We start from the raw sequence: 109135 nt of genomic DNA, 5'->3' as shown, positions 1-109135 counted from the left end.
TGTCGTTCATGTCATCGCCTCCGGATCGCAATCACCATTTCCGCTCGAACCGCTGCCGCAGGAAGATCGCGATGGCGTTCATCGTGACAAGGAAGCCGAGCAGAACGAGGATGGCCGCCGAGGTGCGCGAGACGAAGCCGCGTTCCGGGCTGTCGGCCCAGATGAAGATCTGGGTCGGGAGCGCGGTTGCGCTGTCGAAGGGGCTCGAAGCGGCGGAGGTGATGAAGGCGTTCATGCCGATCAGCAGCAGCGGCGCGGTTTCTCCCAGCGCCTGCGCCAGCCCGATGATCGTCCCGGTGAGAATGCCGGGCATCGCCAGCGGCAGCACATGCTGGAAGACGACCTGCTGGCGGGAGGCGCCGAGGCCGAGGGCGGCTTCGCGGATCGAGGGCGGAACGGACTTGAGCGCCGCACGGGTGGCGATGATGATCGTCGGCATCGTCATCAGCGCCAGCGTCAGCCCGCCCACGAAGGGCGCCGAGCGCGGCAGCCCGAACCAGCCGATGAACACCGAAAGCGCCAGCAGGCCGAAGACGACCGACGGCACCGCGGCCAGGTTGTTGATGTTGACCTCGATGAAATCGCTCACCCGGTTCTTGGGGGCGAATTCCTCTAGGTAGATCGCCGCGCCGATGCCAAGCGGGAAGGAGATCACGAAACAGGTCAGCAGCGCCCAGAAGGAGCCCACGAGCGCGCCCTTCAGCCCCGCCAGTTCCGGGAAACGGCTGTCGGCGTTGGTGAAGAGCCCGAAGTTGAACGGCTTGGAAATCGCGCCGCTTTCCTTCAGCGCGTCGAAGTAGGCGATTTCCTCATCCTTCAGCCGGCGGTTCTCTTCCGGCGTTTCGCGATCGATCAGCCCCTTGTTCAGCTGGTCGTAGGGGTCCGAAACCGGGACCGTGATCTCGATCGTCTGCCCGATCAGGGAGGGATCGGCCACGACCATGTCGCGCAGGGCGAACTGGGCCCCGTTGGAGAGGATGCGCTCCACCTGGCGCAGGGTGGCGCGGTCGGACGTATCGACATCCGGCAGCATCCGCGCCAGCGAGGCGGCGAGCACGTCGTCGAAGCCGCCGCGCGGCAGGCGCTCCTCGCGCACCTCTTCCGGATCCACGAAGACATCCAGCGTGACATGGGTCTGCGTGAAGGCCTGGTAGCCGGAGGACACCAGCGAAGCGACCAGGATGAAGAGCATCAGGAACGCGATGGAGATCGCGCCGATCCCGCAGGCCTGCAGGGCGATCTGCTTGCGCCGCCGGCGGGCGAGCGAGGCCTGGACGGCGGCGCCGGTTCCGTGGCGCGGGGGCGTGTTCGGTGCCGAGGAGGTATCCGTCATTGTCTGGACCTTAGTCATAGGCTTCGCGGTATTTCCGGACGATCCGGAGCGCGAAGATGTTGATCACGAGTGTCACGAGGAAGAGCATCATGCCGAGCGCGAAGGCCGCCAGCGTCTTCGGGTTGTCAAAGGAGGTATCGCCGATCAGCAGCGTGACGATCTGGACCGTGACGGTCGTCACGCTGTCCAGCGGGTTGACCGTCAGCTTGGCGATCAGACCGGCCGCCATCACCACGATCATGGTCTCGCCGATCGCGCGGCTCACCGCGAGCAGGATGCCGCCCACGATGCCCGGCAGGGCCGCCGGGAACAGCACGTTCAGCATGGTCTCCGCCCGCGTCGCGCCGAGCGCGAGCGCGCCGTCGCGCAGGGCGCGGGGAACGGCCGACAGGGCGTCGTCGGCGAAGGAGGAGATGAACGGGATGAGCATCACGCCCATGACGCTGCCCGCCGCCAGCGCGGTGTTGGGCGAAACGTCGATCCCGAGGGAGGTGCCGAGGCTTCGGATCGCCGGGGCCACCACGAGGATGGCGAAGAAGCCGTAGACGACCGTGGGCACGCCGGCGAGGATTTCGAGGATCGGCTTGGCCACAGAGCGCAGGCGCTGCGGCGCGAATTCGTTGAGGTAGATCGCGGACAGAAGGCCCACCGGAACGGCGAAGGTGAGCGCCACGACCGTGATCACCAGCGTGCCGAGCATGACGGGCACCCAGCCGAAGGCACCGGAGGCGGCGATCTGGTCTTCCCGGATCGGGATCTGCGGCTCCCAGTTCAGGCCGAAGAGGAATTCCCGCAGCGGCACGAGGGACAGGAACTTGCCGGTCTCGAAGACGAGCGCCGCCACGATGCCCACGGTGGTGAAGATCGCGACGGTGGAACAGAAGATCATCAGGCCGGACACGATGCGTTCGACCCCCTGCCGGGCGCGAAACTCCGCGCCCACGCGCGACCGCGCGAAGAGCATGATCGCCGCGGCCAGCGCGATGACGGCGCCGAGCATCAGGGCGGAGGAGCGCGCCTTGAGGGCGACGTGATGTTCGGCGGCGGCGATCTTCCAATCCTCGGGCGTGCCGAAGATCTGGCCGCGCGAGATGGATTTGATCTCCGCCAGAACGAGCTGGAGCCCACCGCTGTCGAGGCCGTCAAGGGCGCCCTCGGGCAGCGCGGCCATCGTCAGCCGGTCGATGACGGGCCCCTGCAGCACGAGCCAGAGCAGGATGAGCGTCAGCACCGGAACCAGGATCATGAGCGCGGAAAACAGGCCATGGTAGCTGGCCAGCGAGTGCAGCCTCTGCCCGTCGGCACGGATCGCCTGGGCGCCGCGACGATTGATCCAGTAGCCAACGACACAGGCCAGCAGCAGGACGAAGAATGCCAGGGAAGTCATGGTGGGTGTCCAGTCAAGAAAAGCCCGGGCCACTTCGGCCCGGGCGATGGTTTCGGTTTTGCCGGGGGCTTACTTTTCGGGCGAAGCCATCGGCTTGCCGTCCAGAACGGCATCTTGCAGTTCGCGCAGGCGATCCTCGGAGAGCGCGACCAGGCCACGCTCCGACAGGTAGCCGCCGGCCTCGAGCGCATCGTCGGACATGTATTCCTCGATGAACTCTTCGAGGTTCGGGATCACGCCGCGGTGCGCGTTCTTCACGTAGAAGTAGAGCGGGCGCGACACCGGGTAGGATTTGTCGGCGATGGTGTCGGTGCTGGGCTCCACGCCTTCGATCTTCACGCCTTTCAGCTTGTCGAGGTTCTCGTAGAGGAAGGAGTAGCCGAAGATGCCCACGGCGTTCGGATCGGCCTCCAGGCGCTGAACGATCAGGTTGTCGTTCTCACCGGCTTCCACGAAGGGGCCGTCGGTGCGCATGCGCGAGCAGTTCTCTTCAACCCAGTCGCCGTCGAAGCCGCCCTCTTTCACGAAGTCCAGCTCTTCGCAGCCGGCGTGCATCGCCAGTTCAACCCAGGCGTCGCGGGTGCCGGAGGTCGGCGGGGGGCCGTAGGCGAGGATGTCGGTGTCGGGAAGATCGGGGTTGATCTCGGACCACTTGGTGTAGGGGTTGTCCACCCACTCACCGTTGACCGGCACCTGGGCGCCGAGGGCCAGGTAGATCTCGCCGAGGGTCAGATCCCAGTCGAAATCGTTGGAGCGGGCAACCGCCATGGACAGGCCGTCGAAGCCGATCAGGGCCTCGGTGACCTCGGTCACGCCGTTGGACACGCAGAGATCGAATTCGGATTTCTTCATCGCGCGGGAGGCACCGGTGATGTCGGGGTGCTGCTCGCCGATGCCGCCGCAGAAGATCTGCATGCCGCCGCCCGTGCCCGTCGATTCGACGATCGGCGAAGGCGCACCGGTGTTGTTGGCGAACTGCTCTGCAACGGCCTGGGTGTAGGGGAACACGGTGGACGAACCGACGATGCGGATTTCGTCGCGCGCGGCAGCGGCGGTCGCCGAAACGGCGAGGATGGCCAGAACCGAGGCGGAAAACTTAGAGTACGACATGGTCTCTCCTGGATGTTTGTCTCAGGCCGAAGTGCCCGGCCTTGGGGAGCCGTCTAGAACCGTTGCGTGAAGCATATGCTACAGCCGTGTTACAGTTTTATGACAACCGTTTTCCCGCCCGGCTTCCGCTCCCTCAGGGCCGATTCCGGCTGGCGCGGCCTGTCTGCCGTCCGGCAAGCGGTGCGGAACGAAGAGCGGCGCGCGCGCCCGGCATGAGCCGACTTCAGCTTTCGGAACGGTCCTTTGTCGCCCCGGCGGCCTCCAGCGCGGCGCCCACGAGCGGGTTCGGGAATCGGCGCCGCAGGGTCACGGCGTAGAACGTCTCCGAAAGACCGTCGAGCTTGGCCAGCTCTGCCAGCCGGCCCGAGGCCAGTTCATCCTGCACGACGATGGGGGGAATCACCGCCAGCCCCGCACCAGAGCGCGCCAGCAGCCGCAGCATGGCCATGTCGTCGGCCTCGGCGACGACGTGGGGCGCGATGGCGAGGCCATCCAGCAGCGCATCGATGGCGGCGCGCGGCGCGCTTTCCCTGCCGGGCAGGATCAGGGGCCGGGTCTGCAGCAACCCGCGCAGCGGCTGCCCCGCCAGTTCGGGCGGGCCGATGAGGCTGAACGGCTGCTGCGCGATCGCATGGATCAGGTGGCGGCTGCCGGCGCCCTGCTCCGGCGGGTGGTTGGTGAGAACCACGTCGAGCGCGAGGGCTTCGAGACCATCCAGAAGCTGCGCCTGGGTGCCCGAACGCAGAACCACCTCCACGTCCTTGCGCTCCAGGAAAGGCGCGATGAACCCGATCTGGAAGTTGCGCGACAAGGTGGACAGGGCGCCGACGTGCAGGCTCTTGCGGACGGTGCGGCGTTCGCGCAGCGTCGCTGCCAGATCGTCGGCGGTGCGGAAGATCGCCTCGGCGTGATCGAGCGCGATCCGGCCCGCCTCCGTCAGCACCAATCCGCGCCCGCGGCGCTCGAAAAGCGCATGCCCCAAGGTGGACTCGAGCGTCTTGATCTGGGTGGACAGGGCCGATTGCGAGAGGTTCAGCCGCCGGGCGGCGCCGGTGAGCGTCCCGTCGCGCGCGACGGCCCGGAACAGGCGGAGGTGGTGCAGATTCAACGTGTGCATTGTTCTATTATTTAGAATGATATGAGCGAAAATATGTAATTTTCTGGATATAGCCAAGGGGATAAGTCGGGCCGCAGGAATGACTGGAACGCGGAACCCACCAATGACACCCTTTCTCACCTCACCGGGCCTGCTGGCTCTTCTCGTCCTGCTGATCGGCGCAGCGGCAATGGCCGCGCAACCGGGCCGCCGCCCTGCCCTCGCACGCTGGCTGCCGGAAGCGGCCGGTGTGCTCGTGCTGCTGCTGGCCATCACCGCGGCCCTGCAACTGGCGACGGGGCGCCCGCCGGCAGCCGGCGGCTCCGGGTTCGGGGCACTGCTCCGGCTCGACGTGATCGGCACGACGATGTTCCTGCTCGTCGCCTTCATCGGCTGGATCGTCACGCGCTATTCGCGGCGCTACATGGACGGCGAGGCGCGGGAGGGGCGGTTCCACACCCTGATGCTGGCGACGCTGGCCTTCGTCCTCCTGCTGGTTCAGGCGGCCCACGTCGCCGTGCTGGCCGGTGCCTTCATCGCCACGGGTCTGATCCTGCGCCGGCTGCTTCTGTTCTACCCGGAGCGCCCCGCCGCCCGGCGCGCGGCGTCCAAGTTCTCGCTGGTCTGGCACGCGGGCGATCTGGCCCTCATCATGGCGGCCGGCCTGCTCTGGATGCGGTTCGGCACGGGCGACCTGGGCGCGCTGCGCGCCGCGGCCCCCGAACTTGGGCTGGGCGCGGCCGGGCAGTGCGCCGCGGCGCTGGTCGTGCTGGCGGCGCTGCTCAAGACGGCTGCCTTCCCGCTGCATGGCTGGCTGACCGAAGTAATGGAGGCCCCCACCCCGGTTTCGGCGCTGCTGCACGCAGGGATCATCAACGCCGGCGGGCTGCTGCTGATCCGGCTGGCGGACCTGGTGCAGGCCAGTTCCGCGGCGATGGCCGCTCTGGTCTTCATGGGCGGGCTGACGGCCCTCTTCGGCGCGGTGGTGATGCTCACCCAGAGCGCCGTCAAGACGGCCCTCGCCTGGTCCACGGTCGGGCAGATGGGCTTCATGCTGATGCAATGCGGGCTGGGGCTCTGGCCGCTGGCGCTGCTGCATGTCGTGGCCCACGGGCTCTACAAGAGCCACGCCTTCCTGACGGCGGGCATGGCCCTGGCCGAGGTCAACGCCGCGCGCCGGCCGGGTCCGGTGGCGATCCCAGGCTGGGGGAACGTGCTTCAGGCCTTCGCCCTGGCGCTGGCGCTCTACGCGGCCATGGCCGGGGCCTTCATGGCCATCGACGGGCCGAAATCGCCGCAGGCGCTCGCGCTCGGGGCCATGCTCGTCTTCGGCGTGGCCTACCTCGTGGCGCAGGGGCTGGCGGATGCGGCACCTCGGGCCCTGACGCGCCGCACCGCGATCGCCGCCCTCGCCGCCACCATCGCCTATTTCGGCTTCCAGCTCGGCGCACAGGCGCTCTGGGGCGCGCATCTGCCCGCGCCGCCCGCCCCCGGCCCGCTGGAATGGGCCCTGATCGTGCTGGCGGTGGCCTCCTTCGGGATGGTGGCGCTGGCACAGGCGCTGTTTCCGCTCTGGGCGCATCACCCTGCCGCCGCCGGCCTGCGGGTGCATGTCGCCAACGGGCTCTACCTCAACGCGCTGTTTGACCGCTTCATCGGCGGCTTCCGCACCGTGACCGCCAAGTAAGGATCCGAGACCATGTTCATGCAAGAAATCGATATCGCACCCGCCCGGCTTTCGGCGATCCTCACGGCGGCCGAGGCCGCCGCGCGGGCCATTCCCCCGGCGTTCCCGCTCGACGCCACGGTGGCGGTGAACCCCTTCCTCGGGCAGGCCGGCGAGGAGGCCACCACGGCGGCGGCGCGGCTGGCCCGCGTGGCGGGCGTCTCCGTCTTTCGCTCCCGCGCGGAGCTTGCCGCACAGGTGGCGGAAGGCCGGATCACCGACGACGATCTCGCCGCGGCGCTCATCGAATGCCCCTCACCGCTGAAACCGGTGGATCTTGCGCTGCTGAAGGCGCGGATGCACGCCCCGGCGCCGGCGCCCCGCGCCCTGCCCACCGTGGCCGACCTTGCCGCCGAGGCGGGCCGGACGGACTGGCCCGCCGTGATCGAGCGCTGCATCGGCCTCTGGGCGGGCGGCCACTTCGACCGCGGCCAGGCGCTGTGGATGCCTGCGCCGGGCGCCGATCCCTGGGCCGCGTGGCGGGCCTGGGCATCGCGTGACCTGACCCCCGAAATCGCCGGCCTGAAGGGCTTCTGCGCGCATGTCGCCGCCCTGCCCGACACGCCGGAGCGGGCCATCGCCCGCGCGGCCCGGGCACTCGGGATCACGGCGGAGGCCGCAGAGACGGCCTTTCACCGCCTGCTGATGGATCTCGGCGGCTGGGCCCAGCACGCGCGCTGGCTGCTGTGGCAGGCCGAACAGTCCGGCCGGACCGACCCAACCCTCGCGGCGCTGCTGGCCATCCGCCTCTCCTGGGAGGCCGCGCTCCTGGACCAGCACCCCGAACTCTCCGCCCGGTGGGCCGAGATCGTCGCGGCCCATGCCGCCCCCCTCGCCCCCACGCAGGATACGGTGATCGACGCCATTCTGCAGGACGCGGCCGAACGGGCCTGGCAGCGCCGGCTCGCCGCCCGGCTCGACGGCCCCGCCTCCCGCCCTGCGGCCCGCCCGGCCCTGCAGGCGGCCTTCTGCATCGACGTGCGCTCCGAGCCCTTCCGCCGCGCGCTCGAAGCGCAGGCTCCGGGCATCGAGACGATCGGCTTCGCCGGGTTCTTCGGCCTGGCGGTGGCCCATGCCCCGCACGGCTCCGACGTCGTGGAGGACCATCTGCCGGCGCTGCTGGCGCCCAGCCTGCGCAGCACCAGCCAGCAACCCGATGACGCCGAACAGGCCGCGCGGATCGGCGCACGGGCGATCCGGGCTTGGGGGCGGTTCCGGCAGGCGGCGGTCTCCTCCTTCGCATTCGTCGAGGCCGCCGGGCTCGCCTATGGCGGCAAGCTGCTGAAAGGCGCCTTCGGCAAGGCCGGCAAACCCGCCGCGCCGGCCCCCGCCCCGCGGTTTTCCGAAGAACTGCCCCCGGCGCGCCGGGCCGAGATCGCGGCCGGCGTGCTGCGGGCGATGGGGCTGCGCGAGCGATTCGCCCCTCTGGTGCTGCTCGTCGGGCACGGCGCCCACGTCACCAACAACCCCCACGAAAGTGCCTACCACTGCGGCGCCTGCGGCGGGCACACGGGCGCGGTTTCGGCCCGCCTGCTGGCCAGCCTGCTGAACGATCCGGCGACCCGCGCACATCTGCCCGAGGCCGGCATCTCGCTGCCCGAGGACACCCGTTTCGTGGCCGCGCTGCATGACACCACCACCGACGAGGTGACGCTGTTCGACACCGATGCCGCCCCCGCGCAGGCCACCGACCTGGCGCAGGTGCAAGGCTGGCTGCGCGCGGCGGGGCAGCAGGTGCGCGCCGAGCGCGCCCTGCGGCTGCCCGGCGCCACGCCGGCCTCCGTGGCCGCGCGCGCGCGGGACTGGGCCGAGATCCGCCCCGAATGGGGGCTCGCCGGCTGCGCCGCCTTCATCGCGGCGCCGCGCGAGGTGACCACGGGCAAGGATCTGGGCGGGCGGGCCTTCCTGCACAGCTACGACTGGACGGCCGACGAGGGCTTCGCCACGCTCGAACTGATCCTGACCGCCCCCGTCGTGGTGGCCAGCTGGATCAGCCTGCAATACTACGGCTCCTCCCTCGCCCCCACCGCCTTCGGCGCCGGCAACAAGCTCATTCACAACGTGCTCGGCGGCATCGGGGTGATCGAAGGCAATGGCGGACGCTTGCGCGCGGGCCTGCCCTGGCAGGCGGTGCACGACGGCGAGCGCCCGGCCCATGCGCCGCAGCGGCTGACCGTGCTCATCGAGGCCCCGTGCGAGGCGATCTCGCAGATCCTCGCCCGCCATCCGCAGGTTGCGGCGCTGTTCGACAACGGCTGGCTCCACCTGATGAAGCTGGAAGGCGGACGCATCGCCGCGCGCTACCGCCCCGGCGGCGGCTGGCGGGACGAAACCCCGCCCGCGATGGCCGCCTGATCCCGGCCGGCTGAACGCGCCGTGCGACCCTCGCACCTCTCGGGAGGCGGCTTCCGCGCCGCCGCCCGCAACGCAGCCACTCGGCCCGCGCGGAACGCGCTTCGTGGAAGCCCGTGATCCAAATCCTCCAGCCACCCCGTATCCCTCTTTGCAACCAAGGTATTTCAAGGAGGGAAAGATGTTTGAACCGGACCGTTTCAGATTGGACGGGCAGATCGCGCTCGTGACCGGGGCCGGCGCTGGGATCGGCCGCAGCGTGGCCCGGCTCTTTGCCGGGGCCGGCGCATCGGTCGTCGTCAGCGATCTCAAGGCCGAAACCGCGAAGGCGGTCGCAGAGGAGATCATCGCCAATGGCGGCAAGGCGGCGGCGCTGGCCTGCAACGTAACCGTGGAAGCAGACCTCGAGGCGGCGGTGGATCTCGCCATCACGCGCTTCGGCGGCCTCTCCATTCTCGTCAACAACGCGGGCGGGGGCGGCCCGAAGCCCTTCGACATGCCGATGGATGATTTCCGCTGGGCATACGAGTTGAACGTCTTTTCGCTGTTCCGCCTGACGCAGCTCGCCGCGCATCACATGCGGAAGGCCGGCGGCGGTGCGGTGCTCAACATCTCCTCGATGGCGGCGGAAAACAGGAACCAGAGGATGGCGTCCTACGGATCCTCCAAGGCCGCCGTGAACCACCTGACCCGCAACGCGGCTTTCGATCTCGGGCCGATGGGCGTGCGCGTGAACGCCATAGCTCCCGGAGCGATCAAGACCGAAGCTCTGGCCTCGGTTCTGAACGACGACGTCGAGACGGCCATGCTCAGGCACACGCCCTTGGGACGGCTCGGTGAACCGGAAGACATCGCCTACGCGGCGCTCTTCCTTTGCGCGCCGGCCTCAGCCTGGATCAGCGGCCAGGTGCTGACCGTCTCCGGCGGGGGCGTTCAGGAACTCGATTGAGCATGGAAATCAACGGCAAGGGGCGCGCTTGATTGGTTGGGATATTTCCAACGCCTGCTCGTCGCGCCCACATCCCAATGCGCGCCAACACCCCCGGCGAGTTGCGCTTTTCTTGATATTGAAGGCGAATGAAAGAGGCCATCGCCCGCTGCCGACGCCCTGCCCGCAATACCTGCTCGCGTACCGGATATGCTTCCATCCACGGCGTTTATTGCTGTTGCCAAAGCTGCATGAGTGTATGGCGGAGAGACTGGGATTCGAACCCAGGGAACGCTCACACGCTCAACGGTTTTCAAGACCGCCGCATTCGACCACTCTGCCACCTCTCCGGTGCCGGAAACTCCTAGCGGGCGGCTTGTGATTCTGGAACCGCAATCTTTCCGCACGGCTTATCGGCCAGTTGCCGCCGATCCACTTCCCTTGCCCCCGCTCAGGCGCTACACTTCGCCGCAAAGACGGGAAATCCAGCACCGAGGCACGCCCCCGCGAAACGAGGGGCCCACCCGGAGCGAGGCGAGAGGAAAAGGGCAACAACATGACAGCAGGAAAGCGGAGCACGGCCATTGCCGCCGTTCTGTGCGCATTGGCCGTCGCCGGCTGCAATGAAACCACCAGCGGAAACCTGTTCGGTGGCGGTGACGGCCCCGAGGCATCCACCACCTCCACGGCGACCTCCGTCAAGATCGTCGAGCGCGACGTCGAGGCGCCGCAGGTCTTCCAGGAGACCGAGAAAGGCCTGTGGGACGGGCGCCCCTCGCTGGGTGGCGTCTGGGTCGCGCACCCGGATTCCAAGGATCCCGAGCGGGTGATCATCCGCAACGAGGACAACGGCAAATTCGTCATCGGCGCCCTGTTCCGCCGCGAACGCGAAACCCCCGGCCCGGTGTTCCAGGTCTCCTCCGACGCCGCCGAAGCGCTGGGAATGCTCGCCGGGCAACCGGCCACGCTCAACGTCACCGCGCTGCGCAAGGAAGAAGTGCCCGTGGAGCCCGAAGCCACGGCCACGGCCGAGCTAGACGCGCCCGAGCAGATCGCCGCGGAAACGCTGGACGATCCGATCGCAGCCGCCGGGGCGGCCATCGCCGAGGTCGAGGAGGCCCAAACCACCGGCAGCGCTGCGGCAGCCACCGCCGCCGCGCCGCAGGCGGCGCCCGCGCCCGCGCCCAAACCCAAGACCACCCCCAAGCTCGACAAGCCCTACGTGCAGATCGGCATCTTCTCGGTGGAAGAGAACGCCAACCGCACCGCGGAAGCCATGCGCCAGCACGGGGTGATCCCGACCATCAAGAAACAGACGACGAAGGGCAAAACCTTCTGGCGGGTCATCGTCGGCCCGGCCAGCTCGAAATCCGATCGCAACGCACTGCTGAAGAAGGTGCAGGGGCTCGGATTCGAGGATGCCTATTTCGTTTCCAGCTAACGCGAACCGGAGATCTCCATGCGCCAGATGCTGAAAGCCGCCGCACTCGCCCTCGCCGCCCTGCTGCCGCTGCCCGCCCTCTCCTTCGAAACCCTGGCGACCTCGGCCTACGTCGTGGACCAGACGACGGGCACCGTGCTGCTGGAGAAACAGGCGGACGTGCCGCTGCCGCCGGCGTCGATGTCCAAGCTGATGACGCTCAACATGCTCTTCGAGGCCCTGAAGGACGGCCGGGTGACGATGGAAACGCGCTTTCCCGTATCCTCGCGCGCCAAGAACATGGGCGGCTCGACCATGTTCCTCAACGAGCGCGACCGCCCGACGGTGGAAGAACTGATCCAGGGCATCATCGTGCAGTCGGGCAATGATGCCTGCGTGGTGGTCGCCGAGGGGCTCGCCGGCTCGGAGGCTACCTTCGCCGCGCAGATGAACACGCGCGCCAAGGCGCTCGGCATGACCAACTCCACCTTCGCCAACGCATCGGGCTGGCCGCATCCGGCGCAGCGCATGTCGATGCGCGATCTCGGTATCCTCGCCGAGCGGCTGATCACCGAATTCCCCGAGTATTACCACTACTTCGCGCAGACGGAATTTCCCTTCGACGGCCGCTCGCCGGACAACCGCTTCAACCGCAACCCGCTTCTGAAGCTGGGCATCGGCGCGGACGGCCTGAAGACGGGCCACACGCAGGAAGCCGGCTACGGGCTCGTCGGCTCGGCCAAACAGGGCAACCGCCGGGTGACCTTCGTGATCTCCGGCCTTCCGTCCGAACGCGCCCGCGCCGAAGAGGCCGAGCGCGTGGTGAGCTGGGCCTTCCGCCAGTTCGTGGAGAAGACCGTCGCCAAGGCCGGCACGCAGGTGGCCACGGCCAAGGTCTGGATGGGCGATTCCGAAACCGTCGGCCTCGTGCCCGCCGAGGACGCCCGCCTGCTGGTCCCCGCGCTCTCGCAGGGCGATCTGAACGCCACCGTCGAACACAAGACCCCGATCGAGGCCCCCATCGCGAAGGGGCAGGAGATCGGCACGCTGGTGGTGCCGCTCGAAGGCATGCCCGACGCCCGCATCCCGCTGGTGGCCGATCGAGACGTGGCCCGCGGCGGCTTCCTGCCGCGGCTGAAGGCGGCGGCGCAGGTTCTCTTCCGGCAGGTCATGGGCGAGGCCCAGGCCGCCGGCCTCTGATCGGATCACTATGTTCATTTCCTTCGAGGGGATCGACGGATCCGGCAAATCCACGCAGGCCCGGCGCCTGGCCGATCGCCTGCGCGGCATGGGGCACGGTGTGGTCCTCACGCGGGAACCCGGCGGCTCGCCCGGCGCCGAGGAGATCCGCAAGCTGGTGCTGGAAGGCGATCCCGACCGCTGGTCCGCGGAGACGGAGATCCTGCTGTTCACCGCCGCCCGCCGCGATCACCTGGAACGCACGATCCAGCCTGCGCTCGAGGCGGGGCAGATCGTCATCTGCGACCGCTTTGCCGATTCCACCCGCATGTATCAGGGCATCTCGCGCGGAGATCTGCGCGGCACCGTCGATGCGCTGCACGAGCTGATGATCGGGCGCGACCCGGACCTGACGGTGCTGATCGACATGGACCCGGAAAAAGGGCTGTCCCGTGCCAAGGCGCGGCAAACCGCTGAAGAACGGTTCGAGGATTTCGGGCTTGAGCTGCAGCGCCGGATGCGGGCGGGCTTCCTCGCCCTCGCCGAGGAGTTCGCCCCCCGCTTCGCGGTGATTGACGGCGATGCCGCGCCCGAAGTGGTGGCCGAAGCGGTGTTTGCCGCTGTGGAGGCGCGCCTGCCATGAACGAGACGCCACCGCCCGAGCCAGACCGCATCGACGGCGCGCCGCATCCGCGCGAAACCGAGTGCCTGATCGGGCAGGAAGAGGCCGAGGCCGCCTTCCTCGACGCCTACACCACCGGCCGCCTGCACCACGCCTGGCTCATCACCGGCCCGCGCGGGGTGGGCAAGGCCACGCTGGCGTGGAAGATCGCGCGTTTTCTGCTGGCCAACCCGCCGCAGGACGGCGGCGGCCTGTTCGGCGATGCGCCCCCCGCCCCCGATCGCCTCGACGTGGATCCCGAGCACCCCGTGGCCCGCAGGCTGCTGGCGGGGGCCGAGCCAGGGCTGTTCTCCCTCAAGCGCCCGGTCAACGAGAAGACGGGCACGCTGCGCCAGGAGATCACCGTGGACGAGGTGCGCCGGATGCGCTCCTTCTTCGCGCTTTCGTCCACCGATGGCGGCCATCGCGTGGTGATCGTGGATTCCGCCGACGAGATGAACGGCAACGCCGCCAACGCCCTGCTCAAGCAGCTCGAAGAGCCGCCCGAAGGCGCGGTGCTGCTGCTCATCAGCCACCAGCCTTCGCGGCTGCTGCCCACGATCCGCTCCCGCTGCCGGGAATTGCGCTGCCGCAGCCTTGCACCCGACGCGATGCGCGCGGCGCTGGCGCAGGCCGGCGAAACCGAAATCGCCTCGCCCGAGGCGCTGGCCGAGCTTTCGGCCGGGTCCGTCGGCGAGGCGCTTCGGCTGATCCACAACGACGGGCTCGCCCTCTACCGCGCGATCATCAAGCTGTTCTCCGGCCTGCCCCGCGTCGACCGCCCGCTCGCCATCGCTCTGGCCGAGAGCGCGGCCGGAAAGGGCAAGGAGGCCCGGCAGGATCTGCTCTTCTCGATGATGGATCTTTTCCTGGCGCGCGCCGCGCGGGCGGCCGTCATGGGCCCGCCCGCCGTGGAAGCGGCCCCCGGCGAAGCCGCGCTGCTGGCCCGGATAGCGCCGGACGTGCGCGCCGGCCACCGCTGGGCGGAGCTTCAGCAGAGCCTCGGGGCGCGCATGCGCCACGGGCGGGCCGTCAACCTTGACCCTGCCGCGCTTCTGCTTGATATGGTTTTCAAGATCAACGAAACGGCGGCCCGCACGGCCGCCTGACGAAGGCCGCCATGACAGCAGTTCCCCAGATCGTCGACAGTCACTGCCACCTCGATTTCCCCGATTTCGCCGAGGAGCTTCCGCAGGTGGTCGAGCGGGCCGTGGAAGCCGGCGTGAGCCGGATGGTCACGATCTGCACCCGGCTGCGGAACGAGCCGCAGGTGCGCGCCATCGCCGAACGCTTCGCCCCTGTCTTCTACGCCGCCGGCACCCACCCCATGAGCGCCGCCGAGGAGCCGATGGCCACGGTGGACGAACTGGTGGCCCTGGCGCGGCACCCGAAGTTCGTCGGCATCGGCGAGACCGGGCTCGACTACCACTACACCGCCGAAAGCAAGGCCGTGCAGCAGGAGAGCCTGCGCATCCATATCGAGGCCGCGCGGCAGACGGGCCTGCCCCTGATCATCCACGCCCGCGCGGCCGACGCGGACATGGCGCGCATCCTCGCCGAGGAACACGCCGCCGGGGCCTATGCCTGCGTGATGCACTGCTTCTCCTCCTCGCCCGCGCTCGCCGAAGCGGCGCTGGATCTGGGCTTCTACCTGTCGATGTCGGGCATCGCCACCTTCAAGAAGAGCCAGGAAATCCGCGACATCTTCGCCGCCGCGCCGGTGGAGCGCATTCTCGTTGAGACCGACGCGCCCTACCTCGCCCCGCCGCCGTTCCGCGGCAAGCGCAACGAACCCGGCTATACGGTGCATACCGCCAAGGTCGGCGCCGAGGTGTTCGGCATGAGCTACGAGGCCTTCGCGGCGCAGACCACGGCCAACTTCGACCGCCTCTTCACCAAGGCCGCCCGTGCGAAAGATGCCGCCTGATGGCTGAAATCCGTTTTCGCATCCTGGGCTGCGGCTCCTCCGGCGGCGTGCCGCGCATCGGCGGCAACTGGGGCGATTGCGACCCGGAAAACCCGAAGAACCGCCGCAGCCGCTGCTCACTGCTGATCGAACGCGAGGAGGCCGGCGGCCTGACGCGGGTGCTGATCGACACCTCGCCCGACATGCGCCAGCAGCTCATCGACGCCGGGGCCGGCACGCTGGACGCCGTGGTCTTCACCCACTCCCATGCCGATCACGTCCACGGGCTCGATGACCTGCGCCAGATCGTCTACAACACGCGCAAGCGCCTGCCCGTCTGGGCCGACGGCGATACCCAGAACGATCTGATCTCACGCTTCGGCTACGCCTTCGTGCAGCCCGCGGGCTCCCCCTACCCGCCCATTCTGGATCTGCACGCCATCGACGGCGACGTGGTGATCGAAGGCGACGGCGGGGCGATCACCCTCACCCCCTTCCGCGTGCGCCACGGCAGCATCGATGCGCTCGGCTTTCGCATCGGCGACGTGGCTTACCTGCCCGACGTGAGCGAGATGTACGAGGAAAGCTGGGCCGTGCTCGACGGGCTGGAGTGCTTCATCCTCGACGCCCTGCGCCGCACGCCGCACCCCACCCACATCCACCTCGACACGGCGCTCGACTGGATCGCGCGCACGGGGGCGAAACAGGGGGTGCTGACGAACATGCACATCGACATGGACTACGACACCGTTCAGGCGGAGACGGCCGATCACATCCAGCCCGCCTACGACGGGCTCACGCTGCGGTTTCAGGCCTGATCGATGCAGGCGTTGATCGAGGTCATCCTGCCGGTCTTCTTCGTGATCGGCTTCGGATACCTCGCCGTGTGGCGCCGCAAGCTCTCGGACGAGGCCATCGACGGCATCGTGAGGTTCACCCAGAATTTCGCCATCCCCTGCCTGCTGTTCCGCGCCATCTCGACGCTCGATCTGGCGCAGGGGTTCGATCTCGCCCTGCTGGGCAGCTTCTACACCGCCGCCGCGCTCTGTTTCGCCGTGGGCATCGCCGGGGCGCGCCTGCTGTTCAACCGCCCGTGGGAAGACAGCGTCGCCATCGGCTTCTGCTGCCTCTTCTCCAACTCCGTGCTGCTGGGCCTGCCCCTGACGGAACGTGCCTTCGGGCCGGACGCGCTGGCGGCAAACTACGCGATCATCGCGCTGCATTCGCCCTTCTGCTACGGGCTGGGCATCACCGTGATGGAACTGGCCCGCAACCGCGGCGGCTCGCTGGCGAAACTGCCCTTTCGGGTGGCGAAGGCGATGTTCTCCAATGCGCTGGTGATCGCCATCCTGCTCGGCTTCGCCGTGAACCTCGCCCATGTGCCGCTGCCCGGCGTCTTTACGGATGCGCTGGACCTGATGGTGCGCGCGGCCCTGCCGGCGGCGCTGTTTTCACTGGGCGGCGTGCTCTACCGCTACCGGCCCGAGGGCGATCTGCGCACCATCTTCTTCGTCGTCGCCGTCTCGCTGGTTCTGCATCCTTCGCTGGTCTGGATCTTCGGCACCGCTAGCGGGCTGAACGAGGCAGCCTTCCGCTCCGCCATCCTGACTTCGGCGATGGCGCCGGGGGTGAATGCCTATGTTTTCGCCAATCTCTACGGGGTGGGCAAGCGCGTGGCCGCAAGCGCGGTTCTGCTGGGCACGGCGGGCACGATCGTCACGGCCTGGGTCTGGCTGGCGCTGCTGGGGACGTAGGGCGCGCGCCGCGAAAATTCACGCCACGGCGTTGACCACCCCCGTGTGGTCAGAACCGCCGGCATTCCCGGCTGCAGCTGGGGCTACAGCCCCTGCACCTCTGGCGCGAGCGGGCGGCCGGGGGAGGCCCGGCGCAGTGCCGGGCGAGACCTTGGATCACGCCACGCGTTGAATCCGCCGCAACGCCACTTCGCCCCTACTGCGGCGACACCCCGCGCAACCGCTCGGAGCGGCGGCGCAGCAGTTCGACGGTGGTCAGCAGGGCGATGGAGATCAGCACGAGGATCGTGGCCACCGAGAGGATGGCCGGGCTGATCTGCTCGCGGATGCCGTTCCACATCTGGCGCGGGATGGTCTGCTGATCGTGGGCGGCCACGAAGAGCACGACGACCACCTCGTCAAAGGAAGTGACGAAGGCGAAGAGCGCGCCGGAAATCACGCCGGGCAGGATCAGCGGCATGGTGATCTTGAAGAAGGTCGTCGTCGGGTTGGCCCCGAGGCTCGCGGCGGCGCGCGTCAGAGAATGGTCGAAGCCCACGAGCGTCGCCGTCACCGTGATGATGACGAAGGGAATCCCGAGCGTGGCGTGCGCCATGATGATCCCGACGTAGGAGTTCGCCAGCCCCGTCATCGAGTAGAAGAAGAACAGGCCCGTGGCGGTGATGATGATCGGCACGATCATCGGCGAGATCAGGATGGCCATGATGGCACGGCGGAAGGGCATCTCCGGCCGGCTGAGGCCGAGCGCGGCCAGCGTGCCGAGGAAGGTGGCCAGGATGGTGGAGAAGAACCCGATGATCACCGAGTTCTTGGCGGCGTTGATCCAGGCCGCGTTCGCCCAGGCATCCGCCCACCAACTGCCGTCGCGCGGGGCGTCGGGGTTGTCCATGCCGAAGGTCAGGAGCAGATCGTACCAGCGGGTGGAGTAGCCGGTGGGATCCAGTGCCAGCATCTTCTCGGTGAAGGTGAAATAGGGCTCCGCGTTGAAGGAGAGCGGGATCACCACGAGGATCGGCGCGATCAGGAACAGGAAGATCAGGCCGCAGATCACGAGATAGGTGTAGTGCCAGATCCGTTCGAGCGTGGAGGCGTGGTTGGGAAGGGCCATCAGCTGCGCTTTCTGTTCTGTGCGGGGCGCGGGCTCTGCCCCCGCACCCCAGTTTCGACGCGGGGGCTCTGCCCCCGCACCCCCGAGGTATTTCCGGCGAGAGGAAGATGCATCGTCATCCGCCTTACCCGAGCTTCAGGTTGTCGATGCCCACGAGCCGGTCATAGAGCCAGTAGAGCACCAGGATGCCGCCCAGAAGGATCGCCGCCAGCGCCGCGGCGAGCGACCAGTTGAGCGATTTTGTCATGTGGAAGGCGATCAGGTTGGAGATCAGCTGCCCGTTGGCGCCGCCGACGAGGGCTGGGGTGATGTAGTAGCCGACCGCGAGGATGAAGACGAGCAGCGCGCCGGCGCCGATGCCGGGCACCGTTTGCGGGAAGTAGATCCGGCGGAAGGCCGTCCAGCTGGTGGCGCCGAGGCTGCGCGCGGCGCGCACGTAGGAGGGGTTGATCGGCCGCATCACCGAGTAGAGCGGCAGCACCATGAAGGGCAGCAAGATATGCGTCATGGCGATGATCGTGCCCGTCTGGTTGTAGATCATCTGGATGCGGCTGTCGTCGTCGAGGATGCCGGTGGCCACGAGCGTATCGTTGACCACGCCCTGGCTTTGCAGAAGCACGATCCAGCTCGTGGTGCGCACCAGGAGGGATGTCCAGAAGGGCAGCAGCACGAAGATCATCAGCAGGTTGGAATGGCGCAGCGGCAGCGTCGCCAGAAGATGGGCGATCGGATAGGCCAGCAGGAAGCAGAGGAAGGTGATCAGCAGCGACAGCAGCAGCGTGCGCGTGAAGAGCTTCACGTAGACCTGCCGGTTCTCGTCCACCGAGACGATGCTGCCGTCGGCGTCGCGTGCCAGATCGAGCGCGGCGAGGTAGAAGTTGAAGGTGTAGGCGGAAGAGGCGCCGCGCATCACCTGCCAGAGCTCGGGATCGGCCCAGTCCTCGTCGAGGTCGAGCATCGCCTCCTTGTAGGGCGGTTCCAGCTTCTCGGCGCGGCGCGCGGCCTTGGTGAACATGGAACGCGAGCCGGCGCGTTCGTAGTTGATCCGTGTGCCCACCGACCCCGGCGCCTTAAGCTCGCGCAGCACGACGAGATCCTTCACCAGCGCCTCGTAGGCGGCCTCGTCGGGTTCGGTGCCCGGCGGGTTCTCCTTGAACCAGGCGCGCAGGTTGACCATGATCGGCGTCTTTTCTCCCGATCCGATGTCGGTGTGGGTGGTGAACCCGGGGTTGTGGACCGACCGGTGCAGCATCTGCGCGATCGGGGCCACGAAGGTCAGCAGGACGAATGCCAGAAGTGGCAGAACGAGGAAAAACGCGCGGCGGCGGGCGCGGGCCTGCGCCGAGGCGAGCGCGGCTTTCAACGGTTTGCCGTCAGCCGTGGTGAGGGGGGCGGAGATATCGGCCATGACCTGTCTTCCCGTGGCGGTGGGCGGCCCGGCGAGGGGCCGCCCTGTCTTGATCAGTTGGCGAGCCAGGCGTTGAAACGCTCGTTCAGTTCGGCGTCACGATCGACCCAGAACTCGAAGTTGTTCACGAGCGCGTTGGTGAGGTTTTCGGCCGCCGTCGGCATGTGCGGCGCCATTTCCGTCTTGCCGTCGGAGTAGAGGCCGACGAGCGCACCGGAGGATTTGCGGGCCGGGCCGTAGGAGATCCAGGAAGCCTGATCGGCGAGGCGCTGGGTATCGGTCGCGAAGGCGATGAACTTCAGCGCTTCTTCCTTGTGCGGCGCCCCTTTGGGGATCACGAAGAGATCGAAGTCGAGGATCTGGCCGTCCCAGACGATCTCGAAGGGCTGGCCCTCGCCCACGGCGGCGTTGAAGATCCGGCCGTTGTAGGCGGTGGACATGGCCACCTCGCCGTCCGCCAGAAGCTGCGGCGGCTGGGCGCCGGCTTCCCACCAGACGATATCGTCCTTGATGGTGTCGAGCTTGGCGAAGGCACGGTCCACGCCCTCGTCGGTTTCCAGCAGGTCATAGACTTCGCTGGCGGGCACGCCGTCGCCCATCAGGGCCATTTCGAGCGTCGCCTTCGCGGATTTGCGCAGGCCGCGCTTGCCCGGGAACTTCTCGGTGTCGAAGAAATCCGCCATCGTCATCGGGGTGCCTTCGACACTGTTGGTGTTGTAGGCGTAGACGGTGGACCAGACGATGTTGGCCACGGCGCAATCCTGCAGCGCGCCCTCGATGAAATCCTCGGTGGCCGGGGTGCCATCGGGCGCCGGCGGCAGGATGGAGTGGTCGATCTCTTCCAGCAGGCCCTCGTCACAGAGACGCACGGCATCGGAGAATTCCACGTCGGCCACGTCGACGGTGACGTTGCCGGCTTCCACCTGCGCCTTGATCGGCGTGGCGGGGTTGTCGGCGTCAACCGAGTTCACGCTGATGCCGAATTCGGCGGTGAAGGGCTTGTGGTAGGCTTCGACCTGGGACTTCGTGTAGGCGCCCCCCCAGGACATCACGGTCACTTCCTGCGCGCTCGCGGCGAAGGCGAGGCCGGTCAGGGCCGTGGTCAGAACCAGTGTTTTCTTCATGTCGTTTCTCCCATGTTGCTGTTTGGTCTTGTTGGTTTTGCCCGCGGCCACCGCTTGCGCTGAGCGGCCGCCGGCCAAAGGCTGCAATGCGTCAGCCTGCGTCGAGCGCGCGGGCGTCCTGCGCAAGCCAGCTGACCTGCGTGGTTTCGCCAACGCTCAGGTGGCTGTGCCCGGCGGAGTTGGGCACCTTGACCACGAATTCGTCGTTGCCGTGAACGGTAAGGCGGCAGCGGATGTGATCGCCCAGGTAGATCAGCTCCTGCACCGTGGCGCTGGTGCTGTTGGGCCCGCCCTGCGCCGCCACGCTCACCCGCTCGGGGCGCACGGAGATCAGCGTGTCGCTGCCGACGCCGCCGCAGTTCACCGCCAGCGCGGTGCAGGTCTCGCCATCGTCGAGCTGGACGGTGGCGATATCGCCGTCGAGCGCGATCACTTTGCCGGAGAGCTTGTTGTTCTCGCCGATGAACTGCGCCACGAAGCTGTTCTGCGGCTGCTCGTAGAGCTCGGCCGGCGGGGCGAGCTGCTGGATGATGCCGTCGTCGAACACCGCCACGCGGTCCGACATGGTGAGCGCCTCGGATTGATCGTGCGTCACGTAGACGACGGTGATCCCGAGGTTTTCGTGCAGGTGCTTGATCTCGTACTGCATGTGCTCGCGCAGCTGCTTGTCGAGCGCGCCGAGGGGTTCGTCCATCAGCACCAGCGCGGGATCGAAGACCAGCGCGCGCGCCAGAGCGATCCGCTGCTGCTGGCCACCGGAAAGCTGCGCCGGGCGGCGATTGCCGAATTCGCCCATCTGGACCATCTCCAGCGCCCGCTTGACCTTGGCCTCGCGTTCGTCCTTGCCCATGCCGCGCACTTCCAGCGGGAAGGCGAGATTCTCGTTCACCGTCATGTGCGGGAACAGGGCATAGTTCTGGAACACCATGCCGATGCCGCGCTTGTGCGGGGGGATGTTGTTGATCGGGCGGCCGTCGAGAAGAATCTCGCCGTGGGTCGCGGTTTCGAAGCCGGCCAGCATCATCAGGCAGGTCGTCTTGCCGGAGCCGGAGGGGCCGAGCATCGTCAGGAATTCGCCCTTGCCGATGGAGAGATTGAGATCTTTGACGACGAGGGTCTCCCCGTCATAACTTTTCTGAACGCGGTCGAAGACGACGAACGCGCTATCCGTATCGGATGTTGCCACGTTGGGCTCCCTGTCTTGCATGGCGCTTGGGCGGCGCTCTCTTTTCAGCCCTGACTAAAACAACTGCCCAAAGACTTTGCAACTCATTCGATGACGCGCGTCAAAATCTCTGCGCCCCGGCGGAAGAAGCGGCAGGGCCGGCACCGGATCTGGCCGGGCCGCCGAAGCCGTGAAATTCGCGAAAATCACAGGAATTTGCCGAGTTCTGGCAGGTTTCACCATCCCCGGGCGCCGCACGCCGCCGCCGATTGGCGGTTCACACCTTGCGCACGGCGGTTGCCCCTTGGGCAGGCGCAGCTCTGCCGCGGCCCTGCGGAACCCCGAGTCGCCTTTCCAAAAAAGCGAGAGACTCAGGGGCGGAGATCAATCCAAAGGCGAAGTGCGATTGCGGAGCTTACGGCACCGAGGGACGCCGATCCGCAAGACCGCGCCCATCAGCCGATGCGCATAGGAACCAGAAGGCGCCTGCACTTGCGATTACAATCATCAGATGGGGGGGGTGGTACCACCTCCCCGGCTCGAACGGGGGACCTCCTGATCCACAATCAGGCGCTCTAACCAACTGAGCTAAGGCGGCACGGGGGCTCATTTATCGCCGTGGTTCGGCGAATGCAAGGGCGAGTCTACGGGTTTTTGAAGGCCGGTTCAAGAAAAGGGCGCAGGGCGGCTCTGCCGCGGCCCAAGCACGGGGGCGCCGCCCGCCGGCCACTTGCGCCAACGCCCTGAAACCATTACCTCGAACGCACGCCACAACCAAGGAGCCTGCCCGATGGGCATCAACACGGAAAGCGACATCTCTGCGAACCTCCAGATCGGCCCCACCTCGCTGGGCATGGTCCGGATCTACATCGAGGCGGACGGCATCGAGATCCCGATGGATTTCGAACCGGAGGAGGCCATCGAGATTGCCGAGGAGATCCGCGCCGCAGCCGAGGCCGTCAAGGCCCGAAAAGGGCGCTGACGCCCGGATCCCTGTAGGCTTGCAGCCGGCGGGCGGCGTGGCGGGCGAACTTCTGCGTCAGCAGCTTGCGCCGGGCCGCCGCCAGCTTGCTCTCCGGGCCGAGGCGGAGGATTTCCGCATCATAGGCATCCGCGATGATCAGGCCGGTTTCCTGCGGCAGCAGCTCCGTCGGGAAATCGGCATCCACCGCCCAGAAGTAGCGATCGCACCACTCCAGGTAGCCCTGCCACTTGGAATCGCTCTGGAAATCGGCGCGGCTGGATTTGCACTCCACCACCCAGATCTCCCCTTTCGGCCCGAGTGCCATCACGTCCACCCGCAGGCCCCGATCGGGCACGAACTCCTCCACCGCCACGAAATCATGGTGGCGCAGGTGGCGGCAGACACCGCGGGCCAGCAATTGGCCGGGCTGTAGCTCGGGCATGTCCATCATGGGGCATGAGCATGAACATTAGGTGAACAAAACGCAAGAGATTCGCGCGAAAGCGGGTGCGAATTGACAGGGCCCTGCCCGCGTGGTCCGATCAGGCGGCCATGTCGCCGCCCGGATTTCCCCTCACAGCCCCGCCCCCGAAACTGCCAGGCGATCTGCCGCCCGCGTGGCGCATCGGCGACCCGCGACATGTGGCACGGACCGACATCGCCGATGTCTACCGCGTGACCAGCCGCTGGGGGCCGGCCGCGCTGAAGCTGTTCCGGGAGGGCAACGCGAGAAACGAGGCCCGCGCGCCGGCGTGGCTGGCGGAGATGGCGGGCCCCGGCGTGGTGCGGTGCTTCGCGCATGAACCGGGGCGGGTGTTGCTGCAATGGCTGGACGGCCCCGCGCTCGGCGACATCACCCGGCAGGGGGCGGACCGGCTGGCGGATATGGAACTGGCCGACCTGGCCGGCCGCCTGCTCTCCCGCAAGACGACGGCCCAGACCGATTTCCCGGATCTCGCCGCCTGGACGGAAGGCCTGTGGGCGTTCAAGCCGGCGGACTGGTGGCAGCCGGAGGATGTGGCCGCCCTGCATGCGGCACGGAAGATCGCGCGTCGCCTGCTGGACACGGCCCCCACCCCCTGCCTGCTGCACGGCGATCTCCACCACGACAACGTGATCCGGACGGGTTGGGGGTGCGTCGCGATCGATCCCAAGGGGATCCGGGGCGATCCGGCTTTCGAACTGGCCAATGCCTTCCGCAACCCGAAGGGATTCGTGGGCCGGCTCGATCCGGCCTGCCAGACCGGGCGGCTGGCGCTGTTCGCGCAGGCCACCGGGCTGGAGCGCGGGCGGATCGCGGGCTGGGCGATGGTGAAATGCCTGCTGTCCTCGGCCTGGGCGGGTGAGGACACCACCCTCGTGCGCTTCAACCTCGACGTCTACCGGACCCTGCGCGGCGCTTTCGCGGATGTTGCGCCGCTTTCGTGATGTGCGGGCGCTTGGCAAAGCCGCGCGCGCACCCTATGTAGAGCCCCGGCGGGTGCTGCCCTTCTCGTATACTACGGTTCAATTCCGGTGGCCTTAAGCAAATCCGAGGGAGCTGGCTCTGTCACGGTCCTGGCCGCGTTACCTGGCGCCCACCTGTTCACACAGGTCCTCGGGAATTCGTCAACCTCTACGGCTGCGTTTGCGGGCCCGCCACTTCAGCCCTTCCGGTGGCTCTCCACCGGGACGGGCACTGCCAGAGGTGCACGCAGAGGCACGGCATCGCGCTTGCCGCCCGCGTCATCGTCCTCCTCGGCCATGCGCATGATGGCGATCCCGAACTGGACGCCGGAAAAGACGATCCCGTTGAACAGCACCAAGAGCGCCACGGCCATCCAGCCGATGTTGGAATGGGTCACGAGGTGCCAGAGGTTGGCGACGTTGAACCATAGAAGGATGGCCACGAAGACGGCGGAGATGCCAAAACCGATCAGGCTGTGGGTGATATAGAGGCGAACGAGCGCAGGCATGGGACCCTCCGGCAATGATCAACACGCAGAAGGATAGGCCGCCGGGCCCGTCTGCCAAGGGTGCACGGCGCCGCAGGCGGCGCCGGTTTCCTGCCTCCGGCGGGGATATTTTCAGGAACAAAGTTGGGCCCCGCGCGGGGCACCTTTCAGAAGGCTTCGGGCCTGGCTTCGCGGGCCATGTGATCGAGCACGGCGTTGACGAACTTCGGCTCGCGGCCTTCCGGGTAGAAGGCCTTGGCCACGTCCACGAACTCGGTGATCGTCACGCGCGGGGGGGTGTCGCCCTGGATCAGTTCGGCGCCGGCGGCGCGGAACAGGGCGCGCAGGGTGGGATCGATCCGGTCGATCGGCCATTTCGCGACGAGGGCGCGGTCCGTCATCTGGTCGATGCGGGCCTGGTAGTTGACGGCGGTGTCCGTCAGGAAGCGGAAGTGGGAGACATCGCCCTCGATCATCTCGCCTTCTTCGTATTGCGCGCCGAAGCGGTGATCCTCGAACTCGCGCATCACCTTCTCGGCGGTCTGACCCGAGCTTTCCATCTGGAACAGCGCCTGCACGGCATAGAGCCGCGCGGCGGATTTCATCTGGCGTTTCTGATCGGCTTTGGCGCTCATGCTGTCGTGGATCCGCTGCTTTTCTCGGCGATGCGGATCTCTTCGCCCTGCGGGCGGAATCCGATGCCTTTGGTCTGGGCGCCCCATTTGCGCGAAAGCGCGATCAAATGCAAGGCCGCAGCCGCCGCGCCGCCGCCCTTGTTCTGCTGATCGGGGGCGGCCCGCACGATGGCCTGGGCCTCGTTCTCCACCGTCAGGATGCCGTTGCCGATGCAGAGGCCCTGCAGGCCGAGCAGCTGGATCGCGCGGGAGGAGTCGTTGCAGACCGTCTCGTAATGGGTGGTTTCGCCGCGGATCACGCAGCCCAGCGCCACGTAGCCGTCGAAGTTGGCCTGCCGGTCGGCGATGCCGATGGCGGTGGGGATCTCCAGCGCGCCGGGCACTTCGACGAGCTCCCAGTTGCCGCCGGCGGCCTCGATCTCGGCCGTTGCGCCGGCCACGAGATCATCGGCGATCTCCTTGTAGTAGGGCGACACCACGATCAGCAGTTTCACCGGCTTGTCGAAGCTCGGGCGGGCGAGCACGTAGTGGGAAATTCCGGCCATCAGTCACGCTCCATCGGGATCTTGCGGGTGCCGGTGATCGACAGCCCGTAGGCTTCGAGCCCGACCACCTTGGGTTTGGGCGAATTGGTGAGCAGGACGATCTCGGAGAGCCCGAGGTTGGAGAGGATCTGCGCCCCCAGCCCGTATTGCTTGAGCGTGTTGGAGGAGACCACGTCGTCCTTTTCGAGTTTCATGTGCAGATCGCGCAGCAGCACGACCACGCCGCGCCCCTCGCGGGCCACTTCGCGCATGGCGTCGCCGAACTCGCCGGCACGCCCCTTGGGCCCGGTGCCGACGATGTCGAGCAGCGGGTCGAGCGTGTGCATGCGGGTCAGGACGGGGCCGGGGGCGGTGATGTCGCCCTTGATCAGCGCGATGTGCTCGGCGCCCATCGTCTTGTCGGTGAAGATCTTCATCTGCCATTCGCCGCCGAACTCGGAGGTGATCGGGTGATCGGCGGAGATCTCCACGAGGTTGTCGTGGCGGCGGCGGTAGGCGATCAGGTCCTCGATGGTGCCGATCTTCAGCCCGTGGCGCTGTGCGAAGGCCACGAGATCGGGCAGGCGCGCCATGGTTCCGTCCTCGTTCATGATCTCGCAGATCACGCCCGAGGGGTTGAGCCCGGCGAGCCGGCTGATGTCCACCGCGGCCTCGGTGTGGCCGGCACGCACCAGAACGCCGCCGTCGCGCGCGCGCAGCGGGAAGACATGGCCGGGCGTGGCGATGTCGGCCGCCGTCTTGCTGGCGTCGATGGCCACGGCCACGGTGCGGGCACGGTCGTGCGCGGAGATGCCGGTGGTGACGCCTTCGCGGGCCTCGATCGAGATCGTGAAGGCGGTTTCGTGGCGCGAGGAGTTGTAGTTGGCCATCAGGGGCAGGCCCAGCGCGTCGATCCGCTCCTCGGTGAGCGTCAGGCAGATCAGGCCGCGGCCGTGGGTGGCCATGAAGTTGATCGCTTCCGGCGTCGCCATCTGCGCGGGGATCACCAGGTCGCCCTCGTTTTCGCGGTCCTCGGCATCGACGAGAACGAACATGCGCCCGTTGCGGGCGTCCTCGATGATCTCCTCGATCGGGGAGATCGCATCATGGTATTCGGCGCTCATTTGCTGCCCCATTCGCGAAGGCGCGCCACGTAGCGGGCCATGGTGTCGATTTCGAGGTTCACCACGTCGCCGGCCTTGGCCGTGCCCCAGGTGGTGACCTGCTTGGTGTGCGGGATGATGTTGACGCCGAAGGTGCTGCCCTCGACCTCGTTCACGGTGAGCGAGGTGCCGTTCAGCGCCACGGAGCCCTTCGGCGCGATGAACCTCGCCAGCTCGTCCGGGGCGCGGAAGGTGAAGCGGGTGCTGTCACCCTCGTCGCGGGTTTCGATGATCTCGGCCACGCCGTCCACGTGGCCCGACACGATATGGCCGCCCAGTTCGTCGCCCACCTTGAGGGCGCGTTCGAGATTGAGCCGCCCGCCGAGGGCCCAGCCGGAGCCCGGCGTGCCGATGTTGGTTTTCGCCACGCTTTCGGCGCTGATCTCCACGTCGAACCAGTTCTGCGGGCTGTCGCCCTTGGCGATCACCGTGAGGCAGACGCCGTTGCAGGCGATGGAGGCGCCGAGATCGATGCCGCTGGCGGCATAGGCCGTGCCGATGCGCGCGCGCAGGTCGCCGCGTTGCTCAAGCTCCAGAATGGTGCCGACATCGGTGATGATACCCGTGAACATGGGCGCTCCTTTTCCCGGGGGCAGAAATCTGGGCCTGACGTAGCGGCTCCCCCCAGTTGACGCAAGGGGGCGCCGGACCGCCAACGCGACGGAATTTCGGAACAATACACCTGATTGATGCAGGATTGATGCACGATCACCGCCTTATTTCCGCCCGCTTGATCGTTCATTCTGGTCGGGATGATCCCGGTTGGGTAAGTGTTTTTGTGAGGGCGCAATGCGGGTGCAGCCGCGCGCCGTGTGAGGGACCATGGGACGCAACCTCGTTTCCGATCGCAGGTTTCTATTCCTGCAGGGGCCGCACGGGCCGTTCTTCCACCAGTTGGGCCGGATGCTGCGGCTTGCTGGGGCCGAGGTCTGGCGCGTGGGGTTCAACCAGGGCGACCGCGCCTTCTGGTTCGACGCGGACAGCTACATTCCCTTCCGCGACTCCCAGGACCAGTGGCCGGCGCGCTTCACCGCGCTTCTGGCCCAGAAGCAGATCACCGACATCGCGCTCTACGGCGACACCCGCCCCATCCACGCGCAGGCCATCAAGATCGCAAAGGCCCGCGGCGTCACCGTCCATGTCTTCGAGGAAGGCTACCTGCGGCCTTACTGGATCACCTACGAACGCGGTGGCAGCAACGGCAATTCGCGCCTGATGGAGATGACGGTGGCCTCCATGCAGGAGGCGCTCGCGCACTCCGACGTGGACGTGCCAGAGGCGCCTGCCCATTGGGGGGACATGCGCCAGCACGTGTTCTACGGGGCGCTCTACCATTACTTCGTGATGCTGCGGAACGGCGAGTATCGCAATTTCCGCCCCCACCGCGCCCTGCCGGTCACGCGGGAATTCCAGCTCTATTTCCGCCGGCTGCTGCTGATGCCGGCGCTCTGGGCGGATCGGGTGATCTCCACCACGCGGATCAAGACGGGGGGCTTCCCCTACCACCTTGCATTGCTACAGCTCGAACACGATTCCAGCTTCCAGATGCACAGCCCGTTTTCCTCGATGAGCGAGTTCCTCGAACTGGTGATCGAGGGGTTCGCGGAGGGCGCGCCCGGGCACCACCACCTGGTGTTCAAGGCCCACCCGCTGGAAAACGGGCAGGTTCCGATTCGGCGCCAGATCAAGGAGCTCGCCCGCGCCCATGACGTCACCGGGCGGGTGCACTACGTGCGTGGCGGCAAGCTGGCGCAGCTGCTCGATCACGCCCGCAGCGCGGTGACGGTCAATTCCACCGCGGCCCAGCAGGTGCTGTGGCGGGGCCTACCGCTGAAGGTCTTCGGCGATGCCGTCTATGCCAAGCCCGAGTTCGTCTCGACCCAGCCGCTGGCGGAATTCTTCGCCGCACCGGCCCGGCCCGACACGCGCGCCTACCGCGACTACCGCGACTACCTGCTGGAAACCTCGCAGGTTGCGGGCGGGTTCTACTCCAGCCGGGGGCGGCGCCAGCTGCTGCGCCAGATCGTCGATCTGATGCTCGCCCCGCAGGATCCCTATGATGCGCTGAAATCCGGCAAAGCGGCTCCCCGGCAACAGTTGCGGATCGTCACCTGAGCGCCGCAATCTCGGCGCTGGATTTTTGAACGGGATTCTCGTAGTTTACAAAAAAAACTTGAGGCAGTGTTCATAATCGAGGAGCCCAACCGTGAAAAGTGTGGCGTCCAGCGTCGCTCGCGCAGCGGCATTCTGCTTGCTATTTGCAAGCCTCGTGGGGTGTTCGCTCCCACGTTCCGGCCCCAGCAAGGAAGAGATCTACGAAGGCTCCGTCCAGCGGCAGGGGGACGCCTTCATCGTGACGGTCAACGATCGCGTCACGCGGGCCACCTCGCTCGTGCCGGCGCTCGGCTTCTCCGAGGCCTTCCAGAACGCAGGCGTTCTGGGCTCCGATACGATCAGCCCCGGCGATACGCTGGCCCTGACCATCTGGGAAAACAGCGACGTTCCGCTGCTCGGCCAGGAAGGCGTGAACTCCACGTTCCTGTCGGAAGTGCAGGTGGATGGCTCCGGCCACATCTTCGTGCCCTACGCGGGCCGCGTGCGCGCCGCCGGCAACACGCCTGAAGCGCTGCGCAAGATCATCACCGAGAAGCTCGACACGCAGACCCCCGATCCGCAGGTGCTGATCGTGCGCGCCGCCGGGGATGGCTCCACCGTCTCCGTGGTCGGGGACGTGGCGGCGCAGGGCGTATACCCGATCGAGCGCCCCTCGCGCACGCTGTCGGGGATGCTGGCGCAGGCCGGCGGGATCACCTCGGAGCTGGAGATCACGCAGATCAACGTGATCCGCGGCGGCAAGACCGAGCGCATCTGGCTCACCGATCTCTACAAGAACCCCCATATGGACATCGCCCTGCGCAACGGCGACAGGATCGTAGTGCAGGAAGACCAGCGTGATTTCACCGTGCTCGGAGCCACCGGCGCGCAGAGCCGCGTGCCTTTCGAATCCCAGACGATCTCGGCCATCGAGGCGCTGGCGCTCGTGGGCGGGCTGAACTCCAACCTCGCCGATCCCACCGGCGTGTTCATCATGCGCAACGAGCCGGCCGAAATCGCCAACACGGTGCTGGGCCGCAATGATCTGCAAGGGGCGCAACGCATGGTCTACGTGCTCAACCTGACCGAGCCCAACGGCATGTTCATGGCGCGGGATTTCGTGATCCGCGAGGACGATACCCTCTACGTGACCGAAGCCCCCTACGTGCGCTGGCAGAAATCGCTCAACGCCATCGTCGGGCCGATCAACACGACGGCCTCGCTCTCGACGCTGGCCAACTGAGGCCTTGACGCCCATCCGTGATCCAGACGCCGCCGGGGACGCGACTCCCCGGCGGCTTTTCGTTTACAACGGCGGCTTTCTCACCAATGCCCGCGTGAAACGCATCCTGGCGCTCTCGGGCTACCGGGTCCGCCTCGGCAAGCCGGGGCCGCAGGATTGGGTCGGCGTCTGGGGCCAGAGCCCCACCGCCCCGCGGGGCGAGGGCGTCGCGACCCGCACCGGCAACCCGATCCTGCGCGTGGAAGATGCCTTCCTGCGCTCGGTGCTGCCGGGGCGCTCCGGGGAGCCGCCACTGGGGCTGGTGCTCGATGAAACCGGCGTCCACTTCGACGGCCGCACCCCGAGCGATCTGGAAACCCTACTCGCCACCCATCCGCTGGACGACACCGCCCTGCTCGATCGCGCACGCGCCTGCATCGCGCTGCAGATGCAGGCGCATCTGTCCAAGTACAATGCCTTCGATCCGGCGGCAGGCGTGCCGGACTCTCCCTACGTGCTGGTGCTGGACCAGACCCGCGGCGATGCCTCCCTCACCGCCTGCGGCGCCGATGTCGCCACCTTCCGCGACATGCTCGTCACCGCGCAGCTCGAGCACCCGGGCCTGCCGGTCTACGTCAAGACCCACCCGGAAACGGCCGCCGGCCACCGCGCCGGGCATTTCGATGAACGCGACGCCTCCCACCGCGTCCGCCTGCTGACGGAACCGGTATCGCCCTGGGCGCTGATGCAGGGCGCCGTCGCCGTCTACACGGTCTCCTCCCTGCTGGGCTTCGAAGCGATCTACGCCGGCCATCGCCCGGTCGTCTTCGGGCAGCCCTTCTACGCGGGCTGGGGCCTGACCGACGACAGGATGCCCGTGCCCCGCCGCAGCCGCCAGCTGACCCGCGCCCAGCTCTACGCGGGCGCGATGCTGCTCTATCCGCGCTGGTATGATCCCTACGGCGACAGGCTCTGCGCGCTGGAGGAGGTGCTTGCCACCCTGCCCGCCCTCGCGCGGCAGTGGCGCGAGGATCGTGCCGGCTGGATCGGCACCGGCATCCGCCTCTGGAAGCGCCGCCCCTTCCAGCAGATCTTCGGCACCTACGCGCCCGTCCGATTCCGCGATGCTCCGCAGGAGGCGCTGGCCCAGGCCCGTCGCCGGGGCGGGCGGCTGATGTACTGGGCCGGCAAGGCGACGGCGGAGCTTGAAACGCAGGCCAACATCGAAGGCGTGCCTCTGTGGCGCGTAGAGGATGGCTTCCTGCGCTCGCGCGGGCTGGGCGCGGAACTCGTGCCCCCGCTTTCGCTGGTGCTGGACGACTTGGGCATCTACTACGACCCGCGCCGCGAAAGCCGGCTTGAGCGGCTGATCGCGGATGCCGATGCCCTGCCCCCGGCCGCGCTGGCGCGGGCCGAGGCGCTACGGGGCGCGATCCTCGCCGCGGGCCTGAGCAAATACAATCTCGAAGGCGCCTCCCTGCCGCCGCTGCCCGAGGGGCACCGGATCCTCGTCCCCGGACAGGTGGAAGACGACGCCTCGATCCGCACCGGCACGCAGGCCGTCGGAACGAACCTCGCCTTGCTGCAGGCCGTGCGCGCCGAAAATCCCGGCGCGGTGATCCTCTACAAGCCCCACCCCGACGTGGAGGCCGGGCTGCGCCCCGGCGCCGTGCCCGAAGCGGACCTGGCCGGGCTGGCCGATGCCGTGCTGCGGGGGGCCGATCCGGTTGCCCTGCTGGGAGAGGTGCAGGAAGTCTGGACGATGACATCGCTTCTGGGTTTCGAGGCGCTGCTCCGCGACGTGCCCGTCACCTGCCTCGGCACGCCCTTCTACGCCGGCTGGGGCCTGACCCGCGACCTGGGCGAAGTGCCCGCCCGCCGCAGTGCCCGCCCCTCCCTTGCCGGGCTCGTCCATGCCACTCTGATCGACTATCCGCGCTACCGCGATCCGGTCACCGGCCTGCCCTGCCCGCCCGAAGTGATCGTGGAGCGACTGAAAAGCGGCGCGGTGCCCCGGCCGGGGCCCTTCAACCGAAGCCTTTCGAAACTGCAGGGGCTCCTTGCCGGCAAGGCCCACCTCTGGCGCTAGGCAGGGCGCGCCCCGCCCCTCCGGCCCGGCAGGCTCAGGTGGCCGGCGCCGCGCGCTCCCAGACGTGCATCACGTCGCCACCGACCGCGCGCACCTCCTTCAGGGCGAACCGCGGCGCCTCGGCGAGGCGCTCGACGCCCATCGCCCCGAGCGAGGGCCGGCCCTCCGCCCCGAGGGCGACACCCGCGGTGAACCCAACGAGCCTGTCCACGAGATCGGCATTGAGCAGGGAGGCGGCGAAAGCGCCTCCGCCCTCGCAGAACACGCGGGTCAGGCCGCGGCCCGCCAGCGCCGCCAGCGCCTCCGCAACCGAAAGCTCGCGGTTGGCCGCCACCGGCACCTCGATCGTTTCCGCACCAAGGGCCTGCCACGCCGATACATCCTCGGGGCTTGCATCCCGGCCGTGCAGCAGCCACACCGGCACGTCGCGCGCCGTGCGCGCCAACTGACCGGTTCTCGGCAGATCCAGCCGCCGCGAGGCCACCACGCGCACCGGCTGATGCGCGATGCCCAGCCCGCGCACCGTGAGCGAAGGGTCATCCGCCCGCGCCGTGCCGCCGCCCACCAGAACCGCGTCATGGCAGGCGCGTTCGGCGTGGACGAGGCGCCGCGCCGCCGGGCCGGTGATCCACTGGCTCTCCCCGGTGGCGGTGGCGATGCGGCCGTCAAAGGAATTGGCCAGCTTGAGCGTCACCATCGGGCGCTGCCGCTCGACCTTGAGGAAGAAGCCGAGGTTCGCGGCGCGCGCCTCTTCCGCCATCACGCCCGTCTCCACGGTGATCCCGGCGGCCCGCAGCATCGCATGGCCCTTGCCGGCCACGCGGGGATCGCTGTCTTGCAGCGCGCTCACCACGCGGGCCACACCGGCCTCGATCAGCCCTTCGGCGCAGGGCGGCGTCTTGCCGTGGTGGGCGCAAGGCTCCAGCGTCACGTAGGCGGTGGCGCCGCGCGCCGCCGCGCCGGCCTGCGCCAGCGCCACGCGTTCGGCATGGGGCCGCCCGCCCGGCTGGGTGAAGCCGCGCCCGACGACGCGGCCGTCCTTCACGATCACGCAGCCGACGGCGGGGTTGGGCCAACACCGCCCCAGGCCCCGCGCCGCCAGAGTAAGCGCGAGCCGCATGAACCGGTTGTCCATCGGGTTATTCTTCCGTCTGTGTCGGCGGGCGCAGCTCGTGGACGAAATCCTCGAAATCGTCCGCGGCCTGGAAATTCTTGTAGACGCTGGCAAACCGCACGTAGGCCACGGTATCGATCCGGGCCAGGGCCTCCATCACGATCTCGCCGATCGTGTTGGACGGAATATCGGTTTCGCCCATGCTCTCCAGACGCCGCACGATGCCGGAAATCATCTGGTCCATCCGCTCCGGTTCGACCGGGCGTTTCTGCAGCGCGATGCGGATCGAGCGCTCCAGCTTGTCGCGGTCGAAATCCTCGCGCCGCCCGTTCGACTTGATCACCACGAGATCCCGCAGCTGCACCCGTTCGTAGGTGGTGAAGCGCCCGCCACAGGCCGGGCAGAAGCGCCGCCGCCGGATCGCCACATGATCCTCCGCCGGGCGGGAATCCTTCACCTGGGTGTCAATATTACCGCAAAACGGGCAGCGCATGGCCTCTCCCTTGAAGTGATTTCTAAGTTATCCACAGGCACTATAGGCGCTACCCAACAGTTTGGGTAGAGGGCAAATGCCACCCCCAGATGCAGCGGCGCTCAGGGGCAGATATGGCCGAACACCCGGCGGCGGTGCGGGGCCGTGCGATGTTCGAAGAGGTAGATGCCCTGCCATGTGCCCAGCACCATCTGCCCGCCCGCGATCGGGATCGACAGGCTGACCGGCATCATCGCCGCCTTGATGTGGGCGGGCATGTCGTCGGGGCCCTCGTAGGTGTGGCGCAGGTAGGCCATGGACGGATCGCTCGTGGGCGGCACGAGGCGGTGGAAGAAGGCCTGCAGATCGCCCTGCACCTCCGGGTCCGCGTTCTCCTGGATCAGCAGCGAGCAGGAGGTGTGGCGCGCGAACAGGGTGAGCAGCCCGGCGTCACACCCCGCCTCCGACACGAAGTGCCGGACGTCATCGGTGAATTCGTAGAGCCCCGCACCGGAGGTGCGCAGCTCGAAGCCCCGCTGCCACACGCGTCAGAACTGCAGCATGGAATTGCGGGTCTGGCAGGTGAAGCGCGCGTGTTCCGCGCCCCAGTTCTCGCCAACCCGCGTCATCGACATCGCGAGGCGCCCCGGCAGCAGATCGGCGCGCTGGCGCAGCTCGGGGCTGGGATCCACGGTGAAGCCGACGCTTTGACGGCCGGAGCGGAACTCGGCCGGGCCGGAGGGTTTGCGCAGGTAGACGCGGGCGGTGGGAGACACGCCAAGCCGGCGCATGACGTAATCCCCGGCGGCGCACCAGTAGTCCGATGCCCCGTTGGGCGCCTGTTTCAGCACTTCGAAATCCACCGGGCGTGCCGGGTTGGGCAGCACCTGCAGAGAGTTCTGCGACAGGAAGACGTTCCCATTCGAACCCGAGGTGTTGCAGCCCGCAAGGGCGAGGACGGACACGGCGGCGGCGGTGAGAAGGGCTTTCATCGGGGCGCTCCCTTGGGCTGGAAATGGCGTTGCGACAACTCTACGGCGCGGCCGGGCGGGCGTCCACGGCAAAGGCGGCAAAGTTTCGCGACCCTGCGCCGCAAGCGCCGCGCCGCCCGGCAGGGGTCAAAATCATCGTTAACCAAAAATTAACCATTCCCTTTCGCCCGGCCCGGACCCCGCGTATCGTTAAGGTTAACGAAAATTAACCAAGGCTGGAGCGGCCGGGAGGGACATGATGGTGGGGCGCCTGGCCTGCGCAGCGGGCACATTGGTGGCCGGGTTGGCTGCGCCGCTCGCGGCAGGGCCGGCAGCCCTGGAAGCCGCCGGCCGTCAGGGCATCGCGGCGGCCGCGGGATTCACCGAACGCTTCCAGCGCGCTTCCGCCCCGGGCTGGCACATCGCGGAATATGATTTCAGCCACCCCGCGTTCGATACCGACTGGCGCCGGGCCAACGTCCGGATCGCCGGCGGGCTCACGCTGGATCTCCTGCCCCGCGGAGGGCCGGGCAATCGCTTCTCCGGCGGTTCGATCCGGCGCGATGCGCCCACCGGGCACGGCCGCTACGAGGCCGTGCTGCGCGCGGCCGGCGGGACGGGGCTCGTCACCGGTTTCTTCACCTACACCGGCCCCGCCTACGGCAGCCGCCACGACGAGATCGACATCGAGATCCTCGGGCAATCGCCCGATCACCTGCACGCGGCCTGGTTCGTGGACGGCGACCTGCAAAGCCGGCGCATCCCCCTCGGCTTCGACGCCTCCGCGGGGTTTCACCATTTCGCCTTCACCTGGGAGCCCGGCCGGATCACCTGGGAGGCCGAGGGCCGCGTCTTGCTGGTGATCGAGGAAGGCCCGGGAAGGCCCCTGCCGCGCGTTCCGGGCCGCCTCTTCGCCAATCTCTGGGCCGCCGATCCGAGCATCGCGTCCTGGGCCGGGCATACCGCGCCGGCCACGCGCGCGCAGGCGCAGTTCGCCTGCGTCGCCTATACGCCCCTGAAGGCTGCCCTGCGCGGCCGGCCGCCGGCCTGCGCGGCGCCGGGCGGGACGAGCTGAGCCGAAGCGTCAGTCGAAGAAGGGGTTGATCGGGCGGCAGGCCGTCTGGCTCGCCGCCGCGTGACGGTTCTCGCCCACCCGCTTGACGGAGAAGTTGTAGCTTTCGGGCAGGGCTTCGCCGGTGGCCACCAGCTCCGCACTGGGCGCGTAGGTGAAGGTCGCGGCCTTGCGCCCGGCCACGAAGCGGCTGGCACCCTCGGGGCGGGAGAGATAGATCCGCGTGTTTCCGCCGCGCCCCAGCCCCATGGCGATGTAGTCGCCGGCCGCGCACCAGTAGTCCGCCGCCCCGGAGCGCCCGGCGGCCAGGATCTCGAACTGGCCCGGCACCTGCGGATCGGGGATGGCCGTGAAGCCGTTGCGGGTGACATAGGTGCCGCCGCGCGCGCCGACATTCGTGCTCACCGCAACGCCGGTGCCGTTGCTGCCCGTCGTGCCCACGGCCACGTTGCACCCGGCAAGCATGGCCAGCGCCAGACCGGCCGCGATCGTTCTGCGAACTCCCATTGCACCCTCCCAAGGATGAAATCCCGTGATTTCACCAGCCTAGCGGCAGAGAGCCCCCGTGGCAACGAAAGCGGCGCAACGGGCATGCGCCCATCCCGGGCAGCGCCCCGCCCAGTCTAGCCGCCGCCTCCGGCGCCGGGATTGGCCTTGAGGTAGTCGCGCACGAAGGCATCGGCCACGCGCAGGATGGCATCGTATTCGCCGATGTCGGGGTTGCTGGCGGACCGCCCGGAGGACATCGCCCAGGTGCCGGCAACGAGTTTGGTGCGGATGTCCCGCGTCAGCAGGACGGTCTGGCTGAGGCTGGCGAAGACGGAGAACCAGCAGCCCGTGTCGGGGTTGGTACGGCTGAAGTAGACGTTGAGCTTGGGCTGGCCCGGCGTGCGCTCCACCTCCTCCTTGCTCAGAAGCCGGATGCCGGCATTGCGGAAGCGGCTCTCGAAGGCGGCCTGCAGCTTGCCGCCGAAATCGCCCTCATATCCCTCGGGCGCCTTCAGCCCACGCAGGTTGACGTAGACGCCAGGCAGGCCGGCGAGCGCATCGATCTTTTCCGAAAGGCGCAGCCGCTCCGGGTCGAAGCCGAGCATCACCTCGGGATCGTTGTGCTGGCAGATCCGCGGCGCCTCCGGGTGCTCGGCGGCCTGCCCGCGCTTGGCGGCGTGCAGATCCAGCAACCCGAAAAGGCGGTAGACCCCTTCCCTGTCGGCGGGCTCGAACAGCCGGCTCGTGTAGCTGCGCCTTGTTTCGCAGTTCTTCCCGCCCGGACAGTCCGTGCCCACCTGCTCGATATGTTCCCAGAGGATCCAGAACCGCTCCTGCGGCGTGGTGCCCTGCGCCAGCGCCCCGCCGGGCGGCGCCAGGCCGGACAGGGCCAGACCTGAGAGGGCCAAGGCGCAGGCGATCAAACCGGCCTTGGCGGCAAGACGGACAGGTTTCACGGCAATCAGCCTCCGTTAGAATCGGGGGCCAGTCTGCGGCAGGGCCTTTAAGAAAGGCTTACGCCGGCACGAGCCGCCCGCCCTCGAGCCGCAGCACGCGGTCCATGCGCGCTGCCAGATCGAGGTTGTGGGTGGCGATCAGCGCCCCGAGGCCGGTGCCCGCGGCCAGATCCATGAGCGCGGCAAACACCTGGTCCGAAGTGCCCGGATCGAGGTTGCCGGTGGGCTCGTCGGCGAGCAGCACGCGCGGGCTGTTGGCCAGCGCGCGGCAGAAGGCCACCCGCTGCTGCTCGCCCCCCGACAGGGCCGCCGGCCGATGCTCCATGCGCTGGGAAAGCCCGACGCGGGCCAGCAGGCTCTCGGCGCGGGCCTCGGCCTCGGTCCGGGAAACGCCGTTGGCGAGCTGCGGCAGGATGATGTTTTCGGCGGCGGTGAACTCCGGCAGAAGGTGATGGAACTGGTAGACGAAGCCCAGATCGGCGCGCCGCACGGCCGTGCGGCGGCGATCGCTGCGGCCCTGCATCGCCTGCCCGCCCACGCGGACCTCGCCGGCGTCGGGCGTGTCGAGCAGCCCGGCGATGTGCAGCAGCGTGGATTTTCCGGCCCCCGAGGGCGCCACCAGCGCCACCACTTCGCCCGGCTTCAGCACCAGATCGACCCCGCGCAGCACCTGCACCTCACCGGCCTCGCCGCGCTTGTAGGCTTTCGTCACGCCCGACAGTTCCAGAATGGCCTCACTCATAGCGCAGCGCCTCCACCGGGTTCATCCGCGCCGCGCGGCGGGCGGGAAAGAGCGTCACGAAGAAGGAGAGGAAGAGCGACAGGCCGATGGCCGAGAGCACGTCGCCGAGGCGCAATTCGGCCGGCAGCTGGTAGATGCCGCGGATCGAGGGATCCCAGACGCCGCCGCCGGCGACGTAGTTCACCGCCGAGAAGATCGGATCGATGTAGATCGCGAAGAGGCAGCCGAGGATCACCCCCGCAAGCGTGCCGATCAAGCCGGTGGAGGCGCCGCAGATGAAGAAGACGCGCATGATGGAGCCTTCCGTCAGCCCCATGGTGCGCAGGATGCCGATGTCGCGGCCCTTGTTCTTCACCAGCATGATGAGGCCCGAGATGATATTCATCGAGGCGATGAGCACGAGGATCGACAGGATGATGAACATCACGTTGTCTTCCACGTCGAGCGCGCGCAGGAAGGAGCCCGAGGCATCCTTCCACGTCCAGACGAGGGCGCGCTCCCCGGCGGCCTCCACGATCGCGGGCAGCAGCTTCTCGATGGCTTCCGGATCCTCGACCATGACCTCCAGCTCATCGGCCACGCCCTCGCGGTTGAAATAGCTCTGCGCCTCGGCGAACGGCATGTAGACGCGTGTGGAATCAATGTCGTAGCGGCCGGCGGTGAAGACGTAGACAACCTCGTAGACGTTCACGCGCGGGCTGGTGCCGAAGGCCGTCCGCACCCCGTTGGGCGAGATCAAGGTGATGGAATCCCCGAGCATCAGCCCCAGTTCGCGCGCCACGCCGGAGCCGATGGCCACGCCCTCGTTGAAGCGGGCGATGTCGCCTTCGCCGTTCTCCGGGTCGGCCACGCGCGGGATGCCGAGGAGATCCTCTTCCGCGATGCCGAACACGATCACGCCGGTGTTGCTGTTGCGGTGGTTGGCCATGACCTGGCCCTTCACCAGCGGCGCGACGCGGGTGACGCCGGGCACGGCGCGCACGGCTTCGGCCTTCTCGGCGTAGTCCGCCATCGTCCGACTGGTTGCGCCGCTCTCGGTGACCTCGATCGCGTTGTAGACGGTCACATGGGCGTTGGCGCCGAGGATGGTGTCCACGAACTCGGTGCGGAAGCCCGAGCGCACCGCCAGCGTGGCGATCAGCGCGAAGACGGCAAGCGTGATGCCCACGAGCGAGATCCACGTCATGACGCTGACGCCGCCCTCGGCGCGCTTGGCCCGCAGGTAGCGCCAGGCGATCATCCATTCGAAACGGGCGAAGGGGGGCGGTGTGCCGGCCAAGGCTGTGCTCCTGCTCAGGGCGCGCAGGTCGGGGTGCGCGTTCGGCGGCACCCTGCGCGAAAGCCGGAGGAAAGGTCAAGCGGTGGGCCGGGGTTGGGCCGGGGTTTCGGGCGGCGCTGCGCGCGCCGCGCCACAGGTGGCGGCTTCCTGCCGAAGCCTCGCCCCTTCAGGTGTGGTTTCCGGGCGCCTGGAACCGGGCGACATCCGCGCCGGCCGCGGCCTGTTTGCCGTCGGCCGCCCAGAGCAGCCCGCGGCGGATCATCTCCTGCGCGGGGCCGTGATCGATCACGTTGGCCTGATGCCCCAGCGCGTTGTAGTAGACGCGCCCCAGCCCCCACCGCTTCGTCCAGGCGACGGGCATGTCCACCGGGCCGTTCGGGCTGTGATACCATGTCACCACGGGGAAGCGCGTGGTCGCCAGCACCTCGACCGCCGGATCGACATGCAGGTAATACTGTTCGCTCTCCACCTCGAAATCGGCGATCCCCGCCACCAGCGGCGAGGTGGAGTTGGCGATGTTCACCCGGTAGCGCACGCCGTCGCCGCCCGGATGGGCCACCCAGTTGCCCCCCGTCATGAACTGCCAGAGCGTATTGCCACGGAAGGCATCGCACATGCCGCCATGCACCCCGGCCAGCCCGGTGCCGCGCGCCACCGCCTCCGAGACGTTCTGAACCGACTCCTTCGCGATCTCGCTCATCGTCCAGACCGGCACGATCAGATCCAGCCCGCGCAGGGCCTCTGCGTCCTCAAGGCAGGCCAGCGTATCGTGGACGGCGACCTCGAAGCCTTCCGCCTCCAGCATCCCGCGAAACAGCTGCGCGACCTTTTCCGGCTCGTGGCCTTCCCAGCCCCCCCAGGTGATCAGTGCCTTGCGTGCCATGCCTTCCTCCCGCAGTCGTGGTTTTCCCGTCAATGTAATCGTTTTCATCAACGCCGTCACCCGCCCATTTCCCTCCGCCCGCCCGGGCGCCGGAACAGCCGGCTTGAGCCCGGCGCCGCGCCCCCATAGGGTGGCAGCCTGCAGACACGCACGCCGAGGGAAAGGGCGCACCGATGCTGAACCAACTGGTCTGGGGCTCCGCCATTCTGGCCGCCTGCGCCGTCATCCACGTGACGTTCATCGTCTGGGCGGTGCCGGTGACGATCCACATCAGCCACCGCGTGCAGCGGTTGCGACCGATGCTGCGCCTCTCGCTTCTGGTGGGCGGTTCCTTCCTGTTCCTCGTGCTCGCCCACACGGTGCAGGTCTGGCTCTGGGCCTTCGCGCTGCGCCACATGGGGGCGATCGAAACGATGACCGACGCCGTCTACTTCTCGCTCGTCACCTACACGACGCTGGGCTACGGCGACATCGTGCTCGACCCCGGCCACCGCATCTTCGGCGCCTTCGCTTCGGTCACCGGGCTGCTGACCTTCGGCGTCTCCACCGCCTTCCTCGTGAGCCTGATGAGCCGGGTGCTGCCCGATGCCTTCGGCGAGGAGGCCCGCCCCATCCACCCGCGGGCGAAGGCCCCCGACGCGGGGCTCTGAAACCGCGCCCAGAACCGCGCCCAGAACCGCGCCCTGCCACCTCGGACATGGCCACGGCACGGCCCGGGAATTTGTCCGAAAGGTCAGTTTTCGCGGGAAAAACGCGACGAAACGTGCCCATCCGGCAGTTTGATGTAGCCTCGCCGCCCCGAAGCGGATAAGCGAAAGCCCCGAACGCGCATAGGAGGGCCCCCGCGTGCTGGATCTGAGCCAAGCCGGTGCCGAACTGGCCAAGCATTACGACCTCGCCCCGTCCATCGAGAAGGCAGAGGCGACACAGGACATCTACGAGAAGATGAAGCGGGTGGTCTCGCCCGCGGACTGGGCGATCTACGCCCCCTACGTGATCGAGATCAACCGGCTCAAGAAAGAGCGCAACGCGGTGATCCTCGCGCACAACTACATGACGCCCGAGATCTACCACGGCATCGCCGATTTCGTGGGGGACTCGCTCCAGCTCGCCATCAAGGCGACCGAGGTCGAGGAAGAGGTCATCGTGCAATGCGGCGTGCATTTCATGGCCGAGACCTCCAAGATCCTGAATCCCTCCAAGACGGTGCTGATGCCCGACATGGCCGCCGGCTGTTCGCTGGCCGAAAGCATCACGGCCGAAGGTGTGGCGGAGATGCGCGCGAAATATCCGGGCGCGCCGGTGGTGAGCTACGTCAACACCACCGCCGAGGTGAAGGCCGCCTCCGACATCTGCTGCACCTCCGCCAACGCGGTCCAGATCGTGGACGCGATGGAGGCCGACACCGTCATCATGGCTCCCGATCAGTATCTGGCGCAGAACGTGGCGAACCTCTCGAAGAAAAAGGTCGTCTACTGGCCCGGCTCCTGCATCGTGCACGAGCTCTACACCGCAGAGGACCTGCGCGCCTACCGCGAGCTTCAGCCTGAAACCAAGATCATCGCCCACCCCGAATGCACACCCGCCGTGGTGGCCGAGGCCGATTTCACCGGCTCCACCTCGGGCATCATCAAATGGGTGGAAGACAACCGCCCGCAGGAGGTGATGCTCGTCACCGAGTGCTCGATGGCCTCCAACATCGCCGACGAACTGCCCGACGTGAACTTCGCCAAGCCCTGCAACATGTGCCCCTACATGAAGAAGATCACGCTGGAGAAAGTGCTCTACGCACTGCACACGATGGAAGGCGCCGTGGAAGTGGAGGCCGAAGTGGCCGAGAAGGCCCGGCTGGCGGTGGAGCGCATGATCGATCTGAGCCGCGAGCTCGGCCTCTAGGCCGGCCGCAATCGCGAGGGGATCAGGGGGGATGGCCACGCACACCGATCGCATCGTGATCGTCGGCGCCGGGATCGGCGCGCTCTACGCGGCGCTCAAGCTGGCCCCGCGCCCCGTCCTCGTGATCTCGCCCGATCCTTTGGGCGAAGGCGCCAGCTCGGCCTGGGCGCAGGGCGGCGTGGCGGCCGCCATGGCCGCCGCCGACAGCGCCGAGAGCCACGCGAAAGACACGCTGGGCGCCGGCGCGGGCACGGTGGATCCGCAGGTGGCCCGTTTCGTGACCCAGGCCGCGCGCGACCATATCCTCGATCTGACCACGCTGGGCACGCCCTTCGACCGCGACGAGAACGGCCAATACGTGCTCTCGCTCGAAGCCGCCCACAGCTACGCGCGCGTGGTGCGGGTGAAGGGCGATCAGGCGGGCCGCGAGATCATGGAAGCGCTGATCGCCGTGGCGCGGGAAACGCCCTCTGTGCAGGTGCTCGAAGGGGTGCTGGCCACCGGGATCGAGACCGATGGGGGCCGTGCCACAGGCGTCTGGCTGCAAAGCACCGATCCCGCCAATCCGTCCGCCCCCGCCCTGCTCACCGCCCCCGCCATCCTGCTCGCCGGCGGTGGCTCCGCCGGGCTCTACGCGCTCACCACCAACCCGCCGCGCATCCGCGGGCAGGTCATCGGCATGGCGGCCCGCGCCGGCGCCGTGATCGCGGACGCCGAATTCGTGCAGTTCCACCCCACCGCCATCGACATGGGCGAGGACCCGGCCCCGCTCGCCACGGAGGCGCTGCGCGGCGAAGGCGCCACGCTGGTGAACGCGGCGGGCGAGCGCTTCATGCTGGCAGAACACCCCAAGGCCGAGCTGGGCCCGCGCGACATCGTCGCCCGCGCCATCTTCGCGCAGACGCAGGCCGGCAAGCGCCCGATGCTCGATTGCCGCGAGGTCTTCGCCGGGGAGGGCCTTGCCCGCTTCCCGGCCGTGGCCGAAGCCTGCGCCCGCGCCGGGCTCGATCCCCTCACCGCGCCGATCCCGGTGGCCGCGGCCGCGCATTACCACATGGGCGGCATCGAAACCGATCTCTCCGGCCAAAGCTCCCTGCCCGGCCTCTGGGCCTGCGGCGAGGCCGCCTCGACCGGGCTGCACGGCGCCAACCGTCTCGCCTCCAACGGGCTTTTGGAAGCGCTCGTCTTCGCCCGCGCCGCTGCGCTGTCGATCGCTGAGGCCCTTCCGGACGCGCCGCGGCACGCGCCCGCCGTCGTGCTCGATCTGCCACCCGCCGAAGCCCCCGACACCGCGCCCGAGATCGCCCGCCTGCGCCGCTGCATGACGGAACACGTCGGCGTGGTGCGCAGCGCCGACGGGCTGCGCACGGCCCTCGCCACCCTCGCGGAGCTGAAGGCCGGCGCGCGCGACGAGAGCCTGAAGAACATGCTCGCCACCGCCACGCTGATCGCCGCCGCCGCCTGGCGCCGCCGCGAAAGCCGGGGCGGGCACTACCGCTCCGATTTCCCCGAGGCCGACCCGGCCCAGGCGCAGCGCAGCCGCCTGACCCTCGCGGATGCCGAAACCCTCCAAGCCGAGGCCCTTGCCCGATGACCCTTCCGAAAACCGGCCCCCTCCCCGACCTGATCCTCGAACCGATGATCCGCGCCGCGCTGGCCGAGGATCTCGGCCACAACGGCGACATCACCACCCGCTGCGTGATCCCCGCGGGCCTGCGCTACACCGCCCGGCTCAACAGCCGCGAAGACGGGGTGGTGTCGGGCATGCAGGTGGCCGCGCTGGCCTTCCGCGTCTTCGACCCGGCGCTGAAGGTGGCCATCCTCAAGGCCGACGGCACCCCCTGCGCGCCGGGCGACACGCTGATGACGATCGAAGGCAGCGCCGCCTCGATCCTCTCCGCCGAACGCGTGGCGCTGAACTTCGCCGGGCGCATGGCCGGCATCGCCACGCTCACCGCCGGCTTCGTCGCCGAAACCCGCGGCACCCGCACCCGCATCACATGCACCCGCAAGACAACCCCCGGCCTGCGCCTGTTCGAAAAACAGGCCGTGCTGCACGGCGGCGGGTTCAACCACCGCTTCGGCCTCTCGGACGCCATCCTGATCAAGGACAACCACATCGCAGCCGCCGGCGGCATCCGCGCGGTGCTGGAGGCGGCCAAGGCCAATGCCTCGCACATGATCCGCGTGGAGATCGAAGTGGACACGCTGGCCCAGCTCGAAGAGGTGCTCGCTGTGGGTGGGGCCGATGTCGTCCTGCTCGACAACATGGACACGCCCACCCTCGCCGAGGCCGTGGCCATGGTCTCAGGCCGGCTCGTCACCGAAGCCTCGGGCAACATGACCCTGCCGCGCATCGCCGAAGTCGCCGCCACCGGGGTCGATTACATCTCCTCGGGCGCGCTCACCCATTCGGTGAAAACCCTCGATCTCGGGCTGGATTTCTGACACCGCCCCCGCGCCATCCACTGGCGGAAGACATCGCGGGGTGAGCCGCCCGGAAGGCCAGCGGGGGCAGCGCCCCTATCCGTCGAGCTCGCCGTGGATCGCGAACTGTTCGAGCCCGGCGTCGCTTGGCTCGATGTAGCGGAACTGCTCGCGCACGCCGGTTTCCCCGAGGGAGCGCTGCACGGTCAGCAGCGTGTTCGGCGCGTGATCTTCGCAGAGCGCCTGCATGTGGGCGATCTCCTCGGCGGCCACGCCGCGCGCGGCCTCCACCGACGGCGCGCCGTAGACAGCCACGAAATGCGCCGCCAGCGCCTCCGTCAACGCCTCGATCTCGCCCGGCTCGATCGCGGTCACGGCCACGAAGGTGACACGACCGAAGGTTTCGAGCCCGAGCCAGCCGTTGGCGAAGGCCTGCCGGGCCTTGCCGGTAAGATCGGCCTCGCCCCAGTTGGAGAACTCGAACCCGCCCGAGATCGCCCATTCGCCGGTGCGCGCCGGGCTCTGGAACACGTTCATGTCGCTTTCATCGAAATGGATCGCGCGTGCGAGTTTCATGTGTTCTCCTCCAGAAGGCCCGTGAGCGGCAGCAGGCGGGTCTCCGTACCCTGCCGCAGCAACATGCCGAAATCCTCGTCCACCCCGAGGAAGGTGCCAGACAGCGCCTCGCCCCGCCAGGGCTGCACGATCTCCTCGCCCAGCCCGTGCGCCAGTGCCCGCCAGTCGGTGTGCAGCGCCGCGCGGCCGCTGGCGTCCACGTCCTCGATGCGGTTGATCCAGACGAGCGTGTGCCGGGCCCAGCTTTCCAGCAGATGCCCCGGATCCAGCTCCGCGCAGCCTTCCGCGATCAGCCCGGTGGCATCGGGCGTGGCCCCCGGCGCTTCCGGGTCGGGCGGCATCCATGAGACCTCCAGCCCGATCACCAGCCAGTCGGGCACCGCTTCCGGATCGGCGGAGGAGGCCGCCGCCCGCAGGCGCCCGCAGCTTGCCCCGTTCACCCGGATCGCCCCGCCCCACTCGAGATGCACCGCCACTTCCGGCGGCGCCAGCGCGCCAAGCGCGTTCTGGAAGCCCACGCCGCAGGTGGGCAGCATCGCCATGGCCGCCCGCAGCGGCACCTCGGGCGCGAGCACGAGGGCCGCGCGCAGGGTGTCGGCCCCCAGGTTGTAGGCCACGAGCCCGGCGTCGCAGCCCAGCGCGGCCTGCGCACAGGCGCGCTCGAACGGATCCTGCGCCCCGGAGAGCGGCAGCCCCGCCATCAGCGGCGGGAAGCTGAGATCGGCGCGCGGGCTCACGCCAGCCCCCGCGCCACCAGATCGCGTGCCACCTTGCGGAAGGCCTCGGCCTGCGGGCTGCCCGGCTTCGTCACCACGATCGGCGCGCCGCCGTCGGCGGCCAGCCGGATGTCGAGATGAAGCGGGATCTCCGCCAGAAGCGGCACGCCCAGCTTCTCGGCCTCCGCCTTCACGCCGCCGTGGCCGAAGACATGCTCCTCGTGGCCGCAGTTGCTGCAGATGTGGGTGGACATGTTCTCGATCATGCCGAGGATCGGCGTGTTCATCTTGTTGAACATGTCGATCCCCTTGCGCGCATCCAGCAGCGCCACATCCTGCGGGGTGGAGACGATGATCGCCCCGTCCACCTCGGCCTTCTGGGTGAGCGTCATCTGCACGTCGCCGGTGCCCGGCGGCAGATCCACCAGGAGCACGTCGAGCGCACCCCACTGCACCTGGTTCATCATCTGCTGAAGCGCCCCCATCAGCATCGGCCCGCGCCAGACGACGGCCTGATCGTCCGGGGTCATCAGCCCGATGGACATCATCGTCACGCCGTGGTTGCGCAATGGCAGGATCGTCTTGCCGTCGGGCGACGCCGGGCGGCCCGATACCCCCAGCATCCGCGGCTGGGAGGGGCCGTAGACATCGGCGTCCAGCAGGCCCACCTTGCGCCCCTCCGCCGCCAGCGCGGCGGCGAGGTTGGCCGAAACCGTGCTCTTGCCGACACCGCCCTTGCCGGAGGCGACGGCGACGATGTGTGCCACGCCGGGGATCTTCTGCGGCCCCTGCGGCTGCGCCGGGCGGCTGGCCTTCAGATCCGGCGGTGCCTTGGGGCTGGTGTGGGCCGTCATCACCACCGAAACGCTCTTCACCCCGGCGAGCGCCTTCAGGCGGGCCTCGGCCTGCGCCTTCGCGGCCTCGGCCGCCGGCGCCCGCGAGGGGTCGATCTCCATCACGAAACGGACAGCGCCCTCCTCCACCGTCAGGGCGCGCACCATGCCGGAGCCGGCCAGATCGCCGCCGCCGGGCACCTCGATTCCCTTCAGGACCGCCAGAACATCTTCGCGCGTCAGGCTCATGCGCCTTCCCCGGTGATCGTGCCGGTCACCACGTGCTCGAGCTCCAGCCCCTCGACGGTGAGAACCACCTTCGCCTCATAGGTTTCGCCGGGTTTGCCGGCCTCGCGCATGGCCTTCTCGATGGCCTGTTGCGAGGTCACGCCGACCTGCTTGAGGAACTTGCGCATGGACATGTTGAAATCGTCGCTCATGGGGCGATCTCCCGTTGTTTATCTGGGTTTTTCCGAAGGGATTGACGCAGCAAACGGGCGCCGCTTACCCTTGGACCCACGGCCAAGGGAGGCGCCCGATGCGCGGAAGACTGTGGATAGCCGGCCTCGCGGTGGCGATGCTGCTGGTGGGGCCGACGGCCTTTGCGCAGGAGCGGCAGATCAGCCTTGCCGCCGCGCCGGAACTCGCCGAGAGCGGCCTGCTCAAACACATGCTGCCCCGCTTCTCGCTGAAGAATTCGATCCGCGTCAGCGTCGTGGCGCCGGATGCCGCCGGGGCCGACGTGCGCCTGCTGGCGCAGGGGGAGGACGGCGGCGGGCGCGCCGTCTTCGCGCGGGGCGCGGTGACCTACGTGCTGATCGTGCCGGAAGACGGCGCACCCGAGCGCGCCGAGTTCACCGGCCGTTTCATCGACTGGCTGCAGTCGGACACGGGGCTGAACACCGTGCTGGCCTTCCAGCCGCCCGAAGGCGCGCCCTTTGCGGCGGCCGAGGCAGAGGCCGTCGTGGCGGCCGCGCCTGCGTTCGACGGCGATGCCCGCGAGGGCGAACGGCTTTCGCTTCTGCATTGCGGGCGCTGCCACGTGGTGGGCGATGCCAACCGCATGGCGGGGCTGGGGTCCACCCCCTCCTTCCCGGTGCTGCGCACCTTCGCCGATTGGGAAGAGAGGTTCACCGCCTTCTACGTGCTCAAGCCGCACCCGGCCTTCACCCAGATCCCGGATGTGACGGAGCCCTTCGACGAGACCCGCCCGCCGCCGATCATCCCGGTCACCATGAGCCTTGACGATCTGGATGCGATCCTTGCCTTCGTGGCCGCGATTGCCCCAGCCGATCTGGGCGCCCCGATCCAGCATCAGTGATCCTTGCGCTCGCTGTAGTAGTCGTCCGTGGTCCGGGGCCTCGGGCGCTCGCCACCTGAGAACGGGTTGTTTTCGCGGTGGAAATGCGCATTCACCCGGCAGTTGTCGCACATTCGGATCATCTTTCCGGCATCGCTGTCGGCAAACATCGGATGCTTGCCGGCGAGTTGTTCCACGATGCGTTCGACGGTGGATTTCACCCCGAACAGCGCGCCGCATTCGATGCAGGCATAGGGCTCTTCCTCGTGCAGCACCACCTGCGCGAGCGCGGTGTCCGCGAGGTTCATGCGGGGTTCGAGCGCGATGGCCTTTTCCGGGCAGATCGTCCTGCAGATCCCGCATTGCAGGCAGGCATCCTCCTGGAAGCGCAGCTGCGGCATGTCCTCGTTGTCCAGAAGCACGCCAGCCGGACAGAGCGACACGCAGGAAAGGCAGAGCGTGCAGGCCTCGGTATCGACGAGCACGGCCCCGTATGGGGCACCCTCGGGCAGCGGCACCGGGCTGTCGGCCTCGGGGTTGAGCGCCTTCGCGGCGAGCCGAGCGACCTGCCGGCGGTCCCCCAGGGGCAGAACCGGCTCGATCGGGGGGCGCGGCGCAACGGCGGTGAAGAGGTGATCGCTCAGGGCGTCCGGATCGCCGATGTCCAGCACGTGGATGCCGGCCCCGGACGCACCGGCCATCGCCCGCGCCAGCGCCGCCTCGCCCTCGATCACGCCGCGCTCGGCGCGCGGCGCCAGCAGCACCGAGACCTCCGAGAAGCCAAGCGCCAGCGCCGCCAGCATCTCGGAATGGCCGAATCCGGTGACCGTGCTGACAGAAAGCGGCAGCACGTCGGCGGGCAGGCCACGCCCGAAGCGGGCGGCGAGCGAGATCATCTCGCTGCCATGCTCGGCGTCATGCACCAGCAGGCGCGGGGCAGTGCCGCCGGCCTTGCCGAAGGTTTCGGCCAGCACCTGCATCCGGCGCAGAAGATGCGATACCGGGGGATCGTCGTAGGTGATCGCACCGGAGGGGCAGAGCGCCGAACAGGCGCCGCAGCCGGCGCAGATCAGCGGATCGATGGCCACGTGCTCGCCGTTGGGCAGGATCGCCCCGGTCGGGCAGATGTCGAGGCATTTGCTGCAGCCGGTCTGCTCTGCGCGGGCATGGGCGCAGACGTGCTCGTTGTAGGCAAGGTAGAGGGGTTTCTCGAAGGTACCGACCATCTGGCCGGCCTCGAAGACGGCATCCGCCACCGCCTGCGGATCGCCCGGATCTGGGCGCAGGTAGCCATCGCGCTTCTCCGGCGCAGGGAACAGCGGGGCCTCACCCCGCAGATCGAGGATCAGGTCGCATTCCGTGCGCCCGCCGTCGCGCGGCGCGGAGAAGCCGAAGCCGCCGCGCCCGCCCGGCTCGATCTGCCGCAGCCCGTCGATCAGGACGGAGAAACGGCCAAGCGCGCCGCTGGCCGTGCGCAGGCGGCCCACGACCACGTCGAAGCGGCGATCCAGCGGGATGTCGGCGGGCTCCGGCAGCAGCACGGTGACGCTGAGGGCCTCCGCAAGCCGCGCCGCCGCGGCCAGCGTGCGCTCGGCCGGGCCGAGGATCAGGCAGAGGCCTTCGGAGGTCACGTCCATCAGCTTTTCGGCGGCCGGCGGCACCAGCGCTTCGGCCGCCAGGGCGGCCATCTTGGGCGCCGCCTGCGCGGCCTCGTCGGACCACCCGGCCCGGTCGCGCAGGTCCACGAAGGCCGGTTCGGGCGCGCCGATCTCGGCCGCCAGCTCCTCGAAGAACGTGCGTTCCTGCTGGCAGGCGACCAGCGCTTCGCCTTCCTCCAGAAGGGCCGCGGCAGCCTGCGCATCGCGCCCGCAGAGGCCGTTGTGAACGCGTGAACAGGCCAAGCCGGTGGCGGAGGCAATCGCCTCGCGATCGATGGGCTGACTCCCCAAACAATCACACAAAATCAGTTGCTTGGCCATTTCTCCTCCTCGGTGCCCCGCCGGCGATCCCGGCACGGGCCGCTCGATTCCCCTATTCACGTAGTCACGAAACCTAGAGCGCGTAAAGCCGTTTTCCGGGAAATGGCGGAGTGATTCGCATGCCGCATCGCAGCAGCCCACCAAGTAAAAAAATCAGGTATTCCCGGAACTAGACAATTCGTCCGCCAGCGGCGATCCAGCCCGCCGCCGAGGGTCAAAATGTCCACCTGCGCACGGCCTTTTCCTGCCGTGGCGGAAATTCCCTTTGAGATCGGTCCGCTTGCACCCAGACTGAAGGCGCCAGAGGCAAAAGCCCGGCACTGGGAGGAATGCCAAAGATGCTGACAAGCGCCGCTTCGATGCCGCTCGGGATCGTCATCCGGAAGTCACCGGGCGTGACCCGCTGGGCGAAGTGGTCGTGGAAGGCCGTGGCCGTTCTGCCCGGCGCACCGGATCGCAGCTGGTATGAATTGCGCCGCGAAGGCGACGCGATCGAGTATCACGCGGCCACCGTTCCGCTTGAACTCTGGCGCAGCGATACCGAAGCCTATCTCACCGGCCTGTCCACCCGCGTGCCCGCCATCGGCGTGGTCATGCGCGAGGATCCGGGCAGCGAGACCGGCCTCGAAGTGCTGCTGGCCACCGCCTCCCCCTACGAGGCGCAGGATTACCTCGACAGCGGGGAAGAGATCGTCGAACTGGTGCCGATGCCCGAGGGGCTGGTGGCCTGGATCCGCGATTTCGTCACCGCGCACCACGAGGAAGAGATCTTCGTCAAGCGCCGCCGCGACAAGAAACGCGTGGACCTGAAGGAAGACGGCAAGGGCGATGCCCGCATCCCGCAGATGTCCGACGTGTTCCGCACGCCCGGCAGCCGCAGGGGGCGTCTGCAATGAGCCGGTCCGGGGATTTCTGGTCACGCCGAAAGGCGGCCGTTGAAGCGGAGGAGGCGCAGGCCGCCGCCGCTCGGGACGCCGCCCGCGCCGCCGAGGAGGAGGCCGCCCGCGAGGCCGCGCAGGCCGAGATGAGCGATGCCGAAATCCTCGCCGAGCTCGATCTGCCCGATCCGGACACGCTTTCGGCGGGCGATGATTTTTCGGCCTTCATGGCCAAGGCCGTGCCCGAACACCTGCGCCGCCGGGCGCTGCGCCGGCTCTGGGTCTCCAACCCGACGCTGGCCAACCTCGACAGCCTCGTGGACTACGGCGAGGATTTCACCGATGCCGCCAACGTCGTCGAGACGCTGCAGACGAGCTACCAGGTCGGCAAGGGCATGCTGAAACACGTGCAGGAGATGGCCCGGCAGGCCGCCGAGAAGGCCGAGGCGCGCGCCGCCTCGGAGGCCGGCGAAGCCGAAGCCCCCGATGCCGAGGCCCCGCTGCCGGAGGAGGACGCGCCGATCCTCGTCTCCGCCGCAAGCGAGGACGCACGGCCGGAGCCCCTGCCCCCCACGCACGCCATGACGCAGGCGCCTGCCGCACCGGCAGAACCGGCCGCACCGGCGCGCCGCCGCATGCGATTTGAATTCGACACCCTGCGGGAAGGAACCTGAATGACCGCCGAAGCCACCCCGATCACCATTGCCGAGGAAGATCAGCTGCGCGCCGATCTCTACGATTTTCTCGGCGTGCTGCTCGCCGCGCCCCCCAACGCGGACCTGCTCTCCCGCGCCGCCGGGCTGACGGGGGACGAAAGCGATCTCGGGCAGGCCGTCTCGGCGCTGGCGCGCGTGGCGAAGGTGACGAAGCCGAAAGCGGCGGAACGGGAGTTCAACGCGCTTTTCATCGGGCTGGGGCGCGGCGAGCTGCTGCCCTACGCGAGCTTCTACCTCACCGGCTTCCTGAACGAAAAACCCCTTGCCCTGCTGCGCAACGACATGGCCGCGCGGGGCATCACCCGGGCCGAAAACGTCTACGAGCCCGAAGACAACATCGCCAGCCTCATGGAGATGATGGCCGGCATGATCACGGGCCGCTTCGGCGATCCGGCGCCGCTGGAGGCCCAGAAGGCCTTCTTCGGCAAGCACATCGGCCCCTGGGCCGCACATTTCTTTTCGGATTTGGAGGGTGCGCAATCCTCTGTCTTCTACGCGTCCGTCGGCACGATCGGCAAGGCGTTCATGGAGATCGAGCGCGAGGCTTTCCGGATGAGCGCGGGATGAGCCCGCAGACCTTGGACAACCATCAGGAGGAGCAAGGATGAGCAAGAAGACCGAAGGCGAAGGCACCAGCCGGCGCGGGTTCCTGAAACTCGCCGCGACGGGGGCCCCGGCCGCCGTGGCCGCCGCCGCCCTGCCCGTGCAGGAGGCGGAAGCCGCCGAGGCACCGGGCACCGGGATGCAGGACACCCCGCACACCCGCCAATACTACGAAACCGCCCGCTTCTAGGCGGACGGAACCGGCACAGACGGCCCGACGGTTGCGTGACGCCCAGCAAGGCCAGCCACAACGAAGAGACCCAGCCCGCCGGGGGCATCCCCGGCCCAGCAAGGGAGAGGACACATGCTCAGGAAGAAGACCAACGGGGTTGCGCGACGCCCCCAGCGGACAAGTCTCCTGCAAGACATCACCGACAAGTCGGTGGATCGCCGCGCGTTTCTGCGTGGCTCCGGCCTGGCCATCGGAGGCCTTGCCGCACTCGGTGCCACGGGAGGCACCGTCACCCGCGCCAACGCGCAGGCCGCCATCACCGGCGCCGTGGAGACGGTCAAATCCGTCTGCACCCATTGTTCCGTCGGCTGCACCGTGATCGCCGAAGTCAGCAACGGCGTCTGGGTCGGGCAGGAGCCCGGCTGGGACAGCCCGTTCAACCTCGGCGCCCATTGCGCCAAGGGCGCATCCGTGCGCGAGCACGCCCACGGTGAGCGCCGCCTGAAATACCCGATGAAGAAAGAGAACGGGGAATGGGTGCGCATCAGCTGGGAACAGGCGATCGACGAGATCGGCGACGGCATGATGAAGATCCGCGAGGAAAGCGGGCCTGACAGCGTCTACTGGCTCGGCTCCGCCAAGCACAACAACGAGCAGGCCTACCTGTTCCGCAAGTTCGCCGCCTACTGGGGCACGAACAACGTGGATCACCAGGCCCGGATCTGCCACTCCACCACCGTTGCGGGCGTTGCCAACACATGGGGCTACGGCGCCATGACCAACTCCTACAACGACATCCACAATTCGAAGGCCATCTTCATCATCGGCGGCAACCCGGCCGAAGCCCACCCGGTTTCGCTGTTGCACGTTCTGCGCGCCAAAGAGCAGAACAACGCGCCGCTCATCGTCTGCGATCCCCGCTTCACGCGCACCGCGGCCCATGCCGATGAATATGTCCGCTTCCGCCCGGGCACCGACGTGGCCCTGGTCTGGGGGATCCTCTACCACATCTTCGAGAACGGCTGGGAAGACAAGGAGTTCATCCGCACCCGTGTCTGGGGGATGGACCAGATCCGCGAGGAAGTGCGGAAGTGGAACCCCGAGGAAGTCGAGCGCGTCACCGGCGTGCCCGGCAGCCAGCTGCGCCGCGTGGCCCGCACCATGGCCAACAACCGCCCCGGCACCGTGATCTGGTGCATGGGTGGCACGCAGCACACCAACGGCAACAACAACACCCGCGCCTACTGCATCCTCCAGCTCGCGCTGGGGAACATGGGCACTTCGGGCGGCGGCACCAACATCTTCCGCGGCCACGACAACGTGCAGGGCGCCACCGATCTGGGCGTGCTGTCGCACACGCTGCCGGGCTACTACGGCCTTTCGGCCGGCGCCTGGGCCCATTGGGCGCGCGTCTGGGGCGAGGAGCCGGAATGGCTGGCCGGCCAGTTCGACAAGATCACCGGGGCGGACGGCAAGGAGAAATCCCTGCAGAACCTCACCGGGATCCCGGTGTCGCGCTGGATCGACGGCGTGCTGGAAGACAAGGAGAACATGGACCAGCCGAACAACGTTCGCGCCATGGTTCTCTGGGGCCACGCGCCCAACTCCCAGACCCGCGGCAAGGAAATGAAGACGGCGATGGAGAAGCTCGACATGCTTGTCGTGATCGATCCCTATCCCACCGTCTCCGCGGTGATGCAGGACCGCACCGACGGCGTGTATCTGCTTCCGGCCTGCACGCAGTTCGAAACCCGCGGTTCCGTGACCGCCTCCAACCGCTCCCTTCAGTGGCGCGACAAGGTGGTGGATCCGCTGTTCGAGAGCCTGCCCGACGAAGTGATCATGGCGAAATTCGCCAACAAGTTCGGCTGGGCGGACCGCTTGTTCCGCAACATCGAGATGGAAGATGCCGAAACCCCCGTGGTGGAAAGCATCACGCGGGAGTTCAACAAGGGCCTCTGGACGATCGGCTACACCGGGCAGAGCCCGGAGCGGATCAAGTCCCACATGGCGAACCAGCACACGTTCGACCGCACGACGCTTCAGGCGGTGGGCGGCCCGAACGACGGCGAATACTACGGCCTGCCGTGGCCATGCTGGGGCACCGCCGAGATGGGGCATCCGGGCACGCCGAACCTCTACGACATGTCCAAGCCGGTCTCGCAGGGCGGCCTGACCTTCCGCGCACGCTTCGGCGTGGAGCGCGACGGGCAGAACCTGCTGGCCGAAGGCGTCTACTCGGCGAACTCCGAAATCCAGGACGGATACCCGGAATTCACCATGCAGATGCTGATGGACCTCGGCTGGGACGGCGATCTCACGGATGAGGAGCGCGCCGCCATCGATGCGGTGGCCGGTCCGAAGACCAACTGGAAGACCGACCTCTCCGGCGGCATCCAGCGGGTCGCGATCAAGCACGAATGCGCGCCCTTCGGCAATGCCAAGGCCCGCGCCGTCGTCTGGACGTTCCCGGATCCGATCCCGCTCCACCGCGAGCCGCTCTACACGAACCGGCGCGATCTCGTGGAGGACTACCCGACCTACGAGGACCGCAAGTTCTATCGTCTGCCCACCATGTATGCCTCGATCCAGAAGCAGGACTTCAGCAAGGATTACCCGATCATCCTGACGTCCGGCCGGCTCGTGGAATACGAAGGCGGCGGCGATGAAACCCGGTCCAACCCTTGGCTTGCCGAGCTTCAGCAGGACATGTTCGTCGAGATCAACCCGCGCGACGCCAACAACCTCGGCGTGCGGGACGGCGCGCAAGTCTGGGTCGAAGGCCCGGAAGGCGGCAAGGTCAAGGTGATGGCAATGGTCACCGAAAGGGTCGGAGAGGGCGTCGCCTTCATGCCGTTCCACTTCGGCGGGCATTTCGAAGGGGAGGACCTGCGGAGCAAGTATCCGCCGGGTGCCGATCCCTACGTGCTCGGTGAAGCCACCAACACCGCCCAGACCTACGGCTATGACTCGGTCACGCAGATGCAGGAGACGAAAGCCACTCTCTGCAAGATCTGGGCCGCATAAGGAGGAGTGAGAGATGGCAAGAGCAAAGTTTCTCTGTGACGCCGAGCGCTGCATCGAGTGCAACGCCTGCGTGACGGCCTGCAAGAACGAGCACGAGGTGCCCTGGGGCATCAACCGGCGCAGGGTCGTCACCATCAACGACGGCAAACCCGGTGAACGGTCCATCTCGGTGGCCTGCATGCACTGTTCGGACGCGCCATGCATGGCCGTCTGCCCGGTGGATTGCTTCTACCAGGATGAAGAAGGCATCGTGCTGCACTCCAAGGATCTGTGCATCGGCTGCGGCTACTGCTTCTACGCGTGCCCCTTCGGCGCGCCGCAGTATCCGCAGGCGGGCAATTTCGGATCCCGCGGCAAGATGGACAAATGCACCTTCTGCGCCGGTGGCCCGGAAGAGACGCATTCGACCGCCGAGTTCGCCAAGTACGGGCGCAACCGGATCGCGGAAGGCAAGCTGCCGATCTGCGCCGAGATGTGTTCCACCAAGGCGCTTCTGGCCGGCGACGGCGACGTGGTGTCCGCGATCTACCGCGAACGCGTGGTTGCCCGTGGCTTCGGCTCCGGCGCCTGGGGCTGGGGCACGGCCTACGAACAGAAGGGCGGCTGACGCCCTTCTTCGAACGCGCCGGGGACCGCAACGCTCATCCCCTCGGACCGATCCCCGGCTCAGACAGGGCGGAAAGCATTTTCCGCCCTGTTTCAACTGACCAACCCGTTTCACCGCGCCAGCGGTGCAACCTGTCCCGCCGCAACACGAGCAAGGCCATGACGCGTACATTCCTGACCCTGATCTTCACGCTGTCCCTGATCGCCGCCAGCCCCGCCGCAGGCGTGGCCCAGGACACGGCGAGCCCCGAAGCCGCACAGGGCGTCGCGGAGGGCGCGACGGAAGCCGGAGCCGCGCCGCAGGATGCCCGCGCCGCCACCGGCGGCGCGCAGACCCGCGAAGACATCATGGCCCGCCAGCGCGGCGAAAAGGTGGATTACACCTTCCGCCGCGAGGCGATCGGCGATCCCGGCAAGGCCGCCGGCATCACCAACCAGCTCGGCACCCTCGGCGGCGTGTCCGACCCGGAACTCTGGCGCGCGCTGCGCTACAACGAAGCCGACATCACCGTCTCCACCGGCGATCCCGTCGGCGCCGTGCTGATGCAGGACGGCGGCATGGCCTGGCTGACCTGGCGCGAAACCACGCTCAAGACATGGGGCGGCTATTTCCTGCTCGGCGTGCTCGGGCTGCTGCTGCTATTCTACCTGGTCCGCGGCAAGATCCGCATCGACGGCGAAAAGACCGGCGAAACCGTCCTGCGGTTCAAGGATATCGAGCGCTTCGGCCACTGGCTGCTCGCCGGCTCCTTCATCCTGCTGGGCATCACCGGGCTGATCTCGCTCTTCGGGCGCACCGGCCTCATCCCCTTCATCGGGAAGGAGGCCTATGCCACGATCGCGCTCTACAGCAAATGGGTGCACAACAACGTCTCCTGGGCCTTCATGATCGGCCTCGTGATGATCTTCGTGATGTGGGTGGTGCACAACATTCCCAACCGCCACGATCTGGTCTGGCTCGCCAAGGGCGGCGGGCTCTTCTCCAAGGGCAGCCACCCGCCGGCCAAGAAGTTCAACGCCGGGCAGAAGATCATCTTCTGGGCGGTGATCGTGCTGGGCGTGTCGATCTCGCTGTCCGGCCTGTCGCTGCTGTTTCCCTTCGAACTGCCGATGTTCGCCAAGACCTTCGACATGCTGAACGCCCTCGGCATCCCGCAGGCGATGGGCATGGGCGAACTTCAGACGGCCCTGACCCCGCAGCAGGAAATGCAGCTTTCCCAGGGCTGGCACGCCATCGTCGCCTTCGTCTTCATCGGCATCATCTTCGCCCACATCTACCTCGGCAGCGTCGGCATGGAGGGGGCCTTCGAGGCCATGGGCAACGGCGAAGTCGAGGCGCAATGGGCCAGGGAGCATCACAGCCTCTGGTATGAAGAAGTGACCGGCGCCACCTCCGGCGAAGACTCCCAGGATCCCCCGGCGGCCGCGCCGGCCGAATAGGCCCCGCCCGCGATGCCTGCCCCCGCCCGCCTGTTCCGCCCGTCCCGGCCCGGCATGCCGGCCGCCGTGCTGCTGGCGTTCGCACTGAGCCTTATGCAGGGCGCGGGCGGCGCCGCGGCGCAGGAGTTCTACACGCTCAAGGGCCACGGCGGCCCGGTGAAGGGCATCGACGTCGCGCCCGAAGGCGGCGCCATACTGACGGCGAGTTTCGACAACACCGTGGGGCTGTGGGAAGGCGGCACGCCGCGCTGGCTGGAAGGCCATGCCGCCGCCGTCAACGCCGTGCACTTTCTGGGCGATGGCCGTGCCGCGTCCGGTGGCGATGATTTCGCCGTGCTGCTCTGGGATCTCGCCGCCGGAACCGCGCGCCGGCTGGAAGGCCACGAGGGCAAGGTGATCTCGCTGTCGGTCTCGCCGGACGCGGGCACGCTCGCCTCGGCAAGCTGGGACGGCAGCATCGGCCTCTGGGATCTGGACACCCTCGCGCCGCGCTTCCTCACCGGCCACGGAGCCGGCGTGAACGCCACCGTCTTCTCCCCCGACGGCAGCACGCTCTATTCCGCCTCCACCGATGGCACGCTGCGGGTCTGGGACGTGGCCTCCGGGCAGGAAAAGCGCCTTCTGCTGCGCCACGGCTTCGGGATCAACACCCTGGTGCTGAACGCAAGCGCCGGCTGGCTCGCCTACGGGGCGGTGGACGGCGGCACGCGCATCGTCGATGCGCAGACGGGCGAGAGCCTCGCCGATTTCACCCTGGACCGCCGCCCGATCCTCGCCATGGATCTCAGCCGCGACGGCCGCCTGCTCGCGGTGGGCGACGGCGAAGGCTACATCATGATCATCGACACTGAGCGGGGCCGGATCGTCAACGATTTCAAAGCTGCGCTGCGGGGGCCCGTCTGGGCGCTGCGTTTCTCCGAAGACGGCCGCAACATCCACGCCGGCGGGCTGGACGACGCCATGTATTCCTGGCCGGTGGACGCCGAAGGCGACGAGGCGGCAATGGCGGCGGGGCCGCGCAGCTTTCTCGAAGACCCGGCCGGCATGGGCAACGGCGAGCGTCAGTTCAAGCGCAAATGCTCCATCTGCCACACGCTCACCCCGGACGGGCAGCGCCGCGCCGGCCCCTCGCTGCACGCGCTGTTCGGCCGCCCCGCCGGCAGCCTGCCCGGCTACAGCTATTCTGAAACATTGCAAACCGCCGACATCATCTGGAATGATGAGACCATCGACGCCTTGTTCGATCTCGGGCCGGACCACTACATCCCGGGAAGCAAGATGCCGATGCAGAGGATCACCGCCCAGCAGGATCGGGATGATCTGATCGCCTACCTGCGCAGCGCGTCGTCCGAAGAAGGGAAAGAAGAATGAAAACCATGTGGCTGGCCTTCCTCGCCATCGGCGTCATCTCCGTCGCCGCCTATTTCGTCCTGCAGAATGCCGGGTTCTCCGCCGAGGAGACCCACGCCGGCGAAAACGTGCGGCTCGATCCCTGACCCGATGAGCCAGATCCAGACGCCCGTTTCCCGCCCCGCGCGGGCCGATACGCAGGATTTCGGCCTCTCCGGGGCCTCCATCCTCGTGATCGACGACGAGCCGGGGATGCGCAATTTCCTCGTGAAGATCCTGAAGCCCCGCTGCCTGCGCGTCGAACAGGCCGCCAACACCGGCGAAGCCGAGCGGCTGATGGACCAGGTCCATTTCGACATCGTCATCCTCGACAACGTGATGCCGGGCAAAACCGGCCTCGAATGGCTGCGCGAGCAGCGCGAGGTCGGCTTCTACGCCGATGCGATCCTGATCACCGCCTTCGCCGATCTGGAAACCGCGATCCAGGCGTTGCGCGCGGGGGCGGTGGATTTCGTGCTCAAGCCCTTCCGCTCGAACCAGATTCTCAACGCCGTGGCCCGCTGCCTCGACCGCATGCACCTGCGGCGCGAGAACTACCTGCTCAAGCACGAGCTGGCCAGCGATGCCGCCGGCGAGCGCGGGCGGCTCCTGGGCAATTCCGAAGCCATCCGCGAGGTGCGCACCCTGCTGGAGCGCGCTGCCCCGCTGCCCACCACGGTGCTCTTCACCGGCGACAGCGGCACCGGCAAGGAAATCGCCGCACGCACGCTGCACGGGATCTCGGACCGCGCCTCCAAGGCCTTCGTCCCGGTCAACTGCGCCGCCATTTCGCCCGACAGGATCGCCAACGAGCTGTTCGGCCACGTGCCCGACAGCAGCGCGCCGCACCCAGAGCGCAAGGACGGGCTCTTCGCCCATGCCAACGGCGGCACGCTGTTTCTGGACGAGATCGCCGAGCTGCCCCTGCCCGTGCAGGCCACGCTCCTGCGGGTGATCGAAGAGAAGCGCATCCGCCCCGCCGGCGCCACGCGGGAGATCCCCCTCGACGTGCGCTTCGTCTTCGCCACCAACGCCGATCTGCCCGAAGCCGTGGCCGCCGGGCGTTTCCGCGCCGATCTCTACCACCGGATCAACGTGCTCAACATCCCGATGCCGCGGCTGAAGGATCGTATCGGCGACGTGCAGGAACTGGCGCTGATGTTCATGCAGAAGATCTCCCGCGATCTGGGGGTGCTGCCGCTGACCCTCACCGAAGACGTGCTGGTGAACCTGTCGCGCTACGACTGGCCCGGCAACGTGCGCGAGCTGCGCAACCTGATCGAACGCTCCCTGATCCTCGGGGAGTTCCCGCCCGAATTCGCCGGCGGGCAGGAGGGCGATACCGACGCGCCCACGGAGTCGCTCCACGTTGTGGAACGGCGGCACATCCTCGCGGTGCTGGAAGCCTGCGGCGGCAACCGCGCCGAGGCCGCCCGCCGCCTCGGCGTGTCGCGCAAGACGGTGGATCGCAAATGCGCCATGTGGAATGTCTGACACCCCGGCCCGCGGCCTGAGCCGGTTCCGGTCGGTCCGGGTCCGGCTGCTTGCCATCGCGCTCCTGCCGATGCTGGTGGTGATGCCGATCTTCATCGGCATCACGCTCTACAACTGGGTCGATCGCTTCGATCGCCTGCTGATCGCGAAGGTCAACGGCGAGCTGACGATCGCGCGCCAGTACATGAGCAGCCTGCTGGAGAACCGCAGCGCCGAGGTGCGCGCGCTTTCCGAGAGCGCCGTGCTGGCCGAGGCCCTCTCCGACGGCGACCCCGCCGCGCTCGCCACCCTGCTCGATGGCCGGCGCGAGCGGCTCGGGCTGGATTTTCTCTATCTCTGGCAGCCCGAAGCGCTGCGCGCGGCAAGCCCGCCGGGCGCCCGGCTGGCCGATCCGCGCAAATGGCCCGTGGTGCAGGCGGCGCTCGCCGGTGAACAGGCGGCGGTGATCGATCTGTTCTCCGCCGCGGATCTCGCCGCCATCGATCCCGCCCTCGCGGCGCGGGCCCGGCTCGACCTCGTGCCCACGGAGGCCGCCGTGCCCACCGAGCGCACCGAGGAAACCCGCGGAATGGTGATGCATGTCGCGGCCCCGGCGGCGGGCGGCGGCGTGCTCGTGGGCGGCGTGCTGCTGAACCGCAACCTCGATTTCATCGACACGATCAACGATCTCGTCTACCCGGCCGCCAGCCTCACCGAGGGCTCGCAGGGCACCGCGACCCTGTTCCTCGAAGACGTGCGCGTCTCCACCAACGTGCGCCTCTTCGAAGACGTGCGCGCGCTCGGCACCCGCGTCTCCGCCGTGGTGCGCCAGGCGGTGCTCGACGAAGGCACCACCTGGCTCGACCGCGCCTTCGTGGTGAACGATTGGTACATCTCCGCCTACCAGCCCATCGAAGACAGCTTCGGCAACCGCATCGGGATGCTCTACGTGGGCTTCCTCGACACGCCCTTCCAGGACGCCAAGCGCCGGACCCTCTACATCATCGTGGCCGCGTTCCTGCTGGTGGTCGCCCTGTCGGTGCCGATCTTCCTGCGGTGGGCGCGCGGCATCTTCAAACCGCTCGAGCGGATGAACCGTACCATCGCCCGCGTGGAGGCCGGCGACCTGGGCGCGCGCACCGGCGCGCCCCCCGCCCCCGACGAGATCGGCCGCGTCGCCGCCGCCTTCGACGACCTGCTGGAGCAGATCCAGGAGCGCGACAGGCGCCTGAACGATCGCGTCGCCGAACGCACCCGCGAACTGGAAGAGGCCAACCGGCGGCTGGAAGCCACCACAAAGCAGCTCGTGGTCTCGGAGAAGCTGGCCGCCATCGGCGAGATCACCGCCGGCATCGCCCATGAAATCAACAACCCGGTGGCGGTGATCCAGGGCAACCTCGACGTGATCCGCGAGGAAATCGGCCAGCCCGATCCGGATGTGGAAACCGAGTTCGCCCTGATCTACGAACAGGTGCACGCGATCAACATCCTCGTGGGCAAACTGCTCCAGTTCGCCCGGCCCGAGGAATACGCGGGCGTGGTGGACCGCCACCCCCCCGAGGAGGTGATCCGCGATTGCCTGCCGCTGGTGCAGCACCTGATGAACAAGGTCTCCATCGAGGTGACGCTTCAGATGGACGCCACCCACACCGTGGCCATGAACCGCACCGAACTGCAGCAGGTGCTCATCAACCTGATCGTGAACGCCATCCACGCCATGCCCGAGGGCGGGCGGCTGACGCTCTCCACCGCCGATGCCGCGCAGGACGGAGAGCCCGGCGTACGCATCACCGTGGCCGACACGGGCGCCGGCATGTCAGAGGCCGTGCTGGCGCGGGTGTTCGATCCCTTCTTCACCACGAAGCGCAGCGAGGGCACGGGGCTGGGCCTGTCGATCAGCCGCGATCTGGTCACCCGAACCGGCGGCACGATCACCGTGGAGAGCACCGAGGGCGCCGGCACGGTGTTCACGATCTGGCTGCCCTCGGGAGAGGCGGGCGATGCGCCGGAAGACACCGGCGCCGGCAGCTGATCCCGCTCAGCCGCGCGCGGCTTCCGCCGCGGCACGGATGGCGCGGATGTTCTCGCCGTAGGGCGCCGGATCGGCGACCGAGCCGCCCTTGAACACGGCCGAACCCGCCACCAGCACATCCGCCCCCGCGGCCGCCACCAGCGGCGCGGTCTCCGGCGTCACGCCGCCGTCGATCTCGATGTGGATCGGACGATCCCCGATCATCGCCCGCAGGCTGCGCACCTTCTCCACCTGCGAGTGGATGAACTTCTGCCCGCCGAAGCCGGGGTTCACCGTCATCACGCAGACGAGATCCACCATGTCCAGCAGGTAGCCGACCGTCTCCACCGGCGTGCCCGGGTTCAGCGCCACGCCGGCCTTGGCCCCGGCGCCGCGGATGGCCTGCAACGTGCGGTGGATATGGGGGCCGGCCTCCACATGCGCGGTAATCACGTCCGCCCCCGCCTCGGCGAAAGCCTCGATGTAGGGATCCACCGGCGCGATCATCAGGTGCACGTCCATCACCGTCTTGATGTGGGGCCGGATCGCCTTGCAGGTGGCGGGTCCGAAGGTGAGGTTGGGCACGAAATGCCCATCCATCACGTCCACGTGCACCCAGTCGCAGCCCTGCGCCTCGATGGCCTCGCATTCGGCGCCGAAATTGGCGAAATCGGCGGACAGGATCGACGGCGCGATCTTGATGGAACGGTCAAAACTCATGGCAGCTCTCCTTGCTTGCCCCCATCTACTCCCGGCAGGCCACGAAAGGAACCCTACTTTGTTCCCCAAATATCCCTGCCCGCGCCCGCTCCGGCGGGCGCCGGCTCGGCCTGCCGCGCCGCAAGGCGCGTCCGCATGCCCACCCCCGGCCCCATCCGCGCCCCGGGCCGGAACCCTGCAGCAGACTTGACCAAATGGTCAAACTTGCAATAGGCGGGGAGCCATGAGACGGTTTGAATCCCACGCAGCAGGAGTTGGCACCTTGCAGACAGAGAGTTTGAAACCCGGCGCGCACGGCGAAGACACCGCCCAGCTGCCGCAGGTGCATGAGCCCCGCAACCCGGGGACGGAGCTGGATCTCGATCTGATCCACGGGCTGCAGGCCAACACCTCCGCCATCGAACGCCGGGCCGCCACGCTGCCGGGCCGCCGCTCGGTGAAGAAGGAATACCAGGCCGCCTGGCTGCTGAAGGCGATCACCCTGATCGATCTCACCACGCTGTCGGGCGACGACACCGAGGGCCGCGTGCGCCGCCTCTGCGCCAAGGCCCGCCAGCCGGTGCGCCCCGACATTCTGCAGGCCCTCGGCATGGGGCCGATCCACACCGGCGCCGTCTGCGTCTACCACGACATGGTGGAAACCGCCGTGCAGGCGCTGAAGGGCACCGACATCCCGGTGGCCGCCGTCTCCACCGGCTTTCCCGCCGGGCTCTCGCCCTTCCCCCTGCGGATCGCCGAGATCGGCGAGAGCGTGAAGGCCGGCGCGAAAGAGATCGACATCGTGATCACCCGGCGCCACGTTCTCCAGGGCAACTGGCAGGCGCTCTACGACGAGATGCGCGCCATGCGGGAGGCCTGCGGCGAGGCCCACGTCAAGGCCATCCTCGCCACCGGTGAACTGGGCACCCTGCGCAACGTCGCCCGCGCCTCCCACGTCTGCATGATGGCAGGCGCCGATTTCATCAAGACCTCCACCGGCAAGGAAAGCGTGAACGCCACGCTGCCGGTGAGCCTCGTGATGATCCGCGCCATCCGCGAGTATCACGCCCGCACCGGCTACCGCGTCGGCTACAAGCCCGCCGGTGGCATCTCCAAGGCCAAGGACGCGCTCACCTACCTCGCCCTCATCAAGGACGAACTGGGCGATCGCTGGCTGCAGCCCGATCTCTTCCGCTTCGGCGCCTCCTCCCTGCTGGGCGACATCGAGCGCCAGCTGGAGCACTACGTCACCGGCGCCTATTCCGCCGCCTACCGCCACCCGATGGCCTAGGCCGGAGATGCAGAACAACCCCTATATCCTGCTGCTCGGGCTGGCCGCCGCGCTCTGGCTCGGCGCCCAGAGCTGGCGGCGGCGCAAGCTGCGTCGCGCGATGCAGGCGCTGCCAACCCGGCTGCAACGCCAGCTGGGCCCCGAACCGGAATACGCACCGCCCGCCACCGCGCCCCACTCCCCCGAACTGGAGGCCTTCGCCCGCCTGCACCGCCGTACCGCGCAGATCCAGACGGGCCTGCGCGGTCTCGCCGCCATCTGGCTCCTGTTCGTCATCTTCCTCGTCCTGAGAAAGCAATTCCCATGACCGTCAAAGAGATCTTCGAAACCATGGACTACGGCCCCGCCCCCGAAAGCGCCGCCGAGGCGCTCGCCTGGCTCGTGGATGCCGGCGACAGCTTCGGCCATTTCATCGACGGAGCCTTCACCGCCCCCGGTGCGGAGACCTTCGAAAGCCGCAACCCCGCCAACGGCAACGTTCTGGCCCTGCTCTCGCAAGGCAGCGCACAAGACGTGGACGCCGCCGTGAAGGCCGCCCGCCGCGCCCAGCCGAAATGGGCCGCGCTGCCGGGGCACGCCCGCGCCAGATACCTCTACGCGCTCGCCCGCCTCGTGCAGAAGCACAGCCGCCTCTTCGCGGTGCTGGAAACGCTGGACAACGGCAAGCCCATCCGCGAAAGCCGCGACATCGACATCCCCCTCGTCGCGCGCCACTTTTACTACCACGCCGGCATGGCCCAACTGATGGAGGCCGAGCTTCCGGGCCGCGAGCCACTCGGCGTCTGCGGCCAGATCATCCCCTGGAACTTCCCGCTGCTGATGCTCGCCTGGAAGATCGCCCCGGCGCTGGCCATGGGCAACACGGTGGTGCTGAAACCGGCCGAATACACATCCCTCACCGCGCTGCTCTTCGCCCAGATCTGCCAGGAGGCCGGCCTGCCCAAGGGCGTCGTCAACATCGTCACCGGCGACGGCCGCACCGGCGAGGCCATCGTCAGCCACCCGGACATCGACAAGATCGCCTTCACCGGCTCCACCGAGGTGGGCCGCCGCATCCGCGAGGCCACCGCCGGCTCGGGCAAGGCGCTCACGCTCGAACTGGGCGGCAAATCCCCCTACATCGTCTTCGACGACGCCGATCTCGACAGCGCCGTGGAAGGGCTGGTGGACGCGATCTGGTTCAACCAGGGCCAGGTCTGCTGCGCCGGCTCGCGCCTTCTGGTGCAGGAAGGCATCGCGGAGCGCTTCTACGAGAAGCTCAAGGCCCGGATGGACGGGCTGCGCGTGGGCGATCCGCTCGACAAATGCATCGACGTGGGCGCCATCGTCGATCCGGTGCAACTGCAGACGATCACCCGCCTCGTGGACGACAACGCCGGCGAAGGCGAAATCCACCGCGCCGCCGGCCCGCTGCCGGAAAACGGCTGCTTCTACCCGCCCACCCTCATCACCGGCCTGCACCCCGCCAGCCCGCTGATGCAGGAGGAAATCTTCGGCCCCGTGCTCGCTTCCACCACCTTCCGCACCCCGGCGGAGGCCGTGGCGCTGGCCAACAACACCCGCTACGGGCTGGCCGCGAGCGTCTGGACGGAGAACGTCAACCTCGCGCTCGACATCGCCCCCAAGCTGGTGGCCGGCGTCGTCTGGGTGAACGGAACCAACATGTTCGACGCGGCGGCCGGTTTCGGCGGGGTGCGCGAAAGCGGCTACGGGCGCGAAGGCGGCTGGGAAGGGCTGTCGGCCTACACCAAACCCGCCGGCAAGGCCAAGGCCCTGAACCCCATCGCCCCTGTCCCGGCGCCGAAAAAGCTCGAAGCCGAAGGGCTGGACCGCACCGCGAAATTCTACATCGGCGGCAAGCAGGCCCGCCCCGACGGCGGCTACGCACAGGCCGTCTGGTCCCCCAAAGGCAAGCTTCTGGGCCATGTCGGCATCGCAAATCGCAAGGACGTGCGTAACGCCGTCGAAGCCGCCCATGCCGCCGGGGGCTGGGCCAGAACCACCGGCCACCTGCGCGCCCAGATCCTCTACTACATCGGCGAGAACCTCTCCGCCCGCGCCGAAGAATTCGCCGCGCGGATCGACGCCATGACCGGCGGCAAACAGGGCGCAAAGGAAGTCGAAGCCGCCATCAGCCGCCTCTTCACCTATGCCGCCTGGGCCGACAAATACGACGGTGCCGCCCACGGCGTGCCGATCCGCGGCGTCGCGCTGGCGATGAAGGAGCCCGTCGGCGTGATCGGCGCGCTCTGCCCCGACGAAGCCCCGCTGCTGGGCCTCGTCTCGCTGATGGCCCCGGCCATCGCCATGGGCAACCGCGTGGTGCTGGCGGCGAGCCAGCCCTACCCGCTGGCCGCCACGGATTTCTACCAGGTGCTGGAAACCTCCGACGTGCCCGCGGGCGTGGTCAACATCCTCACCGGCCCGCACGGCGACACCGCGCCGGCGCTGGCCGCCCACATGGACGTGGACGCCGTCTGGGCCTTCTCTCCCGGCCTCTCCGCCATGGTCGAGAAAGCCTCCACCGGCAACCTCAAGCGCACCTGGGCCTGCAACGACAAGGCCACCGACTGGTTCGCGCCCGAAGCCGAAGGCCGCCGCTTCCTGGAAGCCGCCACCGAGATCAAGAACATCTGGGTGCCCTACGGCGAATGAGGAAAAGGGCGCCCGAACGGCGCCCTTTCACTTTGTTCCGGAAATATCCCGGGGGCGCGGGGGCAGCGCCCCCGCCTTACTTCCGCCGAAACGGCGCAACCATGCGGCCGAACAGCCCCTTGGCCTTGTCGGCGGCCGCATCGGCCCGATCGTCCAGCTCGTCCAGCGCCACCGCTGCATCCTCCAGCACCGGGTCGATGCGCCGCTCCTTGAACCGCACCCAGACCCGCCAGAGCCAGATGGCAAAGGCCGCCAGCAGCGTCAGGATCACGATGTTGATCCACGGGATGATCCGCACGTCCGGCCCTTCCACGGGCCACACGCTTACCGCGTTCGGGTAGATGGAAAGGAACTCGCTGCGCCAGCCATAGGCGCGCACCGCCACCCACTGCGGGTTGTCGCGGGTGGAGATCAGCCCCTGCGCCTCGGTGTGCAGGTTGGAGGAATCGAGCTTGAAATAGGGCGGCCAGCCCCAGCCGGTGTCCTCGTTGCGGTAGACCCGCGGCTTTCCGTTGGCCTTGGTTGTGTTGATGAAACGCACGTCGCGCTGCAACTTGCCGTCGGCCGTCACCGTTCCGGCTTCGGAATTGGCCCAGAAGATCGAATTGGGCGACACCTGCTCCAGCTTGATGTCCACCCCCGTGATGATGACGATATCCGTCCGCGGCAGCGTGTAGTGCAGGAAGGCAAACAGGCTCAGAAGCACCGTGCCGATCAGGCCCCATTTGACGTAACGCATTCTTCCCTCACATGAAATTCACAACATATACGGTCACTGCCACCACCAGCATCGGCACGACATAGACCCCCAGGATCAGCTTGCGGCGCAGCGACTGGTCATAGTCCTTCAGCCCTTGGCGCACAAACTCATCGCGGTCGCCCTCCAGGATCTCCTGGTCGAATTCCCGTTCCAGCTTGCTGCGCCGTACGGAGCGGGAATAGAGCGAAAGGCACACATAGACCACCGTCAAAACGATGAACCCCACAACAACCAGACGCACCAAAGCCATCCCGGCCCTCCTGTCCCACGCCTCCCCTATGTAGGGCCTATACCCTTCGCGTGCAAAACCTGCTCCTCATCCTGGCCCAAATATCCCCGGAGGGGGCCGAATGGGACGGGGGGCCAAGCCCCCCATCCCCCGGCTGCCCGCAGGGGGGCAGCCCCTAGCCCACAACGTTGAACGCAGGGCCGTAGGGGTATTTCGTGATGTTCTCCGCGCCGTCCTCGGTGACCACCAGAATGTCGTGCTCCCGGTAGCCCCCGGCCCCCGGCGCACCGTCGGGGATGGTGATCATCGGCTCCATCGAGATCACCATGCCGGGCTCCAGCACGGTGTCGATGTCCTCGCGCAGTTCCAGCCCCGCCTCGCGCCCGTAGTAATGGCTCAGCACGCCGAAGGAATGGCCGTAGCCGAAGGATCGGTATTGCAGCAGGTCGCGCTCGGCGAAGAAGGCGTTCACCCCGGCGGTGATCTCGGCACAGCTCACGCCGGGGCGGATCAGCGAGATGCCCAGTTCATGGGCGCCCACGTTGGCCTCCCAGTAGGCAAGGCTCGCCGTGTCCACCTCCTGCACGAACATCGTGCGCTCCAGCGCGGTGTAGTAGCCCGAGATCATCGGGAAGGTGTTCAGGCTCAGGATGTCGCCGCGCGCGAGCCTGCGCCCCGTCACCGGGTTGTGCGCCCCGTCGGTGTTGATGCCGGATTGGAACCAGACCCAGGTATCGCGGTATTCCGCCTCCGGGAAACGTTCCGCGATCTCGGCTTCCATGGCGTCGCGCCCGGCCATGGCCACGTCGATCTCGCGCTTGCCCACGGCCACCGCATCGTGGATGGCGAAGCCGCCCACGTCGGCCACCGCGGCGCCTGCGCGGATCAGGGCGATCTCGGCAGGGGATTTGTGCATCCGCTGGCGCATCGTGGCCGGGGCGATGTCGGCCTTGCGGGCGGGCTTGAGGAAGGCGTCCAGCTTCTCGGACTGGGCCAGCGTCAGGTGATCGCCCTCGAAGCCGATCGCCGCGCCCTCCCCCGTCACCGAGCGGATCGCGCGCCAGTAGTTGTCGCGCTGCCAGTCGGTGTAGGTGATGTTGTCGCCATGGCAGCGCCGCCACGGCTGGCCGGCATCGATCCCGGCCGAGATCGTCACGCTTGTTTCAGCCGTCACCACGCAGGCGTAGGGCCGCCCGAAGGCGCAGTAGAGGAAGCCCGAGTAGTAGGCGATGTTGTGCATGGAGGTCAGCACGCAGGCGGTGACCCCGGCCTCCGCCATGATCGCGCGCAGGCCCGCCAGCCGGGCCTCGTATTCCTCCGGCGCGAAGGGAAGCAGCGCCTTCTCGCCATTGTGGAAGCGGTAGTATTCGGGGCGGTCGTGTGTCATCTGTGAACCCTCGTCAGGCGGGGCCACGGATCTCTGCACGGGCCCCTCGAAAGGTCCCGGCGTTCAGGACGGCAGGCCCGTGATGCAGGGCCGAGCGGCGCATCCGCGCCCCGGCGACGCCATCGCCGATGCTCTGGCGCGAGTTTTCGGCAAATCCTCGCCACAAGGCAAGCCAAAAGCCTTTGCGCCGCCCCGCCCCTGTGGAACACTCCCCCCGAGGGAGGCGCAGATGGGGCGTTTGCAGGGAAAGACGGCGATCGTGACGGGCGCGGGCTCGGGCTTCGGGGCGGGCATCGCGCGCAAGTTCGCCGCCGAGGGCGCGCGGGTGATGGTGGCCGACATCAACATCGAGGCCGCGCGGGAGATCGCGCAGGCCGTGGGCGGGGTGGCGCAGCACGTGGACGTTTCGCTGAACGTCAGCGTGGAGCGCATGGCACAGGCCGCCTTCGACAACTTTGGCCAGCTCGACATCCTCGTGAACAACGCCGGCGTCACCCACCTGCCGATGCCGCTGGAGGATGTCTGGGAGGAGGAGTTCGACCGCGTGCTCGCAGTGAATGCCAAATCCGTCTACCTCACCGCGCGCCATATCGTGCCGCATATGAAGGCCCACGGCGCCGGGGTGATCCTCAACGTCGCCTCCACCGCGGGGGTCTCACCGCGCCCGCTGCTGAACTGGTACAACGCCTCCAAGGGCTGGATGATCACCGCGACGCGCACGATGGCGGTGGAGCTTGCGCCAGTCGGCATCCGCGTCAACGCGCTCAACCCCGTGGCCGGGGAAACGCCACTTCTGGCCTCTTTCCTCGGCGAGGACACGCCGGAGATGCGGGCGAAGTTCCTCTCGACCATCCCGCTGGGGCGGTTCTCGCAACCGGAGGATCTGGGCAACGCGGCCTGTTTCCTCTGCTCCGACGAAGCAAGCATGATCACCGGCGTCGCGCTGGAAGTGGACGGAGGCCGCTGCATATGAAGAAGGTGAATCTCGCCGAAAAACTGGCGCAGGTCAGCGCGCCTTGGTCGCCCCATGTCGTGGCTGGCTTCAACGGCAACGATGTGATGGTGGCGAAATTCCAGGGGGCGTTTCCCTTCCACGATCACCCGGAGACGGATGATCTCTTCCTCGTGCTCGAAGGCGAGGTGTTGCTGGACGTCGAGGACGAAACCCATGTGCTCGGCCCCGGTGAGCTGTTCGTCGTGCCCGCCGGGGTGCGCCACCGCCCGCGCGCGGCGCAGGAAGCCAAGGTGATGTTGATCGAGCCCGCCGGCACGCCCAACACCGGCGATCCCGAAACCGCCGTGCACAAGCCGAGGATCTGATGCGGACAGGCCGGCGCAACCTGATCACCGATGTGGCCGGCCTGCGCGTCGGCAATGCCGAGGATGCGGGCATACTGACGGGCAGCACCGTGCTTGTGGCCGACGCACCCTTCATGGCGGCGGTGCACGTCATGGGCGGCGCGCCGGGTACGCGCGAAACCGATCTGCTCGCGCCCGACAAGACGGTCCAGCAGGTGGACGCGCTGGTGCTCTCCGGCGGCTCGGCCTTCGGGCTGGACGCGGCCTCGGGCGTGGCGGATGCCTTGCGCGCCGCAGGGCGCGGTTTCGATGTGGGCGGGCAGAAGGTGCCGATCGTTCCGGCGGCGATCCTGTTCGATCTTCTCAACGGCGGCAACAAGGACTGGGCGGAAAACCCCTACAGGGGCCTCGGCGCCGCCGCGCTGGACGCCGCGGCGGAAGACTTCGCGCTCGGCGCGTCCGGGGCGGGCTTCGGCGCCACCACGGCCACGGGCCGGGGCGGGCTGGGCTCGGCCTCGCTGGTGCTGCCCTCCGGGCATACCGTCGGCGCCCTCGTGGCGGTGAACGCGCTGGGAAGCCCCACCGTGGGTGAAAGCCGCCACTTCTGGGCCGCGCCTTTCGAGATCGACGGCGAGTTCGGCGGGCTGGGGCCGGCACCGGCCGGGGCCTTCGATCCCCTTGCCCCGCCGCGCCTGAAAGGCGGGCCGGGCGAGAACACCACCATCGGCATCGTCGCCACCGATGCCGAGCTCACGCAGGCCGAGTGCCAGCGCATGGCCACCGCCGCGCATGACGGCTTCGCCCGCGCGCTCTACCCGGCGCACACGCCGTTCGACGGCGATCTGATCTTCGGGATCAGCACCGGGGCGCATCCGCTTGCCGATCCCGTCGCGGTTCCGATCCTGCTGGGTCACGCCGCCGCGCTCTGCATGGCACGGGCGATCGCGCGCGGAGTTTATGAGGCATCCGGTCCGCCGCAACCGGCCGCCTGAAGCGCAGCGTGCCTTCCCCGCCCATCACCGCCTGCGGGGGGATAGAACCCCATGTTTTCCCCTTGATGCACACACCGATGGCCGGGCCTTCTGGGCACATTGGAACAGTCTTTTGCAAACGGAGCCCCACATGAAAGCATTTGCACTGCCGCTCTGCGCCGGTCTTTTTCTCGCCGCCCTTCCGGCCACGGCCGACGATGTGTCCGACACGCTCAAGAGCGCGCTTGAGGCCTATGAAGCCGGCGACATCCAATACGCGATGGAAGAAATCGCCTTCGCCCAACAGCTTCTCAAGGAAATGAAGGCGGACTCCCTGACCGCCTTCCTGCCGGAAGCACCGGATGGCTGGACCCGCGAGATCGACACCGAGATGGCCGCCACGCTGGGCATGCTCGGCGGCGGCGTCGGCACGAAGGCCAGCTACAGCGACGGCTCGGACAGCTTCACGCTCACCCTCATGGCCGACAACCCCATGGTTGCCGCCATGGGCAGCGCCGGCTTGATGGGCGGCAAGATGATCCGCGTCGGGCGCGAGAAATTCGCCGACCAGGACGGACAGCTCATCGCCCTGATCGGCAACCGCGTGCTGGTGCAGGCGGAAGGCCAGAACAAGGAGGCCATGCGCGCGCTGCTCGAAACCATGGATTTCCGCGCATTGGCAAGCTTCGGGCAATAAGCGCGGACGGCGGAAGGCTCAGCCCCCGAGCACCGCCTTCATCAGCGGGCTGGCATCATCGGCCAGCCCGTCGATCACGTCGAAATGGTGCCGCCCCGGATCGATGCGCAGTTCCGCGCCCTCCCAGGCCTCGGTGAGCCAGCGGGCCTGATCGAGGAAGGCGGGCCGCTCTTCGGCCCCGACCCAGACCGTCACCGGGCAGGGCAGCGGGCTGTGGCGGATCGGGCTCTCGGCCTCGGCCTCCGCCGCATCGATGCGCAGATCGGCGTTCATCGCGGTCTCCATCAGCGGCACCAGATCGGCGAGCGGCGAAATCGGCACCACCCTCTTCAGCCGCGCAGCCACGGCCGGATCAAGCCCCACGTCCGGGCAGAGCATCCGCGCCACGAGGTGGCCGCCCGCCGAATGGCCGGTGAGCACGATCGGCCCCGCCACCCGCGCGGCGGCGGCCTCCACGGCGCGCCGCACCTCCTGCGTGATCTCGGCGATCCGCGCCTCGGGCGCCAGCGTGTAGCTCGGCATCGCCACCGCCCAGCCCGCCGCCTGCGCCCCGGCGGCGAAATGGGACCACAGCTTGTTGTCGAACCGCCGCCAGTAGCCACCGTGCACGAACACCATCAGCCCCTCGGGCCGCCCGGCGGGGTAGAACAGATCGAACCGCTGTCGCGCACCCTCTCCGTAGGGCATGTTGAGCTGCGCGCGCCCCACGGCGTGCTCCACCTCGCGCCATTCCCGCGCCCTTTCCTCCCAGCGGGGCGGGTAGGCGGCGGCGTCGGGGATGAAATCGGCGTTGGCGTAGGCGATATCGGCCTCGGACTGGCTCATGGCGTTCCTCTCAGCGGCGCATGTAGATTTTCAGATCGGCGTCCGGATCGGCGGCGGCCTCGGCCGGGATGCTGCCGCCCGCATCCAGCACCTTCTTGGCCACCATGTAGGCGCGCGGATCCGACATCGCATCCACGCTCAGAAGCTGCTCGCCCGCGTAATACCAATGCGAACCGGTGCCCTCCTTGGCCCCGGGGCGGCGGATGACGCGATCATAGCCGGCGTTCAGCCCGGTGATCTGAAGCTTCACGTCATACTGGTCGGACCAGAACCACGGCGTCGCCTCGTAGGCCTGCCCCGCGCCCAGCATGTTCGCAGCCACCACCTCGGCCTGGTCGATGGCGTTGGGCACGCTTTCCAGCCGGATGCGCCCGCCCCTGTAGGGGAAGGAGGCGCAATCGCCCGCCGCCCAGATGTCGGCCGCGGAGGTGCGGCCCTGCGCGTCTGTGCGGATGCCGTTCTCGATGGCCAGCCCCGCCGCCTCGGCCAGCGCCGTGTTGGGGCGGATGCCGATGCCGACGATGACGAAATCCACCTCCAGCCTGCTGCCGTCGGACAGTTCTGCCGCCGCCACGCGGCCCTCTCCGGTGAGCCGGTCAAGCCCGACGCCTTCGCGCAGGTCCACGCCGTGGCTGCGGTGCAGGGTGCGAAAGAAATCCGCCGTTTCCGGCGCCGCCACCCGCTGCAGGATGCGCGGGGCCATTTCCACGAGCGTCACCTGAAGGCCCTTCTTCGCGGCCACGGCGGCCGCCTCCAGCCCGATGTAGCCGCCGCCCACGATCAGTACGCGCCGGCCTTCGGAGAATTCCCCCGTCATCGCGTCCACGTCGGCCAGCCCGCGGACGGTATAGACGCCGCCCAGATCGCCGCCGATGGCCGCCGGCAGGCGGATGGGGCTGGACCCGGTGGTGAGCGCGAGTTGATCGAAGGGCAGCACCTCGCCCGTGGTGAGCGTCACGTGGCGGGCCTCGGGATCGATCGCGGCGACCCCCGTGCCCGTGCGCAAGGCGATGCCCTGCTCGGCGTAGAAGCTTTCGGGCCGCAGGTAGAGCCGTTCCCGCGCCATCTCGCCCAGCAGGTAGGCCTTGGAGAGCGGCGGGCGCTGGTAGGGCGGCACGGGCTCTTCGCCGATCAGGGTGATCGCATCCTCGCAGCCCTGCGCGCGCAGCTTTGCCACAAGCGACGCCCCGGCCTGCCCGGCCCCCACAACGATGATCTGCCCCATGGCGCACCCTCATTTCACAAATGCCCGTCTGCGCATCTATCCCGCAGCGCGCCCGCGCAGGCAAGCCGGGAAGCGACATCGCACCCGCCGCCTGCGCGCGGCCACCCTTGGCCCGGCGGGGCAAACCGTCTACATCTTGGCGCGAACAGATCCTGCAAGGCTGCCCGATGACGAAAGCTCCGCTCACCCTCTACCTCGCCGCCCCGCGCGGCTTCTGCGCCGGCGTCGTGCGCGCGATCAAGATCGTGGAAATGGCGCTGGAGAAATGGGGCGCGCCCGTCTACGTGCGCCACGAGATCGTGCACAACAAGTTCGTCGTGGACGGGTTGCGCGAACAGGGCGCCGTCTTCGTGGAGGAGCTCGACGAATGCCCGCCGGACCGCCCGGTGATCTTCTCCGCCCACGGCGTGCCCAAGGCGGTGCCGGCCGCGGCCGAGGCGCGCAACATGATCTACGTGGACGCCACCTGCCCGCTGGTGAGCAAGGTCCACATCGAGGCCGAGCGGCACCATGAGAACGGCCTTCAGATGATCATGATCGGCCATGCCGGCCACCCGGAAACCGTGGGCACCATGGGGCAGCTGCCAGAAGGCGAGGTGCTGCTGGTGGAAGAGCCCGACGACGTGGCCCGGCTCGAGGTGCGCGACCCGGATAAGCTGGCCTACATCACCCAGACGACGCTTTCGATCGACGACACCGCCAACGTGGTGGCAGCGCTGAAGGCGCGGTTCCCCGCCATCGTCGGCCCCCACAAGGAAGACATCTGCTACGCCACCACCAACCGCCAGCACGCGGTGAAGGAAATGGCGCCCAACTGCGATGCGATCCTCGTGATCGGCGCGCCGAACTCCTCCAACTCCAAGCGGCTGGTGGAAGTGGGCGCGGCCGCCGGGTGCAAATACTCGCAGCTCGTGCAACGCGCCGCCGACATCGACTGGCGCGCGCTCGAAGGCATCCGCTCCATCGGGCTGACCGCCGGCGCCAGCGCGCCCGAGGTGCTCATCAACGAGGTGGTGGACGCCTTCCGCGACCGTTACGAGGTGACGGTGGAACAGGTGGAAACCGCGCAGGAGAACGTGGAGTTCAAAGTGCCGCGCGTGCTGCGGGTGCCCGCATGAGCACGATCCCCCGCGCCGCCCTGATCCTTGGCCTCGCGGGCGTGCTGCCCTTCGCCTGGGGGGCGCTGAGCCACCTTCTGCCCGATCTCACCGGCCCGCTGCGCGGCCTGCTGCCCGCGCGCTTCTCCGGGGTTGCGGTGATGATCTCCTACGGGATCGTGATCCTGGCCTTCATGTCCGGCGTGCTCTGGGGCTTTGCCGCGCAGACGGCGGGGCGGATCGCCACCGTGGGCTACGTGCTCTCCGTGCTGCCGGCGCTCTGGGCCTTCTTCCTTGTCGGCTCGGGCCTGATGGCGCCCCTGGTGGCGCTGATGGTGGGCTTCGCGGTGCTTCTGCTGTTCGACGGCTGGTTCTGGTGGCGCACGCTGGCGCCGCGCTGGTGGATGTGGCTGCGCATCCTGTTGACGGGGCTGGTGCTGCTCTGCCTCTATGTCGGGGTGAGTTTCTAACCGCGAAAGGCGGCCCCCCTTGTCGAGCAACGTGATTTCCCCCGAGTTTCTTCTGACCGCTTTCATCGTCGTCCTCGCGCCCGGAACGGGCGTGATCTACACGCTGGGCACCGGGCTTGCGCGGGGCGGCCGCGCCGCTCTGGCCGCCGCCTTCGGCTGCACGTTGGGGATCGTGCCGCATCTGCTGGCCGCCACGCTGGGGCTGGCGGCGCTGCTGCACGCGAGTGCGGTGATCTTCCAGGCGGTGAAATTCGCCGGGGTCGCCTTCCTGCTCTACCTCGCGTGGCAGACGCTGAAAGAGGGCGGCAGCTTCGATGCGGACGGCACCGGCGCGAAGGCACCGCTGCGTGCCGGGCCGATCGCGGTGAAGGGCGCGCTGATCAACATCCTGAACCCCAAGCTTTCGATCTTCTTCCTCGCCTTCCTGCCCCAGTTCCTCTCGGCCAACCCGGCGACGGCGACGGCCGAAATGCTGCTGCTGGGCGCGGTGTTCATGGCGATGACCTTCGCCATCTTCGTGCTCTACGGCCTGTTCGCCGCCGCCGCGAGGGACCGCGTGCTGCGCTCCCCGCGCGCGCTGCGCTGGATGCGCCGCGCCTTCGCCGCCGCCTTCGCCGGGCTGGGGCTGAAACTCGCCACCGAGCGGCTGTAGCCCCCGTGTCCGACGCCGAAACCCTCGCCGTCTACGCCGCCAAGGCCGCCGACTACGCGAAGCTCGTCAGCCGGGGGCAGCCCGACGCCGATCTGCGCGCCTTCATGGCCGCCCTGCCCGCGCGTGCGCGGGTGCTGGATCTGGGCTGCGGGCCGGGCAATTCGGCCCGGATGATGATGGACGCGGGCTTCGAGGTGGAGGCCACCGACGCCGCGCCGGAAATGGTCGCCCTTGCGCGCAGGGCCGGGGTTGACGCACGGGTGGCGGCGTTTGCCGATCTCGACGCGATCGATCGCTATGATGGGGTCTGGGCCAACTTCAGCCTGCTGCACGCCCCGCGCGCCGCCTTTCCCATCCACCTCCAAGCGATCAAACGCGCGCTCAAATCCGGCGGGCTGCTGCACCTCGGCATGAAAATCGGCGAAGGCGAAGGGCGCGACGGGCTCGGGCGGTTCTACACCTACTATGGCCTTGAGGCGTTGGAACGGCTGCTTGCGCAGGCCGGTTTCACGGTGGTGCGAAAACGGCTGGGGGAGGCTGCAGGTTTGGCTGGCACAAGCGATCCCTTTGTCATACTGACCGCCCATGGCTGAACTGTTTGCATATACCGATGGCGCCTGCTCCGGGAACCCCGGCCCCGGCGGATGGGGGGCGCTGCTGATCGCCCGCGAGGGCGAGACCGTGCTCAAGGAGCGCGAGCTGAAGGGCGGCGAAGCGGAGACCACCAACAACCGGATGGAGCTTCTGGCCGCAATCCACGCGCTGGAAACGCTCGAACGCCCCTCCAAGCTCACCGTCGTCACCGATAGCGCCTACGTGAAGGGTGGGATCACCCAGTGGCTGCACGGCTGGAAGCGCAACGGCTGGAAGACCTCCACCAAGAAGCCGGTGAAGAACGAGGATCTCTGGCGGCGGCTGGACGAGGCGGTGAAGCGCCACGACGTGACGTGGAAATGGGTGAAGGGCCACGCCGGCCACCCCGAGAACGAGCGCGCCGACGCCTTGGCCCGCGCCGGGATGGCGCCGTTCAAACCGAAGAAGACCAAGGCCGGGAAATGACGGCCTTCGCGCTGCTGGATCACACCTCGGTGTTCGTCTTCGCACTCACCGGCGCGCTGGTGGCCAGCCGCGCGCAGCTCGATATCGTCGGTTTCCTGTTTCTCGGCACGCTCACGGCGGTGGGCGGCGGCACGATCCGCGATCTGCTTCTGAACCGCGACGCGGTGTTCTGGATCGCCTCGCCCAGCTACATCGCCGTGGCGAGCGCGGCGAGCGTGCTGATCTATTTCACCGCGCCCCTGCTGGAGAGCCGCAGGGCATGGATCGTCTGGCTCGACGCGATCGCGCTTTCGGTGGCGGTGGCGGTGGGGTTCGGCGTGGCGGTGAATCTTGGGCAGGGGCCCTTCATCGTGGCGGTGATGGCGATGATCACCGGCACCATGGGCGGGCTGATGCGGGACGTCGTGGCCAACGAGGTGCCACTGCTGCTGAGCCAGGGCGAGATCTACGCCACCGCCTGTTTCGCCGGTGCGCTGGCGGGGCTGGCGGTGCTCTGGCTGGGCGCGCCGCTGGGGCTGGGCATGGCGGTGGCCGCGGGGCTCACCTTCGGGCTGCGCGCCGGATCGGTGGCCTTCGGCTGGCGGCTGCCGCTCTACAAGCCGCGCCCCCCGCGCGGCTGAAGTGTTCCGGCCTCCGGCCGATACGACGTGCAACGCCTGTTCGGGTCCAATCGTCCGAGGAGGCCGCCCGCTATCTGCGGGCCTGGTATTGCTTCCAGATCCACAGCAGAAGCATGGCGCCCAGAACGGCTCCCACGAAGCCGGAGAGCATCCCGAAGAGCGAGCCCAGCAGGCGCAGGATCAAGCCGCCCAGCAGGGCGCCGACGACGCCGATGGCGATGGTGGTCACGGTGTCGGTTTCCACCTCCATCAGGCGGGTGGCGAGGAAACCGGCAGCCGCGCCGACGATGATCAGAACGAGAACGGACATGGGCGGGCCTCTGCTGCATGGGCCGCGCATCGGCGGCCGGGAAAGCCGGAGATTTCATGCCTCCGGCGGGGATATTTGCAGAACAAAGTAGGCCCCTGCCCGCGACGCCGCAAGGCGGCTGCGGAGGATGGGCTCAGGTGAAGATCGCCGGCGGCGTGTAGCCGCGCAGGAGATCCTCGGTGGCCATGGCGCGTTTGCCGTGGCGTTGGGCGGTGAGCACCTGCACCGCACCGGAGCCGCAGGCGATGCGCAGGCCTCCGAGGTGGGTGCCGGGCGCACCTTCGCCTTCGGCGAGGCGGCTTTCGATCAGCTTCAGGCGCTCCTCGCCGGCCTGGCACCAGGCGCCCGGAAAGGGCGAAAGGCCGCGGATCCGGCGATCCACCTCCACGGCGGGGGCCGTCCAGTCGATCCGGGCTTCGGCCTTGTCGATCTTCGCGGCATAGGTCACGCCATCCTCCGGTTGCGGCACCGGGGTGAGCTCGGGGAGCCTCGCGAGCGCCTCCACGATCTTCTCGGCCCCAAGCGCGGCGAGGCGGTCGTGCAGGCGGGCGGTGGTGTCCTGCGGGCCGATCGGCGTCGCGGCGCGCAGGAGCACCGGGCCGGTGTCGAGGCCGGCGTCCATCTGCATGATGCAGACCCCGGTTTCGGTGTCGCCCGCGAGGATGGCCCGGTGGATCGGCGCGGCGCCGCGCCAGCGGGGCAGCAGCGAAGCGTGGATGTTGAGGCAGCCGTGGGTTGGGGCATCGAGGATGGGCTGCGGCAGGATCAGCCCGTAGGCCACCACGACGGCGACATCGGCCTTGAGCGCGGCGAACTCGGCCTGGGCTTCGGCGTTGCGCAGCGAGGTGGGGTGGCGCACCGGCAGGCCCAGCGCCGTGGCACGGGTGTGCACGGGGGTGGGGCGTTCCTTCTTGCCGCGGCCGGCCGGGCGCGGGGGCTGGCAGTAGACGCAGGCGATCTCGTGCCCTGCCTCGACCAGCGCGTCCAGAACCGGCACCGAAAACTCCGGCGTTCCCATGAAGATGATGCGCATGCCTGCCTCCGACGCTGTGGGAGGGGGCCTGCGCCCCCGGTCACAGGTGGCTCTTAGCGCATGGCGCCGCAGGGGGCCAGAGCGGCGGAGCGCCGGGGCGCAGCGCCGCGCCAGCGGGCCGCCATCCAGATCACGGCCAGGAGGGCGGCGGCCTGCGACAGGGTGAAGATCCAGCCCGTGGGCAGCAGCGCCAGCTCGGCCAGCATCAGCAGCGCCGCGCCCGAATGCGCGTGGCGGGCCGCTTCGCGCGGCAGCAGCGCGGCGAGCAGGATCAGCACGAGGCTCAGGCCGAGCACGGCCACCGAAACTGGGCCGCCGGACAGCATCGGCTGGGCGTCGCAGATGAAGGCGTTGATCAGAATGGCGAGCCACAGCGCGGTGAGCGTGGCGCGGGTATCGTCCTTGCGGTCACTGGGCAGGAGCGTCATCACGGGCATCCTCGGGCATGATCTTGACTGTCCGGGCAGACTAGCCGCCCCACCCTGCCCTGCACATTCGCCATTTTCGCAGATCCGCTATGCGCGGATGCATGATCAGCCGTGCAGCTTGCGGCTCTTGCGGATCAGCATGTCGCGCTTCGTCTTGGAAAGGTGATCCACGAAGAGCCGTCCGTTCAGGTGATCGATCTGGTGCTGCACCGAGGTGGACCAGAGCCCGACGAAATCGCGTTCCTCGATCTCGCCCTCGGCATTGAGGAAACGCACCGTCACCGCGCGAGGGCGCTGGATCACGGCCGACACGCCCGGCAGGTTGGGGCTGGCCTCTTCGTGGCTGCGCAGCTGGCTGGAGGCATGAAGGATTTCCGGGTTGGCCATGCGCACGGCCTGGCCCCGGGTCTCGGAAGCATCCACCACGGCCAGCCGCAGCATGACCCCGATCTGCGGCGCGCCCATGCCGACGCCGGGCATGGCTTCCATCGTGTCGATCATGTCCTGCCAGACGGCGCGGACGTCATCGGTGATGGCCTCAACCTCGGCGGCGCGGGTGCGCAGGCGTCTGTCGGGGTAGCGCAGGCAGGGGCGGATCGTCATGGCAGGGCCTCGTAGGCGGCTTCAAGGGGGGCGCGGACCTCGGGCGGCAGGCGATCGAAGGTCACCAGCCCGTCGAGATGATCGAGTTCATGCTGGGCGCAGCGGGCGGCGAAGCCTTCCAGCGCGGCCTCCCGCCGGTTGCCGGTTTCATCAAGGTAGCGCAGGGTGATCGCGGTGGGCCGGCGCACGCGGGCGGTGACGCCCGGGATCGAGAGGCAGCCCTCCTCGCCTTCGGCCTGCGCTTCGGATGCGGCGGCGATCTCGGGATTGATGCAGACCATCGGCGTGGCGGCGCCGTCCTTCCAGCCCACGTCCATCACGAAGAGCCGCTGGAGCACGCCCACCTGCGGAGCCGCGAGGCCCCGGCCCGGCGCCGCATACATCGTTTCGAGCATGTCCTGCGCAAGGGCGGCCGCGGCGGGGATATCGGTGACCTCTTCGCAGACCGCCGACAGGCGCGGATCCGGCCAGCGCAGGATCGCGAGCCGGCTCATGCGCGGGCGCGTTCGCGCTTCAGCTTCTGCATCTTGCGCGTGATCATCTGGCGCTTGAGCGGCTTGAGGTAATCGATGAACAGCTTGCCGTCGAGGTGATCGATCTCGTGCTGCACGCAGGTGGCCCAGAGCTTGTCGAACCTTGCCGACTGCTCGGCGCCATCGACGCCGAACCAGCGGACTTCCACCTCGGCGGGGCGCGTCACCTCGGCGTATTGCTCGGGGATCGACAGGCAGCCTTCCTCGTAGACGCTGGTTTCGTCGGAGGCCCACATGACCTGCGGGTTCACCATCACGATGGGCGACGGATCACCCTCGCCCTCCTTCACGCAATCCAGCACGATCAGCCGCTTGAGCACGCCGATCTGCGGCGCTGCCAGGCCGATGCCGGGCGCGTCATACATGGTTTCGAGCATGTCGTCGGCCAGTTGGCGCAGCTCGGGCGTGAAGGCATCGATCTCGGCGGCCCTCTTCTTCAGGCGCGGATCGGGATGGATCAGGATATCGCGTTTGCTCATGGCGTTCATGTAGGGCAGAGCCGCGGCGCGCGCAACGCCCTTGCGCTCGCGCGCACAAGCTTTAGCGTGGCCACGAATGACAAGACGGAGCGCCCCATGAGTCTCGATACCGCCAGCCCCTTCGACGAGATCATCGATCGCCGCGGCACCAATGCCTCGAAATGGGATCTGATGGAACGCGCCTTCGGCGTGCCGCAGGAGACGGGGCTCGCGATGTGGGTGGCCGACATGGACTTCCGTGCGCCCGATTTTCTGCAGGCGGCGGTTCAGGCGCAGCTGCAGAAGGCCAACTACGGCTATTTCTGCGGGCTTGAGAGCTTCAACGAAGCCGTGCACTGGTGGATGAGCGAGCGCCACGGCTGGGCGATCGACACGGACCACATGTTCACGACCTACGGGTTGGGCCACGGCATCGCCATGGCGATCCAGTGCTTCACGGCGCCCGAGGATCACGTGGCGATCTTCTCTCCCGTCTACCACGAGTTCGCCATCAAGATCGGCAAGACGGGCCGCAACCTCACCGAGCTGCCGCTGGTGAACCGGAACGGCCGCTACGAGATGGATTTCGACGCCTACGAGGCGCGGATGACGGGGCGCGAAAAGATGGTCCTCTTCTCCTCGCCGCACAACCCGGCCGGGCGCGTCTGGACGCAGGCGGAGCTGGCACAGCTGGCGGCGTTCTGCCGGCGCCACGACCTGATCCTCGTGTCCGACGAGATCCACCACGATCTGACCTTCCCCGGCCAGACCCACCTGCCGATGCCGGTGGCCTGCCCCGAGATCACCGACCGGCTCATCGTCACCACCTCCGCCTCCAAGACGTTCAACATCGCCGGCACCCGCTGCGGCTGCGTGACGATCCCCGACCCCGCCCTTCGGGAGCGTTTCGGGCGCTTCTACCGCGGCTTCGACATCAACCCCAACCTCTTCGGGATCGCCCTGATGGAGGCGGCCTACTCCCCCGCCGGCGCGGCCTGGGTGGACGAGTTGCGCCCCTACATCGCCGGCAATGCCGCGCTCTTCGCCGAAGGCATCGCCGCCATTCCGGGGCTCTCGGCCATGCCGATGGAAAGCACCTATCTCGCCTGGGTGGATTTCTCCGGCACCGGCATGGCGCGCGAGGAGTTCCAGGGCCGCGTCTACAAGGGCGCCGAGATCGCCGCCACCCCCGGCCACACGCTGGGCACCGGGGGCGAGAGCTTCATGCGGTTCAACCTGGGCATGCCGCGCGCCCGCGTGCAAGAGGCCGTCGAGCGGCTGGCCCGCGCCTTCGGCGATCTCCAGTAGCGCCGAAGGCGCGCGCCTGTGCTATCCTGCGCGAAAGCGGATGCAGGGAGTCAGGTGCATGGAAAAGGTTGTCGGTTTTGGCGGGTTCTTCTTTCGCAGCAGGGATCCCGAGGCGCTGGCGGCGTGGTATGAGGCGCATCTGGGCATCTCTCGCGTGCCCCGGGATTTCGACAGCCAGCCGTGGACGCCCGCAGGCGGGCCGACCGTATTTGCCCCCTTCCCAGCGGAGACCGATTACTTCGGCGATCCGGCGCGGGCTTTCATGCTGAATTTCCGGGTAAGCGACATGGACGCGATGATGGCGCAACTGCGCGCTGCCGGGATCGAGGTCACCGAAGGCGATCCCATGCCCATCGGCAGATTCGCGCGGTTGCGGGATCCGGAAGGCAACCCGATCGAATTGTGGGAGCCGAAAGCGCCCTGAGGGCTAGTGACGCGACAGCAGCCCGGCGGGCTTGTTGTCCGGCTCAGCGAAATCCAGTGCAGCGCGATCGCGGATCGGGGTGCGGCGCTTGAAAATGTAGCGCACCTCATCGCCATCGGAGTCGGCCCGCACGATCAGGCATTGCGAGATCGGGCGATTGCCTTCGTAGATCTCAACGAAGCCGCGTAGGCCTTTCTCGCCGTCCAGCGTGAAGCCGTCATCCGTCATCTTCAGGATGCGGAACACCTCACCGCCCGAATGCACCCGCAGGCGGGAGACGAACTTGGCATCGCGCAGACGGGCCTGCTCAAGGCCTTCGCGCACTTCCTTCGGCAGGAACTCAGACATGGCACACTCCGCACTTTCGCAAAAAGGATGCCACAGGCTTGCACGGTTGCAAGGCAGTTTCATGACAGGTCCGCGCGCTGCCGGGCCCTGTGACCCGGCGGCGACGCTCGCGGGCGCAGAATGCCTTCGCCCGCGCAGCGAGGATGCCTAGGTGTTGTGGGGCTCCACGAGATCCACACCAGCGACCGGGCGCAGCACGTGGGGCTTCTGCGGATCGTAGAGGGCGGAATCCTTGAAGTCGCGCGCCGCGCCGAGCGCCGGGCCGACGAGAATCAGCGCCGTGCGGGTGATCTTCTCGGCGCGCACCTTCTGGCGGATGTCGGCCAGCGTGCCGCGCAGCAGGATCTGGTCGGGCCAGCCCACGCGGTAGGCCACCACCACGGGGCAGTCCGCACCGTAGTAGGGCGTCAGCACACGCTCGATCTCGCGCATGTTGCGCACGGCAAGGTGGATCGCCAGCGTCGCGCCGGTGCGGGCGAAGTTCTCCAGCGTTTCGCCTGCGGGCATGGAGGTCGACTGCATCGACATGCGCGTGAGCACGATGGATTGCGCGATCTCGGGGATCGTCAGCTCCTGCCCCAGCGCGGCGGCGGCGGCGGCGTAGGCGGGCACGCCGGGAATGATTTCATAGGGGATGCCGTCGGCCTTCAGGCGGCGGATCTGCTCGGCGATGGCGCCGTAAAGCGAGGGATCGCCGGAATGCACGCGGGCCACGTCCTCCCCACGCTCGTGCGCGGCCAGGATCTCGGCGTGGGTTTCATCGAGCGTCATGGCGGCGGTGTCCATCACCCGCGCGCCTTCGGGTGCGCAGGCCACCACTTCGGCCGGAACGAGCGAGCCGGCGTAGAGGCAGACAGGGCAGGCCCCGATGCGTTTCTGGGCCTTCAGCGTGAGCAGTTCGGGATCGCCCGGCCCGGCGCCGATGAAATAGACGGTCATGGTTTTTTCCTTCCTAAGCCGGTTTGGCGAGATCGCCGTCGATCTTGCGGGCATAGCCGCGCGGGGTGAACATGCGCGGCCCCTCCCCCAGCTGCGCGAGCCGGGAATGCGAGGAGCCCACCAGAACCACGGTGAGCATGTCCACCTCGTCCACTTCCAGCTCGCTCAGCTTGCGGTAGCGGATGTGTTCTTCCGGGCGGCCCAGCGAGGAAGCCAGCATCACCGGCGTATCGGCCGGGCGGTGCTTGAGCAGGATGTCGCGGGCCTCTGCCAGCAGGGTGCGGCGGCGCATGGAGACAGGGTTGTAGAAGGCAATCACGAAATCGCCCTCGGCGGCGGCATGCAGGCGCTTCACGATGTCTTCGCGCGGGGTGAGCAGATCCGAAAGCGAGATTGCGCAGAAATCATGCCCAAGCGGCGCGCCCGCGCGGGCCGCCGCCCCTTGCAGGGCGGAAACGCCGGGGGTGCAGATCACCTCCACACGGCGGGCGGCATCCGAAACGCCCATGGCCTCGGGGCCGCGGTCCAGCAGTTCGAAGACCAGCGCGCCCATGGCGTAGATGCCGGCATCGCCGGAGCAGATCAGGGCCACGTTCTTGCCCTTGCCGGCCTGTTCCAGCGCATAGCGGCAGCGGTCTTCCTCGCCGCCCAGCGGGAAATCGGAGCGCGCCTTGCCGGCCGCCAGCGGGCCGAGCAGATCGATGTAGAGACCGTAGCCCACCAGTTCCTCGGCCTGCGCCACCAGCGCGCTGGCCTCGGGCGTGCGCCAGGAGTGCTGGCCGGGGCCGATACCGATGATCGAAAGCCGCCCGCGCGCGCGGCCCGGCAGATCGAGGATCGGTGCCGGGGCCTTCGCCAGCGCGGCCGTGGCATTGGCCGTCTTGCGCTTGGCGACGGCAAGCGTCGCGCCCGCCCCAGCCGCTGCCAGCGCCGCGCCTTCGCTCACGCCGTGGCAGCCGACTTCGGCAAAGACGACCTCAGAGGGGTTTTCCAGCCGCGCGGCCTGCGCTTCCAGTTCCTGCGCGGTGAACAGGCGCAGCGGCACCCCGAGGCGCCGTGCGACCACGTTCATCGCCGGCTCGTCGCCCTTCAGGTCGATGGAGTTGACACTGGCCACGGCCTCCGGCGCGATGTTGGCCTCGGCGAGCACCTCCTGCACCAGCGCCCAAAGCTCTTCCGGATCGGCATTGCGCGCGCAGCCCAGCCCGAGCGCATGGCTCTGCGGGTGATAACGGAGATCGGCCTGCGAGGGCGCCGCCCCCACCGAAAGGGTGAGCGTGCCGGACTCCGATGCCTCCAACCCGAAGATGTTCTCGCCGATCACGCGCGGGGTCTCCCCCGCCAGGAGCCGCGCCATCACCGATTTCGCGTCCTGCGGGTTGGCCAGCCGGTAGCCTGCCGGCGGCGCGTCCAGCGCCACGCCGAGCGCTACGTCCCCCGCGGTGGTGACGGCGGCGGTGGCTTCCAGCGCCTGCGCGATTTCGTTCGCAAGGCGGTTGGCCCCGCGATGGCCGCCCAAGAGCGGCACCACGACGCCGCCGTCGTCAGACACGGCCACCACAGGCGGCTCCTTGGTCTTGTCCGCCAGCAAGGGCGCGACGGCGCGGATCAGGATCCCGGCGGCGCAGACGCCGATCACCGGCGTGCCGGCGGCAAAGAGCGTGCGGATGTGCTCCAGCGCGTCCGGGAAGAAGGCGTCGGCCGCGTCCACCCGGCCCTCGCGGCCGTGGACGGGCGAATCCAGCGCCTGCGCCACGCGGTGGGCGGTGGCCTCGCCGGAGCGGTTGAGGCAGATCACGATGGGGGTCAGAGCCATGGATCGGCACCTTTCGTCAGCAGGATCATCGAGAAATAGGGCGCGGTTTCAGGGGCTTCGCTCAGGGGGAGCACCTTCTGCTCGGGCAGCGTCGCGCGCTCCACGTAGGTGGCGCGGTGGGTGAGGCCGAGGCCGTCGAACACGCGCCGGATCTTGGGCAGGTGGCGGCCCACCTTCATCAGCACCACGCTTTCGGCACCCTCCACGCGGGCGCGCAGCTCTTCCTCGGGCAGCGGCCCGGGCAGGATGGTGACGCGCTCGTTGCGGGCCGACAGCGGCATGCCGGCTTCCGCCGCGCAGGCGGTGACGGAGGTCACGCCGGGCACAACCTCCACCTCGAACCGCTGCGAAAGCCGCGCGAAGAGATACATGAAGGAGCCGTAGAAGAAGGGATCGCCCTCGCAGAGGCAGACGACATCCTCCCCCGCCTCCAGCACGGCGGCGATTTCGGCCGCGCCCTTGTCGTAGGCGGCCTGCGCCGGTTCGCGGGCCGGCGTCATCGGCACGTCCATCACGATTTCCCGCGCGCCGGCGGGGATCACGCCGGCGGCGATGCGGCGGGCGAAGCTTTCGCCACCGGCCAGCGCCGGATAGGCCACGGTGGTGGCATTTGCGATCAGGCGATGGGCCTTGAGGGTCATCAACTCCGGGTTGCCGGGGCCGAGGCCGACTCCGTAGAGCTTTCCGGGGGCTGTCATCGCTTGATCAGGCTCCACTGGGTGACGGGCATCAGCGGCCGCCAGCCGGTGCGTGGGCCGACGGGCTCGGCCCGGTGCACCGAGAGCTTCACCAGATCGCCGCCGTATTCCTTGTGCAGCGCCACGAGGATGGCTTCGCTTTCCAGCGTCACCGCATTGGCCACGAGCCGGCCCAGCGGGCGCAGGGCCGCCCAGGCGGCCTCGAAGGTTTCACGCGAGAGGCCGCCGCCGATGAAGATCGCATCCGGCGCCTCCAGCCCCTCAAGCGCCGCGGGCACGGTGCCGTCCCGCAGGTCCAGCTTGGGTGTGCCCAGCGCCAGCGCGTTGGCCGCGGCCATGGCGCGCCGGTCGGCGCGGGGCTCGATGCCGATGGCGCGGGCGTAGCGGGCCGCGCGCATCCACTCCACGGCGACGGAGCCGCAGCCGGTGCCGATGTCCCACAGCAGGGCGCCGCGCATGGGCATGAGCTTGGCCAGCGTGGCCGCGCGGACCTCGCGTTTCGTCATGGTGCCGTCGTGCTGGAAGAGATCATCCGACAGCCCCGGCACCCGCGGCAGCAGCGCGGCCTCGGGAGAGGCGATGCATTCCACCGCCAGCGTGTTGAAGGCGGGAACCTCGTGGCTCCAGTCCTTCGCCAGCCCGTCGAAACGTTCTTCCCGTTCCCCGCCCATGGCCGCCAGAACGGTCATGCGGCTTTCGCCGAAACCCCGCTCGGTGAGGAAGCGCGCGATCTGGGCCGGCGTCTCGGCGCCGGTGGTGAGGATCAGCAGGCGCTGGTGGGGCTGGATGAAGGCGATCATCTGCTCCACCGGGCGGCCGTGCACCGTGAGCGTTTCCAGATCCGCCATCGACCAGCCCATGCGCGCCGCCGCCAGCTGGAAGGCCGAGAGCTGCGGGTGATAGGTGATCTCCCCCGGCGGGATCGCCCGGCCGATGCGCGCACCGACGGAATACCAGAGCGGATCGCCCGTGGCCAAGACCACCACCCGCCGGCCCTTGAGGCCTTCGAGTTGGTCGATCAGCGCATCAAAGGGCGAAGGCCATGCGAGGCGCTCCGCCGTGAGGCTTTCCGAAAGCGCGTGGTGGCGCTCGCCGCCGATGATGACCTCGGCGGCCTCCACGACGGCACGGGTGGCGGGGGTGAGACCGTCCATCCCGTCTTCGCCGATGCCGACGATATGCAGCCAGGGGTGGGTGCTCATTGCAGTTTTCCTTCTTCGGGCAGGCCCGCGGCCAGCGCGTTCACGGCGGCCGAGGCGATGGCGGAGCCGCCGCGCCGCCCGCGCAGGGCGACGAAATCGCAGCCGCGCGGATTGGCCGCCAGTTCGGCCTTGCTTTCCGCCGCGCCGACGAAGCCCACCGGGAAGCCGAGGATCACGGCGGGTTTCGGCGCGCCGGCATCGAGCAGTTCGAGCAGGTGAAAGAGCGCGGTGGGCGCGTTGCCGATCGCGACGACCGCGCCCTCCAGATGTTCGGCCCAAAGCTCGACGGCGGCGGCGGAGCGGGTGTTGCCGATCTCCTGCGCCATGCCCGGCACGCGCGGATCGTTGAGGGTGACGATCACGTCGTTTTCCGCCGGAAGGTAGCGGCGGATGATGCCCGCGCCCACCATCTCGCAATCGCAGAGGATCGGCGCGCCGGCGGCGAGCGCGGCCTGCCCGCTGCGGTAGGCATTTTCGGAGAAGGCCAGGCGGTCGGCCACCTCGACCATGCCACAGGCGTGGATCAGGCGGATCGCCAGCCGCTCCATGCCGGGCGGGAAGCGATCGAGCCGCGCCTCGCGCCGGACGGTGGCGAAGCTTTCGGCGTAGATCGCCTTCGGGTCTTTCTCATAGGGGCGCATTTTTGCCCTGCCTCGGATCTGGCGGGAGGCTGGGAAGCCTCCGGCGGGGATATTTGAAGAACGAAGTGGGCCCGTTCACGCCTTTGCCTTGCGGGCGCTTTCGGGCCCGTGCGGGTGTTTGGCGTGGGGGTATTCCGGATGATGATGATGGTGGTGGCCGTCACCGTGATCGTGGGTGTGATCATGATGATGGTGGTGATGATGGTGCCCGTCGCCGTGGTGGTGATGATGGTGATGGTGCGCCATTTCGAGCCGGCAGAGGCCGGTGCAGAAGCTTTCGCACAGGGTGCAATCGGCCACGTTGGAGCCGGGGGCGGAGGCGCCCTGCCCTTCGACGTGGTGGTGGTGGCTTTCCTGCACGGCGCCGCGTTCGGCCTCGAATCCCAGCACCTCGGTGCGGTATTTGCACATGACGCAGGTGGGCGGCGGCGTTTCGGCGAAAGCCGGGTGGCTTGCGCGCGCCTCGGCGGAGACATGCACCGGCGCCTGCCCCTCGATCGAAAGCACCTGGGCGCGGTAGCCGCAGGTGCCGCAGTTGGGCGGCGGTTTGGCCCCGGCCTGCTCGCGCACGCGCTCGGCGAAGGTTTCCAGCACCTTGGGGTGATCGTTCAGGTAGCCCGCCTTGACGAATTCGATGCCGGGGTGTTCGGCCGCCACCTGATCCGTGAAGCCGTAGATGCGGTCGATCAGGATGCCGGTGAAGAGGAAATAGGGGAAGACGACGATGCGCCTGTAGCCCAGTTTCGCGGCGTGTTGCAGGCAGGGCTCCACCAGCGGGAAAGTGACGCCGGAATAGCCCACCTCGCACCAGCCGAAGCCGATGCCTTCATGGAGCAGGCGCGCGATCTTGGCCACATTGGCGTTGGCGTCCGGGTCCGAGGCGCCGCGCCCGATCACCACGAGGCAGGTTTCCTCCAGCGGCACCTCACCGTTTTCGGCATCGGCCTGCGCCACGGCCTCGCGGATGCGCCCCGCGGCGGCGGCGACCATCTTGGGATCCACGCCCAACTCGCGCCCATAGCGCACTTCGATGCCGTGCCGGGCGGCGTAGCTGTTGAGCACGGTGGGAATGTCGTTCTTGGCGTGCATCGCGGCAAAGAGCATCCCCGGCACCGCGAGGATGCGTTCGCAGCCCTTTTCGCGCAGGCGGTCCAGACCGTCGCGGATCACCGGGTTGGCGAATTCGAGGTAGCCGTAGTCCACCTCCCATTCCGGGGGCAGCAGCGCGGGGAGTTTCTCGGCCAGCACGGCAAACTCGTCCACGGCGGCCTGGCTGCGCGAGCCGTGGCCGCAGATCATCACGCCTGTCTTGGGGGCTGTCATGGATCAGGACTCCTGCGGGGTGGCGTCGGCGGCTTCATCCTCGGCAGCCTCGGGCTCGCTTTCCGCCTTGCGCCCGCCCTTGAGCGCCGCCCAGAGCGAAATCGCGATGGCCGCGCCGATGGCAGCCCCGGCCACCCAGTGATCGTGGCCCGCCACTTCGGCGATATGGCCGGTGTGCGCGGCGGCGAGGCCGGGGAAGGCAAAGGCGCCCGGGATCAGGCAAATCAGGGGGGCTTTCATCATGCGGCTCCTTCTGGCGCGGTGGGCCGGATGCAGGAAGCCGGGCCGCCCTCGGAGGCGGCCTTCCGACGACGCCTGCCCGCGTCCCCTGCGTGGGTCGACACGGGAAAGGCACTCCTTTCCGGCCCCGTGGGGCTTCGTCTGCGCCCGGTGTAGAGAAGCGCGGCGCATGGGGCAACGGAAAACGCGCCGCAGTGCCGCATGTTTCCGACACGTCGCCCTCCGCCGCGCCTGCTCTTGGGCCCGGGCCATTTCGTGCGCCTGCGCACCCCTCCTGCGCGCCTGCGCCGGTGGCGGTCCGCCCGCGCATGGCTAGATTGACGATGAGACGACATGAGGAGAGCGCCATGGGCCAGCTTGTGAACGGTGTCTGGCAGGACACCTGGTATGACACCAAATCGACGGGCGGAAAGTTCGTCCGCTCCACCGCGGGCTTTCGCAATTGGATCACGCCCGACGGCGCCCCCGGCCCCAGCGGCGACGGCGGCTTTGCTGCCGAAAGCGGGCGCTACCACCTCTATGTCTCCTACGCCTGCCCCTGGGCGCACCGCACCCTGATCTTCCGCGCAATCAAGGGCTTGGAGCCCCACATCGGCGTCTCTGTGGTGCATCCCGACATGCTCTCCGACGGCTGGAGCTTCGCCGACGACTGGCCCGGCGCCACGGGGGATCCGATCAACGGCGCCGCCTTCGTGCGCGATCTCTACGTGAAGGCCAGGCCCGATGTCTCCGGCCGCGCCACGGTGCCGGTACTCTGGGACAAGGCGCGCGGCACGATCGTCTCCAACGAAAGCTCCGAGATCATCCGCATGTTCAACTCCGCCTTCAACGGACTGACCGGCAACACGCAGGATTTCTGGCCCGAGGAACTGCGCGCGGAGATCGAGGAGGTGAACGCCCGCATCTACGACACGCTCAACAACGGCGTCTACAAGTCGGGCTTCGCCACCACCCAGGCCGCCTATGACGAGGCCGTGGGCGCGCTTTTCGAAACGATGGACTGGCTGGAGGACCGGCTCTCGCGCCGGCGCTTCCTCGTGGGTAATAGCATCACCGAGGCCGACTGGCGCCTGCTGCCCACGCTTCTGCGCTTCGATCCGGTCTACCACCTGCATTTCAAGTGCAACCGCAACCGGCTGATCGATTTTCCCAACCTCTGGGCCTATACCCGAGAGCTGTATCAATACCCCGGCGTGCGCGGGACGGTGAACTTCGATCACATCGTGCGCCACTACCACTACAGCCACGAAAGCATCAATCCGCACCGCATCATCCCGATCAACCCGGTGCTGGATTTCGATGCCCCTCACGGGCGCGATCAGTTGGCCGCGTAGTGCCCCGCCATCGCCGCAAGGTCTTCCGGCGGCGTGTTGGTGCGCACGTAGGCGCAGGCGTTGGGCGCAAGCGCGAAGAGCGATCCATCCGAGAAGAAGCTCGTCGAGGTGACGAATATCACCCGCGCCTCCGGATGCCGGTAGCTGGCGTAATCCGCGACCGCCAGCGCGCTGCCCCCCTGCAGGAACAGGTTGAGAATGATCACGTTGACCGGCGTTTTCGCATCGCGCAGGGCGGCGATGGCCTCGCCCTCGCTGCTGGCGCGGCTGACCCGGCAGCCCTGGCGTTCGATGTGGCGTTGCCACACGTCTCCAAGCCCCGGATCGCTTTCCACGATCAGAACCCGCATGTCACCTCCGGAACTCTTCATTCTGCACCCGGCCATCCCCAACCGGATCGGATCAGGCTAGCCAAGGATTGGTTAATTTATCCTTAACATCCGTTAACGCCCGCACTCCGGCTTGCGTCGGCCCGGCGAATCCGCTTGATGGTGCGGGAACACTGACGAGAGGCCGCGATGACAACCTGGATCACCATTTGCGACACCTGCAAACGCGAGGATTGGGCCGCGCGCGGCAGCCAGGACACCGACGGTGAAACCCTCGCCGCCCTCGTGGAAAGCGCCGCGCAGGGCGTGGGCAGCCTGCGGACCCGGCGGCAGTCCTGCCTCATGGGCTGCAAGCACGGCTGCAACATCGCAATTCAGGCCCACGGAAAGCTCGCCTATACGCTCGGCGATTTCACCCCCAGCGCCGAAAGCGCGCAGGCCATCGTGGACTATGCCGCACTCCACGCGGAAAGCGCCTCCGGGCAGGTGCCCTACCGGAGCTGGCCCGAAGGCGTGAAGGGCCATTTCGTGACCCGCCACGCACCGCTGCCCGAAGAGGAATGAACAGCCGCGATCACGGCGGCGGGCTGGATGCGGCCATCGCCCGGCACGGCGGGGCGCGGGCCGATTGGCTCGATCTCTCCACCGGCATCAACCCGCTGCCCTACCCAATCCCGCCGCTGGCCGAAGATGCCTTCACCGCCCTGCCGGATTCCGGCGCCTTCGCCCGCCTCGAAGCCGCCGCCCGCAGCTTCTGGTCCGTGCCAGACGGGCTCGACATCCTGCCCGCCCCCGGCGCCTCCGCCCTGATCGCCCGCCTGCCGCGCCTGCTTGCGCCCGGCCGGGTCCACATCCCGTCCCCCACCTACAACGAACACGCCGCCGCCTTCACGGCCGAAGGCTGGCGCGTCCTGAAGGGTGCCGAGGCCCCGGACTGCGAGGCGCGCGTCCTCGTGCACCCCAACAACCCGGACGGCCGCTTCTGGCGCGCCACGGAGCTCCAAGCCGGCGCGCCCGGCCTCACCGTCATCGACGAAAGCTTCTGCGATGTGGCGCCCGGCCGAAGCCACCTGTCGCTGCTGTCCGGCCCCCTCGCCGGAAGGGCGATCATCCTGAAAAGCTTCGGCAAGTTCTGGGGGCTGGCCGGGCTGCGGCTGGGCTTTGCCATCGGCGCGCCGGCGCTGATCGCCCCCCTGCGGGAAGCGCTCGGGCCCTGGCAGGTCTCCGGCCCGGCCCTCGATATCGGCACCGCCGCGCTGAAGGACGAAGCCTGGACGAAGGCCACCCGCGCCCGGCTCGAACGCGATTCCGCGCGGCTGGATGCCCTGCTTGCGAGCAAGGGCACGCGGCGCATCGGCGGCACTCCGCTCTTCCGCCTCTACGACGTGGGCGACGCCGCCGCCTGGCAGCATAAACTGGCGGAAGGCCGGGTTCTGGGCCGCATCTTCCCCTACAGCCGGAGCTGGCTGCGGCTCGGGCTGCCCGCCCCGGGCCGCTGGGCGCAGCTGGAGGCCGCCCTGTGAGCCACGCCGCCGCCCTTCTCGCCGCGCTGCTGCTGGACGCGCTCTTCGGCGAGCCGAAGTGGCTGTGGGATCGCGCACCGCACCCGGCCGTCCTGATGGGGCGCGCCATCGGCTGGATCGATTCCCGTTTCAACCGCGGCAGCAACCGGCGCGAAAAAGGCGTGCTCGCGATGGCCGCGCTCTGCTGCCTGGCCTGGGGGATCGGCAGCTTGATCCCGGCGCTGCCGTTGGGTGGCCTGCTGGAGGTGATCGCCGCGGCCATTCTGCTTGCACAGCGCAGCCTCGCCCAGCACGTGGCCGCCGTGGCCGAAGCCCTGCCCCGCGGCCTCCCCGAGGGCCGCCGCGCCGTCTCCATGATCGTGGGCCGCGACACCGCCACGCTGGACGAAGCCGCCACCGCGCGCGCCGCCATCGAAAGCGCCGCCGAGAATTTCTCCGATGGCGTCGTCGCCCCGGCCTTCTGGTTCCTGCTGCTGGGGCTGCCCGGGCTGATGGTCTACAAGCTGGTCAACACCGCCGACAGCATGATCGGCTACCGCACCCCGCGCCACGAGCAGTTCGGCTGGGCCGCGGCGCGCTTCGACGATCTGCTGAACTGGTTCCCCGCGCGGCTGGCCGCCCTGCTGATCTCCCTCGCCGGAAACCCGCCGCGGGATCTCGGCAAGGTCTGGAAGATCATCCTGCGCGACGCCCCGCTGCACCGCTCCCCCAACGCCGGCTGGCCCGAGGCCGCCATGGCGGCAACGCTGGGCGTCGCCCTGTCAGGCCCCCGTGCCTACGAGGGGCAGATGCGCCCCTTTCCCTGGGTCTTCCCGGAAGGGCGCCGCGAGATCGGCGCGGCCGACATCTCCGCCGCCGTCCACCAGCTCTGGCGCAGCTGGGCCGCCGGCCTCGCGCTCGTCGCCCTCGCACTGCTGGCCTGAACCTTCCTCTCGCCCGAAATACCTCGGGGGGAGCCGCCCGGCGGGCGGCGGCGGGCAGCGCCCCCAGGCGCCTTGGAAACCCGCCTAGCCGTCGATCTGCTTGCCCATGATCGCGATGGCCTTCTGGTAGACGCCCGCGGCGTTCCATTCCTTGATCACCGCGAAGTTCGGCTCGCCGGGCTGGTAGCCCTTCCCGGGCTGCCAGCCCTTCTGGCGCAGGTAGTTGGCGGTGGAGGCCATGGCATCCGACACGTTGTAGAAATCGACCTTCCCGTCCCCGTTGCCGTCCACCCCATACCTGAGCGCGTTGCCCGGAAGGAACTGCGTGTGCCCAAGCTCGCCATGCTTGGCGCCCTTGGTGTTGATGGTGATCGAGCCCTGGTCCACCAGCTTCAGCGCCCCGATGGCATGGGGGGTGAAGAAATCCGAACGCCGACAGTCATAGGCCAGCGTGGTGATCGCCGAGACGACCGAACTGTCGCCCATGAAGCCGCCGAAGGCCGTCTCCATGCCGTGGATCGCGATCAACACCCCGGCCGGCACGCCGTAGACGCGTTCGAGCGAGGCGTAGAACTCGGGGTTGCGCGCCTTGCGCTTGCGCCCCTGGGCCACGATGGTGGAGGAGCCGCGCACCTGCATGAATTTCTCAAGGCTGTATTTGAAGGATTTCTGGTTGCGGTCGGCCCAGATCGTCTTGGTGGCGTATTGCGCCTGCGCCAGCGCGTCCAGCCCGCGCTTTCCGACACCGGCGCGCTGCGCCTCGGCGGCGAAGGCCTTCTTCCAGCTGTTGAACCCATCTCCGGTGTTGCCGCATTTGGCAGCCTGTGCCGGCCCTGCGCCGGAGAGAAGCATGGCAAGGGCGGTGGCAAGGGCAAAAGCGGAAATCGATACGCGCATGACAGTTTTCCTGCAAAGAAACAAAGCTATTAGCAGACCGAGCCTAGCGCAGACGGCGCCGCGCCGAAAGGGAGAACACGCATCCGCGCCCGCCCCCATGCCTGCCCCCGAGCGCCGCCGCCCAGGCCAACGCTCTCGCCAACGCTCAGATCGGCGCTTTTTCCTGGGCGGGGAAGCGATCGCCCTGCTCGGTGATCAGCACCAGCCGGCTGCCGTCGCTGACGTAGATGTCGCAGCGCGCGAAGCCGTTGTCGAAGGCCACGCAGACGGCGCTGCCTTCCCCGGCTTCCCATGTGCCGGTCCAGAGCTGGTCAGAGCCCTCGTAGGCATAGGAATAGCTGCCGTCGGCCGCGTAGCGCGCGGTGCCGCCGTCGAAGAAGGTGACGGCCTGCCCCGACAGAAGGGCGGCCAGATCGGCCGCGCCGTAGAGCGTGTCGCCCTCCCGCACGCCGGGCGCGGGCTGCGCCAGCGCCGTGCCGGCCGAAACCACCATCATCAGTGCCAGTGAACGCATGTCTTGGGCTTCCCTTCGCCGGAGTGGGTTTCGGGGCAGCCTACGCGATCGCGCGCCGGGCGGCGCCTCACGTTCCCGCGAGACGCTCAGGCGACGAGCGCCTCGGCCTTCTTCAGGTCCACGCTCACCAGCTGGCTGACCCCCTGCTCCGCCATCGTCACGCCGAACAGCCGATCCATCCGCGCCATGGTGACGGCGTGGTGGGTGATGATGAGGAAACGGGTCTCGGTGCGGCGGCACATTTCGTCGAGCAGGTCGCAGAACCGGGTGACGTTGGCATCATCCAGGGGCGCGTCCACCTCGTCGAGCACGCAGATCGGCGCCGGGTTGGCGAGGAACACGGCGAAGATCAGCGCCATGGCGGTGAGCGTCTGCTCCCCACCCGACAAAAGCGAGAGCGTCGAGAGCTTCTTGCCCGGCGGCATGCACATGATCTCGAGGCCTGCATCCAGCGGATCCTCGCTCTCCACCAGCACGAGCTTGGCCTCGCCCCCGCCGAACAGGTGCTTGAACAGCATGGCGAAATTGGAATTGACCTGCTCGAAGGCCGTCAGCAGGCGCTCGCGCCCCTCGCGGTTGAGGCTGGCGATGCCGCTGCGCAACCGTTTCACGGCCTCTTCCAGATCGGTCTTTTCGCCCAGGAGCGTGTCGTGCTCCTCCTGAACCTCGCGCGCGTCTTCCTCGGCGCGCAGGTTGACCGCGCCGAGCGCGTCGCGCTGGCGCTTGAGCCGTTCGACATCGGCCTCCACCGTGGTTGCGGGCGGCATCTTTTCGGGATCCATGCCCAGCGCCTCCAGGAGGGCTTCGGGCGTCATGTCCCGTTCCTCGGCGATGCGCCCGGCCGCAAGCGCGACGGTTTCGCGGGCGGCCTCGGCGCGCGCCTCGGAGCGGGCACGGGCCTCGCGGGCCTCGCTGGCCAGACGCTCGGCCTCCTTCTCGTGGACGGCCGCCTCCCGCGCGGCGGCTTCGGCGCTCGCCAATGCATCGGACGCGGCGGCCCGGCGGGCCTCGGCCTCTTCGATGCCCTGCAGAAGCTCCTCGCGCTGAATCGCCAGATCCTCGGGCGCGGCGCGGGCGATTTCGAGTTCCTCCTGCGTGGCGGCCCGGCGCTCCTCCAGTTCCGCGATGCGTTTGCCGGCGCTTTCCAGCCGGTGCCGCCAGCCGCTGATTTCCTTGGTGATCTGCTGGCTGCGCTTGAGGCGGGCCTCGCCTTCGCGGCGCAGCTCGTCATGGGCGGAGCGGCGGGCCATCATCGTGATCCGCGCGGCCTCGACCGTCATCTTGATGTCTTCGGCGCGGGCGCGGGCGGCGTCGAGATCCTCCAGATCCTCCAGCGCGCGTTCGGCTTCGAGCACGCGCTGGCGCGCGCTCATCGCCTCTTCCTCGTGGCGCCGCACGGCAAGGCCCAGCGATTCGAGGCGCCCCTGCGCGATGTTGCGGTCGGCCTCGGCCTTGGAGAGCGCCCGCCCGGCCTCCGTCATCGCGCGGTCCGCCCGCTTGCGGGCCTCGCGGGCCTCCTGATCCTCGCGGGTGAGGCGTTGCAGGGTCTCGGTGAGAAGATCATGGGCCTGCTTCGCGCCCTCGGCGCGGGCCGTCGCCTCTTCCAGATCGCGCTTGAGTTCGACCAGCCGGTTCAACTGCTGAAGCCGCAGCGCGGCCGCGCTCGGGGCATCCTCCGCAGCGGCGCGGAAGCCGTCCCAGCGCCAGAGATCGCCCTCAAGGCTCACCAGCCGCTGACCGGGCTTGAGCTGGGATTGCAGCCGTGCGCCGTCGGCGCGGTCCACGAGGCCTATCTGCGCCATGCGGCGCGCCAGCACCTCGGGCACGCTGACGTGATTGGTCAGCGCCACGATCCCCTCGGGCAGGAGCTGCGGCGCCGGGTAGCCGGGCAGCACCGCCCAGCCGGAGGCGCCGTCCGCCCCGATTTCAGGCGCCCGGAGATCATCGGCCAGCGCCGCGCCGAGCGCCTTCTCGTAGCCGGGCGTGACCTTGACCCGATCCAGCAGCTGGCCGCCTTCCGCCGTGTCGCGCTCCACCAGCTTGGCCAGCGCGGCCACCTCGGCGCGCAGGGCACCCGCTTCGCCCTCCGCCTCAGACCGCAGCGCGCGGGCCTCGGTTTCGCGGGCCTGGGCATCGTCTCGGGCCATGTCGGCGGCTTCCAGCGCGGCTTCGGCCTCCTCGGCCAGCACGGCGGCCTCCTCCTGCGCTTCCATCGCCGCCGCGTAGGCGGCCTCGGCCACCTGCAGGGCCTCGCGCGCGGCGGCGGAGGCCGCCTTGGCCTTCGCCGCCTCTTCCTCGTTGCGCGCCAGCGTCTTGCGGCTGTCTTCCAGCAGTCGGTTGGCCGACTGGTGCCGCGCCGCGAGTCGGGCGACGTCTTCCGTCAGCTGGCTGAGATCGGCTTCGCGGTCCTGCAGAACCTGCGCCGCCTCGCGCGCCGCATCCGAGGCCTCGGAAAGCTTGTCCTCATGGCCTTCGCTCGCCTTGGCGATCTGCGCCTGCTCCCACTCCAGCCGTTCGATGGTTTCGCCGGCATCGCGGTTGAGCCCGGCTTCGCGCTCGATGTCACGGGTGAGTTGCTCGATGCGGCCCGACAGCGTATCGATGAGCTGCAGCGCGCGGGCCTCCTGATCCTTCAGCGCATCGCGCTGCACGGTGAGCCGTTGCAGCACGGCGGCGGCGATCGCCTCCTCCTCCCGCAGCGGCGGCAGGGCGGCATCCGCCTCCTCGCGCTTGCGCGCGGCCTCCCGGGCCAGGATCTCGGCCTGCCCGGCCTGGCGCGTGCGCTCGGTCAGTTCGGCCTGGGCGGCCTGCCGGGCCTCGTCGGCCTCGCGCCAGCGGCGGTAGAGCAGGATGCCCTCGGAGGCGCGCAGTTCCTCGCCGATGGTGCGGTAGCGCTGCGCCTGCCGGGCCTGGCGCGCCAGCTGCCCGAGTTGCTGGGCGAGCTGCTCGATCACGTCTTCCACGCGGGCGAGATTGGCCTCGGTGCCCTTGAGCTTGAGTTCCGCCTCATGGCGGCGCTGGTAGAGCCCCGAGATGCCGGCGGCCTCCTCCAGCACGCGGCGGCGGTTCTTCGGCTTGGCGTTGATCAGCTCCGAGATCTGCCCCTGCCGCACGAGCGCCGGCGAATGCGCCCCGGTGGAGGCATCGGCGAAGAGCATCTGGATGTCGCGCGCGCGCACGTCCTTGGAGTTGGCCTTGTAGGCGGAGCCCGCGTCGCGCGTGATGCGGCGCACGATCTCCAGCGTGTCCAGATCGTTGAACCCGGCCGGCGCGAGGCGGTCCGAGTTGTCGAGTTGCAGGGTGACTTCGGCGAAGTTGCGCGCCGGGCGCGAGGCGGCGCCGGCGAAGATCACGTCTTCCATCCCGCCGCCGCGCATCGCCGTGGGGCGGTTCTCGCCCATCACCCAGCGCAGGGCTTCAAGCAGGTTGGACTTCCCGCAGCCGTTCGGCCCGACGACGCCTGTCAGCCCGTCCGCGATCACCAGATCGGTCGGGTCCACGAAGCTCTTGAAGCCGTTCAGTCGAAGGCGGGTGAAACGCAAGGGGCTGCCCGTGTTGATTCCTGTCCGGGTCAGTCTTCGGGGGAATCAGGTGCGAGTCAATGCTGCCACACCTCATGTGGCAGTCACGCACCAGTTATCCACAAGATATTGCGGAGCGCTCCGGCCACCCCGGCCTCAGAGCACCTTTTCCATGTAGACACGCGCACCGTCGCGGCCGGTCTCCGTCCAGCCGAGGTGGCGATACATCGCAACGTTGCCGGGCATGTCCACATGGGTGGCGAGTCGCATGCGGTCCACGTCCCGCAGGGCGCCCTCGGCCTCGGCGAAGCGCATCATCGCCCCACCGAGCCCCTGCCCGCGCACCTCGGGCAGCGTGGCCACGTTGACAACGTGCAGCGCATTGCCGGTTTCCTTCAGGATCAGGCAGCCCACCAGCTTGCGGCCCTTCTCGATGACCCAGACCTCATGGGCCGCCACGGCCTCGGCCAGCCCCTCCAACATGTTCGGCAAACCTTTGATACTGCTCTCGTATTCCGAGTATGCCTCGGCAAAGACATGCTCGATTTCCGGCAGGTCGCGCGGTGTGGCGGTTCGGATCGGCGAAAAGGTCATGGCCGAAGTGTTATCGCCAAAGCGATGGCAGGCAAACGGAAAATTCGCCCCTCCCGTTAGCGCAACCAGCCGGAAGCGCCGCCGCGTTCCGCCCCGCAAGAGGCGCAAATTGGCTTGACCATACCCCATGCAAGGGCGCAAAACGGAGGCGCATGGTTCCCCGACGCGGTGCAAAGCACCCGGGGATGAAATGGGAATGACGGTGAAGGTGACCCACCCCGGGGCCTGAGTCCGCAGCCGCCCCCGCGACTGTAAGCGGTGAGCGCGCGCCCGATCGCCACTGGCCCGCAAGGGCCGGGAAGGTGGGCACAGCGCTACGACCCGCAAGCCAGGAGACCAGCCTGCGAACCATAACCCAATGATCCGTCGGGTGTGACGGAGACGAGGAGACACGATATGACGACCCTGACCCAGACCCAAGCCGAAACCCGCGCCGGCCTCCTGCCGATTCTCGGCGCTGCCGCCTTCGGCATCGGCCTGCTGTTCTTCACCGGTTTCGCACAGGCCACGGTGTTCCACGACACCGCCCACGATACGCGCCACGCGATCGCCTTCCCCTGCCACTGAGCCGCGCCGCTTAGCGACCGATGTTCCAGAAAATTCTGACCAGCGCGCTGTTCGCTGGTGTTGCAGCGGGGCTGATTGCCGCCCTTCTGCAATTTTGGCTCGTGACCCCGGTGCTCCTCGAAGGCGAGGAGTATGAAACCGGGGCGAAATCCCACTATGCCGGCGTGCTCGTGATCAACGAGGCCGAGGGCAACGGTTCCGAAGGCGCCGCCGAAGAGGCGGAGGAAGCCGAGGAGGAAGAGGCGGAAAACCCGCGGGCCCGCCACGGCATGACGGCCGCCGTCAACGTGATCACCTTCACGGGGTTCGGCCTGATCCTCGTGGCCGGGTTCGCGCTGGCCTCGCAGTTCGGCGCCACCGTGACGGCCCGCTCCGGCATCATCTGGGGGCTCGCCGGCTTCATCGCCGTGCAACTGGCCCCGTCCGCCGGGCTCTATCCGGAGCTTCCGGGCACGCCCGCGGCCGATGTGGTGCTGCGGCAATACTGGTGGGTCACCACCGTCGTGGCCACCGTGGTGGGGCTTGCCTTCATCGCCTTCGGCAAGGCGCCCTGGCTGCCGCTCGCCGGCGTGGCGCTGATGGCGGCGCCGCATGTGATCGGTGCGCCGCATCTGGACGGCTATGCCGGCGTCGCCCCGCCCGAACTGGCCGCGCTCTTCGTGGCCCGCACGCTTGCCGTCGGCTGCGCGGCCTGGGCCGTCCTGGGCTGCATCGCCGGCCACTTCTGGAGCCGCGCACAGGCGGCCTGACCCACGGCCACCCGGCCGATCCCGGCGGGCCGCCCCGGCGGCCCGCTCCCCTGACCCACAACCGCCAAGGACGTTCCCGATGCCCGCGAAAATCCCTGCCACCGTCGTCACCGGCTTCCTCGGCGCCGGGAAGACCACCCTCATCCGCCACATGCTGCAGAACGCCAACGGCAAGCGCATCGCGCTGATCATCAACGAGTTCGGCGATCTCGGCGTGGACGGCGACATCCTGAAGGGCTGCGGCGACGAAACCTGCTCCGAAGAAGACGTGATGGAGCTGTCCAACGGCTGCATCTGCTGCACCGTGGCCGATGATTTCATCCCGACGATGGAAAAGCTTCTGGCCCGCGAGCAGGCCCCCGATCACATCGTGATCGAAACCTCCGGCCTCGCCCTGCCCCAACCGCTGGTGCGCGCCTTCAACTGGCCCGAGATCTCCACCCGCGTCACCGTGGACGGCGTCGTCACCGTCGTGGACGGCAAGGCCGTTTCGGAAGGGCGCTTCGCCCACAACGTCGCCGCCGTGGACGCCCAGCGCAAACAGGACGAGAACCTTGATCACGAAACGCCCCTCTCGGAGCTTTTCGAGGATCAGGTCGCCTGCGCCGACATGATCGTCGTCAACAAGGCCGATCTGCTCACCCCCGAAGAGGCCGAGGCCCTCGCCGCCCGCCTGCGGGCCGAAAGCCGCGAAGGCGTGCAGGTGGTCAAATCCACCATGGGCGCGTTGCCCGTGGAAGTGCTTCTGGGCCAGAACGTCGGCGCCGAGAACGATCTCTCCGCCCGCCACGAGGTGCACCACCATCACCATCACGACGACGATCACCACGACGATCACGACCATCACCACCACGACCACGATCACGACGATTTCGAAAGCTTCGTCGTCACCCGCCCCGAGATCGCGGATGCCAAGGCTTTCGCCCAGCAGGTGACCGAGGTCATCCGCGCCCATGACATCCTGCGCCTGAAGGGCTTCGCCGCCGTCAGCGGCAAGCCGATGCGCCTGACGCTGCAGGCCGTCGGCCCGCGGGTGGACACCTATTTCGACCGCCCCTTCGCCGCCAATGAGCCCCGCGAGGCACGGCTCGTGGTGATCGGCCAGGCGGGGCTCGACCGCGCCGCCATCGAAGCGGCCCTGCTGGCCTGATCCGCCATGGCCCTCACCATCGCCGCCGAAAGCCCGCTCACCGAAGAGGCCGCCGCCCTCATCGAAGGCTCCGAGGCCGCCCTGCGCGAGGTCTATTCGGCGGAGGAATGTTTCACCTTCACCGCCGCCGAACTGGCCGCGCCGGGGATCACCTTCCTCGTGGCGCGCACCGGCGACGGCACGCCCGCCGGCTGCGTGGCGCTCTGCGACTGCGGCACCTACGGCGAGGTGAAGCGCCTCTTCGTCACGCCCGAGGGGCGCGGCCGGGGCACCGCGCGCGCGCTCATGGCGGACCTCGAAGCCCGCGCCGCGGCGGCCGGGCTGGCGTCGGTGCGGCTGGAAACCGGCGACAAGCTCGCCGCCGCCGTCGCGCTCTACACCGATCTCGGCTACCATGTCCGGGGCCCCTTCGGCGCCTACGAAGACCACCCCGCCAGCCTCTTCATGGAAAAACCGCTGACCAACCCTGCTGACTGACACCCCTGCCGGCCCGCGCCGGCACCGAAACGCCAAGGCCCTCGATCCATGCACCTGCTCGCAGCCACCCCCGGCGCCATCGATGACGGAAGCGAACCGGTCGATCTCGGACAGAGCCCGGCGGACCTTCTGTTCATCTCCGCCGCCGACACCGAACTGGCCGCCCTGAGCGCCGCCCGCGCCGAGATGGCGCAGCCGCCCGGCCTGCGGCTGGCGAGCCTGATGCACCTGCAACACGCGATGTCGGTGGATCTGCACATCGATGCCTGCGCGTCGAAATGCAAACTCGTGGTGGCCCGCGTGCTGGGCGGCGCCGCCTACTGGAAATACGGCTTCGAGCAATACGCCGCCCGCCTGCGCGAGGCAGGCGTGCCCTTCGCCGCCCTGCCCGGCGATGACAAGCCCGATGCCACGTTGCGCGAATTTTCCACCGTTTCGGAGGAGGATTACGAAGCCCTCTGGGCCTATCTCGTCGAAGGCGGCCCCGAGAACGCCACCCGCTTCCTCGCCTACGCGCGGGCCATGGTCCACGGCGGCGAGAAACCCGCCACCGCCGCGCCGCTTCTGAAGGCCGGTGTCTACTGGCCAGGCGAAGGCATCGCGGGCCTTTCCGCCGCCCAGAGCCACTGGACGGAAGGCGCCCCCGTGGTTCCAGTCGTCTTCTACCGCGCGCTGGTGCAGGGCGCCGGGCTCAACCCGATCAACCGCTTGGTGAAATCGCTGCTGCGGCGCGGGCTGAACCCGCTGCCCGTCTTCGTCGCCTCGCTGAAGGATCCGCTCTCCGCCGCCACGCTGGAAACCCTCTTCTCCGACGCCCCGCCTTCGGTGATCCTCAACGCCACCGCCTTCGCCACCGGCTCGCCCCATCAGGGCGACTCGGCCACGGAAAACCCCCTCGCCGGCCCCGCCGCCAACGAAGCGCCCGTCTTCCAGGTCGTGCTCTCCTCCGGCACCGAAAGCGCGTGGGAGAGCGGCGTCACCGGGCTGTCGGGCCGCGACATCGCTATGAACGTCGCCCTGCCCGAAGTCGACGGCCGCATCCTGTCGCGCGCGATCTCCTTCAAGGGCGAGGCCTTTTTCGACGAAGCCACCGAATGCCCCATCGCCACCTACAAGGCGCGGGGCGACCGGGTGGAATTCGTCGCCGATCTCGCCGCCAACTGGGCGGCCCTGCGCGGCACGCCGGAACCGCAGCGCAAACTGGCGCTGGTGCTGGCGAACTACCCCAACAAGGACGGCCGGCTTGCCAATGGCGTCGGGCTGGACACCCCCGCCGCCACAGTTCACGCGCTGAAAAGCCTCGGCGAGGCCGGCTACCGGATCGAGAACCCGCCACGCGATGCCGACGCTCTGATGGCCCGGATCCTCGCCGGCCCCACCAACTGGCTCACCGATCGCGCCACCCGCGAAGGCGGCGAAACCTTGAGCCTTTCCGCCTACCGCGCCGCCTACGATGCGCTGCCCTGGGCGGTGCGCTCCCGCATCGAGGAGCGCTGGGGCAAGCCCGAATCCGACCCCTACTTTGTTCCCGAAATATCCCCGCCGGAGGCTCCCGAACCCTCAACGGGCGCAGCACCCGAGGGGCATTTCGCCCTCTCCATCTTCCGCTTCGGCAACGCCTGCGTCGGCGTGCAGCCGGCGCGCGGCTATCACATCGATCCGACGGAAACCTATCACTCCCCCGATCTCGTCCCGCCGCACAACTACCTCGCCTTCTATTTCTGGCTCCGCCACCACTTCGGCGCGCAGGCGATCGTGCACATGGGCAAGCACGGCAACCTCGAATGGCTGCCGGGCAAGGCGCTTTCGCTCTCGGAAGACTGCCTGCCGGAGGCTGTTCTCGGCCCCATGCCCCATATCTACCCCTTCATCGTCAACGATCCCGGCGAAGGCACGCAGGCCAAGCGCCGCGCGCAGGCGGTGATCGTGGATCACCTCACCCCGCCCCTGACCCGTGCCGAAACCTACGGGCCGCTGAAGGATCTGGAAGCGCTGGTGGACGAATACTACGAGGCCGCCGGAGTGGATCCGCGCCGCATCGTCCACCTGAAGCGCGAGATCCTGTCGATGACCTCCGCCACTGGCCTTGATGCCGATGCCGGCCTCACCGGTGAAGACGAGGAAAGCGATCTCGCCAAGCTCGACGCCTACCTCTGCGAGTTGAAGGAAGCCCAGATCCGCGACGGTCTGCACGTTTTCGGCCAGGCCCCGGAAGGCCGGCTGGCGCGCGACCTGGTGCAGGCACTCGTCCGGGTGCCACGCGGCGAGGGCAAAGGGGCCGATGCCTCCCTGATCCGCGCGCTGGCGGACGATCTGGACCTTGGCTTCGATCCGCTGTCCGCCGAGATGGCCGCGCCGTGGGAGGGCCCGCGCCCGGAGTGCCTCGCGGCGATGGACAACGCCAGCTGGCGCAGCGCGGGCGACACCATCGAACGGCTGGAGCTTTTCGCTGCGCAACTTCTGGACGGCGCAGGCGAAGCCCCCGGCCCCTTGAGCGCCGAAGTGCTCGCCCACGCCCGTGAGGTTGTCGCGCCCATGGTCGCCGCCTGCGGCCCGCAGGAAAGCGCCGGCCTGCTCACCGCGCTGTCGGGCCGCTTCCTTGCACCGGGGCCCTCCGGCGCGCCGACGCGCGGGCGGCTCGACGTGCTGCCCACCGGGCGCAACTTCTACTCGGTGGACAGCCGCGCCGTGCCCACGCCCACGGCCTGGGCGCTGGGGTGGAAATCCGCCAACCTCCTGATCGAGCGCCACCTGCAGGAGAACGGCGACTGGCCGCGCAGCCTGCTGCTCACCGCCTGGGGCACCGCCAACATGCGCACCGGCGGCGATGACATCGCCCAATGCCTCGCGCTGATGGGCGTGAAACCCAAATGGGACAGCGCCAACCGCCGCGTCACCGGCTTCGAGGTCCTCCCGGCTTCCGTGCTGGGCCGCCCCCGCGTCGATGTCACGCTGCGGGTCTCGGGTTTCTTCCGCGATGCCTTCCCGCAGCTGATCGCGCTGGTCGATAGCGCCGCGCGGGCGGTCATGGCGCTGGACGAGCCGGCCGAGCAGAACCCCGCCGCCGCCCGCGCACGCACCGAGGGCGAAAGCGGCGCCTTCCGCGTCTTCGGCTCCAAACCCGGGGCCTACGGGGCCGGGCTGCAGGCGATGATCGACGAGCGTCTCTGGGCCGACAAGGCCGATCTGGCCGAAGCCTACCTGCAATGGGGCAGCTACGCCTACGGCAAGGGCGCCGAAGGCACCCGCGCCCGTGGCGCTTTCGAGGCGCGGCTGAGCGAGGCGGAGGCCATCGTCCAGAACCAGGACAACCGCGAGCACGATCTGCTCGATTCCGACGATTACTACCAGTTCGAAGGCGGCGCGGCGGCCGCCGTGGCCACGCTTCAGGGGCGCGAGCGGCCGATCTACCACAACGATCACTCCCGCCCCGAACGCCCCCGGATCCGCACGCTGGACGAGGAAATCAGCCGCGTCGTGCGCTCCCGCGTGGTGAATCCGAAGTGGATCGACGGCGTGAAACGCCACGGCTACAAGGGCGCTTTCGAGATCGCGGCCACGGTGGATTACCTCTTCGCCTTCGCCGCCACCACCGGCGCGGTGAAGGGCCACCATTTCGACCTCGTGGAAAGCGCCTTCCTCGAAGACGACGAGACCCGCGATTTCATCGCCGAGCACAACGCCCCGGCCCTGAAAGAGATCGCCGAGCGCCTGCAGGAGGCCATCGACCGCGGCCTCTGGCAGCCGCGCTCCAACTCCGCCCGCGCCCGGATCGCGGCGCTGCTGCCATGAGCGCGGGCCGCCTCTGCCGTGGCAGGCCCGCCGTTGCGGTGTCCGAATGCGGCACGGGGCTGGCCCGCGCCCTGATCGAGACGGCCTCAGGGGAAGCCCGGCGGCAGGGCCTGCCCACCCTGTGCCTTCAGATGCGCGTTGAACTGCCGGACAACCACGCCACATTCGCGCGGTTCGGTTCCGGGAATGTCGGCGCTTCAGTGCATCCGGCTTGCGATCGCCCGACGTTCTACACATCCGAGCGCCAACTCGGGCCAGACGCCGCGCAACAGGAGGAGGAACGATGAGTGATCTGAAAGGCCATTGCCTTTGCGGCGAGACCCGCTGGGAAGCCGAGGGGCCGATGCTTTGGGCCTGCCATTGCCACTGCGCCGATTGCCGCCGCCAATGCGCCGCCCCGGTTGTCACCTTCCTCGGCGTCGCCGAGGCGGGCTTTCGCTGGAGCGGGACCGAGCCGGGGCAGTATGTCTCTTCGCCCGGCGTCACCCGCAGCTTCTGCCGCACCTGCGGCACGCCCATGGCCTTCAAGGCCGAGCGCTACGGCGGCGAGATCCACCTCTATGCCGCCAGCCTGGAAACGCCCGAGGCTTTCACCCCGCGCTTCCATGTCCACCATGCAGAGAAACTGCCGTGGATCGCCCTTGACGATGACCTGCCCAGATACGAAGGTTTCGCCCCGGCCGATGCGCCGGAAATCGGCGACGCGGGCTGACAGCCCCCCGCCCCGCACAGGCCGCAACACACACGAAGGACAGAGCCATGCCGGACCAGAGCCCCGAGGATCTTGAACGCCACGCGATGAAGATGGCCAAGAAGAAGGCCGCACGCGACAAGATCATGGCCACCAAGACCGAGAAGAAGGGGCTGGTGATCGTCCATACCGGCAAGGGCAAGGGCAAGAGCTCCGCCGCCTTCGGGATGATCTTCCGCTGCATCGCCCACGGCATGCCCTGCGCGGTGGTGCAGTTCATCAAGGGCGGCATGGAGTGCGGCGAGCGCAACCTGATCACCGAGCGCTTCGCCGATCTCTGCGAATTCCACACCATGGGCGAGGGCTTCACCTGGGAAACCCAGGACAAGAGCCGCGACATCGAGATGGCGCAGGCGGCCTGGGAGAAGGCCAAGGAGCTGATCCGAGACCCGAAGAACACGATGGTGCTGCTGGACGAGATCAACATCGCCCTGCGCTACGACTACATCGACGTGAACGACGTTGTGGCCTTCCTGCGCGACGAGAAGCCGGAGATGACGCATGTCGTGCTCACCGGGCGCAACGCCAAGGAAGAACTGATCGAGCTGGCCGACCTCGTGACGGAGATGGAACTGGTGAAACACCCGTTCCGCTCGGGGATCAAGGCGCAGATCGGCGTGGAGTACTGAGAGAATCGCGCACCTCGAGGGCCGCGCACGGCCTTCGGCCGGGATATTTCCGGTCCAAAGTTGCATGCATGTGCGCAGGCTGCGCGTGGCCTGTGCGCTTTTTGGGGCGGTGTCTTAGGAGCCGGCGCGCCCTAGGTTCGGGGCAAAGGGACAAGGCAAGAGGGAAACGGATGCCGAAGCTTCTGCTGATTTCGGGCTCGCTGCGGGCGGGCTCCTACAACCGCAAACTGCTGGAAGAGGCCGCGCGGCTCTACGGCGAGGCCGAGGTGCTGCGCGCCGATCTGCGCCTGCCGCTCTATGACGGCGATCTGGAAGATGCCGAGGGCATCCCCGCCCCGGTGCAGACCCTGGCCGACCAGATCGCCGAGGCGGATGCGGTGGCGATCTCGACGCCGGAATACAACAAGAACCTCTCCGGCGTGCTGAAGAACGCGCTGGACTGGGTGAGCCGCACCAAGGGCAGCCCCTGGCGGGGAAAACCCGTGGCCATCATGTCGGCCACCGCTGGGCGCGCGGGCGGCGAGCGGGCGCAGAATTCGCTCAGGCTCTGCCTGATGCCGTTCCGGGCCCATGTGCTGCCGGGGCCGGAAATCCTCGTGGGGCAATGCGCTGAGCAGTTCGATGACGCGGGCCGGCTCACCAACATCCGCTACGAGAAGGCGCTGTCGGAACTGATGGGCGATCTGCGCGCCGTTTCGGCGCAGAGCGCCGCCGCCTAGGTCGTGAACTCATAAACGGGATTCCGTTTTTGGCGGTGTGATGATTCACTTTCGGAAACGGAGGTGAGCATGACGGGCAGACACGATGTGAGCGATGCGGAATGGGCGGTGATCTCGCCGCTGT

The 109135-nt window shown here is 68.4% G+C and carries 113 protein-coding genes, 2 tRNA genes and 1 riboswitch (1 of these 116 cut by a window edge); of the genes, 59 read left to right on the top strand and 56 right to left on the bottom strand.

Annotation, left to right across the window (positions count from 1 at the left end):
• From pstB to PSA7680_RS07485, 5 genes are all read right to left on the bottom strand, one after another.
• A protein-coding gene (gene pstB / locus PSA7680_RS07505; RefSeq protein ID WP_085868054.1) for a phosphate ABC transporter ATP-binding protein PstB crosses the window boundary here: on the bottom strand, positions 1-10 show its 5' portion. It extends 788 nt beyond the left edge of the window; 10 of the gene's 798 nt are visible here — the first part of the coding sequence; its start codon is at positions 8-10; its stop codon lies off the left edge, out of view.
• 21 nt (positions 11-31) lie between these two features.
• Positions 32-1333, bottom strand: a complete 1302-nt coding sequence (gene pstA / locus PSA7680_RS07500; protein WP_085868053.1) for a phosphate ABC transporter permease PstA — start codon at positions 1331-1333, stop codon at positions 32-34.
• A gap of 10 nt (positions 1334-1343) precedes the next feature.
• Positions 1344-2720 carry a phosphate ABC transporter permease subunit PstC gene (pstC, locus tag PSA7680_RS07495; protein ID WP_085868052.1) on the bottom strand — a complete coding sequence of 459 codons (1377 nt, stop codon included), beginning with the start codon at positions 2718-2720 and terminating at the stop codon, positions 1344-1346.
• A gap of 69 nt (positions 2721-2789) precedes the next feature.
• Positions 2790-3830, bottom strand: a complete 1041-nt coding sequence (locus PSA7680_RS07490; RefSeq protein WP_085868051.1) for a substrate-binding domain-containing protein — start codon at positions 3828-3830, stop codon at positions 2790-2792.
• 223 nt (positions 3831-4053) lie between these two features.
• Positions 4054-4947 (bottom strand): LysR family transcriptional regulator, encoded by an 894-nt coding sequence (locus tag PSA7680_RS07485; protein WP_085868050.1) that lies wholly within the window; start codon positions 4945-4947, stop codon positions 4054-4056.
• Between the two features lie 103 nt (positions 4948-5050).
• On the opposite strand from PSA7680_RS07485, the gene PSA7680_RS07480 reads away from it, so the two are divergent.
• The 3 genes from PSA7680_RS07480 (at position 5051) to hdhA (ending at position 9953) form a co-directional block, all read left to right on the top strand.
• Positions 5051-6613 (top strand): proton-conducting transporter transmembrane domain-containing protein, encoded by a 1563-nt coding sequence (locus tag PSA7680_RS07480; RefSeq protein ID WP_085868049.1) that lies wholly within the window; start codon positions 5051-5053, stop codon positions 6611-6613.
• A gap of 18 nt (positions 6614-6631) precedes the next feature.
• Positions 6632-9007, top strand: coding sequence for a YbcC family protein (locus PSA7680_RS07475; RefSeq protein WP_370738539.1), 2376 nt, complete (start codon positions 6632-6634; stop codon positions 9005-9007).
• Between the two features lie 178 nt (positions 9008-9185).
• Positions 9186-9953 (top strand): 7-alpha-hydroxysteroid dehydrogenase, encoded by a 768-nt coding sequence (hdhA, locus tag PSA7680_RS07470; protein ID WP_085868047.1) that lies wholly within the window; start codon positions 9186-9188, stop codon positions 9951-9953.
• 239 nt (positions 9954-10192) lie between these two features.
• Here the strand turns inward: hdhA and PSA7680_RS07465 are convergent.
• A tRNA-Ser gene (locus tag PSA7680_RS07465) sits at positions 10193-10282 on the bottom strand.
• 206 nt (positions 10283-10488) lie between these two features.
• Between PSA7680_RS07465 and PSA7680_RS07460 the strand changes: the two genes are divergently transcribed.
• Genes PSA7680_RS07460 through PSA7680_RS07430 form a run of 7 tightly spaced genes read left to right on the top strand, consistent with a single transcriptional unit; the run spans position 10489 to position 16852 of the window.
• The gene (locus tag PSA7680_RS07460) at positions 10489-11373 is read left to right on the top strand and encodes an SPOR domain-containing protein (protein ID WP_085868046.1); all 885 of its coding nucleotides are present in this window, start codon (positions 10489-10491) and stop codon (positions 11371-11373) included.
• An 18-nt stretch (positions 11374-11391) separates the two neighbouring features.
• Positions 11392-12552: a D-alanyl-D-alanine carboxypeptidase family protein gene (locus tag PSA7680_RS07455; RefSeq protein WP_139838579.1), complete on the top strand. Its 1161-nt coding sequence runs from the start codon at positions 11392-11394 to the stop codon at positions 12550-12552.
• Between the two features lie 10 nt (positions 12553-12562).
• Positions 12563-13174 (top strand): dTMP kinase, encoded by a 612-nt coding sequence (gene tmk / locus PSA7680_RS07450; RefSeq protein ID WP_085868044.1) that lies wholly within the window; start codon positions 12563-12565, stop codon positions 13172-13174.
• Positions 13171-14301, top strand: a complete 1131-nt coding sequence (locus PSA7680_RS07445) for a DNA polymerase III subunit delta' (RefSeq protein WP_085868043.1) — start codon at positions 13171-13173, stop codon at positions 14299-14301. The genes tmk and PSA7680_RS07445 overlap by 4 nt, the downstream gene beginning before the upstream one ends.
• 11 nt (positions 14302-14312) lie before the next feature.
• Positions 14313-15119, top strand: a complete 807-nt coding sequence (locus PSA7680_RS07440) for a TatD family hydrolase (RefSeq protein ID WP_085868042.1) — start codon at positions 14313-14315, stop codon at positions 15117-15119.
• Positions 15119-15916, top strand: coding sequence for an MBL fold metallo-hydrolase (locus tag PSA7680_RS07435; RefSeq protein ID WP_085868041.1), 798 nt, complete (start codon positions 15119-15121; stop codon positions 15914-15916). The genes PSA7680_RS07440 and PSA7680_RS07435 overlap by 1 nt, the downstream gene beginning before the upstream one ends.
• A 3-nt stretch (positions 15917-15919) precedes the next feature.
• Complete coding sequence (locus tag PSA7680_RS07430) at positions 15920-16852, top strand: AEC family transporter (protein ID WP_085868040.1); 933 nt, start codon at positions 15920-15922, stop codon at positions 16850-16852.
• 196 nt (positions 16853-17048) lie between these two features.
• Here the strand turns inward: PSA7680_RS07430 and PSA7680_RS07425 are convergent, their stop codons facing one another.
• From PSA7680_RS07425 to PSA7680_RS07405, 5 genes are all read right to left on the bottom strand, one after another.
• A complete protein-coding gene (locus PSA7680_RS07425) occupies positions 17049-17960 on the bottom strand; it encodes an ABC transporter permease (RefSeq protein WP_085868039.1) in 912 nt (303 codons plus the stop codon).
• Between the two features lie 124 nt (positions 17961-18084).
• On the bottom strand, positions 18085-19368 hold the full coding sequence (locus PSA7680_RS07420) for an ABC transporter permease (RefSeq protein WP_085868038.1): 1284 nt from the start codon (positions 19366-19368) through the stop codon (positions 18085-18087).
• A 53-nt stretch (positions 19369-19421) separates the two neighbouring features.
• The gene (locus PSA7680_RS07415; protein WP_085868037.1) at positions 19422-20492 is read right to left on the bottom strand and encodes an ABC transporter substrate-binding protein; all 1071 of its coding nucleotides are present in this window, start codon (positions 20490-20492) and stop codon (positions 19422-19424) included.
• 91 nt (positions 20493-20583) lie between these two features.
• A complete protein-coding gene (locus tag PSA7680_RS07410; protein WP_370738536.1) occupies positions 20584-21678 on the bottom strand; it encodes an ABC transporter ATP-binding protein in 1095 nt (364 codons plus the stop codon).
• A gap of 500 nt (positions 21679-22178) precedes the next feature.
• Positions 22179-22255, bottom strand: a tRNA-His gene (locus PSA7680_RS07405).
• 192 nt (positions 22256-22447) lie between these two features.
• On the opposite strand from PSA7680_RS07405, the gene PSA7680_RS07400 reads away from it, so the two are divergent.
• The gene (locus tag PSA7680_RS07400) at positions 22448-22639 is read left to right on the top strand and encodes a DUF6324 family protein (RefSeq protein WP_085868035.1); all 192 of its coding nucleotides are present in this window, start codon (positions 22448-22450) and stop codon (positions 22637-22639) included.
• Here PSA7680_RS07400 and PSA7680_RS07395 read toward each other — a convergent pair.
• Entirely contained in the window at positions 22617-23069 is a 453-nt protein-coding gene (locus tag PSA7680_RS07395) for an MmcB family DNA repair protein (protein WP_370738538.1), read from the bottom strand. The two genes, PSA7680_RS07400 and PSA7680_RS07395, sit on opposite strands and share 23 nt — an antisense overlap.
• A 104-nt stretch (positions 23070-23173) precedes the next feature.
• Between PSA7680_RS07395 and PSA7680_RS07390 the strand changes: the two genes are divergently transcribed.
• Positions 23174-24049 carry an aminoglycoside phosphotransferase family protein gene (locus tag PSA7680_RS07390; protein WP_085868034.1) on the top strand — a complete coding sequence of 292 codons (876 nt, stop codon included), beginning with the start codon at positions 23174-23176 and terminating at the stop codon, positions 24047-24049.
• A 215-nt stretch (positions 24050-24264) separates the two neighbouring features.
• Here PSA7680_RS07390 and PSA7680_RS07385 read toward each other — a convergent pair whose 3' ends face one another.
• The 5 genes from PSA7680_RS07385 to PSA7680_RS07365 form a co-directional block, all read right to left on the bottom strand.
• Positions 24265-24576, bottom strand: a complete 312-nt coding sequence (locus PSA7680_RS07385; protein ID WP_085868033.1) for a hypothetical protein — start codon at positions 24574-24576, stop codon at positions 24265-24267.
• Between the two features lie 146 nt (positions 24577-24722).
• Complete coding sequence (gene nusB / locus PSA7680_RS07380) at positions 24723-25190, bottom strand: transcription antitermination factor NusB (protein WP_085868032.1); 468 nt, start codon at positions 25188-25190, stop codon at positions 24723-24725.
• Positions 25187-25735, bottom strand: coding sequence for a 6,7-dimethyl-8-ribityllumazine synthase (locus tag PSA7680_RS07375; protein ID WP_085868031.1), 549 nt, complete (start codon positions 25733-25735; stop codon positions 25187-25189). Before PSA7680_RS07375 ends, nusB begins: the two co-directional genes overlap by 4 nt.
• Positions 25735-26838, bottom strand: coding sequence for a 3,4-dihydroxy-2-butanone-4-phosphate synthase (ribB, locus tag PSA7680_RS07370; RefSeq protein ID WP_245824511.1), 1104 nt, complete (start codon positions 26836-26838; stop codon positions 25735-25737). The genes PSA7680_RS07375 and ribB overlap by 1 nt, the downstream gene beginning before the upstream one ends.
• Entirely contained in the window at positions 26835-27449 is a 615-nt protein-coding gene (locus PSA7680_RS07365) for a riboflavin synthase (RefSeq protein ID WP_085868029.1), read from the bottom strand. The genes ribB and PSA7680_RS07365 overlap by 4 nt, the downstream gene beginning before the upstream one ends.
• 250 nt (positions 27450-27699) lie before the next feature.
• Between PSA7680_RS07365 and PSA7680_RS07360 the strand changes: the two genes are divergently transcribed.
• The 3 genes from PSA7680_RS07360 to PSA7680_RS07350 all read left to right on the top strand — a co-directional run bounded on the left by PSA7680_RS07360 (position 27700) and on the right by PSA7680_RS07350 (position 32282).
• Positions 27700-28992 (top strand): capsule polysaccharide biogenesis protein, encoded by a 1293-nt coding sequence (locus PSA7680_RS07360; protein WP_085868028.1) that lies wholly within the window; start codon positions 27700-27702, stop codon positions 28990-28992.
• A 136-nt stretch (positions 28993-29128) separates the two neighbouring features.
• Positions 29129-30214, top strand: coding sequence for a polysaccharide biosynthesis/export family protein (locus PSA7680_RS07355; RefSeq protein WP_245824509.1), 1086 nt, complete (start codon positions 29129-29131; stop codon positions 30212-30214).
• A 4-nt stretch (positions 30215-30218) separates the two neighbouring features.
• The gene (locus PSA7680_RS07350) at positions 30219-32282 is read left to right on the top strand and encodes a capsule polysaccharide biogenesis protein (protein WP_139838577.1); all 2064 of its coding nucleotides are present in this window, start codon (positions 30219-30221) and stop codon (positions 32280-32282) included.
• A 34-nt stretch (positions 32283-32316) separates the two neighbouring features.
• On the opposite strand, the gene ribD is transcribed toward PSA7680_RS07350, so the two are convergent.
• The 4 genes from ribD to PSA7680_RS07330 form a co-directional block, all read right to left on the bottom strand.
• Positions 32317-33417 (bottom strand): bifunctional diaminohydroxyphosphoribosylaminopyrimidine deaminase/5-amino-6-(5-phosphoribosylamino)uracil reductase RibD, encoded by a 1101-nt coding sequence (ribD, locus tag PSA7680_RS07345; RefSeq protein WP_085868026.1) that lies wholly within the window; start codon positions 33415-33417, stop codon positions 32317-32319.
• 4 nt (positions 33418-33421) lie between these two features.
• The gene (gene nrdR / locus PSA7680_RS07340) at positions 33422-33889 is read right to left on the bottom strand and encodes a transcriptional regulator NrdR (protein ID WP_085868025.1); all 468 of its coding nucleotides are present in this window, start codon (positions 33887-33889) and stop codon (positions 33422-33424) included.
• 101 nt (positions 33890-33990) lie between these two features.
• Positions 33991-34413, bottom strand: coding sequence for a secondary thiamine-phosphate synthase enzyme YjbQ (locus tag PSA7680_RS07335; RefSeq protein ID WP_085868024.1), 423 nt, complete (start codon positions 34411-34413; stop codon positions 33991-33993).
• Positions 34414-34416: 3 nt separating this feature from the next.
• Positions 34417-34860: a hypothetical protein gene (locus PSA7680_RS07330; RefSeq protein ID WP_085868023.1), complete on the bottom strand. Its 444-nt coding sequence runs from the start codon at positions 34858-34860 to the stop codon at positions 34417-34419.
• A gap of 235 nt (positions 34861-35095) precedes the next feature.
• Here PSA7680_RS07330 and PSA7680_RS07325 point away from each other — a divergent pair, with 235 nt between their 5' ends.
• A complete protein-coding gene (locus PSA7680_RS07325) occupies positions 35096-35914 on the top strand; it encodes a family 16 glycosylhydrolase (protein ID WP_085868022.1) in 819 nt (272 codons plus the stop codon).
• A 9-nt stretch (positions 35915-35923) separates the two neighbouring features.
• Here the strand turns inward: PSA7680_RS07325 and PSA7680_RS07320 are convergent, their stop codons facing one another.
• From PSA7680_RS07320 to PSA7680_RS07300, 5 genes are all read right to left on the bottom strand, one after another.
• Positions 35924-36418, bottom strand: a complete 495-nt coding sequence (locus PSA7680_RS07320) for a hypothetical protein (protein ID WP_085868021.1) — start codon at positions 36416-36418, stop codon at positions 35924-35926.
• A 116-nt stretch (positions 36419-36534) separates the two neighbouring features.
• Positions 36535-37356 (bottom strand): hypothetical protein, encoded by an 822-nt coding sequence (locus PSA7680_RS07315; RefSeq protein WP_139838576.1) that lies wholly within the window; start codon positions 37354-37356, stop codon positions 36535-36537.
• Positions 37357-37414: 58 nt separating this feature from the next.
• Complete coding sequence (locus PSA7680_RS07310; RefSeq protein WP_085868019.1) at positions 37415-38098, bottom strand: ABC transporter ATP-binding protein; 684 nt, start codon at positions 38096-38098, stop codon at positions 37415-37417.
• Positions 38091-39377 (bottom strand): lipoprotein-releasing ABC transporter permease subunit, encoded by a 1287-nt coding sequence (locus PSA7680_RS07305; protein ID WP_085868018.1) that lies wholly within the window; start codon positions 39375-39377, stop codon positions 38091-38093. The genes PSA7680_RS07310 and PSA7680_RS07305 overlap by 8 nt, the downstream gene beginning before the upstream one ends.
• Positions 39378-39543: 166 nt before the next feature.
• Complete coding sequence (locus PSA7680_RS07300) at positions 39544-40260, bottom strand: ThuA domain-containing protein (RefSeq protein WP_085868017.1); 717 nt, start codon at positions 40258-40260, stop codon at positions 39544-39546.
• A 173-nt stretch (positions 40261-40433) separates the two neighbouring features.
• On the opposite strand from PSA7680_RS07300, the gene PSA7680_RS07295 reads away from it, so the two are divergent.
• From PSA7680_RS07295 to nadC, 4 genes are all read left to right on the top strand, one after another.
• On the top strand, positions 40434-40910 hold the full coding sequence (locus PSA7680_RS07295; RefSeq protein WP_085868016.1) for a potassium channel family protein: 477 nt from the start codon (positions 40434-40436) through the stop codon (positions 40908-40910).
• A 196-nt stretch (positions 40911-41106) separates the two neighbouring features.
• Complete coding sequence (gene nadA, locus PSA7680_RS07290) at positions 41107-42156, top strand: quinolinate synthase NadA (protein WP_085868015.1); 1050 nt, start codon at positions 41107-41109, stop codon at positions 42154-42156.
• Positions 42157-42187: 31 nt separating this feature from the next.
• Positions 42188-43750: an L-aspartate oxidase gene (locus tag PSA7680_RS07285; RefSeq protein WP_085868014.1), complete on the top strand. Its 1563-nt coding sequence runs from the start codon at positions 42188-42190 to the stop codon at positions 43748-43750.
• A complete protein-coding gene (nadC, locus tag PSA7680_RS07280; RefSeq protein ID WP_085868013.1) occupies positions 43747-44604 on the top strand; it encodes a carboxylating nicotinate-nucleotide diphosphorylase in 858 nt (285 codons plus the stop codon). Before PSA7680_RS07285 ends, nadC begins: the two co-directional genes overlap by 4 nt.
• Positions 44605-44679: 75 nt before the next feature.
• Here nadC and PSA7680_RS07275 read toward each other — a convergent pair whose 3' ends face one another.
• From PSA7680_RS07275 to PSA7680_RS07260, 4 genes are read right to left on the bottom strand one after another with little or no spacing between them, the layout of a single operon-like run.
• Complete coding sequence (locus tag PSA7680_RS07275; protein ID WP_085868012.1) at positions 44680-45159, bottom strand: DUF6505 family protein; 480 nt, start codon at positions 45157-45159, stop codon at positions 44680-44682.
• Positions 45156-45860 carry a biotin/lipoate--protein ligase family protein gene (locus PSA7680_RS07270; RefSeq protein ID WP_085868089.1) on the bottom strand — a complete coding sequence of 235 codons (705 nt, stop codon included), beginning with the start codon at positions 45858-45860 and terminating at the stop codon, positions 45156-45158. The genes PSA7680_RS07275 and PSA7680_RS07270 overlap by 4 nt, the downstream gene beginning before the upstream one ends.
• A 32-nt stretch (positions 45861-45892) precedes the next feature.
• A complete protein-coding gene (locus PSA7680_RS07265) occupies positions 45893-46957 on the bottom strand; it encodes an Mrp/NBP35 family ATP-binding protein (protein ID WP_085868011.1) in 1065 nt (354 codons plus the stop codon).
• Positions 46954-47148: a DUF6494 family protein gene (locus PSA7680_RS07260; RefSeq protein WP_085868010.1), complete on the bottom strand. Its 195-nt coding sequence runs from the start codon at positions 47146-47148 to the stop codon at positions 46954-46956. The genes PSA7680_RS07265 and PSA7680_RS07260 overlap by 4 nt, the downstream gene beginning before the upstream one ends.
• A gap of 98 nt (positions 47149-47246) precedes the next feature.
• Between PSA7680_RS07260 and PSA7680_RS07255 the strand changes: the two genes are divergently transcribed.
• The gene (locus PSA7680_RS07255; RefSeq protein WP_085868009.1) at positions 47247-48029 is read left to right on the top strand and encodes a cytochrome c family protein; all 783 of its coding nucleotides are present in this window, start codon (positions 47247-47249) and stop codon (positions 48027-48029) included.
• On the opposite strand, the gene PSA7680_RS07250 is transcribed toward PSA7680_RS07255, so the two are convergent.
• Positions 48023-49987, bottom strand: a complete 1965-nt coding sequence (locus tag PSA7680_RS07250) for a 4Fe-4S dicluster domain-containing protein (protein ID WP_085868008.1) — start codon at positions 49985-49987, stop codon at positions 48023-48025. The two genes, PSA7680_RS07255 and PSA7680_RS07250, sit on opposite strands and share 7 nt — an antisense overlap.
• Positions 49988-50325: 338 nt before the next feature.
• Between PSA7680_RS07250 and PSA7680_RS07245 the strand changes: the two genes are divergently transcribed.
• The 11 genes from PSA7680_RS07245 (at position 50326) to PSA7680_RS07200 (ending at position 62323) form a co-directional block, all read left to right on the top strand.
• On the top strand, positions 50326-50883 hold the full coding sequence (locus PSA7680_RS07245; protein ID WP_245824507.1) for a DUF3305 domain-containing protein: 558 nt from the start codon (positions 50326-50328) through the stop codon (positions 50881-50883).
• A complete protein-coding gene (locus tag PSA7680_RS07240) occupies positions 50880-51539 on the top strand; it encodes a DUF3306 domain-containing protein (RefSeq protein WP_085868007.1) in 660 nt (219 codons plus the stop codon). The genes PSA7680_RS07245 and PSA7680_RS07240 overlap by 4 nt, the downstream gene beginning before the upstream one ends.
• A complete protein-coding gene (locus PSA7680_RS07235) occupies positions 51540-52148 on the top strand; it encodes a TorD/DmsD family molecular chaperone (RefSeq protein WP_085868006.1) in 609 nt (202 codons plus the stop codon). It abuts the gene before it with no gap.
• A gap of 37 nt (positions 52149-52185) precedes the next feature.
• Positions 52186-52374, top strand: coding sequence for a twin-arginine translocation signal domain-containing protein (locus tag PSA7680_RS07230; RefSeq protein ID WP_085868005.1), 189 nt, complete (start codon positions 52186-52188; stop codon positions 52372-52374).
• A 114-nt stretch (positions 52375-52488) separates the two neighbouring features.
• A complete protein-coding gene (locus PSA7680_RS07225; RefSeq protein WP_085868004.1) occupies positions 52489-55383 on the top strand; it encodes a formate dehydrogenase subunit alpha in 2895 nt (964 codons plus the stop codon).
• Between the two features lie 13 nt (positions 55384-55396).
• Positions 55397-55990, top strand: coding sequence for a formate dehydrogenase FDH3 subunit beta (fdh3B, locus tag PSA7680_RS07220; RefSeq protein ID WP_085868003.1), 594 nt, complete (start codon positions 55397-55399; stop codon positions 55988-55990).
• Between the two features lie 158 nt (positions 55991-56148).
• Complete coding sequence (locus PSA7680_RS07215; protein ID WP_085868002.1) at positions 56149-57429, top strand: formate dehydrogenase subunit gamma; 1281 nt, start codon at positions 56149-56151, stop codon at positions 57427-57429.
• Positions 57430-57441: 12 nt separating this feature from the next.
• Positions 57442-58800: a c-type cytochrome gene (locus PSA7680_RS07210; protein WP_306372450.1), complete on the top strand. Its 1359-nt coding sequence runs from the start codon at positions 57442-57444 to the stop codon at positions 58798-58800.
• Positions 58797-58925 (top strand): hypothetical protein, encoded by a 129-nt coding sequence (locus tag PSA7680_RS19075; protein WP_275936521.1) that lies wholly within the window; start codon positions 58797-58799, stop codon positions 58923-58925. The genes PSA7680_RS07210 and PSA7680_RS19075 overlap by 4 nt, the downstream gene beginning before the upstream one ends.
• Positions 58926-58929: 4 nt before the next feature.
• Positions 58930-60312 carry a sigma-54-dependent transcriptional regulator gene (locus tag PSA7680_RS07205; RefSeq protein WP_085868001.1) on the top strand — a complete coding sequence of 461 codons (1383 nt, stop codon included), beginning with the start codon at positions 58930-58932 and terminating at the stop codon, positions 60310-60312.
• Positions 60305-62323, top strand: coding sequence for a sensor histidine kinase (locus PSA7680_RS07200; RefSeq protein ID WP_085868000.1), 2019 nt, complete (start codon positions 60305-60307; stop codon positions 62321-62323). The genes PSA7680_RS07205 and PSA7680_RS07200 overlap by 8 nt, the downstream gene beginning before the upstream one ends.
• A 6-nt stretch (positions 62324-62329) precedes the next feature.
• Here the strand turns inward: PSA7680_RS07200 and rpe are convergent, their stop codons facing one another.
• Positions 62330-63022, bottom strand: coding sequence for a ribulose-phosphate 3-epimerase (gene rpe, locus PSA7680_RS07195; protein WP_085867999.1), 693 nt, complete (start codon positions 63020-63022; stop codon positions 62330-62332).
• A gap of 262 nt (positions 63023-63284) precedes the next feature.
• Here rpe and deoC point away from each other — a divergent pair, with 262 nt between their 5' ends.
• From deoC to PSA7680_RS07180, 3 genes are read left to right on the top strand one after another with little or no spacing between them, the layout of a single operon-like run.
• Entirely contained in the window at positions 63285-64292 is a 1008-nt protein-coding gene (gene deoC / locus PSA7680_RS07190; RefSeq protein WP_245824506.1) for a deoxyribose-phosphate aldolase, read from the top strand.
• A 7-nt stretch (positions 64293-64299) separates the two neighbouring features.
• On the top strand, positions 64300-64599 hold the full coding sequence (locus PSA7680_RS07185) for a hypothetical protein (protein ID WP_085867997.1): 300 nt from the start codon (positions 64300-64302) through the stop codon (positions 64597-64599).
• Positions 64596-66947 carry an aldehyde dehydrogenase family protein gene (locus PSA7680_RS07180; RefSeq protein WP_085867996.1) on the top strand — a complete coding sequence of 784 codons (2352 nt, stop codon included), beginning with the start codon at positions 64596-64598 and terminating at the stop codon, positions 66945-66947. Before PSA7680_RS07185 ends, PSA7680_RS07180 begins: the two co-directional genes overlap by 4 nt.
• Before the next feature lie 76 nt (positions 66948-67023).
• Here PSA7680_RS07180 and PSA7680_RS07175 read toward each other — a convergent pair whose 3' ends face one another.
• From PSA7680_RS07175 to PSA7680_RS07165, 3 genes are all read right to left on the bottom strand, one after another.
• Positions 67024-67686 (bottom strand): DUF1523 family protein, encoded by a 663-nt coding sequence (locus tag PSA7680_RS07175; protein ID WP_085867995.1) that lies wholly within the window; start codon positions 67684-67686, stop codon positions 67024-67026.
• Positions 67687-67693: 7 nt separating this feature from the next.
• The gene (locus tag PSA7680_RS07170) at positions 67694-67957 is read right to left on the bottom strand and encodes a hypothetical protein (protein ID WP_085867994.1); all 264 of its coding nucleotides are present in this window, start codon (positions 67955-67957) and stop codon (positions 67694-67696) included.
• 154 nt (positions 67958-68111) lie between these two features.
• A complete protein-coding gene (locus PSA7680_RS07165; protein ID WP_085867993.1) occupies positions 68112-69323 on the bottom strand; it encodes an aminopeptidase P family protein in 1212 nt (403 codons plus the stop codon).
• Positions 69324-69552: 229 nt separating this feature from the next.
• Between PSA7680_RS07165 and PSA7680_RS07160 the strand changes: the two genes are divergently transcribed.
• From PSA7680_RS07160 to PSA7680_RS07145, 4 genes are all read left to right on the top strand, one after another.
• Positions 69553-70296, top strand: coding sequence for an SDR family oxidoreductase (locus PSA7680_RS07160; RefSeq protein ID WP_085867992.1), 744 nt, complete (start codon positions 69553-69555; stop codon positions 70294-70296).
• Entirely contained in the window at positions 70293-70643 is a 351-nt protein-coding gene (locus PSA7680_RS07155) for a cupin domain-containing protein (RefSeq protein WP_085867991.1), read from the top strand. Before PSA7680_RS07160 ends, PSA7680_RS07155 begins: the two co-directional genes overlap by 4 nt.
• Positions 70643-71614 carry a P1 family peptidase gene (locus tag PSA7680_RS07150; protein WP_085867990.1) on the top strand — a complete coding sequence of 324 codons (972 nt, stop codon included), beginning with the start codon at positions 70643-70645 and terminating at the stop codon, positions 71612-71614. The genes PSA7680_RS07155 and PSA7680_RS07150 overlap by 1 nt, the downstream gene beginning before the upstream one ends.
• A 130-nt stretch (positions 71615-71744) precedes the next feature.
• Complete coding sequence (locus PSA7680_RS07145) at positions 71745-72290, top strand: hypothetical protein (protein WP_085867989.1); 546 nt, start codon at positions 71745-71747, stop codon at positions 72288-72290.
• Positions 72291-72308: 18 nt separating this feature from the next.
• On the opposite strand, the gene PSA7680_RS07140 is transcribed toward PSA7680_RS07145, so the two are convergent.
• Both PSA7680_RS07140 and PSA7680_RS07135 read right to left on the bottom strand, forming a co-directional pair.
• Positions 72309-73115, bottom strand: coding sequence for a hormone-sensitive lipase (locus PSA7680_RS07140; RefSeq protein ID WP_085867988.1), 807 nt, complete (start codon positions 73113-73115; stop codon positions 72309-72311).
• 10 nt (positions 73116-73125) lie between these two features.
• Complete coding sequence (locus tag PSA7680_RS07135; protein ID WP_085867987.1) at positions 73126-74340, bottom strand: NAD(P)/FAD-dependent oxidoreductase; 1215 nt, start codon at positions 74338-74340, stop codon at positions 73126-73128.
• 167 nt (positions 74341-74507) lie between these two features.
• Here PSA7680_RS07135 and ispH point away from each other — a divergent pair, with 167 nt between their 5' ends.
• The 6 genes from ispH to PSA7680_RS07105 are packed head-to-tail and all read left to right on the top strand — an operon-like array spanning position 74508 to position 78238.
• On the top strand, positions 74508-75458 hold the full coding sequence (gene ispH, locus PSA7680_RS07130) for a 4-hydroxy-3-methylbut-2-enyl diphosphate reductase (protein ID WP_085867986.1): 951 nt from the start codon (positions 74508-74510) through the stop codon (positions 75456-75458).
• Complete coding sequence (locus PSA7680_RS07125) at positions 75455-75907, top strand: DUF3429 domain-containing protein (RefSeq protein ID WP_085867985.1); 453 nt, start codon at positions 75455-75457, stop codon at positions 75905-75907. Before ispH ends, PSA7680_RS07125 begins: the two co-directional genes overlap by 4 nt.
• A gap of 31 nt (positions 75908-75938) precedes the next feature.
• The gene (locus PSA7680_RS07120) at positions 75939-76559 is read left to right on the top strand and encodes a LysE family translocator (RefSeq protein WP_085868086.1); all 621 of its coding nucleotides are present in this window, start codon (positions 75939-75941) and stop codon (positions 76557-76559) included.
• 5 nt (positions 76560-76564) lie between these two features.
• Complete coding sequence (locus PSA7680_RS07115; RefSeq protein WP_085867984.1) at positions 76565-77152, top strand: class I SAM-dependent DNA methyltransferase; 588 nt, start codon at positions 76565-76567, stop codon at positions 77150-77152.
• Positions 77145-77618: a ribonuclease HI gene (rnhA, locus tag PSA7680_RS07110; RefSeq protein ID WP_085867983.1), complete on the top strand. Its 474-nt coding sequence runs from the start codon at positions 77145-77147 to the stop codon at positions 77616-77618. The genes PSA7680_RS07115 and rnhA overlap by 8 nt, the downstream gene beginning before the upstream one ends.
• Positions 77615-78238 (top strand): trimeric intracellular cation channel family protein, encoded by a 624-nt coding sequence (locus PSA7680_RS07105; protein WP_085867982.1) that lies wholly within the window; start codon positions 77615-77617, stop codon positions 78236-78238. The genes rnhA and PSA7680_RS07105 overlap by 4 nt, the downstream gene beginning before the upstream one ends.
• A gap of 70 nt (positions 78239-78308) precedes the next feature.
• Here PSA7680_RS07105 and PSA7680_RS07100 read toward each other — a convergent pair whose 3' ends face one another.
• The 6 genes from PSA7680_RS07100 to def (PSA7680_RS07075) form a co-directional block, all read right to left on the bottom strand.
• Positions 78309-78548, bottom strand: a complete 240-nt coding sequence (locus tag PSA7680_RS07100; protein WP_085867981.1) for a GlsB/YeaQ/YmgE family stress response membrane protein — start codon at positions 78546-78548, stop codon at positions 78309-78311.
• A 133-nt stretch (positions 78549-78681) separates the two neighbouring features.
• Entirely contained in the window at positions 78682-79581 is a 900-nt protein-coding gene (fmt, locus tag PSA7680_RS07095) for a methionyl-tRNA formyltransferase (protein ID WP_085867980.1), read from the bottom strand.
• 53 nt (positions 79582-79634) lie between these two features.
• The gene (locus PSA7680_RS07090) at positions 79635-80009 is read right to left on the bottom strand and encodes a hypothetical protein (protein WP_085867979.1); all 375 of its coding nucleotides are present in this window, start codon (positions 80007-80009) and stop codon (positions 79635-79637) included.
• Positions 80010-80114: 105 nt separating this feature from the next.
• The gene (gene def, locus PSA7680_RS07085; RefSeq protein ID WP_085867978.1) at positions 80115-80612 is read right to left on the bottom strand and encodes a peptide deformylase; all 498 of its coding nucleotides are present in this window, start codon (positions 80610-80612) and stop codon (positions 80115-80117) included.
• On the bottom strand, positions 80609-81106 hold the full coding sequence (gene def / locus PSA7680_RS07080; protein WP_085867977.1) for a peptide deformylase: 498 nt from the start codon (positions 81104-81106) through the stop codon (positions 80609-80611). The genes def (PSA7680_RS07085) and def (PSA7680_RS07080) overlap by 4 nt, the downstream gene beginning before the upstream one ends.
• Positions 81103-81624 carry a peptide deformylase gene (def, locus tag PSA7680_RS07075; protein ID WP_085868085.1) on the bottom strand — a complete coding sequence of 174 codons (522 nt, stop codon included), beginning with the start codon at positions 81622-81624 and terminating at the stop codon, positions 81103-81105. Before def (PSA7680_RS07075) ends, def (PSA7680_RS07080) begins: the two co-directional genes overlap by 4 nt.
• Before the next feature lie 96 nt (positions 81625-81720).
• Between def (PSA7680_RS07075) and PSA7680_RS07070 the strand changes: the two genes are divergently transcribed.
• Complete coding sequence (locus PSA7680_RS07070; RefSeq protein ID WP_085867976.1) at positions 81721-82911, top strand: MalY/PatB family protein; 1191 nt, start codon at positions 81721-81723, stop codon at positions 82909-82911.
• 58 nt (positions 82912-82969) lie between these two features.
• Positions 82970-83335: a VOC family protein gene (locus PSA7680_RS07065; protein WP_085867975.1), complete on the top strand. Its 366-nt coding sequence runs from the start codon at positions 82970-82972 to the stop codon at positions 83333-83335.
• Between the two features lie 3 nt (positions 83336-83338).
• Here PSA7680_RS07065 and PSA7680_RS07060 read toward each other — a convergent pair whose 3' ends face one another.
• The 8 genes from PSA7680_RS07060 to PSA7680_RS07025 form a co-directional block, all read right to left on the bottom strand.
• The gene (locus PSA7680_RS07060; protein WP_085867974.1) at positions 83339-83683 is read right to left on the bottom strand and encodes a hypothetical protein; all 345 of its coding nucleotides are present in this window, start codon (positions 83681-83683) and stop codon (positions 83339-83341) included.
• A 147-nt stretch (positions 83684-83830) separates the two neighbouring features.
• The gene (gene cobM / locus PSA7680_RS07055) at positions 83831-84622 is read right to left on the bottom strand and encodes a precorrin-4 C(11)-methyltransferase (RefSeq protein ID WP_085867973.1); all 792 of its coding nucleotides are present in this window, start codon (positions 84620-84622) and stop codon (positions 83831-83833) included.
• A 13-nt stretch (positions 84623-84635) separates the two neighbouring features.
• Positions 84636-86438, bottom strand: a complete 1803-nt coding sequence (cobJ, locus tag PSA7680_RS07050) for a precorrin-3B C(17)-methyltransferase (RefSeq protein ID WP_085867972.1) — start codon at positions 86436-86438, stop codon at positions 84636-84638.
• On the bottom strand, positions 86429-87136 hold the full coding sequence (gene cobI / locus PSA7680_RS07045) for a precorrin-2 C(20)-methyltransferase (protein WP_085867971.1): 708 nt from the start codon (positions 87134-87136) through the stop codon (positions 86429-86431). The genes cobJ and cobI overlap by 10 nt, the downstream gene beginning before the upstream one ends.
• Positions 87133-88338, bottom strand: a complete 1206-nt coding sequence (cbiE, locus tag PSA7680_RS07040; protein WP_085867970.1) for a precorrin-6y C5,15-methyltransferase (decarboxylating) subunit CbiE — start codon at positions 88336-88338, stop codon at positions 87133-87135. The genes cobI and cbiE overlap by 4 nt, the downstream gene beginning before the upstream one ends.
• Positions 88335-88979 carry a precorrin-8X methylmutase gene (locus tag PSA7680_RS07035; RefSeq protein WP_085867969.1) on the bottom strand — a complete coding sequence of 215 codons (645 nt, stop codon included), beginning with the start codon at positions 88977-88979 and terminating at the stop codon, positions 88335-88337. Before PSA7680_RS07035 ends, cbiE begins: the two co-directional genes overlap by 4 nt.
• A 75-nt stretch (positions 88980-89054) precedes the next feature.
• On the bottom strand, positions 89055-90302 hold the full coding sequence (locus PSA7680_RS07030; RefSeq protein WP_085867968.1) for a sirohydrochlorin chelatase: 1248 nt from the start codon (positions 90300-90302) through the stop codon (positions 89055-89057).
• Between the two features lie 3 nt (positions 90303-90305).
• A complete protein-coding gene (locus tag PSA7680_RS07025) occupies positions 90306-90542 on the bottom strand; it encodes a DUF6732 family protein (protein ID WP_085868084.1) in 237 nt (78 codons plus the stop codon).
• Between the two features lie 347 nt (positions 90543-90889).
• Between PSA7680_RS07025 and PSA7680_RS07020 the strand changes: the two genes are divergently transcribed.
• Positions 90890-91876, top strand: a complete 987-nt coding sequence (locus tag PSA7680_RS07020) for a glutathione S-transferase family protein (RefSeq protein ID WP_085867967.1) — start codon at positions 90890-90892, stop codon at positions 91874-91876.
• On the opposite strand, the gene PSA7680_RS07015 is transcribed toward PSA7680_RS07020, so the two are convergent.
• Positions 91861-92226, bottom strand: coding sequence for a response regulator (locus tag PSA7680_RS07015; RefSeq protein ID WP_085867966.1), 366 nt, complete (start codon positions 92224-92226; stop codon positions 91861-91863). The two genes, PSA7680_RS07020 and PSA7680_RS07015, sit on opposite strands and share 16 nt — an antisense overlap.
• A 168-nt stretch (positions 92227-92394) precedes the next feature.
• On the opposite strand from PSA7680_RS07015, the gene PSA7680_RS07010 reads away from it, so the two are divergent.
• The 3 genes from PSA7680_RS07010 to cbiB are packed head-to-tail and all read left to right on the top strand — an operon-like array spanning position 92395 to position 94651.
• The gene (locus PSA7680_RS07010; protein ID WP_085867965.1) at positions 92395-92769 is read left to right on the top strand and encodes a DUF1636 family protein; all 375 of its coding nucleotides are present in this window, start codon (positions 92395-92397) and stop codon (positions 92767-92769) included.
• The gene (locus tag PSA7680_RS07005) at positions 92766-93728 is read left to right on the top strand and encodes a threonine-phosphate decarboxylase (RefSeq protein WP_085867964.1); all 963 of its coding nucleotides are present in this window, start codon (positions 92766-92768) and stop codon (positions 93726-93728) included. Before PSA7680_RS07010 ends, PSA7680_RS07005 begins: the two co-directional genes overlap by 4 nt.
• Complete coding sequence (cbiB, locus tag PSA7680_RS07000) at positions 93725-94651, top strand: adenosylcobinamide-phosphate synthase CbiB (RefSeq protein WP_085867963.1); 927 nt, start codon at positions 93725-93727, stop codon at positions 94649-94651. Before PSA7680_RS07005 ends, cbiB begins: the two co-directional genes overlap by 4 nt.
• An 84-nt stretch (positions 94652-94735) precedes the next feature.
• Here the strand turns inward: cbiB and PSA7680_RS06995 are convergent, their stop codons facing one another.
• From PSA7680_RS06995 to PSA7680_RS06980, 4 genes are all read right to left on the bottom strand, one after another.
• The gene (locus PSA7680_RS06995; protein WP_370738537.1) at positions 94736-95503 is read right to left on the bottom strand and encodes a lytic murein transglycosylase; all 768 of its coding nucleotides are present in this window, start codon (positions 95501-95503) and stop codon (positions 94736-94738) included.
• 190 nt (positions 95504-95693) lie between these two features.
• Entirely contained in the window at positions 95694-96062 is a 369-nt protein-coding gene (locus PSA7680_RS06990) for a hypothetical protein (protein WP_085867961.1), read from the bottom strand.
• A gap of 86 nt (positions 96063-96148) precedes the next feature.
• Positions 96149-99604, bottom strand: coding sequence for a chromosome segregation SMC family protein (locus PSA7680_RS06985; RefSeq protein WP_085867960.1), 3456 nt, complete (start codon positions 99602-99604; stop codon positions 96149-96151).
• Positions 99605-99739: 135 nt separating this feature from the next.
• On the bottom strand, positions 99740-100177 hold the full coding sequence (locus tag PSA7680_RS06980; RefSeq protein ID WP_176244095.1) for a GNAT family N-acetyltransferase: 438 nt from the start codon (positions 100175-100177) through the stop codon (positions 99740-99742).
• Between the two features lie 137 nt (positions 100178-100314).
• A riboswitch (cobalamin riboswitch) is annotated at positions 100315-100536 on the top strand.
• 37 nt (positions 100537-100573) lie between these two features.
• Between PSA7680_RS06980 and PSA7680_RS06975 the strand changes: the two genes are divergently transcribed.
• The 8 genes from PSA7680_RS06975 to PSA7680_RS06940 all read left to right on the top strand — a co-directional run bounded on the left by PSA7680_RS06975 (position 100574) and on the right by PSA7680_RS06940 (position 109011).
• Complete coding sequence (locus tag PSA7680_RS06975; protein WP_085867958.1) at positions 100574-100744, top strand: CbtB domain-containing protein; 171 nt, start codon at positions 100574-100576, stop codon at positions 100742-100744.
• Positions 100745-100764: 20 nt separating this feature from the next.
• On the top strand, positions 100765-101493 hold the full coding sequence (locus PSA7680_RS06970; RefSeq protein ID WP_085867957.1) for a CbtA family protein: 729 nt from the start codon (positions 100765-100767) through the stop codon (positions 101491-101493).
• A gap of 79 nt (positions 101494-101572) precedes the next feature.
• Complete coding sequence (gene cobW / locus PSA7680_RS06965) at positions 101573-102643, top strand: cobalamin biosynthesis protein CobW (protein ID WP_085867956.1); 1071 nt, start codon at positions 101573-101575, stop codon at positions 102641-102643.
• Between the two features lie 6 nt (positions 102644-102649).
• Positions 102650-103120 carry a GNAT family N-acetyltransferase gene (locus PSA7680_RS06960; protein WP_085867955.1) on the top strand — a complete coding sequence of 157 codons (471 nt, stop codon included), beginning with the start codon at positions 102650-102652 and terminating at the stop codon, positions 103118-103120.
• 48 nt (positions 103121-103168) lie between these two features.
• The gene (gene cobN / locus PSA7680_RS06955; protein WP_085867954.1) at positions 103169-106912 is read left to right on the top strand and encodes a cobaltochelatase subunit CobN; all 3744 of its coding nucleotides are present in this window, start codon (positions 103169-103171) and stop codon (positions 106910-106912) included.
• Between the two features lie 283 nt (positions 106913-107195).
• Positions 107196-107624, top strand: a complete 429-nt coding sequence (locus PSA7680_RS06950) for a GFA family protein (RefSeq protein WP_139838575.1) — start codon at positions 107196-107198, stop codon at positions 107622-107624.
• Positions 107625-107671: 47 nt separating this feature from the next.
• Positions 107672-108292 carry a cob(I)yrinic acid a,c-diamide adenosyltransferase gene (gene cobO / locus PSA7680_RS06945; RefSeq protein WP_085867953.1) on the top strand — a complete coding sequence of 207 codons (621 nt, stop codon included), beginning with the start codon at positions 107672-107674 and terminating at the stop codon, positions 108290-108292.
• A 170-nt stretch (positions 108293-108462) separates the two neighbouring features.
• Positions 108463-109011, top strand: a complete 549-nt coding sequence (locus PSA7680_RS06940) for an NADPH-dependent FMN reductase (protein ID WP_085867952.1) — start codon at positions 108463-108465, stop codon at positions 109009-109011.
• Positions 109012-109135 lie beyond the last annotated feature (124 nt).

The sequence above is a fragment of the Pseudoruegeria aquimaris genome (genome assembly GCF_900172235.1).
Lineage (GTDB): Bacteria > Pseudomonadota > Alphaproteobacteria > Rhodobacterales > Rhodobacteraceae > Pseudoruegeria > Pseudoruegeria aquimaris.
Note: the sequence above shows the minus strand (reverse complement) of the source record. Positions and strands in the feature narration are given on the sequence as shown.

Bases quoted from the DNA above. Each gene is read 5' to 3' on its own strand.
- pstA (WP_085868053.1), bottom strand. From the start codon at position 1,333: ATGACGGATACCTCCTCGGCACCGAACACGCCCCCGCGCCACGGAACC.
- pstC (WP_085868052.1), bottom strand. From the start codon at position 2,720: ATGACTTCCCTGGCATTCTTCGTCCTGCTGCTGGCCTGTGTCGTTGGC.
- PSA7680_RS07490 (WP_085868051.1), bottom strand. From the start codon at position 3,830: ATGTCGTACTCTAAGTTTTCCGCCTCGGTTCTGGCCATCCTCGCCGTT.
- PSA7680_RS07485 (WP_085868050.1), bottom strand. From the start codon at position 4,947: ATGCACACGTTGAATCTGCACCACCTCCGCCTGTTCCGGGCCGTCGCG.
- PSA7680_RS07480 (WP_085868049.1), top strand. From the start codon at position 5,051: ATGACACCCTTTCTCACCTCACCGGGCCTGCTGGCTCTTCTCGTCCTG.
- PSA7680_RS07475 (WP_370738539.1), top strand. From the start codon at position 6,632: ATGCAAGAAATCGATATCGCACCCGCCCGGCTTTCGGCGATCCTCACG.
- hdhA (WP_085868047.1), top strand. From the start codon at position 9,186: ATGTTTGAACCGGACCGTTTCAGATTGGACGGGCAGATCGCGCTCGTG.
- PSA7680_RS07460 (WP_085868046.1), top strand. From the start codon at position 10,489: ATGACAGCAGGAAAGCGGAGCACGGCCATTGCCGCCGTTCTGTGCGCA.
- PSA7680_RS07455 (WP_139838579.1), top strand. From the start codon at position 11,392: ATGCGCCAGATGCTGAAAGCCGCCGCACTCGCCCTCGCCGCCCTGCTG.
- tmk (WP_085868044.1), top strand. From the start codon at position 12,563: ATGTTCATTTCCTTCGAGGGGATCGACGGATCCGGCAAATCCACGCAG.
- PSA7680_RS07445 (WP_085868043.1), top strand. From the start codon at position 13,171: ATGAACGAGACGCCACCGCCCGAGCCAGACCGCATCGACGGCGCGCCG.
- PSA7680_RS07440 (WP_085868042.1), top strand. From the start codon at position 14,313: ATGACAGCAGTTCCCCAGATCGTCGACAGTCACTGCCACCTCGATTTC.
- PSA7680_RS07435 (WP_085868041.1), top strand. From the start codon at position 15,119: ATGGCTGAAATCCGTTTTCGCATCCTGGGCTGCGGCTCCTCCGGCGGC.
- PSA7680_RS07430 (WP_085868040.1), top strand. From the start codon at position 15,920: ATGCAGGCGTTGATCGAGGTCATCCTGCCGGTCTTCTTCGTGATCGGC.
- PSA7680_RS07425 (WP_085868039.1), bottom strand. From the start codon at position 17,960: ATGGCCCTTCCCAACCACGCCTCCACGCTCGAACGGATCTGGCACTAC.
- PSA7680_RS07420 (WP_085868038.1), bottom strand. From the start codon at position 19,368: ATGGCCGATATCTCCGCCCCCCTCACCACGGCTGACGGCAAACCGTTG.
- PSA7680_RS07415 (WP_085868037.1), bottom strand. From the start codon at position 20,492: ATGAAGAAAACACTGGTTCTGACCACGGCCCTGACCGGCCTCGCCTTC.
- PSA7680_RS07400 (WP_085868035.1), top strand. From the start codon at position 22,448: ATGGGCATCAACACGGAAAGCGACATCTCTGCGAACCTCCAGATCGGC.
- PSA7680_RS07395 (WP_370738538.1), bottom strand. From the start codon at position 23,069: ATGGACATGCCCGAGCTACAGCCCGGCCAATTGCTGGCCCGCGGTGTC.
- PSA7680_RS07390 (WP_085868034.1), top strand. From the start codon at position 23,174: ATGTCGCCGCCCGGATTTCCCCTCACAGCCCCGCCCCCGAAACTGCCA.
- PSA7680_RS07385 (WP_085868033.1), bottom strand. From the start codon at position 24,576: ATGCCTGCGCTCGTTCGCCTCTATATCACCCACAGCCTGATCGGTTTT.
- nusB (WP_085868032.1), bottom strand. From the start codon at position 25,190: ATGAGCGCCAAAGCCGATCAGAAACGCCAGATGAAATCCGCCGCGCGG.
- PSA7680_RS07375 (WP_085868031.1), bottom strand. From the start codon at position 25,735: ATGGCCGGAATTTCCCACTACGTGCTCGCCCGCCCGAGCTTCGACAAG.
- ribB (WP_245824511.1), bottom strand. From the start codon at position 26,838: ATGAGCGCCGAATACCATGATGCGATCTCCCCGATCGAGGAGATCATC.
- PSA7680_RS07365 (WP_085868029.1), bottom strand. From the start codon at position 27,449: ATGTTCACGGGTATCATCACCGATGTCGGCACCATTCTGGAGCTTGAG.
- PSA7680_RS07360 (WP_085868028.1), top strand. From the start codon at position 27,700: ATGGGACGCAACCTCGTTTCCGATCGCAGGTTTCTATTCCTGCAGGGG.
- ribD (WP_085868026.1), bottom strand. From the start codon at position 33,417: ATGGACAACCGGTTCATGCGGCTCGCGCTTACTCTGGCGGCGCGGGGC.
- nrdR (WP_085868025.1), bottom strand. From the start codon at position 33,889: ATGCGCTGCCCGTTTTGCGGTAATATTGACACCCAGGTGAAGGATTCC.
- PSA7680_RS07330 (WP_085868023.1), bottom strand. From the start codon at position 34,860: ATGAAAGCCCTTCTCACCGCCGCCGCCGTGTCCGTCCTCGCCCTTGCG.
- PSA7680_RS07325 (WP_085868022.1), top strand. From the start codon at position 35,096: ATGATGGTGGGGCGCCTGGCCTGCGCAGCGGGCACATTGGTGGCCGGG.
- PSA7680_RS07320 (WP_085868021.1), bottom strand. From the start codon at position 36,418: ATGGGAGTTCGCAGAACGATCGCGGCCGGTCTGGCGCTGGCCATGCTT.
- PSA7680_RS07310 (WP_085868019.1), bottom strand. From the start codon at position 38,098: ATGAGTGAGGCCATTCTGGAACTGTCGGGCGTGACGAAAGCCTACAAG.
- PSA7680_RS07300 (WP_085868017.1), bottom strand. From the start codon at position 40,260: ATGGCACGCAAGGCACTGATCACCTGGGGGGGCTGGGAAGGCCACGAG.
- PSA7680_RS07295 (WP_085868016.1), top strand. From the start codon at position 40,434: ATGCTGAACCAACTGGTCTGGGGCTCCGCCATTCTGGCCGCCTGCGCC.
- PSA7680_RS07285 (WP_085868014.1), top strand. From the start codon at position 42,188: ATGGCCACGCACACCGATCGCATCGTGATCGTCGGCGCCGGGATCGGC.
- nadC (WP_085868013.1), top strand. From the start codon at position 43,747: ATGACCCTTCCGAAAACCGGCCCCCTCCCCGACCTGATCCTCGAACCG.
- PSA7680_RS07275 (WP_085868012.1), bottom strand. From the start codon at position 45,159: ATGAAACTCGCACGCGCGATCCATTTCGATGAAAGCGACATGAACGTG.
- PSA7680_RS07270 (WP_085868089.1), bottom strand. From the start codon at position 45,860: ATGGCGGGGCTGCCGCTCTCCGGGGCGCAGGATCCGTTCGAGCGCGCC.
- PSA7680_RS07265 (WP_085868011.1), bottom strand. From the start codon at position 46,957: ATGAGCCTGACGCGCGAAGATGTTCTGGCGGTCCTGAAGGGAATCGAG.
- PSA7680_RS07260 (WP_085868010.1), bottom strand. From the start codon at position 47,148: ATGAGCGACGATTTCAACATGTCCATGCGCAAGTTCCTCAAGCAGGTC.
- PSA7680_RS07255 (WP_085868009.1), top strand. From the start codon at position 47,247: ATGCGCGGAAGACTGTGGATAGCCGGCCTCGCGGTGGCGATGCTGCTG.
- PSA7680_RS07250 (WP_085868008.1), bottom strand. From the start codon at position 49,987: ATGGCCAAGCAACTGATTTTGTGTGATTGTTTGGGGAGTCAGCCCATC.
- PSA7680_RS07245 (WP_245824507.1), top strand. From the start codon at position 50,326: ATGCTGACAAGCGCCGCTTCGATGCCGCTCGGGATCGTCATCCGGAAG.
- PSA7680_RS07240 (WP_085868007.1), top strand. From the start codon at position 50,880: ATGAGCCGGTCCGGGGATTTCTGGTCACGCCGAAAGGCGGCCGTTGAA.
- PSA7680_RS07235 (WP_085868006.1), top strand. From the start codon at position 51,540: ATGACCGCCGAAGCCACCCCGATCACCATTGCCGAGGAAGATCAGCTG.
- PSA7680_RS07230 (WP_085868005.1), top strand. From the start codon at position 52,186: ATGAGCAAGAAGACCGAAGGCGAAGGCACCAGCCGGCGCGGGTTCCTG.
- PSA7680_RS07225 (WP_085868004.1), top strand. From the start codon at position 52,489: ATGCTCAGGAAGAAGACCAACGGGGTTGCGCGACGCCCCCAGCGGACA.
- fdh3B (WP_085868003.1), top strand. From the start codon at position 55,397: ATGGCAAGAGCAAAGTTTCTCTGTGACGCCGAGCGCTGCATCGAGTGC.
- PSA7680_RS07215 (WP_085868002.1), top strand. From the start codon at position 56,149: ATGACGCGTACATTCCTGACCCTGATCTTCACGCTGTCCCTGATCGCC.
- PSA7680_RS07210 (WP_306372450.1), top strand. From the start codon at position 57,442: ATGCCTGCCCCCGCCCGCCTGTTCCGCCCGTCCCGGCCCGGCATGCCG.
- PSA7680_RS19075 (WP_275936521.1), top strand. From the start codon at position 58,797: ATGAAAACCATGTGGCTGGCCTTCCTCGCCATCGGCGTCATCTCCGTC.
- PSA7680_RS07205 (WP_085868001.1), top strand. From the start codon at position 58,930: ATGAGCCAGATCCAGACGCCCGTTTCCCGCCCCGCGCGGGCCGATACG.
- PSA7680_RS07200 (WP_085868000.1), top strand. From the start codon at position 60,305: ATGTCTGACACCCCGGCCCGCGGCCTGAGCCGGTTCCGGTCGGTCCGG.
- rpe (WP_085867999.1), bottom strand. From the start codon at position 63,022: ATGAGTTTTGACCGTTCCATCAAGATCGCGCCGTCGATCCTGTCCGCC.
- PSA7680_RS07185 (WP_085867997.1), top strand. From the start codon at position 64,300: ATGCAGAACAACCCCTATATCCTGCTGCTCGGGCTGGCCGCCGCGCTC.
- PSA7680_RS07180 (WP_085867996.1), top strand. From the start codon at position 64,596: ATGACCGTCAAAGAGATCTTCGAAACCATGGACTACGGCCCCGCCCCC.
- PSA7680_RS07175 (WP_085867995.1), bottom strand. From the start codon at position 67,686: ATGCGTTACGTCAAATGGGGCCTGATCGGCACGGTGCTTCTGAGCCTG.
- PSA7680_RS07170 (WP_085867994.1), bottom strand. From the start codon at position 67,957: ATGGCTTTGGTGCGTCTGGTTGTTGTGGGGTTCATCGTTTTGACGGTG.
- PSA7680_RS07165 (WP_085867993.1), bottom strand. From the start codon at position 69,323: ATGACACACGACCGCCCCGAATACTACCGCTTCCACAATGGCGAGAAG.
- PSA7680_RS07160 (WP_085867992.1), top strand. From the start codon at position 69,553: ATGGGGCGTTTGCAGGGAAAGACGGCGATCGTGACGGGCGCGGGCTCG.
- PSA7680_RS07155 (WP_085867991.1), top strand. From the start codon at position 70,293: ATGAAGAAGGTGAATCTCGCCGAAAAACTGGCGCAGGTCAGCGCGCCT.
- PSA7680_RS07150 (WP_085867990.1), top strand. From the start codon at position 70,643: ATGCGGACAGGCCGGCGCAACCTGATCACCGATGTGGCCGGCCTGCGC.
- PSA7680_RS07145 (WP_085867989.1), top strand. From the start codon at position 71,745: ATGAAAGCATTTGCACTGCCGCTCTGCGCCGGTCTTTTTCTCGCCGCC.
- PSA7680_RS07140 (WP_085867988.1), bottom strand. From the start codon at position 73,115: ATGAGCCAGTCCGAGGCCGATATCGCCTACGCCAACGCCGATTTCATC.
- PSA7680_RS07135 (WP_085867987.1), bottom strand. From the start codon at position 74,340: ATGGGGCAGATCATCGTTGTGGGGGCCGGGCAGGCCGGGGCGTCGCTT.
- ispH (WP_085867986.1), top strand. From the start codon at position 74,508: ATGACGAAAGCTCCGCTCACCCTCTACCTCGCCGCCCCGCGCGGCTTC.
- PSA7680_RS07125 (WP_085867985.1), top strand. From the start codon at position 75,455: ATGAGCACGATCCCCCGCGCCGCCCTGATCCTTGGCCTCGCGGGCGTG.
- rnhA (WP_085867983.1), top strand. From the start codon at position 77,145: ATGGCTGAACTGTTTGCATATACCGATGGCGCCTGCTCCGGGAACCCC.
- PSA7680_RS07105 (WP_085867982.1), top strand. From the start codon at position 77,615: ATGACGGCCTTCGCGCTGCTGGATCACACCTCGGTGTTCGTCTTCGCA.
- PSA7680_RS07100 (WP_085867981.1), bottom strand. From the start codon at position 78,548: ATGTCCGTTCTCGTTCTGATCATCGTCGGCGCGGCTGCCGGTTTCCTC.
- fmt (WP_085867980.1), bottom strand. From the start codon at position 79,581: ATGCGCATCATCTTCATGGGAACGCCGGAGTTTTCGGTGCCGGTTCTG.
- PSA7680_RS07090 (WP_085867979.1), bottom strand. From the start codon at position 80,009: ATGACGCTCCTGCCCAGTGACCGCAAGGACGATACCCGCGCCACGCTC.
- def (WP_085867978.1), bottom strand. From the start codon at position 80,612: ATGACGATCCGCCCCTGCCTGCGCTACCCCGACAGACGCCTGCGCACC.
- def (WP_085867977.1), bottom strand. From the start codon at position 81,106: ATGAGCCGGCTCGCGATCCTGCGCTGGCCGGATCCGCGCCTGTCGGCG.
- def (WP_085868085.1), bottom strand. From the start codon at position 81,624: ATGAGCAAACGCGATATCCTGATCCATCCCGATCCGCGCCTGAAGAAG.
- PSA7680_RS07070 (WP_085867976.1), top strand. From the start codon at position 81,721: ATGAGTCTCGATACCGCCAGCCCCTTCGACGAGATCATCGATCGCCGC.
- PSA7680_RS07065 (WP_085867975.1), top strand. From the start codon at position 82,970: ATGGAAAAGGTTGTCGGTTTTGGCGGGTTCTTCTTTCGCAGCAGGGAT.
- PSA7680_RS07060 (WP_085867974.1), bottom strand. From the start codon at position 83,683: ATGTCTGAGTTCCTGCCGAAGGAAGTGCGCGAAGGCCTTGAGCAGGCC.
- cobM (WP_085867973.1), bottom strand. From the start codon at position 84,622: ATGACCGTCTATTTCATCGGCGCCGGGCCGGGCGATCCCGAACTGCTC.
- cobJ (WP_085867972.1), bottom strand. From the start codon at position 86,438: ATGGCTCTGACCCCCATCGTGATCTGCCTCAACCGCTCCGGCGAGGCC.
- cobI (WP_085867971.1), bottom strand. From the start codon at position 87,136: ATGACAGCCCCCGGAAAGCTCTACGGAGTCGGCCTCGGCCCCGGCAAC.
- cbiE (WP_085867970.1), bottom strand. From the start codon at position 88,338: ATGAGCACCCACCCCTGGCTGCATATCGTCGGCATCGGCGAAGACGGG.
- PSA7680_RS07035 (WP_085867969.1), bottom strand. From the start codon at position 88,979: ATGCGCCCCTATGAGAAAGACCCGAAGGCGATCTACGCCGAAAGCTTC.
- PSA7680_RS07030 (WP_085867968.1), bottom strand. From the start codon at position 90,302: ATGACAGCCCCCAAGACAGGCGTGATGATCTGCGGCCACGGCTCGCGC.
- PSA7680_RS07025 (WP_085868084.1), bottom strand. From the start codon at position 90,542: ATGAAAGCCCCCCTGATTTGCCTGATCCCGGGCGCCTTTGCCTTCCCC.
- PSA7680_RS07020 (WP_085867967.1), top strand. From the start codon at position 90,890: ATGGGCCAGCTTGTGAACGGTGTCTGGCAGGACACCTGGTATGACACC.
- PSA7680_RS07015 (WP_085867966.1), bottom strand. From the start codon at position 92,226: ATGCGGGTTCTGATCGTGGAAAGCGATCCGGGGCTTGGAGACGTGTGG.
- PSA7680_RS07010 (WP_085867965.1), top strand. From the start codon at position 92,395: ATGACAACCTGGATCACCATTTGCGACACCTGCAAACGCGAGGATTGG.
- PSA7680_RS07005 (WP_085867964.1), top strand. From the start codon at position 92,766: ATGAACAGCCGCGATCACGGCGGCGGGCTGGATGCGGCCATCGCCCGG.
- PSA7680_RS06995 (WP_370738537.1), bottom strand. From the start codon at position 95,503: ATGCTTCTCTCCGGCGCAGGGCCGGCACAGGCTGCCAAATGCGGCAAC.
- PSA7680_RS06990 (WP_085867961.1), bottom strand. From the start codon at position 96,062: ATGCGTTCACTGGCACTGATGATGGTGGTTTCGGCCGGCACGGCGCTG.
- PSA7680_RS06980 (WP_176244095.1), bottom strand. From the start codon at position 100,177: ATGACCTTTTCGCCGATCCGAACCGCCACACCGCGCGACCTGCCGGAA.
- PSA7680_RS06975 (WP_085867958.1), top strand. From the start codon at position 100,574: ATGACGACCCTGACCCAGACCCAAGCCGAAACCCGCGCCGGCCTCCTG.
- PSA7680_RS06970 (WP_085867957.1), top strand. From the start codon at position 100,765: ATGTTCCAGAAAATTCTGACCAGCGCGCTGTTCGCTGGTGTTGCAGCG.
- cobW (WP_085867956.1), top strand. From the start codon at position 101,573: ATGCCCGCGAAAATCCCTGCCACCGTCGTCACCGGCTTCCTCGGCGCC.
- PSA7680_RS06960 (WP_085867955.1), top strand. From the start codon at position 102,650: ATGGCCCTCACCATCGCCGCCGAAAGCCCGCTCACCGAAGAGGCCGCC.
- cobN (WP_085867954.1), top strand. From the start codon at position 103,169: ATGCACCTGCTCGCAGCCACCCCCGGCGCCATCGATGACGGAAGCGAA.
- PSA7680_RS06950 (WP_139838575.1), top strand. From the start codon at position 107,196: ATGAGTGATCTGAAAGGCCATTGCCTTTGCGGCGAGACCCGCTGGGAA.
- cobO (WP_085867953.1), top strand. From the start codon at position 107,672: ATGCCGGACCAGAGCCCCGAGGATCTTGAACGCCACGCGATGAAGATG.
- PSA7680_RS06940 (WP_085867952.1), top strand. From the start codon at position 108,463: ATGCCGAAGCTTCTGCTGATTTCGGGCTCGCTGCGGGCGGGCTCCTAC.